Source organism: Turicimonas sp. TL08, assembly GCF_054660695.1.
The window spans coordinates 1-114,275 of the sequence record NZ_BAAGDP010000004.1; the positions used below are offsets into that span (position 1 = coordinate 1).

Consider the following 114,275-nt stretch of genomic DNA (forward strand, 5'->3'; position numbering starts at 1 on the left):
AGTTTGTAATGATTTTGAAGCTGACTTAGTAGAGTTTGATGGCGAAAAATATCATGTTCATTTGTTAATTACTTACCCACCTAAAGTCTCTATATCTCGTTCAGTCAATTCTCTGAAAGGAGTATCGAGCCGTCTTATTCGAAAAAAGAAATATCCCTCCATTCGTAGCCTGTTATGGGGGATGCTCTCTGGGCTCTTTCTTATTTTGCTGCAAGTTGTGGGGGTGCACCTATTTCTATTATCAAACAGTACATTGAACAACAGAATACACCTGACTGAAAAAATTATTATATTCGACCCTTATATCACCGTCCTAAAGGACGGTGTTTTACGGGTCGGTCTGATAAATGATGCGGCGGAAACCAACCACCCGAGGTTTCCAGTAGACTCCGTTCATTGACTCCAAACGAACATGAGAGCCGGAAGAGGGCGCATGCAAAAAGCGGCCTTTATCAGCGACGAGACCGGTATGGAGGCGTCTTCCGATTTTAAATACAACTATATCTCCCAATTTCGCGTCGGCTCTTTTTATTTTTATTCCCGCTTTTGATTGATCTTGAGTTCGTCTTGGGACAGCGATACCGTGAGACTGATAAGCCCAGTAAATAAGGCCAGAACAGTCAAATCCTTGAGATGGAGAAGCTTTGCCGTAAGAATATTTTTTCCCGATTTGCGACATGGCTGTCTCGAGAACATTCGAACCGGGAGTGCCGTCGTACTCTACCGGTGCATAACCGGAAATAGTGGAAGAATTAAAAATAGAACAACCGGCTTGAAACAAAAAGAGCAAGGAGAGAATAACTAACCTTGCGGTGTGTAATACTTTCTGCCGGTAACTTTTTGACAAAACTTCATGCATTCGAAAATTATAATCGGGAAGAACAGCAGAAAAGGCCAAGCACGATGAAAAGTGATTGGCCTTTTTGAAGGAAATTCCGTTAATCTGAGCAGAAATTATTTTTGTTCAGCTGCAGGAGCTTCAGATTTCTTTTCCTGAGCAGCGGGAGCTTCTGTCTTTACTAGGAAAGTAGCTAATTGGCAAAGCTTTTCGTGAAATTCTTTCTTAGCATTCAAGTTAAACGGAAGACCGGTTTCTGTGAATGTCTTCAGTACAGAATCAAAGTTAGTGAAGATGTCGCCGCGGTTGAAAGCTTTTTCATGAACGACTCCAACCATATCACACCAGGCGAATGTAACTTGGAATACTCCGTTAACTCTTTCAATTGTTCTTAAAGAAACGTCACCCGGCTTAAGCGCTCTGTTTTTTTGTTCTTCAGGAACTTCGACTTTGAAATAATCTGCAGAAGGTCTGCCCATTTTTTAGTCTCCTATTTAATAATCAGGATTAGTGAGAACAAAGATAATAGTGCAGAGCTTCCAATCTGGCAAATCACCACTCTGGTTTCCGTTCTATACATTGCTTTCTAAATATTAAGAAGTAATCAAATAATTTCTTTCATGACAAAGGAAGAAAAAGTACTCAGATTTCTTCTTTTTGTGCGATAAAAACTACTTTTACTATCTGAAAAATCTCAAGAAACAACCCTTATCAAGACTTCTTCAAATAGAAAGTTTCATAATTTTTCATAGGGTATTTGCTTAATACTATGGAGATATAAAATACTCTAAAAAAAACAAAATGTTTTCTATCTATTTATTTTATATGAGTATTTTTTATTTTGAATGATATATATATCTTTCAACATTTAAATTTTTAATTCTCATGCTATTAGATAAAACCTGAATAGATAATAAGAATTAAAACTTACATAATTCACTTGTTAGCATTTTTTGCTATCGGTAAGGGGGGCTTATAGATCGCATTCTGCGGCTCTTCCATTACACATATAAATAAGTCCTTCTATTTTTCATCTCTACTTTTAACAGGAATTGATATGGCTTCAACTGCTAATACTCCAAAACCTGAAATGGACGGCTGGAGAAGTGAGAAGGTTACCATCGGTAATTACATCTCTCTTGCAATCGCTATTGTCTTCTTCTCAGGTGTTTGCGCATCTACTCACTGGTGGGGTATCTTCGACTTCACTACATTGAACGGCGGCTTTGGTAAGTTGGTATCCGGTGTTTCTCAGAACGCTGACGGTATTCACACTGCCATGGCTAACTTCCGTGGTAAAGGCGGTTCCGGTGCTATTGACGGCTTTATGTTCGCTTTAACATTGGTCCCAACAGTTATGTTCGCCCTGGCCATGATCACCATTTTCGATCACTTTGGTGCTTTGAAGGCTTGCCGTCAATTACTTACTCCGATCCTCAGACCGTTGATTGGTGTTCCGGGAGCCGCCGGCTTGGCTCTTATTGCTTCTCTTCAATCTACTGACGGCGGCGCTGCTTTGACACGTCAGTTAAAGGACGACAACGTTCTTACAGATAGAGAAATCAATAACTTTGCTGCTTTCCAGATGACTGCTGATGCTTGTATTACAAACTTCTTCTCATCCGGTGCAGTTCTTTTCACATTAGTAGCCGCTGATGGCAAACCTGCAGTACCAGTAAGCTTGGGCGTTTGCTTAGGCGTTCTTCTCGTTGGTAAGGTATGTGGTGCCAACCTCATGCGTTTAATCCAATTACGTTCTAAGAAATAAGAAGGAGAGAGATAATGTCTAGTAGTCCAAACTCTAAACCAATGGTCACCGACGTTTTCGTTAACGGTGCTATTCAAGGCTGGAACATTGCCACACACTCCACAATTCCGAACGTTTTGATGGCTTTCGTTATCATTCGTATCTTGGACGTGTCCGGTCTCCTCGCTTTAATCGGTACAGGCCTCGGACCAATCATGGGTATCTTCGGTCTTCCCGGTGAAGCCGCAACCATTTTGCTCGGCGGATGGATGTCCATGGGCGGTGGCGTTGGCGTAGCTGTAGCTTTGTTCGACAAGGGCGCTATCAACGGTCAGGAACTCGCAATCTGCATCCCAGCTATCTATTTGATGGGTTCTCAGGTTCAGTACATGGGCCGCTGCCTTGGTGTTATCGGCATCAAGGGTGCTGACATGCTCAAGATCATGGCTGTTCCTCCGATCATCGCCATTTGCTCTCTTTGGATCATGAACATTTTCGTTCTCGGTTCATAATTAGGAGTCTTGAATGCCAACCGGATATTTGTTTAGAAACGCAGAAGTTTACGCACCAGAACACTTAGGTCGTAAAGACATCCTGGTAGTAGGACAAAAGATTATCGCTATCGATGATCACATTGACGCTAAAGTACCGGGACTTGAAGAAGTTGATTTAGAAGGTGCGATTGTTACCCCAGGTTTGATTGACCAGCACATCCACGTCACCGGAGGCGGCGGGGAAGGCGGTACAGTCACTCGCGCCCCTGAACTCAATTTTTCTGAATTAGTTGAAGCAGGTATTACATCCTTTGTCGGTGTTTCTGGTACCGACAGCGAAACTCGTCCTATCGAAGCCCTTATGGCAAAAGTAAGAGCTTTAACTAAGGAAGGTGCTTCTGGCTGGATGTGGACCTCAAACTATCGCTATCCTCCGACAACCGTTACCGGTGATGTTCGTAAGGATCTTCTGACAATTCCGGAATGCTTGGGTGTGAAGATTGCAATGGGAGACCATCGTTGCTCATTCCCAACAACTCAAGAAGTGCTTCGTGTTCTTTCTGATTGCCGAGTAGGCGGCATGATTTGCGGTCACGATTCTTACTTGCATGTACATTTAGGTGATCTGCCAATCGCATTCCCTGCATTTATGGAATGCGTAAAGATGGGAATGCCTATCAAGCATATTCGTCCGACACACGTAGGTCGCCATAAGGTTGTTTTCGAACAAGCTATTGAATTTACCAAAGCCGGCGGATACATTGATATCACAACCAGCGGCGGAAATTACATGGGTGATGCCTCTGACGCCTTTGTAATGGCTCTCGAAAACGGCGCTCCAATCGATCGAATCACTTTCTCTTCTGACGGTCATGGCTCCATGCCAAGATTTGATGAAAAGGGTGAAATGGTTGGCTTGGCAGTTTGCAAGGTATCTGACAACTTGCTTATCCTCCAGAAGTTAGCTAAGAAGATTGGTCTTGAAAAGGCCCTCTTGCCTCTCACAAGAACAATTGCTACAGCCCTTTGCTTAGAAAACAAAGGTACTTTGGAAGCAGGTAAAGATGCAGACTTGCTTGTTATGAACGCTGAACACCAACCGGTTCATCTGTTCATGAAAGGCAGACAAGTCATGAAAGACTCTAAGGTTATCGTCAAAGGTACTTTTGAAGTCTAGAACTCTTTGAGTTAATTGCTAAACGGATCCTTCGGGGTCCGTTTTTTTATAATTGCGCTAAACGTTGGGGGCAGAAGTGAATGTAAAAGAGAACTTAAAAGTTTGGCAACTGTTATCGGAAATCAATAAAACCGGTAACTTAACTGATGCCTCAAAATCTTTAGACATTCCTTTGTCGAGAGCCTCAAAACTAATAAATCAGTTAGAAGAGGAACTTGGCTATACCATCCTAGATCGCTCGAAAAAACCAGCTCTCTTAACATGGGAAGTAAAGAAGCTCATGCCCTATGTTCAGCGACTTCTGTGCAATTGGAAATTTATCAGCAGTCCTGAATTTATTAAGGGGACCGCCGTTAGAAAGAATTTGGAATACTCTTTAACCGTCAGTTTTCCGGTTAATTCAGACGGTACCAAGTTCATTAATTCCTTGACTCATATTTGCAGGACAAAGTATCCGAACCTTCAGCTCCAATTTACATCAGATTGCGGGGAGACAGGTTTACTTAATGGAACCGCCGACATTGCTTGGTTTGGGTACCGGCCAAAGCATGAAGAACTGTTCTGGGTTCCGAGCGGATATCAATTTACCTTTCCAATGGCGTCAAAAAAATATAAGAAAAGATTTGGTATCCCCAAAGACATTGAAGAGCTGAAAAAGCACACCATTCTCATGAGACAGATGTCCAACGGCTCTTATTATCCAATTCTAGAAAACGGCCAGCACAGCATTGACTTAAGTTCTTACTCTCAGGTATTTCTTGGGGATGCCTCTGTCTGTAAAAGAATGCTGATCCAAGGAGAGGGCATTGCTATCGACATCGGAGCAAGCTTCGTTGATGAAGAGCTTGAGTCAGAAGAAGTTTTTCCGATTTTGACCGGCTGGCACCGTCCTCCATGGCCAATTTCTATTGCTTGCCGAAAAGAAAATAAAAACGAAAGAATTGTGCAAGATATCATAGAAATGATTCGAGATTGGTATACACGTCCCGGGCGAGACCACTGGATTTACTGGTATAAAAGACTTCAGATCCCTTCTGAAAATCTTCCCGGAATTTATCTTCCGTTCGGTTGGCGGAAGGAATTAAATCAATAATCATCCAATTCCAGTAATTATTTGTTTTTTCAGACTAATACAAGATTAATAAAAACAATTATGTCTAATTCTTTAAAAGGCGTTCTTCTGGCTTCTTTTGCCGGCTGGTGCTGGGGCTCTATGGCCGTTTGCGCTCAATACTTATTCAATTCTTGTGGTTTTGTTTCGTCCGACTTAACCACACTTAGACTTTTCGGTTCCGGTGTTTGCCTTTTATTGCTTTATGCAATTTCCACCAAAAGTAATATTTTTGCTCCTTTTAAAGATTTTAGAAACTTAAGAGATGTAGTTGTATACGGGATTGGGGTCCTCTTGATTCAATGGACTTTCTTTAAAGCGATTTCCGTAAGTAATGCCGGAACTGCTGCCATCATGGTTGGCTTTGGTCCACTATTCATTATTTTTTATTTCGTTCTAACAAAAGGAAGAAAACCGAGCCTCAAAGAAATTATCTGCTTAGCATTAGCATTGGTAGGTGTCTTTCTTCTTGTTTCAAAAGGGAATTTTAAAATTTTCGACTTGTCCTGGGCAGGTGCGCTTTGGGGCTTGGCATCTGCTGCGTTCGGTGCTTTTTGTACAGTTCAACCAAAACAAGTCATTGAAAGAGCAGGAGTTTCTTTTGTTGTCGGCTGGGGAATGCTAATCGGAGGCTTAATTGCTATGTGTTTTACCTCTCCGTTCAATGACAATGCACAGTGGACAATTCCAGCCATTCTTGCTTATGCCCAGATCGTTCTTTTCGGGACAGTAGCGGCTTTCTGGTGTTATCTTAAAAGTACGGAATTTGTTCTCCCATCCATTTCAGCAATCCTTGGCTCCTTTGAGCCGTTCTCAGCAGTTCTCTTATCCGTTATTTTCTTGAATTCGTCTTTTAATACTTATGAACTTATCGGAGGAACGGCTATTGTCGCAAACATGATTATCCTAGCTTGGCCCAAAAAACCAGCCGAGAAAGACAATCTAATTAAACCAAGGAAGATAGGCAAAAAGAACAGCTACTAGGAGAACGGGAAGCATATTCGCCACTTCGAACTTTTTACCAAAAATTAGATTCACTCCAACGCAAAAAATCAAAATAGATCCGGTCATTGATAGATAATCAAGCGCCCTGGAAGTCAATACTGGTTCAATAAAAACTGCAAGAAGGGTAATAGAGCCTTGAAAAATTCCTACGGGAATTGCTGAGAAGGCACAGCCAATGCCGAGAGACGCAGTTAAAATTAAAATAATGACGAAATCTAATACCGATTTAGCCAGTAAGATAGACATATCTTGATTGATTCCGTCTTGAATTGCGCCGACAACTGCCATTGCACCAATACAAACCGTCAAAGAAGAAACGACAAAAGCGGTTATGAAATTATTATCGTTTTGTCTGTTGGCTTTAGCTTTTAGAAACTCTCCGAATTTCTCGATTTTTTCTTCAAGTTTGCAAATCGTTCCAATTAACGTTCCAATAGCATAACTAAGAATGATCACCATGACTCCGGAAGAGGAAAGGTGAGCTCCTTCAACCTTAAGCATTTGTTCAAGGCATCCGGCGATTCCTATGAAAAGAGTACAAAGCCCGCATGCAGAAATCAGTGCATTTTGATTTTCTTTTGACAAATGCTTCCCGAAAAACGTACCAAGTACGCCGCCACAAACAATGGCAAAAATATTAATAATAGTACCGAGTCCAAACATCTTTGTTTTAGGAATTGAGTTTTATTAATTATAGAAAATTACCTTTATAAGTAAGATTCAATCTGATAAGTGATTACGATACACCAATATATAGTGAATATATAAATTTAAAAAAATAACAATAAGTAATTTACCAATATATAAAACAAACAAGTAATAATTTTAGCTTTTAAAATTTGAAATATTATAAAAATAAAGTTTTCTATTTAATATCTATTTGTTCTTAATATTAATGTTATTTATAAGTTTTATTTTCTTCTATAAAATACTTATTTTAGGATAAATATTTTAATAAACAAAGAGGAAAAGGATAGGGGACAGACCAGTAATTTTCATAGACCAATTCTATTAGAATTATATATCTTAATGTTTTTTAAAGAATTATTAATTATATCCACAATTCTACACCTTTCCTTTAGATTAATATCATAACTTGTTGTTTTTGAAATACTTTATTTTCGATAGAACAAAAACAACTCAACCAATAGTAAATACCTAATGAAACTTTAACTTGATTCATTACCATGATATCAATTAGAGTAAATAACAAAACATTTATGGATAGTTAGATTTAATTAAAATCTTTTTAAAAATTATTCAAAATGACTAGAACAACTAAAACGGCTTAAATATAAGCTCACCTAATCCATAACTAATAATCTCCATTACATCATATATAGTCAGTGCTTAATATTTCAACAAAATTTTTAAATAAAATTTAAGAATAATCTGACTATTAAAAATAATCTTTATTAACGATTAAATAATAAATAACAGAGAAGAAACATAAAATAAATATTGTTAAAACAATCCTCATAAATAAAGAGAAAGGACTTATAAGAGAAATAAAAATAATTCAGAACAGCTTATAAATTTATGAGAAGAAAATTAAAAGAAACAACTATGAGGCTACTAAGAAGAAAATTCCCTCAAAATTACTATTAACTCAACATAACTATTATTATGTTGAGTTGAGTTTAGGCCCAAAAATGGTTCAATTTTTATCTTTTTCTGCTCTTTATGAAATCTAAAAAATTTAAAAAATAAACTTTAAATATGTGAAAAAATATCTTTTATCTTTTTTTAAAAATTCTCAAAATATTAAAAATTTTTGCTTTCTATCGGGCTGGTTAGCTCACCAGTTAAATTTTTTATAACCTCCATAAAAACTGATGAACTTTCTTGTCTTTGTCAGTCTTCTGAAATTCTTTCAATATAGCGTTTAATTTTTTCTGTTCTGTCCATATCCTGACAGTTGATTTCTCACCAATAAAAATATGGGATTTGCATGCGTTAATTCAATCCTTATAAAACCCTTCAAAAACTTTCGCTTTATTTTTTGTCTAATTTCTTATAAAAATTAAAACATCTTCTGATAGCCAATTGGTTTATGAAAATATTTATTCTAAATTTCATGGCTTTCTAAGCACTTTTGTCTCTTATTTTTATTATTAAAAGGCTTATTCAAAAATCACTTTATTTTCCAAATAGAGAAGATTTTTTCATGAAGCGAAATTTTATTATCTAATAGTAGTTTTTATACAACTGACTTTGTACTTAATTCAAATTAATAAGGCCCCTTTTGCATTTCTCTCACCAAAAATAGGTAATCACACTGAAATAGATTTATCATAGTTACTAGTTGTAAAGAAAATTACAATTATTCCTGATAAACCCTATTGGAGAAAATTATGGCTAAAAAATCATTTTGGCTAGGTTTGCCAATGCAAATGATGTACGGTCTGGTACTCGGTGTCATCGTGGGTACCATGGTCTCTACAGAATTTGCAACAACTTGGCTTCAACCCCTCGGTCAGCTTTTCATTCGATTGATTCGAATGGTAGTAGTTCCTCTTGTTATTGCCACTTTGATCGCCGGCGCTGCAGGACTTGGGGATGCAAGTAAGATCGGATCAATTGCTGTAAAAACAATTTTAATCTTTGCTATTACAACAGCAGTAGCTGTTACCATTGGTTTGATTGTTGCAAACTTTATGGATCCGGGACTTGGCCTTTCAATTTCCGTTGAAGGACTCAAGGCAAAATCTGCAACCCCACCTCCACTTTCTAAAGTCTTGATGGAAATTGTTCCAATCAATCCAATAGATGCCTTTGGTAAAGGCAATATGCTTCAGGTAATTTTCTTCTCCATCTTTTTTGGTTTCTGTATTTCCGTTATGGGCGAACCAGCTAAGATGTTGACAGACTTTTTCCAAAAAGTCGGTGATGTCATGATCCGAATGACCAACTATGTAATGCTTTATGCTCCTATCGGTGTATTCGGCCTTATCTCTTACACAGTTACTAAACACGGATTGGCAGTTTTGCTGCCTCTCGGAAAATTAATCCTTTGCGCATTTATCGCTACTGTAATTTTTGTCGTTATTACCTACTTGCCTTTGGTCAAGTTGATCGGCATGAGCATTTCAAAATTCTTGAAAGGAGTTTTCGAACCATGGTTAATCGCTTTTACCACCTGCTCTTCCGCTGCTGCTTTGGCTATCAACCTTGAAAGTACAAGACAATTAGGTTCTTCGAAAGCAATTGCCTCTTTCGTAATTCCTCTTGGAAACACCATCAACATGAACGGTACTTCCATTTACATGGGCGTAACCGCAGTATTCGCTGCTCAGGTTTTCGGCATCGATCTTACAATGACTCAACAGTTTGAAATTGTACTCATGGGTGTTCTTGCAGCTGTTGGTACAGCAGGTGTTCCGGGAGCCGGTTTGATCATGACAACTCTAGTTTTCACAGAAGTTGGTATTCCTCTTGAAGCCGTTGCCTTGATCGCTGGTGTTGATAGAGTTCTCGATATGATCAGAACTTCTGTAAACGTCCTCGGTGATAACCTTACTGCCTTAGTAGTTTCCAAACTCGAAGGTACACTCGGTACAGAAAAAATGGATAGCGACTCTCAGTTAGCTAGCTAATTCAAAATAAGTAAATAGGACCTCGCTTTTGCGAGGTCTTTTCTTAAGTTGAGTAAAAAAATTGTTATAAGATTCCGCTTTCTTGGTATCCTAGAAGATGAAGCAATTTTTTAAAAGACAATGGATTTACTTTCTTCATTTAACAATTGGCTCCAGACTTTTCTATATGAAATATCTAGTGACCTTGACCTAACGGACTTCTTTGTCAGTCTGCAAGATGACATGAATTTCTTTTCTTACTATCTTGATGAAATTCTTGACACAATTAAAACTCTCGCCCGCATTTTTACAAGCGGCATCCTCTTCTAACTTAATTTTCAGACACCAAGATCTTTAATTAGCTGATCTACATGAGTTTTTGAATTCACCTTTCTATATTCATGGGTAAGAATTCCGAGCTCATTTATTACAAAGGTAGATCTCTCGATACCAAGATATTTCTTACCATACATGTTCTTCAACTTCAGAACGCCATATTCTTTACAAACGAATTCTGTCGGATCAGAGAGCAAAGTGAAAGGTAATTCTTTATTCAATTTAAATTTTGCATGACTGGCAACAGAGTCTCTTGATACTCCTAAAACCACATACCCAGAGGCAGTAAATTTTTTAAGGTTCTCTTTGAAACTTAGAGCTTCAAAAGTGCAGCCGGAAGTATTATCTTTTGGATAAAAATACAAAATTACTTTTTTTCCTAAAAGATCAGCAAGACTAAGTTCACTTCCTGTATCCGTTGATAAGGTAAATTCAGGAGCTTTTTCACCAACAACTGCTCTATTCATTGCAGCGATTTTTTCAAGATCTACAGGATTCTCGTTTTTATTTAAGTGGCACATTTCTTGTCCTTAAAGCAAAGGCCTGTAAAAACAGGCCTTCTAAAAAGTTAAATTTATTTATTCAATTCGTTTTTAGGAATAATCGGTTCTGAAATCTTCTCAGCTTCAGCCGGTTTGATTGTTTCATTCTTCGTAGAAGCGTTTCCCAAAATAATAACACTATCTTCCGGTTTCTTATCTTCCTTAATAGTCTTATTATCTAATTTAACATTTTGTTTTACTTCTTTTTCGTTATTCCCTTTTAAATTATCAACTGGTTTTTCTAAAGGTTTTTCAAAGGAATCAAAACCTGTTTTTAAATTATCCTTTTTTTCTTTTATCTCTTCTTTTACTGAGTTAAATTCTGATTTTATTTGAGAGTTATTTTCAGTTTTTTCCTTAGGTTTAATTTCTGCCATGATATCTTTTTTTACGTCCGGCTTTACTTCTTTTTCTGTTTTTTTAGTAAATCTTTCGAAACCAAAACCAAAGCCCTTTTTCTGTTTTAGTTCCTCAGAATTCTTTACTTCCGGAGCTGTTTTAGAAGAGTTGTCGAGCTTGGAATCAACACTATTTTTTTCGTTCTTGACAACTTCTTTTTTCAACACAGGTTCCTTATCCCCTACTTCGTTGCTGAGTTTTTTCTTTTTGTCAATAGGAGCTCTGAAAGCATTGATATAAAGAATGAAGCTCAATAAGGCTGCAAGCCCAGAAGCTGCTAAAACAAAATACCATTCAGGGAAATTAAATGTCAGTCTCAGGATATTTAACGGAGTATTAGTTGGATGGAAGAACCATATGGCTCCTGACAATGTACTCCAGAAAACCAGATTAAAACCAAAGACCCATCGAGAAGCAGTTCCCCTTCCGTTAATACAACAGATAGAGAAACCCAACAAGAATAAGATGAAAGTCATTACTGCATTTTCTACCTGTAAGAAACCTGCCCATCCGGTAATAAATTCAGGATGCTTCATAGCTGGTTCAGGAGCTTGGTAAGTATCAGTTATTTGTAATGAGGGTTCATTTTTTACCTCAATTGAAGCCGATTTTTGAAGCATTTCTACTTTTGGTACTTCAACTTTATTTTCTGTATTTACTGTATTATTAGATGCAGGAACTTCAATAGTATCCGGAACCTTTTGAAGCAAAGCTGTAGCTGTTTTATTTAGAATTTGAATTTGTTTTTGTTCGGGATAAAAAATATTTTCTCCTTTCACATAAAGAAAGTATCCAAATAATGAATGAAGAAGCATTCCGATAAAACAGATTAAGGCAAGTAATACTTTCATAGCTAGACCTGTAAGAAATATTTTCATAAGGTTAGCACACTGACTATTTCCGGAACCTACACATAATCCATTTTGAACCGTATTTTTGAGGCTTTCGGCCCAAATTGCTAAAATGCGTTTTGTTTTTCTTTTCAGAGAGAAGAAATGGATATCAAAAAAGATAACGCCATGTACATGGAGATTGCGCTTCTAACTTCAAAAAGAAGTTATGCGAAGCGTCTCAAAGTAGGTTGCGTGATAGTAAAAAATCATTCCATTATTTCTTTCGGCTGGAATGGAATGCCCACCGGTTACGATAATTGCTGTGAGGATGAAGTCGACGGAAAACTTGTCACTAAGCCGGAAGTCCAGCACGCTGAACTAAACGCTATTGCCAAACTGGCTCAGAATGGCTATTCGTCCGAGGGGGCAAAAATTTTTATAACTCATAGCCCTTGCCTCCACTGCTCTCTTCTTATTCAAAAGTGCGGGATAAAAGAAGTGTACTACCACACTACTTACCGGAGCTCAGACGGAATCGAATTCTTAAAAAAATCAGGGATTAAAGTCGAACAACTCTAAAAAAGGCTCCTTTAGAGCCTTTGTGGGAAGGAATTTCTTACTTGGTTAGCTTATCTTTAAGAGTTTTCACCCCTTCATTGACCATATCATTGAATTGACCAAAGGTGATTCCAGAATACTTTTCTTTTGTCTTTTGGACCGCCTGATTAATCATATCGCGGATCTCTCCTTCAGTTATTCCGCTGTATTTTTCTTTGAACTTAGCCAAAGAAGCAGCAATTAAGTCATTAAGCTCCCCTTCCGTCACATCACTTTCTTTATCCAGAGCTCTGGGATCCTGAACAAATTTACCTACTGCCGTTGCGACCAAATTTGAAAGTCCTTCAACTCCTTGTCCGCTTTCTGCAAGATATTTCATAGCGGCATCGTTCAACTCTTCAGGCACTGAAATGTCCCATTTAACAAGTGACATCTTTATCTCCAAAAACCGTGAAAAATTTCACATTAATGAGTGAATAATAAGAAAGATAAAGCGTAGATCTCTTACTTATTCACCAAAAGGAGTTATTCAATTCGATAAATAATTAAGGGTTTTCATCAATAATCTACTAAGTGTTTTCCTTAATACAAAAGCAACACTTCTGGCGAAAGGAGAGGGAAAAATATTTTAATTTGTATTATCAATTGTAATTTTAGATTTCAAAATTCATCCGTTTAGATAGGAATATCATCCGTACTTGAATGATCAACAATACCCTCCTCTTTTCATAAACTCCCTGGCTTTCAATCAATCTAGACGAATTCTCTATCTAATGAGGTATATATTTTTATAACTCTTAATAATTGCCCATTAAGCCGAGTGGATGATTGTCTGTTTGAATATTCACTTTTATAGTTTCTTGGAATAGTTGGATCCCCCAACACTACTATCGTCTGAGGCAAATTCCACCCCCTTTTTTGGAAGCACCTCGGAAAAGGAATTCTAGGCATTATGCAAACTACACGAAGACATTTTCTGAAATCGTCTGCAGCATTTAGTCTTGCTTCTGCTGCCTTCAGCGCAAAAGCTGCCGGCAGATTTGTACCAGGGCAAGTTAAACCTTGGAAGCTGCACGATACACAAGAGTTCTTGAATATTTGCTGCTACTGCTCCGGCGGATGCGGCACAATTTGTTCTGTCCGAGATGGAAAATTAGTAAACATCGAAGGCGACCCCGATAACCCCTGCAACTTAGGCGGCCTTTGCCCGAAGGGTTCTGCCTTAACAGGTCTGAGAGACATTGTTTCTCCGAAACAGAAACTTATTGATCACCCTTATCGTCTGACACAGCCTTTGGTTAGAAGACCGGGTTCTAAGGAATGGGAACCGATCTCTTGGAGCCAGATTATTGACGAAATCGCCCGTGCAATCAAAAAGACACGTGACGAATCCTATACAACTGTTGAAAACGGCGTTACTGTAAACCGCTGCGAAGGTATTGCCAGCTTCGGCGCTGCTCAGCTCAATAACGAAGAAGGTTACTTGGTTCAGAAGTTTGCACGTTCTTTGGGTGTCGTTCAGATCGATAACCAAACTCGTGTTTGCCACTCCTCTACAGTTTCCGGCTTAGCTCCTTCCTTTGGCCGTGGTTCTATGACCAGCCACTGGTGCGACTTCCAAAACTCAGACGTTATTCTTTCCATCGGTGCAAACAACGTAGAAAACCATCCATTGTCTTCCCGCTGGGTTCATAAGGCAGTAGATAAAGGCGCTAAATGGATTGTTGTTGACCCAAGATTCAACAGAACTGCGTCTCAAGCCGATATTTTTGCTCATATCCGTCCGGGTACAGATATTGCCTTCTTCGGCGGTATGATCAACTACATCCTCTCTAACAACCTTTATCAGAAAGAGTATGTCAAGGCCTATACCAACGCCACATACCTTATCAATAAGGACTTCAACTTTGACGTTGACGACGGCTTATTTACTGGTTGGGAAGATAAAGAACACGCATACGACAACAGAACATGGATGTACCAAACAGAAGAAGTCATTCCATGGGATTCTGAACCGGGTGCCAACGGCGCATGGATTAACAACCCAGGCGTTCCAAAATTTAATGCTCCTGCATTGAAAGTACCTAAGAAAGATCCGACCTTACAGGATCCGCACTGCGTACTTAACTTGATGGCTAAGCATTACTCCCGCTACACACTTGAAAAAGTTTATGAAGTTACAGGCATCGATCCGGAATTGCTTGAACTCATTTACAAGACATACACAGCTTCCGGCGCACCGGAAAAGAGCGGCAACATTCTCTACGCCCTTGGTCAAACTCAGCACTCCTATGGTTCTCAGAACTGCCGTATCATGTGCGTTGTCCAGCTTCTTCTTGGTAACGTTGGCGTTGCCGGCGGCGGCATCAACGCATTGCGCGGCGAACCAAACGTTCAGGGTTCAACCGACATCGGCGCCACAATGGACTTCACACCGGGATACTTGGCATGGCCAATCTCTCAGAAGCATCCGACATTAAATGCCTACTTGTCTGCTGAAACATATGCAGCTGGTTACTACATGAACAAACCAAAATTCATGGTTTCTCTGCTGAAAGAATGGTTCGGTGAAAACGCTACAGCTGAAAACGATTACTGCTATGACCTCCTGCCGAAGCGCTCCTTGAAGCACAACGACAGTACAATTCCTTCCTTCCAGTATATGAACGAAGGACAGGTTAAGGGATATTTGGTCTGGGGTATGAACCCGGCTCACTCAGCTTCTAACGCCAAGTTCACAAGACATGCAATGGCTAAGCTTGATTGGCTCGTTGTTGCAGACTGGTTCGAAACAGAAACGGCTTCCTTCTGGAAAGCTCCGGACATGGATCCGTCAAAGATCAATACTACCGTCTACATGTTGCCGGCAGCTTTGATTTATGAAAAAGAAGGTTCCATTAATAACTCCGGCCGCTGGATGCAATGGAGACAGAAAGCCATTGAACCGCAGGGTCAGGCTAAGAGCGACTTCGAAATTCTTTCTCGTTTGTTCCTTAGAATTCGTCAGATCTATGCTAACGAAGGCGGTGCAAACCCAGAACAGATTCTTAAGGTCAACTGGAACTACAGAGACCCAATGGGCCATCTCGACGTTAAGAGCGTTTCTCACGCCCTCAATGGCTACAACACCAAGACTGGCAAACTCCTTGACGGCTATCATCAATTGACAGCCGACGGTTCAACAGCCTGCGGCGACTGGATTTTCGGCGGCTTCTACAACAATGAAGTTGCTAAGTGGGATCCGATGGAACAGCCATGTGCACGCCGTTCCTTAAATGACCCATCCGGCTTAGGCCTCTACTCCGAATGGTCCTTCTCATGGCCGGCAAACAGAAGAGTTCTCTACAACAGAGCTTCTGCTGACCCACAGGGCAAACCATGGAATCCAAACAAGATGCTTGTTTCTTGGAACGGAGAAAAATGGGTTAACAACGACGTCGGCGACTTCGTAACTTCTAAGGTCGAAAACGGTAAAGTTGTTCAAGTCCCGCCAAATGACAACGCCTTCTTTATGACTTGGGAACAGCACTCCAGATTGTTTGCTTACCCGATGAAGGATGGTCCGATGCCAGAGCACTATGAACCGTATGAATCTCCTGTCAAGAACCTTCTTAACGGAAGAAATGACAGCCCAATGGTTCAGTTCACACAGTGGAAGAATGTTCAACGCGGTAACGCTGAAGAGTTCCCGATTGTTGCAACAAGCTACTCCATTACAGAACACTGGCAGAGCGGTACACAAACAAGAAATATTCCTTGGCTTGTTGAGGTACAACCTCAGCCATTCGTTGAAATCTCCGAAGAATTGGCTAAAGAAAAAGGCATTAGAAACGGCGACAGAATCAGAGTCTTTAACAAACGCGGTTCTATCGTAGCCTGGGCAATGGTAACAGTACGTCTCAGACCTATGACTGTTAACAATAAACCAGTTCACACAATCGGACTTGTTCACCACTGGAGCTGGGCATCTGCCTTCTCAACCGGTGACACAATGAATGATTTGACACCAAACGTAGGCGATCCAAACTCTTATATTCCTGAATATAAGGCATTCCTCGTTAATGTTGAAAAAGCCTAAGGAGGTAAAATAAATGACTACTAAATATATTAATCAAGAAGTAGCAATGCTTTATGACTCCTCCAAGTGCACAGCATGTAAAGGATGTCAGATTGCTTGTAAGCAATGGAACGTTTTGTTCTCACCACTCGGTTTGAATGAAAACAAGTTCACAGGAAGCTACCAAGCTCCTATGGACTTGAATGGAAGCAACCGTTTGATCATGACTTTCAAAGAAAAGAGAACTGAAAGCAAGGTCAGACCGGTGGAATGGGCTTTCGGAAGACGCTCCTGCTTCCACTGCACAGAAGCTGGCTGCGCCATGGTCTGCCCGACCGGTGCTCTTAAGATTCAGCCTAACGGTGTAGTTTCCGTTAACAAAGATATCTGCATCGGCTGCCAGTACTGCCAGATGGCTTGCCCGTTCGATGTTCCACGTTACTACGGCGTTGGCGATGACACAGCCAAGATTGACAAGTGCACAATGTGCTGGGATCGTCTTGAAAACGGTATGAAACCAGCTTGTGTTTCCACTTGCCAACCGGGCGCCCTCCACTTTGGTCCTCGTGATGAGATGATCAAGCTTGGTAAGGAACGTGTTGAATTCATGAAGTCCAGAGGCTATGACAAAGCTGAACTTTACGGCGAAAAAGAAATGGGCGGTCTGCACATTCTCCAAGTCTGCAAGTTTGGTCGCGAAGCTGCCGATCTTCCGGCAGATCCGAAGCTCTCTCCAATGGTCTCCATGTCTCAGCTCTCCAAACCGGCTGCCGGACTTGCTGCCATTGCAACAGCTGGCGGCTTAGCAGTCTCCTTGATTGCTGCTATCGGCTACAGACGCAAGAAACTGTCTGTTGAAGAAGCACGCAAGACATGGACAGCACGTCAACGTACAGAAGGCGACAAGCTTGTTGTTGACGAACTCGACAAAATGAAAAAAGATCAAGCTGATCAAGAGTCAAAATAAGAGGTAAATCATGGTTGAAAAATATATCAAGAGACATTCTTTTCTGGCTCGTTTCACCCACGGAACAGCTGCCGTCTGTTGTATTCTGTTAATTTTCAGCGGAATCTTTGTTTTCGTCCCTGCTGCAAACGCTTGGGCCGGTCCAGAGTTCACAATTGCGATGAGATGGCTGCACCGCTTGGCTGCTATTCCATTCATCCTCGTGCCGTTGTATGCCTTCTTCTTCTCCTTGAAAGGAGCAAAGCATTTGTTCTGCCAGAACATTTTTGGAAAGTGGGATGAAGACGACTACATCTTCGCTAAGAAGTTCCTTCCATACTTGTTCGCTCCTGGCAAAGTTCACATGCCACCTCAGAGAGAAGTTAAGAGTATGCAGCGCGTTGCTGACGGCACCTTGTTGTTCGCCGGTATCTTCGCAGCCATCAGCGGCATGATCATGTGGCTCAACACAGGTCTGCTCCCTGGCGGTGAATGGGCTATCCACTTCTCCCAGACAACATTGTTTGTTGCTAAGACAGTTCACATCGTTGCTTTCTTAGTATTCATCGTGTTCGGCTTGGGTCACGTTTACCTTGGTGGCGGCATCTTCCAGCCGTACCGTGGCACAGCCCGCTTGATGTTCGGCGACGGTAAAGTCAGTGAAGCTGATGCAGCTTATCACTGGGGCTACTGGGCCAATGTCAAGATCGCTACTGGCGAAGGCGTCTCTGAAGAACAGAAGAACGATCCTGATCCGGTTCTGATCAAAGAAGCTCAGGCCGGTGTAAAAAAGGCCAGATAATCAAAAGTTAAATCTTTGATTTGCTAAAGATCCCGAAGTTAACCCTTCGGGATTTTTTTCGTCGGTATAGAAGAAATTTCTATTTGACTTACCTCCTTTCTTCTATCTTATAATGGTGGCTTCCGAGTGGTTTGCGCACCTTTTTCAATCGGACTCTTTCTCAAGGCAAAGGCGAAATATTCTTGAGAAGGAATCACATGCTTAACAAAAGTTCTATTCAATTATTCTCGGTCGCATACTTTTTTGCCGCTCCCGGGCTTTCGTTCAGCTTACTAACATCTCGGATGCCTGCTTTATCTCAGAGACTTGGTATTGATCCTGCAATTGTGGGACTTATTTTGTTTTGTCTAGGATGCTCAAGCCTGTGTGCAATGGCCTTAACACCAAAACTTACAGCGAAATACAGCTCCAAACGCTTAATCACTATCGCAGCTTTACTTTGTCCTCTCTTCGTAATTCTCTGCGGTCTTTCTCCTAACATCTACGTTTTCTTTGTTTGTGTAGCCGCACTTGGTCTTTCTCTTGGCTTCGTCGATGTCACAATGAATGTACAAGGAGTTTTACTGGAAAAAGCAGAAAATAAATCCCGATTATCTTTTCTCCATGCGGTTTTTGCGCTTGCAGCCGCTGCTGCTTCCTTTGCAAGCGGCCTACTGACTTCTTTAGGTGCTGACCCATATTTGAATTTTTTAATTTTGGGTGTGCCCTACGCCTGTTTCATTCCTCTCGCCTCAAAAAGACTTTTTGATGATAAAGAAAGCAATGAAGAAAAAACGGAACGAACAAAGTCCGTTAAATCTGTCCCGTTATTCATTATCTTTTGCGGAGTATTCTGTCTTCTTGCCTCAGAAACCGAAGGTGTCGTTGTTGATTGGGGCAGCCTTTACATGGCGTCACTTGACGGCGTGTCCCAGGCCATTGCTGCCCTTACTTTCGGATTCTTTTCTTTAGCCACAGCCGGCTGCAGATTATTCTGTGACAGGCTTAGAGATAATTACGGAGACAAAACGATTGCTGCAGCCGGAGGAATTCTTAGCAGTCTTGGAGGCCTTTTAGTTGTACTTACTCCTTCTTTTCCTCTTCTTACTCTGCTTGGTTTTGCGTTGTTAGGTGCCGGCCTCTCCCCAATCGTGCCCATTCTATTCAGCGCCGGAGGAAAAATACCTGGAGTCTCCCCCGCCACTGCAAGCTCCACAATTGCGCTTTTCAATTACGGAGGAATGCTGTTTGTACCCCCGCTTTTCGGCTACATAGTGCAGCACACCTCTCTGGCAATGCCCTTCATCTGCTCTATCTTCTCTTGTCTTGTCATTGCCGTCGGCTGCGGAGTACTTCTAAACAAAAGGCCTAATTAATCACTTAGTTACCGCCACCCAAGACTTTGGAGAAACTAAATCCTCCAGCTCTTGAATAGTTAATTTAATAGCCGTATTCGGAGTTCCACAAGCCGGATAAACGTAATCAAAGGCTTTCAAAGAATCATCCAAATATATTTCCAAACCGTCATTTTGTTCAGTAAAAGGACACACTCCGCCGACAGGAAAGCCTGTCCTAACAGCCACCTCTTCAGCTCTAAGCATTTTTGCTTTGGTCGAGAAAGTCGTTTTGAACTTTTTGTTATCTACTTTTGCAGTGCCTGCACAAACAAGCAGAACAGTGTTATCCCTAACGTCAAAGCTCAAAGTTTTAGCAATTCTCGCCGGTTCACAACCAAGTGCCTGTGCAGCCAAATCCACAGTAGCAGTCGAGTCTTTCATTACAAGAATTTTGTCTGCAAAGTTTCTAGCTGCTAAAAATTCTTTGGCTATTTTCTCTTCCTTCTTTACAATCCTAAAAACTTTCTTAACTCTTCTGCTGAGCCGCACAGAGATAGCGGATTCATTGTTTGAAGATCTTCTTTTTTAGCTGCGCCGTAAGTCATTGCAACCGAAGATGCTCCGGCATTTTGAGCCATTTGTAGATCTAAACAAGAATCTCCGATTACCAGCATTTTCGAGCACTCGACTCCTGAATCGTCACTGATCGAATAAAGCATAGAGGGATTTGGCTTGGAAAAATTATCGTCAGCAGTTTGAACACTTTCAAACAACCCCTCCAAACCGTATTTAGTTAAAACGCGCTTCATTCCTTTATTGCTTTTTCCGGTAGCAATCCCTAAGCGAAGCCCTGAGGCATGCATATCTCTTAAAAGGGCTTCCATGCCGTCTATGAGCTGCAAATTTGCCTCTCGAGGCAAATAGTGACTTGTATAAAGAGCGAAATACTCCGAAAACCGTTCGGGAGGACAATCCGGACAGCAAATTCTCAGACACTTTTCCGTACTTAAACCGATCGTTGAACGAACCACATCATCGTCAGGCACCGGAAATCCCATTTCTTTGCAGGCATACTGATAGCTGTAGATGATTGAACTGATGGTATCGAGAATAGTGCCGTCCCAGTCAAATACAAAAAAATCAAAATCTTTATAAGAAACCATTTATTTAACTAAAACGTCATACTGTTCTTGAAGGAATTCACTTTCCAATTGAAGTTTTATCGGCTTCTGTATTGAGTCGCCTAATAAAGCCAGAGCTTCGCTTTCTTCGTCTAAAAACATATCGATAACGCTCTGGTTAGCCAGAATAGTGAATTCTTTAGCGTCTTTGAACTGATGATATTCACGCAAAACTGCACGCAAGATCTCATAGCAGACTGTCCTTGCAGTTTTGATTTCGCCTCGTCCTCCACAGGTGGGACAGGTTTCGCACATTAAATGGGCCAAAGACTCTCGAGTTCTTTTACGCGTAATCTGGACCAAACCAAGCTCTGTAAAGTCGCTAATGAAGATCCGGTTTCTATCGTTCTTCACCGCATTTCTAAGCTCTGACAGGACGCCTGCCTGATGTTCGGGATTATTCATGTCGATGAAGTCCACGATAATAATGCCGCCAAGATTTCTCAGTCTCAACTGACGGGCAATCGCATGCGTCGCTTCAAGATTTGTTTTGTATATGGTATCTGCGAAGTCTCTTCTTCCGACAAAGCCTCCGGTATTGACGTCAATCGTCGTCATCGCTTCGGTTTGGTCAAGAATCAAGTAACCTCCGGATTTCAAATTCACGCGCCGGCTCAGAGAATCCTGAATCTCGGCTTCAAGATTGTATTGATCAAACAAAGGTCTTTCGCTTTGATAAAGAGAAAGCAAGCCAAGTGAGTCAGGAACAAATTTCTCTGCAAAAGATCTGAGTTCTTCATAAACGTGAGGATTATCCACAAGAATCTTAGATGTTTTCTCGTTTACAAGGTCTCTCAATACTTTTTGACCGATGGAAACCTCGTAGTAAAGAAGTGCCGGTGCAGGTGTGACGTGAGTTTTCTTTTCAATTTCCTGCCACTGTTTAACCAAGAACTTCATATCATTTACAAAGTCCTCCGGCTGAGCATCCTCACCGCTCGTCCGGACAATAAAACCGCCTTTTTGCGGACCTTCAGTTTTGGTTATCAGTTCAACAGCTTCTTTTAAGCGTTCTCTTTCAGCGCTATCTTCAATTTTTTGACTAACTCCGATATGAGAATCAAAAGGCAGATATACAAGGAGACGGCCCGCTAAACTGATTTCAGTTGTCAGCCTAGCTCCTTTTGTCCCAATCGGATCTTTAGCTACTTGAACTAAAACAACTTGTCCTTCATGAAGAAGTTTTTCTATGGGTGCAGTTCCGTTTTCTTGCTGTGCTTGGCGCATATCTCCGACATGAAGAAAGCCAGCCCGAGGGAGGCCGATTTCTATAAAAGCCGACTGCATTCCCGGCAGAACTTTTCCGACAATGCCTAAATATATGTTTCCAATTAGAGAAGCCTCTGCGAATCTTTCAATCCGCAGTTCTTGAAGAGTACCGTCTTCCAGTACAGCAACTCTTGCCTCATGGATCGAACTATTGATTAATATTTCCTGCATTTTTTATCCTTATTTTTGGAATAATTTTATCCTCATGGAGGACGGATTTACTTCTCTACAAGAAAACACACCTTGATTCCTTAATTTGTGTGGTTCCGTGCATTTTCAATTTATCTTGCGGGATAATGCAGTATCTTTTGAAAATGCAGTGATATGTTTAACAGTAAAAGCAAAGCTAATAACACTTCATCAAAGACAGATAAAAACAAAAAATTAAGCCTTGATGATGTTAAAGAGTTGACTTGGACCCGCGTCCTTGAGTTATCGGCGCTCGAACAGAAAAAATTTACTGCCGAAGACAGCTCTACATGCACCTCAGAAGCAGCCTTGCAAGTGGGAGAAAGTGGTTCTCAAAAAGATTTTCTCCTGACTCGTACTACGAAAGTTCTTGATCTTCTAAAGCAAAAAGCACCTGAACTTCTTCAGCCGGAACCTGCGGATTTACGAGTATGGACTATCGGACTCATTTTTGTCTGTCTTGCATTTCTGCTTGGTGTCATCACCGATGAACTGGCAACTACCGGCAACAAAATCAACTTACTGTCTCCTCCTCTTCTCGGCTTGTTCTTATGGAACATCTTGATATATATATGGCTTATTGTCTCCTTCATCCTCCGATGCGTAAGAAGAGAAAAGCCTTCCGGAGCAGGACCTTTGAGAGAGCTTTTAAGTTCTTTGTTCACCAAGATTCAGACGACTGCAAGTAAGAAAAGTCCTACTCTTACTCAATTCTTTAAAATTTGGATACCGGCTGAAGCTCCCTACCTACGCAGAATCGTTGCCTGTATTTTCCATTTGTCGGCAATGTGTTTTGGGTTGGGTCTTATCTTTTCGATTGGCATTCGAGGCTGGGGAACAGCCTATACTGCCGGATGGGAGAGCACCTGGCTTGCTGAGAAACCGGACGCAGTTCTGGCTTTCCTTAATTTGGTCTATAACATCCTTCCAAGCAACGACAATCTCTTTCAGACGTTAAATACTGAAGTTGTCAAAAATATGCGGTTTGATGTCACTCCCGCCGGAGTTCCCGCAACTTACTGGATGATTCGATTAATTACCGCAACGGCAATTATCGTTATCATCCCTCGCTTGTTCTTATTCCTTTATAACAAGGTGAGAGCAAATTTCATTAAAAACAACTTCCCTATTAATCTTCAAACACCTTATTATCAAAACATTATTCGACAGTGGCATGGACAATCAATGACAATCAGAGTACTACCTTTCGGAAAAGACCTTACAACGGAAGAAAAGAACAATATTGAGGATCTTTCTTTAGCGATTAATCAGTCCGGGAACAAGTTTATTTTCGAGCCGACAGCGCATGAAGATACTCCTCTTCCAACAATCGAAAACGGTAAAGCTGAAGAGCTTTGGATTGTTTTCCCGATGGCTGCCACTCCGGAAAAAGAAGTACATATTCAATTCGCCAAAGATATCCGAGATTTATGCAATAAAAACGAGGCATCCTGTAAAGTCCTTATCAATTCAGACGCCTTTATTGAAAGATTCTCCGGAACGCCTAAAAGAATCGAAGAAAGAAAGAAGAATTGGTCTACATTCTTGGACACCACAGCCGTTCCCTATGCCTTTGCTAATTTGGATTCTTTAAACGTTAAAGAAATCTTGGAAGAATTTGATAAAACATCTAACCATCATTAGATCTAGACATGAAACAAGATCCCCAGAAAATCAATTTATCTTTAGTGAGCCACACCAACGTCGGTAAAACAACTCTGGCCAGAACTCTTCTAGGAAGAGATATCGGAGAGGTGGAGGATCGCTCACACGTCACAACTGAACCTGAAGACTATGTTTTGCTTCGTGCCCCCGATGACAGCGAAATGATTCTTTGGGATACTCCGGGATTTGGAGACAGTGTCCGCCTAGCTAAACGTCTTGCGGGAAGAAGCAACCCTATCGGGTGGTTTACCAGTGAAGTTTGGGATCGCTTAACCGACAGGACTCTCTGGCTGAATCAACAAGCGCTGAAACATATCAAGGACATTTCCAACGTAATCTTGTATTTGGTTAATGCCAGCGAATCCCCGGACTCCGTTCCTTACGTCAAGGCCGAAATGGAAATCCTTACTTGGATTGATAAGCCGGTCATCGTCCTATTGAACCAAATGGGAGAGATTCTTCCGCGGGAAGAAGAAAACAAAGAAGTTCAGTTATGGAAAGACTTTTTAAGCAATTACAAATTCATTGTTGCTGTTCTTCCTCTGGATGCATTTGCAAGATGCTGGGCTCAAGAATATGAACTTTGGGATGAAATGGGCAAAGCACTGGCCCCCGAACAGCAAGCGGCATTTACTTCTTTGAAGGCCACCTGGGTAAGGCAAAAACAGGCTCTTTACTCCAGCTCTATGGATGCCATGGCCGGATATTTGGTCAAACTCAGCAACGATAAAGAAATTCTTGCAGCACAGTCCTTGGTTGAAAGACTTAGAGCGATTGGCAGAACTCTTGGTTTCATCAAAAAAGATCTTCATGGCGAAATTCAGGACGCTCAAGTGGCGCTTTCTACAAGAGCTGCAGATTGGCTTTGCAACTTAACACAGAAGCTGATTTCCATTAACGGCCTTGAAGGAAAAGGCGTTAAGGGAGAAATTCTGAGAAGAATGCGTACTGACTGGGTCACTGAAGAAAAAATCGATACGACAGCCGCAACGTTATTCGGTGCTGTGGCTGGCGGTGCTGTGACCGGACTAGCTGCAGATATCGCTACGGGAGGTTTAACTTTAGGTGCCGGAACCATTGGCGGTGCCATTGCCGGTGCTTTGGGAGGCGTCGGAGCAGCTACTGCTTACAACGTAAAGAAAGGAACGAAGGAAAATCTTATCAGCTGGAGTCCATCCGCAATGGAAGGCTTCGTGGTAGAAACTGTATTGCTTTATTTAGCCGTTGCACATTTCGGACGCGGCCGCGGCAAATGGGAACAAAGCGAATCTCCTGCCTTTTGGAAGACCCTTGTGGAAAAGATCGTGAAAGAAGAAAATTTTGATTTCAAAGACTTCAGAAATCAAAAGATTGATGCGGATCAAAGAAAAGCCGAATTTGTGAAGCTTTTAGATTCCGTGACAAGAAAGGTTTTCAAAGAGCTTTACGGCGTAACGATTTAGCGCCAACTCAAAAACAGCAAAGCAACCGTCACGGTTGCTTTGTTGTTTTTGAAGAAAGAATTTCAAATTAACGGTCGTGATCTGTATAAGATTTTGGTTCCAAGTATCTTATCTTCCAGTTGAAAATCACACAGGACATTCTTAAACCGACGATAAAAATCATACCGATCCAAAGAGACCATTCTAAGGAAAGTCCGAGTTCCAGAAGCATAATGTAGAACCATCCTCCTACGAAGCCAACAGAGGCATAGGGAGAGCGGTCAGAAACAACAGCCGGCATCTTATTCAAGAATACATCACGCATGAGACCGCCGAATACGCCGGTAATACAACCAATAATGACGGAAGAAAGCCAAGGAACGTCGGCTGCTAGAGAAAGAGAAGTCCCGGAAATACAGAAGATGCCTAAACCGATAGCGTCAGCGAAAATGTACCAATCCTGAGCATTTTTTCTTTTTTCAAAAAAGTTGTTAATCCAAGGCGCAACTGCAACAATGAGGAAGGTGGCAAGGACATAAGCCTCGTGGTCGATCCAGTAGAACGGTCGTCTATCAATAATCAAGTCACGCAGCATTCCGCCTCCGAAAGCCGTCGAGAAAGCCACGATGAAGACGCCTACCGGGTCAATTTTTCTTTTCATGCCTTCAAAAACCCCGGATAAGGCGAAGGCAACGATTCCTACAAAGTCGAAAACAGGAATTAAAGCATTTAAAGCCGTGATATCCATTTTCTCAAGCCGTTCATATTATTAAGAAAGTGGAAACTATATAGGAGAACAACTTAAATAGGTAAGCTTTTCTTCCAATTCCTAGGTGAAAACCTTATGCAAAAGATAAAGTTAACTGCAAGAGATTATTTCTATCCGGGATTATTTCGTTTTTTGCTTCGGCCGATGACGAGTTAAACCATCGGAACTGCTAAAGAATAAGTGGCAAACATGGTCAAACCCATGAATACCAATACAACCAAAGAAATTAATCTAACGAGTGTCGGACTTGTCAATTTAAACTCCCACAACAATCAAGAGAACGAGGATTATTTATTTTTATGTTCGATATTGTTCGAACTCCCGAGAATTCTATGCTTATTTAAAAAATTAAAAAAAGGGGAAAACTCTTAGTTTTTGAGACGACAAGTAAACAAAATTTACAGTCAGAATATTCCCTCCTCCCCTCTTCAATTAAATCATTACGTTAGCGAAGCACGCAAAAGAATGCAGAAATATAGCTAGTTACAGGAAGTCACAAAGCACCGTAGAATCTAAGGACTTCTACTATTCTAGGAATCACCTACCATTTTTATAGCTCCTCCTAAAACAGTCACTCACACACGCTAGCTTCTCTGCATACTCAAAAAGTAATGATTCTGTCATCAGAAAAAATTAGAATGAAGTCAAAAGAACTACAAAGGACATTTATGAAAATACTTCTTCCTCTGGACGGCAGTGTTTACAGTAAGAAAGCCATCAATTACCTCTCTCATTTGGAAGACATTAAAAAATTTACTAATACAGTCTTCTTAGTCAATGTTCAGAAAAAAATACCTTCATCTATTGAAAACAAACTCAAAGACGGAGTTGTTGAAGAGTTCCAAGACGCTGAGAGCCGCGCTATCTTGAAACCGGCTAAAAAGAAACTTGAAGAAGCCGGTTACAAGGTTAAGACCAAGGTGTGCTTCGGACGTGCCACTGAGAATATCGTTAAGGTCTCCAAGGAAATAAAGCCTGACTTGATTATTATGGGTTCGCACGGGAGAACACCTGTTAAAGGCCTTTTGTTCGGGTCTAAAACTTCCTCCGTGCTTGCCTCTACCAAAGCTCCAATGCTGGTGTTAAGAAAGGAATCTCAGTATGCTGAAGACAGAATGCGTGTGGGAATTTGCATTGACGGTTCTGAATACAGCAATGCCGCAATTAAATATGCACAGCAGCATATGCAGTTATTCGGCAAAGATCCCATCTTTTATCTCATCAATGTCATTACGCCTCATAGCGGACTGATTATTCCTGAAGTCTCAGCATTCGGTGCTCCAGCCATGACAAAGGAAGAGTTCGAAAGAGAACAAAGGATACCTTTTGATGAAAAAGTTGAGCCAATTTATGAGGAGTTAAGAAGCAAAGATATTGAGGCTAAAGTAGTCCTCCTAAAAGGAGATCCCTCAGAAGAAATCGCCAAATATGCCGTAGAGAACAACTTATCGCTGTTGATATTAGGCACTCATGGGCGAGGAGCATTTACTTCCATGATGATGGGGTCGACTGCGATGAGAATCGGCTCTGCCTGCCACCTGCCCTTGCTCCTTGTTCATCATGTCACTGAAGAAGTTGAAGAAGGCAAAAATAAAGACGAGGCTTCTTCTGAGCGTTGAGGAAAAAGATCCGAATTAGAAAGATCCGAGAAGTCTCTCAGGAGCAGTATAAACGTTAGCCGAGTTTTCTCTGCAAAATGCGGCTAACGTTATATTTGCCTTTCTCGCCAGTTCAATAGCAGTATTGGTCGGAGCTGAAATAGCAAAGACGATTTCGATACCGGAAACAGCGGCTTTTTGAACCATTTCGAAAGAAGCTCGAGAGCTCAAGAATAGGACCTCTTTCTTCCAGTTATTCATCGCTTTTAAGCCCAAGACTTTATCGAGGGCAACGTGACGGCCTATGTCTTCAATTCCACCTAAAAAATTGCCCTCGCTGTCCAAAGCCGCAACAGCATGCATACTTCCAGTGATATTACCGATTTGCTGAACCTCTCTGATCTTTTGGAGGCCGAAGTGATAATGCTTCAAGTCAAAAGTATAGGTGTTAGGAAGACGGGAAACTTCTTTATAGACCTTATCTAAATTTTCCGTACCGCAGATTCCGCAACCAGTGCGGCCTGCCATGCTCCTTCTCTGATCTTTGAGATTCCAGAAACAGCGAGGAGATATTTCCATTTCCACAACGAGTCCATTGTGACAGCCTGGCTTAATCTCTATATCAAAGATATGAGAATAATCCGGAACAATTCCCTCAGAAATAGAAAACCCGACAGCAAACTCTTTAAGATGCTGCGGTGAGCACATCATTACAACATGAGAAAGGCCGTTATAAACCAATGCGACAGGAACTTCTTCCGCAACAAAGTCCGACTTTTTCTTCCAAGACGGAAGTTTGATGACCTCAATCTCAGACTGGGCCGGCGGCAAAGAAAAAAATTCTTCCTGCAATTCTCCCTCCTATTTGGCAGGAAATTTACGCAATAGAACGCGTAAATCCGTAAAAATAATAATTATTTCACGAATTTTTAGACCGCCTCAGAAAAATCCTCTACGGCAAACTTTTTATAACGTATTGGATTACACCCAAAATGCAGCATTCGCTGTCGGCTAAGGAACACACGACTTCTCCAGTCGGAGTATCCATAGAGAGAGTGGCGGCATTACCTTCCGTTCTAAATCTTCTCAAAGAGTAAGAAGAATTGTGTCGAACAAGAACAACATTGCTTTCTTTCGGAGGAACTTTTGAGTTAACTATTAACATGTCCCCGTGCTTGATGCCGGAAGAAAAAGCACTATCGTCCGGTGCGGAACAAATTAAAGAAGAGAGAGGATCATGGATTAATAATCTATTTAAATCCAATGAGGTATTTTCTGAAAAAGACGGCTGAGAATCTGGATTGGAAGTTTTTTTCAGTTCCGCTCTTCTGTATTTGCTCACGAACCCATTTCGAACCTCCGAGCTCACGAAGTTTTGCAATGAGATCTTCGGTAAGAACTACAGTTGTGACCTTGCTGACGGAAGCGTCGGGACCTGGTTTTCGTCCTGCTCCGGCTCTTTTTCCTCCCCATCCGGATTTTGCAGCTCGCTTATGACTAGAATTCGTCATTTTTCCCTTGTTTTGTTTTATTTAAAGATATATTTTTCTTTTTCTATAACTTTGTAATTTACCTAATTATAGGTAATTTATAAGGCATAAAGATACTGAAAAAACGCAAAATTATGAAGCAACTACAATAATTCTTACATCATAATCTTTTTGCGAAAAACATTTTCATGAAATGAAAACAAATTATAAGTTTAAATAATCAAAACTCAGAAATTACTCATTGCTTGAATTCTATTTTTTATCTTTCTGAGAACTCGTTTCGGTCTCGAAATATCTCGTTTTTTACTGATGCAAGGCTTCAATAAGACAGCAAGTTTCGCCCTTCTCTTCCCGGTGATCGTGCCCGCATTTATGAGCTAAAAATTCAAGTTCTGACTTTAATGATTCGAGCTGAGTAATCTTTTTATTAATTTCGAGAATGTGATTTTCAATGATTGAATGAGCTTTACGGGCATCACTAGCCTGGGCGCTCTTGAGATTGATTAATTCTTTTACTTCATCAATCGATAAATCCAACGCACGGCAATGAAGGATAAACTGCAGCGCTTTCTTGTGTTCTTCTCCGTAAACCCTGTAGTTTCCATGTGTTCTTGGGGCAACGGGAAGAAGGCCAGAAGTCTCGTAAAAACGAATGGTCCCAACCTGACAACCTGTTATTTTTGCTAATTCACCTATCTTCATCAGAACTTACCCTAAATTAACTTGACTCTAAAGTAACTATAGGATTTTAAATTATCCCATAAACAAGATATTGGGAAATAACGATGAAGGATGATATAAAACAAACGCCCGAAAACGGAAGTCTTCAGCCACACCCACAAAAAGCTGTTTTGCAGGACTCTCCCGAGAATACTAAAGAGAGCTCTGAAACTAAAATGTGCAACTGCGGGAAATATCCCGGGCAGCCTTGTCGTTGCTTAGAAGATGCCCTAAAAGCAAATTCTGTTCACCCGCATTCTCAAGAACATTGCTGCTGCGGTCATCATCACGAAAACCCGGAAACAAGCAGCTCTTCAAAATCTGAAACTGAATGCTGTTCTCACGATCATGCCACTCATTGCTGCGGGTCTCATTCGCACGAACATCATGAGTGTTGCTCAGGCCATAACCATCATGGACATCATGAATGTCATTCACATGAACATGCGGGATGCGGATGCGGACATCATGATGAAAAACATGAGCATCACGAGAGCCACACTTGCTGTGCAGAACACGATCATTCTCATGACAAGCATTGCTGCTGCGGTCACGACCATTCCCACGTCGAAAACAGCATGGATACGGACTGGAATGTCTCAGAGGTTAAGCCGACTCAATATAAACTGCTTTTTGCAACTCTCGGTTCATTAGCTGGGGTTCATGATGTTAATCTAACCCCGGAAGGGCTGCGAATTATTCATACTCCGGAATCCCTCCCGGCGATTGAGGAAGCCTTCGCAAAAAATAATCTGAAACTCAAGCGTGTTGTTGATAACAAAAAGCAAACTTCCCAGATCAGAATCCCTCAAATGGATTGTCCGACCGAAGAAGGTCTCATCCGCAAGAAACTGAATGGCATCGAAGGTGTTAGCGGCCTCCAATTTAACTTGATGAACCGTATTCTTACCGTGTCTTATTTGCCGGGACAGCTGCCGGTCATCCTAGCCGCGATTAAATCTCTCGAATACGATCCTGAAGTGATTGAAGGTCAGAAAACCAGTCTCTCGGAATTTAAACCGACCAAAATCAATTGGTGGAGATATATTTTCTGCTTGATTCTTGCTCTTGGTTCGGAAGCATGCGAGCTGTTGAATTTAAATGAATACATTTCAATGGCCTTGGCCGTTGCAGCCATCCTTTTTGTCGGTATAGGAACTTATAAAAAAGGCTTTATTGCCATTAAGAACCTCAACTTTAACATGAATGCCCTTATGGCCGTAGCCGTAACCGGAGCCGTATTAATCGGTTCCTGGGCCGAAGCTGCTATGGTCATGGTTCTTTTTGAAATTTCCGAAGCTATTGAGCAGCTTTCTTTAGATAAGGCACGAGGCGCCATCCGCTCCCTTCTTTCCATGACTCCTCAAAAAGCTACGGTACAAAAAGACGGTAAATGGGAAGAAATAGTAGCCGATGATGTCCGTGTCGGCGACACCGTTCGAGTTGAGCCCGGAGAAAGACTAGCTGTCGACGGCAAAGTCATTTCAGGTAATTCTTCGTTGAATCAAAGTGCAATTACCGGAGAAAGTCTTCCGGTAGATAAGAAACCCGGCGATGCTGTTTTTGCGGGCTCTTTGAATGAAAATTCAGAGCTTATTTACGAAGCAACATCAACAGCTCAGAACTCAATGCCTGCGAGAATTATCAGCGCCATTGAATCAGCTCAAAGTTCTCGTGCACCCACCCAAAGATTTGTTGATAGCTTCGCTAAAGTCTATACCCCTCTGGTTTTCTTAATTGCTTTAGCCACAGCCGTTATTCCTCCCCTCGTACTCGATGGAGATTGGTACGGCTGGATTTACAAGGCCCTTACCTTGCTGGTTATTGCATGTCCGTGCGCCTTGGTAATTTCTACTCCTGTAACTATCGTCACCGGCTTGGCTAACGCAGCAAAGCGCGGAATATTAGTTAAAGGCGGAATCTATTTGGAAAAAGGAAGAAAACTTCAGCTTATTGCTTTCGACAAGACCGGCACTATTACTGAAGGCAAGCCTCAGGTTCAAGAAGTTGAGATGCTGACAGACGAGGATCCGAATGCCGTATTAGCTCTAGCTGCGGCTTTAGCAGAAAGGAATTCTCACCCGGTAAGTAAAGCTGTCTCCGACCATGCCGCGGCTCACGGACTTCATGGTTCTAAACTTGCCGAGGTTAGTGACTTTACCGCCCTTCCAGGACAAGGTGTATTGGGAACAATTGAAGGGACCGAATATTATTTGGGCAATTTAAAAGGTTTAGATCGGTATCTGCTCCAAAGCCAAACCATCCGAGATAAATTCTCTGCGTTAGCTGAAAAAGGTTTCTCTCCGTTGGTTCTAGCCAGTTCCAAAAAGGTGCTGGCTTGTTTCGGGGTCGCAGATTCGATTAAATCTCACTCCAAAGAAGCAATCGAAAAACTCAACTCTTTCGGTTTAAAGACCGTCCTTTTAAGCGGAGACAACTCTAAAACCGCTGAAAGAATCGGTAAGGAAGTTGGCATTCAAATGGCTAAGGGGAATCTTCTTCCAGAAGAGAAACAACATCTTGTTGACCGCTACGCTAAGAAAGACGTCACAGGGATGGTCGGTGACGGTATTAATGACGCCCCTGCACTTGCTCGTGCCGATATCGGTTTTGCCATGGGTGCAGCCGGAACAGATACAGCAATTGAAACTGCCGATGTCGCGTTAATGGACGATGACTTGAGAAAGCTTCCCGCTTTCATTGAACTGTCCAAGGAAACTTTCAAAATTCTTTGTCAGAACATCATTATTGCTTTATCCATTAAAGCCATTTTCTTTGCTCTGACCTTCTTAGGAATGGCAACGATGTGGATGGCAGTATTTGCTGACACAGGTACGTGTTTGATTGTTGTCTCCAATGGTTTAAGGCTTTTAACTTGGAAGCCGTCGAAATAATCCGCTTCCAGACAAAAAAAGCACTGCGAATTTTTCCGGCAGTGCTTTTTCTTTTTAGTCTTGTCCAGAAGTCATCCTAATTTTGCTTCAACAGCTTTTTTAATTATCTCTTCAGTAGCAGCAAAGGAACCTTGAACAAAAGGAGGCTTGCCCCCGCCTCGGCCATTCAGTTCTTTATTTAACTCTCTCGATAGAGTCACCAAATTCGGTTCTTTAGAGAAAAGAATGTAATTAAAGAGTTTTTTCTCCGCCTGTTCTGATAGAACAAGAATGGATTCGAAATTCTTTTTCTCGGACAAACGATTGCAGAAGATCTTTATCTCAAAAGGAGTTAATTCCGCTTCTGAAACGAACAATAACTTTCCTTCAGAAGGAAGAGAATCAGAAATCAAATTCATAATCCTTTCCGATTTCTTCGAAAGTTTTTCTGTCAGCTGATTCTTTTCTGAATACAGCTGTTTTAAAGCACTGGAGATTTCTTGAGGTTTAGCTGATAACTGTTCTACACAGGATGCGCTTTCTCTTAAGAGCATATTGATGTAGTTGATCAGGCGTTTACCGGCGGCGAATTCAACCCTTGTCCCTCCTCTATGCTTAAAGGAAGAAAGTATTTTAAAAGAACCAATTTCCGCTGTATTTTTTACGTGAGTACCACAGCAGGCACAGATATCAGCCTCCGGGAATTCAACAATTCGGACCCTTCCCTTGAGTTCTTTCTTACTTCTGAAATCCAACGCTTTGAGTTCCTCTTCACTTGGGAAAAAGATATGAATGTTTTGTCCTTTTCTGAAAGCCGCATTGGTCAATTCTTCCATTTCGGCCAACTGCTCAGGAGTAAGATAACCGTCAAAATCAACGGTTAGAACATCATCTCCCATATGGAAACCGACATTATTAAAACCATATTTTCTATTGACTAAGCCTGAAAAAATATGTTCGCACGAGTGATTCTGCATGTTGTCATATCTGCGTGCCCAGTCAATTTTTCCCTTGACTATTTCTCCGACTTTCAGCTCTTTGTCCGTCTGATGGACGACTTGTCCATTTTGCCTTTTTACGAATAAGACTTTGGCATCGCCTAAAGTTCCTAGATCGGAGGGTTGGCCACCTCCTTCCGGATAGAAAGCCGTATCGCTTAGGACTACATCAAAACCCTTTTTACCAAGAGTACAAGAAAGGACCTCTGCTTCAAATTCTTGGCAGTAAGGGTCCCGATAAAACAACTCGTTTAATTCTTCCATTTTTATAAGACCAATTGTGCCTGTAAGTTATTCTTCTGATGCTTTTGATTCGTTATAAGCCTTGCGAATTTGATCTCTTATCCACGCCGAACCACCAAGTTCTTTTAATTTTTCTTTATCTTCTTCCGTTAAAAGAATAGTAGTTCTTGCTAAAGGCTTAGATGCTACAAGAGGCCGGCCTCTCTTCTTGATAATCCAAAGATCCGAAACATCCTGCTCGATTTCTCCGCGATTTTCACCCGATTCATCCAAAAGGCCTGCCAAGCATTTTAGATCTTCCTCCATAACGGCCAGAATTCTTTGGTAGTTGGCTTCCTCTTTTTTGGTTCTGGAGGAGACTTGTACAGGAATGACAAATTCGGCGGTCATCTTTGCCGAACCGACGCATTTATCTTTAGAAATAAAGTAAACGTAATATGCTCGGCCCTCTCCGATAAAATCAGAAGCACCTCTCCTAAGTTCAGCTCTTATGTTTTCGGATATTTTTAAATCGTCTTGTTCTTCTGCCATTTTTTGCATCCAAAATTCTTAATCGAATTTTACTCATTTTGAAAACTTTTTAGCTTTTCGATTTTCCTGCTTCATTTCCGACTTGACGCTTTGACTTTCTAAGGGATCTCTCAAATTTAATATGTTGCAGACGTTCGATTGCCCAAAATTAATCAAGAAAAAATTTTTTCTTTCTAAAATTACATACCCTTCCAAATTGTGCCAAGGCAGTTGATTTTTAAAGGTGAAAACCAAGTGAAAAAAACAATACTTTCCATTTTTCTTGCAGGACTGTTTTGTACTCAATTACAGGCAGCAGGAGCTGCACCGGCTGCCCCCGTAAATTCAGCAGAAAATAAAACTACTGAACAGCCGAAGCCAATAACCGTAGAGGACGCAACGCCAAGTAATGTTTTGAAGTTCTTTTTAACCAAGGTCGAACTTGGAAAATCAACGCTAAAAGACCTAGATCAGTTATTTTCAGCCGATGGAGCAAAGCTTAAACAATTGTTTGCCGGAGAGTATCTAGTTTTTAGTCCAACGTTTAAATCACCGATTGAACTTACACCCCCTATCGTCACCTTACTCGGCCCTAATAAAACCGCGGACAGCTTTACGCTGGAATGGGATTTCAAAAGCCGTGAAGCCTTTGACAAAGTTAGAACCGAAGTTGAAAACGAAATCAAAAAAAGTTTAGGTTTAGGTGCACGCTCTGAAAGCAAACAGCTTTTTACCAATCAGCAGCGATTCCAGAACAAGGACAAAATCGCCTTTATGACTTGGTCTACCTATGCTGAATTTTTAAAGGTTGAAGTGATTCTTCAAACTCCGGGAGAGAACCCAAAAAATCTTACAAACAATGTTTCTGAAGAGATTGCCGCTCTTATCAAAGCATTTCCGAATGGCAAAGGCTCTTTTACCGATGTTGATAAATTCGGTGCGGAGTATGGATGCTTAAGAGCCGACACTACAGATCCTCAATGGCAGACACTCCGGACCAAATTGAAGAACAGCTGCGGAAGACTACATTTTTACTTTGAAGTCGACGATAAGAACAAATCAAAATTTAAGTCCATTCGGATTACGCCGGAAGACGCATCCGAGACAAACAATGCCACTTATTCAAAGATTTTAAACGGTTTATACGGACAGCCAACTGAGAAAAAACTTCCGATGTTTGATCGGCCCTCTAAAGTATTTCAGGCAGGAAATGCTAGCGTGACTTTATCTGATCTAACTCTTCAAGATAAACCAAACGTGGATATTTCTATTTCCCATGCCGCTCCGTAAATAAGCTTTGTCTGTTAAATTTGCGGGATTGTTTAGATCTATCCTTTAGCTGCCAAATGTCCGTTGAATTATCTGTCGCCCCAATGGAGGGGCTGACTACTAGAGTTTTTAGAAAAGTCCATTCTGAAATCTTTGGACCTGCCGACAGTTACTATATTCCTTTTGTCACGCCCACTTCTGAGCCAAAATTTACAGAAAGACAAATGAGAGAACTCAATCCGGCACTCAATTCCGGACTGAATGTTATTCCTCAGCTCTTGACCAACAAGCCTCAAGATTTTGAATGGGCTGCAAAAGCTTTATACGATCTGGGATATTCAGAAGTTAATTTAAATCTCGGATGTCCTGCGGGAACCGTTGTGGCTAAATGCAAAGGATCGGGACTGTTAAGAAATTTTGATGTTCTCAGACCCTTACTTGACGGCATTTTTTCTCAAGAACATCAAATCAAAATTTCGATAAAAACAAGGCTTGGATGGAGCAATCCGGAAGAGTTTGAAGATTTAGCTAACCTTTACAGCCAATATCCATTAGCCAAACTCATCATTCATCCGCGTTTAAAAACGGATCAATATAAGGGCGACTGCAGGAAAGAAGTCTTTGAAGCGAATTTCAACAAGTTTTCTTTTCCTGTCGGCTATAACGGCGATATTGTTTCCACGAAGGATATTCATGAAACGTTGGGCAGGTTTCCGACGCTTTCTATGGTGATGGTTGGCCGAGGATTGGTTGCCGACCCTGCTCTTTTCAGAAAATTTAACGGTGGCTCTGCAGCCTCTAAAGCCGAACTCCGAGATTTCAGTGAAAAACTTTTTATCGGCTACTCGGAAGCTTTTGGAAGTGCGAAGAATGCCGTTATGCGCATGAAGGAATATTGGTTTTTCCAGCTTAACCTGCTTTCAACTGAGGATAGGCTTGCGAAAAAGCTTTTTAAAGCCAAAGACGTTCAACAGTATGAAGACGCCGTAGATGCTATCTATGAAAACTGTGATGTCTTGCCGGAGGCTAGGTTTGGCTGGCACAAACCGCTTTAATGTTTTTACTCTGTTTCATCAGAGCCTGGCGGCATGTAAACCAAGAAAAGATTGAAGAAGCTAGAAGAAAGAGGCTCAAAAGCCCATAAGGATAGTTTTGAGCCTCCAACAGAAAATTAGAGAGTAAGTGCTTTTTCAACAAAAGCTTTGAAAAGTTCCGGATTCTTCGGCTCAACTAATGTGTCTAATACTTCCCCATTCTTCAGAACTAACAAAGTCGGAATATGGCGAACACGGAATTTTGCATTTAATCCGCTTTCTTTGTCGAAGTCGCAATAAGCAAACTGCAAGCGATCTGCATATTCTGTTGCGAATTGCATAAACATCGGCTGGATTCTTTGGCAATCTACACACCATGGTGCACCAATAGCCAAAAGAACTTTCTTAGGGCACTTTACAACGGTTTCTTCGTAATTTGCTTCAGTAACATTTAATACGTTTTCCATTGGTCATCTCCAAAAGTTACCCGCACATTATATAAGAGCGGTACTGGAAACTGTGCACTTTTTCCATTCCTCAGGTTAAGCATCTTCATCCTCTCACAAAGACCTTTGCTTTAAAATCCAATGTGTACAAAATAATTAAGATGAAACTACCTTAGTTACATCTAAAGAAGATGAGCATAGAACTAAAACCTGTAACTCTAGAAACTCTTCCTTTGCTTAAAGAGCATATCGGCTCTTTACAGGACGGAGACTGTAACTTGGCACTGGTCTCCATTATCGGAAGAAGCGCCGAATACAAGATTCAATACGCCGAAGTTGAAGGCGAAATCGTTTTAAATTGGCAGCCTTATCCTGAATGTCCTGCTGCTTATGTTGTCCCCTGGAACAGTCCAAAGATCGCAAACATACTGCCGCAGTTAGAATGCCAGTGTAAAAACTGCAAAGAGCCTCTTCTTCTTTTCGGCCGCTTTACGGAAATGACAGAGCATGTACAAAGGCTTTTCCGTTACCGCAACTTTATTACCGTTTCCTCGAATTCTTGGTGGGATTACCTTTACGCTAAGGAGCGTTTCCTGACCTTAGAGGGCAGACAGCTCAACGGGAAAAGGAACTTCAACAAACGTTTTAATAAAGCCTATCCGAATGCTGAATTCATTCCCTTAAATCCGTCAACGATTCCTATGGCAAGAGCTTTCTTGGAGAAGTGGTACGAAAGCAGAGGAGATATGGACGAGGGCTTGATTGCAGAAAGAGATGCCATCAATCTAGCTTTTGAGCACTGGGATGATTTCGAACTCATCGGCGGTATTTTGAAAGAAGGAGATAGCGTCTTTGGATTTACATACGGTTCAGGCGTTTATGAAGATATCTTTGCCGTTCACATCGAAAAAGCAGACCGCAACATTGTAGGGGCATATCCAGCATTGGCAGTCGCTTTAGCAAAAATGCTTCCTGAGAAATATAAGGTACTAAACCGTGAGGAAGACTTAGGTGTTCCCGGCCTTCGTAAAGCCAAAGAAGACTGGTTCCCCTGCGGAGTCGTCAGAAAAACGGTTTTAAAACTTCAAAAGGATAATTCAATTCCTGATATCAAGTAATGAAGCTACGGGCCATTCGGCCCGTTAGCTTTTATTTGAAGTAGAGGTGTTTATTTCTACCTTTTCCGGTAATTTCAGAAATCTCAATTTCCCACAAATCTATGAATTTGTGGGCGGCGTCGTAAACTTCTTCAATGCTCTTTTTCTCTGCCATCGGAAATTGAGTTTCAGAAAGCTTCCCTGTCAAAGTCTTCTTTTTATCTTCATCCGTTACCAGCGAGGCCCTTCCTTTCACCACAGCCGATACATAATTAACAGATAATTGCGGAAGATATTCCAAATCATTTTCGTTGTATCCAATGTATGTGAGTATGACGTTGCCATTATTAATAAGAGAAGTTTTTTTGACGCCGTCTTCCGAACTAGAGCTGTGAAAGTAAATTTTCCCGTCTATGTAAGCCGGAGAGATTGGAGTGGCGTAAGGAAGTCCTTCAGGAGAAATCATAGAAAGGACTGCCATTTTGGTGTCTTTAATGATTGCCAACGCTTCTTCTTGGGAGAGTTCTCTGTCTTTTCTTCTCATTTTTCTTTTCAATCCAACGAGTATTGATCCAAATTCTTCACGATATCAACCCAATTCTCTGTGAGAACTGAGTCAACTCTAATATAGCAAACCGCGTTAGACACTCTCGGTTTCTTGCATTGAATTCCTTTAGAGCATAAGGCATCGTAAAGTGATCCGACATAGGTTGGAATCTGCAGAGAGGACACCTGATTTTGATGGATTTGGAATCGGCTTTTCAAATTCACAACATAAGAATTGGCAGAATTCTCGATAAAAGCAGGCAGAAGCTCCATTTCTGACACAACCGGTTCAAAGCCAAGATGCTTAATACTTTCGTGCCAGCCGACTTGGTCGCCCTGCCAACTATCTATGCAGTCAAAACCTTGGGTGAGATAGGCAAAGATTTTTCCAGTAATTTCATCAAAACAATCTTCTTTAGCTAAATCCCAGCAATGGCTCCAGGCTATTTCATCTGAGAAATCAACTTTGTGGTGGATTCTCAAAAGCAAAAAGTTTTTATCTTTTGAGTAAAGTGAGAAGTAATCTTGAACCATGGCTTTCTTAATTTGAAAATTTTTCCAATTTTAATGAACTTCCCTGCGGTTTTTCTCTTCGGTCGAGCATGGTTTAGCAGCTCTCTCATCGGTGAAAACAGTCCGAATAAACTCTTCATTGGAAGCACAGCAAGACAGTCCCCTAATGCGTAAAGACCATTTGAAAGTTTGAAAACGTCCGCCGTTCTAGCTTCGCCATAGTTACTTGTACAATTGATCCGAAAAATTTCCGTAATTGTACAAGTCGATTAGATAGTTACCGGGCTCTAACGCCTTCTTGCGTCCACTTCGAAAACAAGCACCATTCCTTATATCTTTTGGTATTCAGTTGCTTAAGAAGTTTTTGGCGGTCGAATATTGTCTGTAGGTTAAGGAGAACTGGTGGAACAGAAGGGGATCGAACCCTCGACCTCAGCATTGCGAACGCTGCGCTCTCCCAACTGAGCTACTGTCCCACAAGTTTTCTAAATGTAAACGATTTTTTTTAATTTTTCAAATTTTCTTAAAAATTTAATTTAGCTGAGGATTATTTTTTGCTAAATAGTCGTTCAATGCATCCGTTGGATCTAGCTCTTGAGCATCTTCAACTTGTTTTGCCGACATCCTCTCTTGTAATGTTTCAAAGGCCTTTCTCAGTTGCTCGTTCTCAGGATGGTCGATTACGCACTGATTCAACAATGAGTACGAAGTAACAAAATCAGCTTTCCCCCAATTTTTGGTTCCCAATTTTTCAGCAAAACCGCAAAGATTGCCTCTGTCTCCCTTCTTCAGGGCAGCTAAACACAGTGCGCCTCCTAAATTAAAGTTTCTGCGAACGCCGTCCCCGTTCCAAAACTTTTCTCCCTGCTCATTTAATTCTTCAACTGTCGCTTCAGGAATATACCGGTCTAACCACTCTTGCCCCTTAGCCAGATTTCTAACTGCCTTTGGCCCCGTTGCCCTCATTACGACAAGACTAAAAACGTCATTCTTATCACAGGACGGATAAGCAATCTCCAACCACTTAACAGCCTTCCCTAAATTCTTTTGGACTCCGGGTGCTCCATCGCGATAAAGTCTTCCGGTCTGAAGCTGAGCGGCTCTCAAACCTTTTTCGGCAGCCTTCTCAAACCAGACGGATGCTTCAGCAATATTTTTTTCTCGCCAGTAGCAATCTCCCAAAAGATAAATAGAATTAACCTCTCCTTTATCCACTCCGAGCTTTGCCCATTCCATGGCTTTCTTCAAATCTTTAGGCAACCCGAAGCCATTGGCGTAAGAATAACCAATGGAATAAATTTCCTGGGGAGAAGCTTCATTCTTGACTTCTTCAGTAAAACGTTTAGCTTTTTCTAAAGAAGCAGGATTGGAGACGTCTCTTTCAAGAATTGAAGAAAAAAGAACCTTTGAGCGTGTATGGCCGTTTTCGGCAGCTTTCTCTAGCCAATAATCAGCTTGTTCAATATCTTTATTGACTCCTATGCCGGTTCTGAAATAGCTGCTCAGAGCCGATTGGGCCGGAGCAAAGTCTTGATTGGCTGCTTCCATCACCAACTCAAAAGCATGGTTAAGATCTTTTTGAACACCTTGGCCTTGTCGATACATAGTAGACAATCGAAGCTTTGCCTTAGGACTGCCTAAATCTCCTGCCGCATTGTATAACTCAGCGGCTTTTTGCAGATCTACCTGGACGCCGTCACCGTATAAATACACTTCAGCTTGTCTAATTAGGTCATTGATTTTCTTTTGATCTTCTTCGGAGATTTGGACTATTGTGCTCTTTACGCTTTCATCATGAGAATGGTCTGCTTCGGATAACTCGTGTCCCTTCTCTTCTTGAGGCCCGGCTTTCTCTACGGATGAGCCGGCCCCTTCAGTCGAAGATCGAAGCTCAACAGCAGTCTTTTCTTCCGGAGAAACCTGGGAAAATGGAGAATCTTCCTTTGGTGCTGCCACAACGTTTTCTTTAATTTCATGTTCCGGAACAGATGCCGGAGTCGTTTCGGCTTGTTGTGCAGCCGCAGAAAGACTTAGTGCTGTTAGAACAAAAGGTAAAGCAGTACGGGTTAATCGACCGAGAGTCATCCAAATTCCTCCTTTTCCGACATATTAATGAAAGAGAGAGGCTAAACCGCAAAAAAACATACTTCTTTTCCTAAGCATTTTCACCAAAAAAATATATAACTTGAAAGCGGTATATATTTGTATCATTTTTACAACTATCAAATTATTTGTCTCTACAATTTCCCCCGGGTTATTTTTAGATTATCCAAAAGTTTTCCCCCTAAAAAAATTATATTTATTCCCCCGCTAAAACAATGGCTCTCACCCCACGACTATTAGGTGGGGAAATTTTAGGTGGGTATTTATTTTTTTCGGGAGGTTATTTTCTAAAATATTTTCTATATAACTTAAAAGAAAATATTTTAATTAATAGATATATGTAACGAATAAAAAGATTAAGAAATCTCTCAAATTAACCATGTGTATTGGGTTTTCTTAATTGCGAAAACAGGGTATCTGGAATACCATTAAATTGTGATCACAAAAATTTATTACAATCAAACCTGAAGACGATTATATGAAAAATGCTCGTTGGGTAAAACTGGCTGATGATCTTACTGCTGAGATTTCCGACGGTACTTTCCCGTTAAATTCCTACTTGCCAACGGAAATGGAACTCTGCGCTAAATATAATGTCAGCCGATATACGGTAAGAATGGCTCTGGATAATCTTACCAGGTTAGGATACATTAAGCGATGGCCTCGATTAGGCTCAAAGGTCATTTCCCTCGGGAGCAAGCCCTTATCTTCTCTCACACATTTTCCCCCTGTATCGGAAACGCATAAGCGAATTGTGCACCTTACAACTGAATGCATCGTAGATAGAACCCTGGCCTTACAGCTGGAGTGTGAAGAGCAGCTCAAACTATTGAGATTTTCCAATGTTTTAACTGATCCGGAAAATGAAGATCGTCCCATTGTCTGGACCACTGTATATGTAAATGCTGCTTATAGCCGCCTTCCTCAGATAGCCGAACCTCAGCCCCTTCCTCTTTTAAGTGAACTCATTGAAAAAGAATATAGGGAAAGATGTTCTCAAATGACACAAAAAGTGACAGCGGTTGCTTTGCCGGATGAAGCTGCTAAACATTTGCTTGTCACACCGGGTTTGCCCTCTCTTAGGATTTTGAAGCATTACAAATCTAGCGACAACAAACTGTTGCAAATCACTGAGTCTTTCCATCCGGGAAATGGATTCTCGCTGACCCTAAGTATGTCCAACTTTGGTTGAACCCCATTACCGTAAAAATCAGACTTCCACTACAATGTGAGCACTAAAAAGAGAGATTTTTGAAGTGCTCACATCTTCACCAGCTTCCCAACCTGAAAAAATAGAAAAACCTATTAGAAAAAAACGCACTCCTATAAAAGAACGTCTGGAGAAAATAGGTTTAACTCGTGAATGGGATTTTGTTCTTCATTTGCCTCTACGCTATGAAGACAAAACCCAAATCACTTCTATTGCAGATGCACAACCTGAGCAAACAGTGTTGATCGAAGGTGTGGTCACGGATTCTCACGAACAAGTCTTCGCTAAAAGATTTGAAGCTGTCGTTGAAGACGAGACCGGCTCTATTCAAGTTAAATTTTTTAAATATTTTCCTTCCGTCAAAGATACATTCAAACCGGGAAATAAAGTCCTTCTTTTCGGAAAAGTAAAAAGTGCCTGGAAAGGAGACGGCTTAGAAATAATCCATCCGAAATCTAAAATATCCCGTCCCTCTCGAGAGTTGGATAAATCCTTAACGCCTGTGTACCCGGCCGGAGAAGGAATCACACAGCCGTGGCTGAGAAAGAGAATTCAAACAGCACTTTTAAACGTAGATATTGTTGATCTTTTAAATGCAGAAGAACTGAGCGAATTAAATCTTCCGCCTCTGCGTAAAGCCATTGAGTCCATTCACTATCCTTCACCGGATGCAAATTTAGAAGAACTTCAAATGAAAACTTCTCCCGGTTGGGAGAGATTGAAATTTGATGAGCTACTGGCTCAACAAATTATGCTCACCCTTTCCCGCAAAAGAAGAGAAGCTCTTAAAGCACCACAAATTCTCCCGCCGGAAGACAAAGAAGGATCATTGACCGGAAAACTTTACCGTTCATTGCCATTTAAGCTCACCAAAGCCCAAGTAAAGGTTTGGAGAGAAATCGTTAAGTCAATGAAGGGTCCTATTCCTATGAACCGCCTTGTTCAAGGAGATGTAGGAAGCGGTAAAACAATTATCGCAGCCATGAGCGCAGCCCTAACCATCGATAACGGATATCAAGCTGCTCTGATGGCACCGACAGAAATCTTGGCTGAACAGCATTTCAAAAAAATATTAGAGTGGCTGAAACCATTCGACGTTAAAGTGGTTTGGCTGACAGGAAAACTCAAGGCAAAAGAAAAAAGAGAAGCTTTAGAAAGGATTGCGTCTGACGCAGACATTGTTGTTGGTACTCATGCGTTGATACAGGACGCAGTTCAGTATAAAAATCTTGGTTTAGCCATTGTTGATGAACAGCACAGATTTGGAGTTGAACAACGGCTGGCCCTAAGGGCTCTAGGAGCATCGGGATTAATGCCTCATCTTCTCATGCTGTCGGCCACTCCAATCCCTCGAACATTGGCCATGAGCTATCTTTCGGACATCGATATTTCGGTAATTGATGAGCTTCCCCCGGGTCGGACGCCTATTAATACCAAGACATTCAAATTAGAAAGAAAACAAGAAATTATTGAAAGTGTCCGTCAAGAATTAAGAAATGGGAGACAAGCTTATTGGGTTTGTCCCTTAATTGAAGAAAGCGAGAAGCTTGATCTCACGGCAGCAACAATTTCTTTTGAAGAACTAAAACAGTCTCTTCCGGAATTTAAGGTTGAACTACTGCATGGCAAAATGACCTCAGAGGAAAAGAATGAGATTATGGAGCGGTTCAAATCCGGAGAAACTTCTCTGTTAGTTTCAACAACGGTCATTGAAGTTGGTGTCGATGTTCCAAATGCAACCATCATGGTCATTGAACACAGCGAAAGATTCGGGCTTTCTCAATTGCACCAGCTCAGAGGCCGAGTTGGCCGAGGAAGCAAAGCCAGTTACTGCATAGCACTTTTCGGAGATAAACTTTCTCAGGAAGGAAAACAGCGGTTAAAGATCTTCCGTGAAACTACAGATGGCTTTGTCATCGCTAAAAAAGACTTGGAACTTCGCGGACCAGGTGAGTTCCTTGGTTCTAGACAATCCGGCGTCCCTCTTCTAAGATTTGCTAACTTCGACCAAGATTCCGAATTAGTCGATAAAGCAAAAGAACTTGCAAAAAAATGGATTTCGACCAATGATGCAAGAGCTGAAACTCATGCCTCCCGATGGTTTGAAAGTAAAGAAAAATATTTAGAAGCATGAGTAAGGAGAAATAATTGACCTTAAATGAGTTGAAATATGCCATTGCTGTTGCTCAGCTTCGGCACTTCGGCAAAGCGGCCGAGAAATGCCAGATTTCACAGCCTTCTCTTTCGGTTGCTATTAAGAAACTGGAACAAGACCTTGGCGTTCAAATTTTCGAGAGAAAAAACACTGAAATTTCTCTGACGCCTATTGGTCAAAGAATAATTGAACAAGCTAAGGTTGTTTTGGATGAAGCCAAGAAGATCCGTCAGATTCCATTGGAAGAAAGCGATCCTTTAAACGGCCCAATCCGCATGGGCGTTATCTACACCGTCAGCCCATATCTTCTTCCCGAACTCATTAAAAGATCCATTGAAAGAACTCCTCAGATGCCGTTTATCATCAATGAGGGCTACACAACGGATCTGATTCAGAAATTAAAGAGCGGTCTTTTAGATGTTGTTATTTGTGCTCTTCCAATTTATGACGAAACTTTGTCATGCAGTTATCTCTATGAAGAAGAGTTCGTCGCTCTTGTGCCTGCCAAGCATCCCCTAGCATCAAAATCAGAAATTGAATCCAAAGAATTAATTGAGGAAAAGATGCTGATTCTGGCCCAAGGGAACTGCTTCCGTGATCAAGTTCTTAAGGTATGTCCGGACTCTTTAAAGAATGAGCCTAACCCGAATTCACATCTCCATTTTATGGAAGGTTCAACTCTGTCTACCCTTAGATACATGGTCTCGAGCGGAATAGGCGTGTCGGTGTTCCCTGCCAGTGCTAAAAATTATGACGTCGGGGATCAACTAACCAAATATGTCGAATTTAAAAAGCCGGTGCCTACCCGACTCGTGGCTATCTTGTGGAGAAAGAGTTTTCCACGCGTAAGAGCTGTACAGCGCATAGCAGAAACTTGCTCTCATATCAAACTCGAAGGCATCCATCATCTGCCTTTTGAACCTCACTCTCTGTCTCGAGACGGCTACTAAGGCAAAATTTGCAACGTAATAATTAAGACGCTGGGATCAGGATAATCACAGCGTCTTTTGTTTTGAAAATAGTAAAAATCGCTTCTAAAGCTTATTCGGCTTTTTCTACTTTCTTACTGAATTCATCACCAAGTTCAATAGCACGTGCACGGCAAGCTTCCATGGCTCTCAGCATCATATCTGCAAAGCCGCTGCCCTCAATGACCTTTGTCGCTTCTATTGTTGTTCCGCCCTTGCTTTGAACTTTCTTACAGAGGGATGTAAAAGTTTCATCGCTCTTAAGCGCTAACGTTGAAGAACCAAGAACGGTATAAACCGCCATGTCGTGAGCTTCTTGTGCAGTGAAACCGAATTCCAATGCAGCTTTCTCCAATGCGGCCAAGAAAAGGAAAACATAGGCTGGACCTGAACCGCTTACCGCAGTGAGAGAATCAATCATGGATTCGGTTGCGCACCAAATTAATAAACCTGTCGGTTTAAGAATTGCTTCAACGGTTTCTTTATCTTTTTCCTCTTTGGAAACCATAAAAATTCCGCATACGCCCAGTCCTTCCCTGACGGGAGTGTTCGGCATCACTCGGCAGATCCTGTTCTGGCCTAAAAGCTTTTCAATATCTTGGGTCTTAACGCCGGCTGCGATAGAGAGTACGAAAGTGTCTTTCAAGAAAGCTTTATTTTGGATCAATACCTCCGGAAGCTGCTGAGGCTTGACAGCCAAAACTACACAATCCATTTCAGAAAGCCATTCTCCGGTTTCCTGGTGTGTTGAAATGTTGAATTCTTTATGTAGATTTTCAAGTTTTTCAAGATTCTTGTCCGTGACATGAATGCAAGCGGGATTATCCCAAGTGGAAACCATACGAGAAATAATGGCGGAAGCCATATTTCCTCCGCCAATAAAAGCAACTTTTCTGCTTGTCATTTTTTAACCTTGTGTTTTGTATTGTCTTGGACCGAAAATCGCGGTCCCTACTCTAACCATCGTGGATCCGGCTTGAACTGCTTCAGCCATATCTCCTGACATACCCATCGACAGTGTATCGAATTCGTAGCCTTCTTCCTTGAGCTTGTCGAACAGAGTTTTCATGGCTCTCAAGGGAATGAGCTTTTCTTCAGGTGTCTCGCCCGGCTCCGGGATGCACATCAAACCTCTCAATTTCAAGTTCGGCATCTTTAGGATTTCATCGGCCAAAGCTCGTACTTCCTCAGAAGCCACACCGCTCTTGCTCTCTTGGTTTGAAATATTGACCTCAATAAGCACATTTAAAGGACACATCTCGGGGGGACGTTGATCCGACAATCTCTGTGCAATTTTTAGACGGTCAATGGTTTGGACCCAATCAAATCGTTCTGCAACGACCCTCGTCTTATTGGATTGAAGAGGCCCGATAAGGTGCCAGGTTATACTGTTGTTCGGGAACAATTCTCGGCAAAGATCAATTTTAGAACAGCCTTCTTGGACATAGTTCTCCCCAAATGAAGTCATTCCGCACTTTACCCCTTCGATAATGGCTTCTATCCCGAAAGTTTTAGAGACCGGAAGAAGTTCAACAGATCCTTCTTTTCTGTCGGCAGCTTTTTCGGCTTCTTTCAATTTGTTCTTAATTTCTGTAAAACGAGAACAAAGACCGGGTTTCAATTCAGACAAATTAAGGCTCCTTTTTTATCGGAAAGACGTTCAGATCGTACAAAATAAAAATGAAAAAAGGGGTTTTTTAGAAAAAGTTTTAAATCTTGCTACTCAAACTAGTTAACCAAAATACCCTACTCTATTTTCTTGCAACCTATTAAAGAATAAGATGTTTTTCTATAAAGATCACTCTTGTTAGGGATTTTTCATGGGGCTGTGAGGTTATAACCACTAATTAAATGCCACATGATTATTTGCTATTATTATTCAAAACGAATGTAATTATTTAGCATATTATTTATTATAATTGTTTTGAAAGACATCTGAACAAAGGGTTAAGCAAGATGGCAAACACTGAAAAAAAGGATCCGGCAGTACGTAAACAGTTACCTCGTCACTCTTTCGAGACTCGTCAAAAAGCACTTGAAATTTTTAGGAATGGCGGCAGCTACAAAAATTGCGCAAAGACTTTAAATATTCCAGTCTATACTGCTCGTGATTGGCACCGCAGCTACCTTATCGGCACCTTTAGAGCCGAGCGTGGTGCCAGACAACAAGTTTATACAGCAGAGCAAAAAGCCACTGTTCTTCGTCTTAGAAGAGAAGAAGGTAAATCTTATAACCAGATTTCTCAACTAACGAAAGTTAATCGCGCAACAGTTCTTCAATGGATTCATCGTGCGAACAAGGAAGAATTGGAAGGCAAGGCTTCATCCACGATTAACTAACCAGATCTTTTTAACATTTGAAAGACGATCATTCGCTGATCGTCTATTTTTTTTTATGCTGCTCAGTCCGTCCGACAAAAATTTAACTTTACCGAATTCCTTATTGCTGCATAGCTGTTGCGCACCCTGCTCATCAGCTATCTTAGAGTGGCTCAGACAGAAGAAGGTACCGACCACTGTTTTTTTCTATAACCCTAATATTTTTCCGGATGAGGAATATCTCAAAAGAAAAGATGAATTAGTCCGTTTTTGCGAGCAGGGAAATATTCCCTACATAGAAGGCGACTACGATCATCTTCGATGGCGAGAAGCTGTCAAGGGTCTAGAGGACGAACCTGAAAGAGGCCGAAGATGTTTAGCATGCTTCAAACATCGTTTGTCGGCGACGGCTTTATGCGCTCGGGACCATAATATTGCAGCTTTTACAACCACTCTTGCGGGCTCTCGTTGGAAACGGCAAGATCAAATTGATGAAGCTGCGGCCTATGCCGTCGAAAAAGTTCCGGAAGTTCAATATTTCCAAATGAACTGGCGCAAAGGAGGACTTCAAGAAAGGAGAACTATTCTGCTGAAGCAATACGATTTTTATAATCAACAGTACTGCGGCTGCGAATTCTCTATGAGACACTTAACTGCCAAGCAGAGCTCCGAATCAGATCAATCCTGAAGATGCCAGCTCTCAATGAAATAAACTTTTTTGAAAAGCACACATGCTCTAATGAGTCTGGAAAGTAACAGGCTCAGCGAACTGGAACACAACTCAAATTAGATAATTTTTGGAGAACCAGACAAAGACACCTGGCAAATTTCTGATATTTCACAAACAAATCACTATGTGTTCCAGTTCGAACCAAGGTCAGCAGCCATAAGTTATTTTTAATCAGATAGATAAGTAAGCAGGCTGGCTGAATCTGACCTTCTCAGTTACCTTTGTTTTTCTCTGAAAGCGGTTCGCCGCTTATCAGCTATCGGATAACGTCATCCAGAACCTCAATATCAAAGAGGTGTCTCATCGCCCACTGCAATGTTTCTTGGATTATGTTTGTCCCAATAATGCCAAATGTGCGTTCATTCTTCAAGGTAACAATAAAGCTCGTATGCCGTGAAGGATAGTTTCAAATTACTTATTCTGTAGATTTAAGAATGCTTCAATCTTCTTGATGACACGGTCAAAGTACGGGCGAATTCGGTTCGCCTCTTCTTTTCTCAATTATGCAAGAACGTTTCTTCTTCGAAGGTATAAATTCAGCTTTATTTCGACCAAACAAGCTTTCTAGCCTTAATGGAGAGGTAATCGCTTGTTGTCAAACTTTCTGCTTCCTCCTAGAATACACTCTGTTACAGTTTAGGTTTTTCCTAAACGATGAACAAAAAGAGCTTGCCTCATTTTAAAAAACCTAATTCCAAAGCCAAATTATGAAAGACTCAGACATCGGCGTAATCGTAGTTATATATGCGATTGCAACCTGGTTTTTAGTGATGACATTGCAGCTCCCCGAAGGCGCTCAATCTTATCCTCTAATCCTTATCTCAGCCCTTTACGTTTGCAATACCCTGCTTCTTCTCCAACAGATCTGGCATTTTAAACGTCATAAACTTTTCATTAATGACTTCAGAAAAATCTTCCAAGGATTTATTCCTTCTCAGTTTTTTGGAGTTGTCATTGGGTGCGTCATTTACTTAGCACTGGTCAATTATCTCGGATACTATATTTCCAGTGTTCTCTATCTGATCCTTGCTCAGTTCTTTCTTAAGGTCAAACCTATTCCTGCGGTTATTTCCTGCATTTGCGTTATGGGCGTGACCTATTTGGTCTTCTCTATGTTCCTGAAGGTACCTCTTCCTTTGGGCGTTTTGTTTGAATAAGGAGAGATCATGTTAGAAACAATCACTTTAATGGGCGAAGGTTTTATTCATGCCTTAAATCCTCTGACTCTCGTTTTGATGATCGCCGCAACAGCTCTGGGTATTACGATTGGTTGCTTACCCGGCCTGTCGGCTGCTATGGGTGTGGCTCTTCTGCTTCCGGTCACTTTCGGTATGAATCCGGCTACCGGCCTTATCGTATTGGGCGGTATTTATTGCGGCGCAATTTTCGGGGGTTCAATTTCAGCCATTCTTATTCATACTCCGGGCACCCCTGCTTCTGCAGCTACCGCTATCGAAGGATATGAATTAACTAAGAAAGGTCAGGCAGCCAAAGCCTTAGCAGTTGCATGTTTCGCTTCCTTCTGCGGAGGTTTGTTAAGCTGTATCTCCCTATACTTCTTCTCTCCGTTCCTGGCTGAACTTGCTATGCAGTTCAAGAGCCCGGAATACTTCTGGCTTTCTATTTTCGGTTTAACGATTATTGCCGGCGTTTCCTCCAAATCTTTACTTAAAGGTTTCATCTCCGGCATTCTCGGTCTTTTGATCTCCACCGTTGGTATGGACCCGATGGAAGGCGTAGAAAGATTCATGTTCGGTCAAGCGAGCCTTTATAACGGTGTCAACGTAACATGCGCCTTGATTGGCTTATTCTCTATGTCTCAAGTTCTTATCCTTGCCGAAAAGAAGATCAAGGAAAGAGCAAAAGCCGCAAAATTCTCAGGCAGTCTTTTACTCTCCAGACAAGAAATTAAGCGTTTAATGCCAACTATTACACGCTCTTGGATGATTGGAAACATCCTTGGCATCTTGCCGGGCGCCGGAGCAACGATTGCTTGCTTTATGGGTTATAACGAAGCACGCCGTTTTTCTAAGCATAAAGATGAATTCGGAAAAGGTTCCATTGAAGGCGTGGCCGGCTCAGAGGCTGCAAACAACGCTGTTACCGGCGGTTCTTTGATTCCGACTTTGACTCTAGGCATCCCGGGTGAATCCGTAACAGCAGTATTAATGGGCGGCTTGATCATTCACGGTCTCCAACCCGGTCCGGAGCTCTTCTCTACTTATGCTCCGATGACATACACCTTCTTTGCCGGTTTCGTTTTAGTTCAGTTTGCGATGTTGGCAGTCGGATTACTAGGCTGCAGAATCTTTGCGCAAGTTTCTAGATTGTCTGATTCTATTTTGATTCCGTCCATCTTCCTTCTGTGCGTTGTAGGTTCCTTTGCCATTCATAATAATTTCGATGAAGTACTTCTGATGTTCCTTTTCGGCTTCATCGGTTACCTCGTCAGAAAGTTCGATTTGAACGCTGCAGCTATCGTTTTAGGTTTAATTCTTGGCCCGATCGGCGAAAACGGATTGAGAAGATCCTTATACCTAAGCGATGGCGATCCCGCTATTCTCTTCAGTACTCCGCTTTGCTGGCTGCTTATACTTCTCTGCGTCCTCGGTACGCTTTCTCCGTGGCTCATGGCCAAGTGGGAAAAGCACGTAGAGCACAGAGCCAACAAATAAGTAATGGACTCCATGCGGTAAAGCTGAGTAGAATATGGCTTACTCGGAAACAAATATTTAAATTTTTAGACAAATCAAACCAACTTATCCCTAGGAGGATTTAGACAAATGAAAAAAGTACTTTTAGCCGTTGCCGTTGCAATGACAATGCCTGTAGCCATGGCTTGGGCTCCGACAAGCGACGTTAACGTTATCGTTGCTTACAAGGCAGGTTCCGGTACAGATACAGGTGCTCGCCTTCTCTCCACAGAGGCCGGCAAATATGTGGGCAAGACCCTTGTCATTCAGAATCTTCCCGGCGGCGACGGTAAGATTGGCTGGACACGTTTGGTTAATTCCAAACCAGACGGTCACACAATCGGTTTTATCAACCTTCCGACTTTCACAACATTAGCCGCTCAGAAAGGAGCTCCGTTCTCTGTTTCTGACGTTATTCCTATTGCCAACCACTTGACAGAATCCGGTGTTGTCGCTGTTAAGGCTGACTCTCCTTACAAGACAATCGAAGACTTGGTTGCCGCTGCTAAACAGAAACCGCTTAAGGCTTCTACAAACGGCGTTAAGGCTTCCAACCACACTGCAGCTCAGCTTCTCGCACAAAGCGGTAAGTTTGATTACAAAGCAGTTCCTTACGGTGGTACAGCTGACCAGCTCTTAGCTTTGCGTCAGGGTGAAGTTGATTTCACATGCGCTAAAGTTGCTGACGTGGCTAAGTTGGTTAAGGGAGACAAACCTGAATTGAGAGTTTTAGCTGTCTTCTCTCCGACACGTGCTCCTGAACTTCCAGACGTACCGACATTAGGAGAAAAAGGTCTTTATCCGGAATGGTACGGTTCTGCACGCGCTATCGTTGCACCTAAAGGCACATCTCCTGAAATCATCAAGTTCTATGTTGATGCTTTCAAGAAGACAATGCAGGATCCCGCAACTATCGAAGCACACAAGAAAGCCGGTCTTTCTATGGACTTCAAGGATGACAAACAACTTGGTCAATTATTAAAAGATCAGGAAGTGTTTGCTAAAGACGTTATCAGCAAACTCTATAAGTAATTTATTACTAAATCTATTTAATAGGCTCGGCTAGCCGAGCCTTTTCGTTATGTCCGGAGAGAACAGAAAATTAGGACTTATCGGCGCGACCTCAGCCTATTTAGTATGGGGATTCCTTCCGATTTTTTGGAAAATGTTCGGCAAAGCAGGCGGTTGGGAAGTCGTTGCCCATCGCGTCGTTTGGTCTTTGCTTGTGATGCTCCTATTACTGGTGATTTTCAAAAAATTCCACAAGTTCAAAGAAACTTTCCATTATTTTGCTGAACAAAAACAATATGCGATTTGTCTAACACTCGCTGCTGCTTTTGCAGGAGTAAATTGGTGGATAAACATTTATGGCGTTAACAGCAACCAAGTCGTAGAACTTGGCATTGGCATGTTTCTGACTCCCTTAATTTCGGTATTTCTTGGAGTTCTTTTCTACAAAGAGAAACTTCCGCCGCTTAAGTGGGCCAGTATCCTCCTTGCCTTCTTGGGTTTGCTTATCATGGTCTTCCAGCTTGGAAGAATTCCCTGGATTGCAGTCGGAGTTTCTTCAACATGGGCAATTTACGGCGCTTTAAAGAAAAAAATTAAAGTAGATCCTTGGATCAGCAACACAATTGAATCCGGTCTGATGCTTCCATTGGCCTTGGTCTATATCTTTACTTTAAACCATGTCGGCACAAGCCACTTCTTCTCCGGAAATCCGGCTGAAGATCTCACCTGGGTTCTAGTTTCAACCGGCGTTATCACAACAATTCCGATGGTTGCTTTTTCTTATGCAGCCTTAAATCTGCCGTTGAACGTCCTCGGGTTCTGTATGTATATCAACCCGATACTTACTTTGTTAGTGGGAATATTTATTTTCAAAGAGCCTTTTAATACAGAACAGTTGCTCCCGCTTTCTTTTATTTGGAGTTCTATCATCCTATTCCTGTTTTCGGAATCTAGAGCTCTCGCTGCACGGCGGTAAAAAGAAATTACAATGACCTGAAGACAACAAAAATATGGAGAATAAATTGAGCTCTTCTTCGAAGAATTTTTTAACACCGGCAGCCGTTATTATTCTTTTAGGCATTGTCGGCTACACAGGTTTTATTTACTACCAAGGACAAAAAGTTGATGAAACTATTTCGAACATTAATAAAGTCCTTGGCACCGATGAAGTGACAGTCAGCGGAGAAATCACAAAGAAAACTTTTTTTGCAAGAGAACTCCAACTCAAGCTTTATTTAAAGGACATCTCCGAAACCGCTAAACCTCTCGCTGTCTCAGAAGGTGTTGTCAATCTTGGCTTTTCTCCGAAAGCCGTTCTTCATTTGACTAAGATTGACGAATTCGACAAAGACAATCTTGTTCTTAACTCGATGCACCCTACCTTAGCAGTTGACTTTAATTACCGCTTCACTCCAAAAACAGCTACTTTCACAACGCAACCGTTTTCTGCAAACATTGACGATGTCAATATTTCTGTTGACCGTACCGCAGGTAAAACCACTTTTTTAAGCAAGGTAGAGGGTTTTTCCTCAGAAAGCCTTTCCCAATTTCAGACCAAATTTGATATCGGGACAATTAAGCTTAAAAAGTTCAACACAAGAAACAGTGACGGCGGAGAATTGGTTATTGGAAGTCAGACCTTCCAGTCGTATTCAGACAAGAACTCTTTAACCCCGGTTAAGTTTTCTTATGACTTGGAAAAGGTTGACCTAAATCAGAAAGACTTAGGCGGAGATATTAAATTCGCTAATTTCTCTTTCAATACCGAAGTTTCAAAAGAAAAGACCAACTTCATCCAAAACTTCAAGGTTGGTTTAGATGACTTAAACTACAAGTCCATCATTCCTGTAAATATTCCAAAGGCAGACATTAAATTAAAAATGGATTGGAACGCATCTGCCTCTCCCTACTCGGCTCTTTTCTATGACCAGTACGGTGATGACTTCTGCACTGCTAACCCTGTTGCTTGTCAAGAAAATCTTCCTTATTTAGGAAATCTAGGAGCCTCTTCTGAACAGTTGCTAACTGCTATCACCACCGGAAAAATCGGCTTAGAAGTCCTTCCTTCTTATGTTGACGCTAAAAATATCAAAATTGCCTTTAACGGCAACTTTAGATTTACAAAAGACTCTAATAAGATTGGAGAACTTTCTTTCAAAGTTTCTCCGGCAGAAGGAAAATCCGTTGCTCCTTATGTCGGCTTCCTACCCAAAGGTACTTATAAGATGGAAGGAAAAGATGCTGTCTCCAACATCCTTCTCACCCATGATAACGATAATCTATTGCTCTCAATTAACGGCCAAAATATCTACTCTGTACCTATGAATTAAGAGGTGTTAAGCCTTAATAGAGAACAGACGTTCGCTGAGTACGGGATCCAAACATTCCTGTAAGTACGCTCTGAAAAGCTCGGGATCTTCACGGCGAAGTTCCTGAGCTTTTGGTTGTGAAAGGATATACAACAGGAGCAAACGCACTTTAGCCGAGGTTGACTCTCCGCCCATGACTGCACCAAGCTGAATAGAGTCCTTCACACTGCCAGGTGTCCCATAAGAATCCAAAATTCTTCCTGCCGGTGTCCGGCTAGTAATAACTACTTCAATTCCGGAATCTATCGCTTTTTTAACAGACGGCATCATTTCCGGTGGGAGGTTCCCTCTTCCGAAGCCTTCAATGACTAAACCGTCTATATTTTGAGACGTAAAATAATCGACAAGTTCGCCTTTATCTCCTGTCACAGCTTTAACTATGCCAACCTTTGCCGTCAATTTTTCGGGTGTCGGAAAGTTAAATCCCATGTCTAAATCCAAAGCACCTGCTCTGAAATAGACCAGATCGTCATCCACATAACCGACAGGTCCCCAAGAAGGAGATTTGAATGCGGCAATATTATCCGAATGAACTTTTTGTACTCTGGACGCTGCATGAATCTCGTTATTCATACAGACGACCACTCTCGGGATATCTTCCTTCACGTCATGGCAAGCGACCTTAACGCTAGCCAATAAATTTGCCGGACCGTCTGCTCCTACCGCATCTGCTCCCCGCATTGAACCGGTGAGAACTATCGGTTTGAAATATTCATTCTGGAATTCATCGGATAAAGAGATGCTAAGAAAATAAGCAGTCTCCTCTAAAGTGTCGGTCCCGTGAGTAATCACCACACCCGAGACATCCGGGCGTTTAAGAATTTCCTGAACTTGCTTTGAAATTTCAAGCATCATCTCCGGCGTCACAGCTGTGGACTGAACACAGGAGAAATTGATAACTTCAATATTGCACAAGTCATCCAAGCCAGGGACTTTTTTGCAGAGTTCTTCACCCGAAGCAGCCGGAACAAGATAGCCCTCGCCGTCTTTTTTGGTAGCAATGGTGCCCCCCACAGCAAAGATGACTACAGTTTTATCTTCCATGACATCCAAATAACCGTCATCTAGGACTTCTTCAGTGATATCAACTTCCGGCTCGATTTGCTGCGAAATAGTTTCCTTTTCTGTTCCGGTGCCTAACTTTGTCATTTCCGTACCTTCGGCTGTCAGATTAATTTACCTGGATTCATTATGCCCTCCGGATCGATGGCATTTTTTATCTTCTTCATTATTTCCAGTTCGATGGGATCCTTAAACTCATCGTTATGATGTTTTTTGAGCATCCCGATACCATGCTCGGCTGATATTGAGCCGTTATATTCCATCACTGTGGTATATAAATTCCTTCTGATTTCTTCTTCGAATCTGTAAGTCAGTGTCGGATCCTCCGGGCTGACAAAGTTGTAGTGAAGATTTCCATCTCCAAGATGTCCGAAAATAGAATCTTCAATCCAAGGGAACTCTTCCTTTAATCTTTTCAAAGAAACTTCTAGAAATTCCGGGATGCTGGCAATCGGAAGGCTGATATCGCTGTGGATGCTGCCTCCCTCCGTTCTGTCCGCCAGAGGAATAGATTCTCTGACATGCCAGAATTTATGGCTGTCTTTCAAAGAGTTAGCAATAATTGCATCTGTTATTTCTTCTGCTTCAAACGCTTGCTCAAGAATGCTTTCTAAGACAGACTCTTCCTTTTTTTCAAATAAAGACAATTCGAGCAATACTTTCCAAGGAGACGACGAGAGTTCCGGAACTTCAACATCAGGAAGATTTTTCTTGACTCGGCCGATTGGTTTTTCACTAATTAATTCGAAGGCTGTAAGCAAAGAACCGGCAGAATTTTTAACACGATTCAAAAGAGCAACCGCTTTCGCCGGAGATTCAACGCAAACTAAAGAGGTTTCTTTTTCTTTGGGTATCGGGAATAACTTCAGAACAACTTTTGTAATTACACCTAAGGTTCCTTCTGAGCCCATGAATAAATTCTTTAAGTCATAGCCGGTATTGTCTTTCCTCAAAGAACGGAGGCCATTCCAAATACGACCATCAGGTAAAACTACTTCAATTCCAAGCACCAACTCTCTTGTGGTGCCGTATCTCAAAACCGCAACCCCGCCAGCATTACATGCTAAGCAGCCTCCGATAGTAGCATTGCCCTCTGCAGCAAAGGAAAGCGGGAAAAACTTACCGTTGTCTTCCGCACATTTGTGAACATCTGCGAGAGTCATTCCCGCTTCAACAACCATGGAGTCTCCTTTAGTATCAACGGAGACTAAATTTTTCATTCTGGTTAGCGAGATAAGAACTTCTGAATCTGGAGTAGAGGTAGACGCTGATCCTGTCAAATTCGTATTGCCGCCTTGAACAACGACCCCCAAACGATTTTCAGCACAAAGTTTAATAATTTGGCTGATTTGTTCCGTAGAGTTAGGCCTAAGAATAACCAGGGGCTGGGATTTGTAGTGGTCTGTGAAGTCATCGGTGTACGGACCGTATAGCGAGGGATCCGTTAGGACGTGATTTACTCCAACAATCTCTATGAATCTGTCTTTTAAATCGTTTGGAAGAGGCATTTTCGCACCCGTATGAAGATCTTGAAATTTTAGCTTTTCAAGTTTCTTAAATACGAAGGAAAAAGATTTTCTTTCAGTGCACTCTCCTCCTTCTTCAAACTACTCGGAACAAATCAAAGGTATTTTTTATGAATTCAGAGTTTCAGAAAATCTTAGAGGCCGTCCTTTCCTAAGCTCATTTCTCTATTTACTCCATCTCCTCAAATTTGGTTTTAAAAATAAAAATAAACTCAGATTGAGGTGAGCTTTGAAAGCTTCTAATAAACACGAAATTAGAATTCGAACCATGGGCGCGCGGCCAACTTCGACACCGCTTATGTATGTCCGGGCTTTCATGCCTTTTAAGGACCGCCGCCCACTCTTCACTTTTAGATCTCGGAAGGAAATTTTCCTTCCCAAACAATTTCTAAGAAGCTCTTTCTATCGGTCACTCCTTCAGTTAAAAAACACAAGATCTTTGAAGATTCATTCAACTGTAATTTGCTCTTAATTTCAGAGAGTTTCGGATCCGCCAGAAGTGCAATAACTGCGCCTATCGGAGCCGCCCCGCTCTCGCCAGCCAGAATTCTTGGATCATCCTCCAAAGGACTTGAAAGGACTCGGACACCTGTTGCTGCCACCGACTCCTGAATTCTTAGATAAGCCGATGCGCAAGCTCTGAGCTCTTTCCAACCGAGGGTACAAGGTTTTCCGCAAGCCAGTCCAGCCATGATAGTTTTTAAATCACCTTCCACGACTTTCAACTCACCGTCATCGGCTGCGGCTGTTTTATAGATACAATCCGCGGAAAACGGCTCCACAACTACGATTTCTGGAGCCCTATCCCCGTAAGCTGACTTTAGGAAACTAGCTACTGCTCCTGCCATCGAGCCCACACCTGCTTGGAGGAAAACATGAGTTGGAACTTCCTCTCCCAGCTGTTCCTGAGCTTCTTTGGCCATTGTCAAATAGCCCTGCATAATGTAGGTTGGAATTTCTTCGTAACCGTCCCAAGAAGTATCTTGAACGAGCGTCCAACCATTCTTTTCTGCCATGTCAGCTGCCATAGCGACGGTAGCATCATAATTGACGTCGGTTATCCAAGCCTCGGCCCCCAGCTTTTGGATATTCTCCAAACGTTCTGAGGAACTTCCTTTGGGCATAAGAACAACACATTTCGCTCCGAGTTTTTTTGCACTCCAAGCAATTCCCCTGCCATGATTTCCATCCGTTGCTGTGATGAATGTCATTTTGGCAATTGATTGGGCAACCTCGGGTGTTTGAAGATCCTTAAAAGAGTGTTTGTTGGAATCCAATCCTAGTAATTCACAAATTACTTTGAAAAGGCAGAAACTTCCTCCAAGAACCTTAAAAGCATTCAGACCAAATCTAGAGGATTCGTCTTTAATCCAAAAGTTCTCGACACCAAGTTTCTTTGATAAAGCTTTTAGATCGGATAATTTTGTTGGCTCATATCCCGGAACATTCTTATGAAACTCTAAAGAACCGAGAGCCGCAGCCGTTCCGAAATCTTCCGAGCAGTTTCCTTCAGGAGGAAGGACAAGACATTCGATAGTAGAAGACATTTATTTTTGCTTTTCCTCAGGCAGGTTTTTGATTAAATTAGTATAGAACTCACAGGCCTGAACTACTTGGTTCGGATCACATCTTTCATCACGCATGTGGGCCAATTTATATTCACCCGGACCAAAACCGATTGTTTTGACTCCAAGAGAGACCGGCACGACTGCGTTTGTTCCGAAATCCCAAAAATCAAATTTCTTTGGTTCATGCCCAAAAGTTTTTTCATAGGCTTCAATACTTGCCGTAGTGAGAGGATCTTCCATCGAAATTTTCCATGGATTGTGAATGGGCTTATACACCAACTTTTCTCCAGTCCATGAATTCATTACCAAAGTTCCAGGTTCCCACTTGGCATTCTTACCCTTTACCAATTCATCCAATTCCTTCTTTACGTCGTCTACTGTTTCTCCTAATCGAAGTCGACGATCGAGATAAATTTCGCATTGATCGGGAACCGCATTCAAAGAAACTGCAACTGAGCTTATCTGGGATAAGACAATCGTACCTTTCCCCGGGGTTGATTGAAGTGTCTTGTTGAGATTTTCAACTCGTTGAATAATTTCTGCCATTTCATAAACAGCATTCACTCCCTTCTCAGGAGCTGAACCATGGGCAGAGATTCCGAAAGTTTTTATTCTTGCCTGAACTTTTCCGGTGTGTCCTAAGGTGATGACATTATCGGAGGGTTCACAGATTACACAATAATCCGGAACCAATTTGTGATCGGCATAGAAGTTTTCAAGGCAAACACCATCGCAATATTCTTCACAAACAGATCCTGTCACGTAAACAGTCTTGCCTTCTAACCAGCCCTGTTCCTTGGCATTTGCAGCTGCAAAAATAGATGCAGTCAGACCGCCCTTCATATCGACTGAACCGCGGCCATAAATCATTCCGTCAACTTCTTTTGCCTCGAACGGAGGAGCAGTCCATTCTTCCGCATCACTTACTGCAACTGTATCCATGTGAGAATCGAAATGGATAACCACGGGGCCATTGCCTACTCTTCCAACCACGTTACCGACTCGATCAATATGAACTTCATCGAAGCCCAAATCCAACATGACGGTTTGAAGAAATTTAGCTAACTTCTCTTCTTCATTTGAGTAACTTCTTGTCTGGATTGCTTTTTTATAAGTTTCCAGAAGCTGTTCCTGCCGTTTTTGAGTAAGTGTTCCTTTCATGGGATTCTCCTTGTCAATTAAATCCTAGGGAAAATTTTAGAAAGGCAAATAAATTGAAATAGAACTTTTCTCCGATAAAATATAAAAATATTGAGGTAGATAAGATGCAAGTTACTCAGATCCCAATCGATTGTAATTTACAAGAAACTACCCATCACGTAACCGAAGGTATACCCTTAGCAATCTACCGAACTTATCTAGAAAGAAATGTCCTCGGTTACGTCGGATGGCACTGGCATAACGAACTGCAATACTGTCTGGTTACCGGCGGAGAAATTGATTTTAGGGTTGAGGATAATTATCTTCGTCTGAAAACCGGCGAAGGATTTTTCGTGAACTCCAGGGTCCTACACATGGCTAGGCCAACTATTCCCCATACTTCCAACTCTTATATCTGTCTAAACTTTTCACCAAAAATTTTAGTTTCTTCGGTTGGAACCGAGCTCTCTCAGCGCTTGATCTATCCTTTTATCTCTCCCTCAGCCACAAAATACTTCTCAATAAAAACCGACAGATGTTCGTCCAGTCCATTGCTAAAAAACATCGAAGCAATAGAAGAAATTCAAAAGGAAAAGAAGATTGGAAATGAAATCAAATTGATTTCTCTGGTTCTAGAGATATGGCATCAAACCCTTCCCTTCTTAAAAACTTCTTCTAAAAATGACAGGAACGATAGAGCTTTTGCAGTCAGCCAACAGATAATCACATTTCTTGAAGCTAACATCACCGAACCTATTTCTCTGAAAGAAATATCCCTCGCAGTAAACCTTAGTCGGGAAGAGTGCTGTCGGTTATTTAAAGAAGCCCTCGGCATCACAATTTCGTCTTACATCCTGGAAAAAAGAATGGATTTAGCCGCTCAAATGCTTCTTTCTTCAAATAGAACTATTGAGGGAGTTGGAAGAAGCTGTGGTTTTAATTCGACCAGTTACTTTATTAAAAATTTCAAAAATACTTTTGGACAAACTCCTCTTTCTTTCCTTAAACAATATCGCGGACGGTGATTCCTCTCCGTCCTTTCGGACGGAGTTTTTTGGCGAATGAACTAATTATCAAACGTGTCCTTCTTCAAGGTATTTCTCTGCTCCATTTCTCAATTTAGAAAGATGTTCAATAAAAGCTTTTCGATTAACAAGAGAATGAGGTTCACCGCCCTTTCGTTAAAAAGATTCACTTATAGCCGTCGACAGGCACTTTTGAAGTCTTTTAGAGACCAGTACAAAAGTCGTGAGAAGTTCTCCATTTCTTTCATCCTCGTACAAATCACGTCTCGTCTCAATCATCACAGAACGCACTCTTCTATCTTTCTTGTAATGTTCGATTGGCACTAATGCTCCGGAAAAAGGCGAGTTAAAGCCGGTATCGAAACTGCGGGAGAACTCAGAAAAAAACGCTTTCTGAATTTCCAGCGTGGTGTGGAACGGATCTGTTCCAATACATATTTCGGGCCTCTCTCCTGAATTTTCTTCATAAGGAAGAGCTCTTGAGGCAAAGCTATGTAAATCAACCACAAAGGCTTTTCCATAGTTTTCGAGTGCCAGATTCACCTTTCTAGATAATTGAAAATGGTGAGGCCAATACCAGTTATTAAGAAGAGCTCTGCGTTCCGACCTGCTTAGGAATTTTCTCAAACGTCCTAAACTATGAGTAGCAGTGTAAATGACCCCCATACCTCTTTGAGCCATTACTTCATCTTTGTCCTCGGAAAAGCGCTCAACATCTACTACTAATCGGCAAACAGGCGACGACACTATCTGAGCAAAGGGTATTCCATTGCTGTACAAGACCAATGTCCATAGATCACACATGCACAACAACTCCTTGTTAAGCTGTTCATCATTAAGATAAATACTTTGGCGAACTTGAGGAGGAATGTAAGAGGAGTCATGCGGCACGTGAAAAACAACCCAAGGAGGAATGGCAGCTTTCATTTAAATTCTCCGGTAGTCTGTGCTTAGATTCTAGGTCCCAGCAATTACTGGCGAATTAAGTTTTCCGTCAAGATTTGGCCAAATGAAAAAATTTTTTCTCTTCCGTTTCTTTGCAAGAGATTAGGCAGTTTATTCACACAGTTGAGAATTCCAAATTCTGAGATAAATAGCACTCGCTTATATTCTCCGTTTCGTCTATCCTTTTTCATATATAGAAAAAGAGGATGTTATGTCGACAAAACTCAAAATTTTTGCCGTCCTTGGTCTCGCGGCAGCTCTGGGGGCCGGAGGATATTGGTACTACGAAAACTATCAACAATCGGGAGAATTAAAGTTATATGGAAATGTCGATATACGCCAAGTGGAATTAGCCTTTCTTTGGCCGGAAAGAGTTAAAGAAGTACTTGTTGAAGAAGGAGATGTTGTTAAAAAGAATCAAGTTCTGGCAACTCAAGACACTGATACCCTGCTCCTGCAGATTCAACAAGCGAAAGCAGCAGTCAATGCCAGCTACCAAACTTATTTAATTCAAAAAAATGGTTCTCGTCCGGAAGAAATTGCTCAGGCGAAGGCTAATGTCGATGCTGCCCAATCTAAACTAGCCCTTTCTCAAAAAGATTTGGAAAGAGTCAAAGAAATTTTTCGTGCAACCAAGGGTCAGGGCATCAGCCAGCAAAACTTAGACCAAGCAGAAGCACAGCTTAATGTTGATAAAAACCAATTAATTGCAGCTCAGAAAGCTTATGAACTTGTAAAGATTGGACCGCGTAAAGAAGCCATTCAACAAGCTTACGAACAATGGAAGGCTTCCCAAGCTGAATTAAGCTTACTGGAATTAAAACTTCAGCAAAGTGAATTGACGGCCCCGTTAGATGCGGTAATCAGAAACCGATATTTGCAGCCAGGAGATATGGCAGCTTCCTCTAAGCCGGTTTTTTCTCTGGCTATCTACTCCCCTAAGTGGGTGCGAGCCTACGTCAATGAAACGGATTTAGGAAAAATTAAGCCCGGACAAGAGGCTTTTGTCACCATTGACTCCTTCCCCGATAAAAAAATACCGGGCCAAGTAGGTTTTATTTCTTCTGTTGCTGAATTCACTCCTAAGACGGTTCAGACACCGGATTTAAGAACAAATCTCGTCTATGAAGTCAGAGTCAACGTAGATGATAAGGATAATGTCCTCCGCTTAGGCATGCCCGCAACCGTTTCCTTCCAAAGGTAGTCAATTGGAAGAAGTTGTCTTACATGCCCAAAAACTCTGCAAAGATTTTCCTCCGGAAGTAAAAGGAGGAGAACCGGCGCACGCACTCATTGATTTTGACTTAACTGTCAGAAAAGGAGAAATGGTCGCGTTAATCGGACCTGATGGTGCAGGTAAAACCACCTTCTTCCGTTTAGTAGAAAAACTTCTAAATCCAACCTCAGGACAAATTTTGCTTTTCGGCAAAGATCTAAAAGATCAGTCTGATGAAATTAAAGACAAAATTGCCTACATGCCCCAGAAATTTGGTCTTTACGAAGATTTAACCATTATTGAAAATCTGAATTTATTTGCAGACCTGAAAGGAATCCCTAAGAACGAAAGAAAAGCTGTGTATGACGAGCTTCTTCAGATGACGGCTCTTGCTCCTTTTATAAACCGTCCCGCAGGAAAGCTCTCCGGGGGCATGAAACAGAAACTCGGAATTGCTTGTTCTCTTGTAAGTAAGCCGGAGCTTCTAATACTGGATGAACCGACCGCAGGCGTTGACCCTTTGTCAAGAAAAGAGCTTTGGGACGTTTTAAGCAAAGTCGCGAAAGTCAGGAACACGAGTGTATTAATCAGCACAGGCTACATGGACGAAGCTGCACATTGTGATCGAATTTACATTTTGAACGAAGGAAAAGTTCTAAGCACAGGAACTCTCTCGGAGTTGACTTCTCCTTATCAAAACCAGGTTTTCTATCTGCCTTGTGCAGAAAAAGATACAAGGAAGCTTCTTGAAAAAGTCGCTGACTCACCTGACGTTATTGATGCCATCCCGCGCGGAAACGGCGTTAAAGCCGTCTTCAAAAAAGAGCTGACAAAGCAAGATATTAAAGAGAAATTCAACATTCTAGACGTCAGACCTCTCGCGCCCGTGCTGGAAGACGCTTTTATTGCTACTCTTAAAAAGGCCAATGAGCACACCGCAGGCCATGAAAGTTTCGGCACAATTGATTTAAAAGATTTAACTGTCGTTAAACCGGATCCTTCCGAAATACTTATTTCCGTTGAAGATTTGGTCAAAAAATTCGGAAATTTCACTGCAGTGGACCAAACTTCTTTCCAGGTGTCCCGAGGCGAAATATTCGGATTGCTCGGCCCTAATGGAGCAGGAAAAACAACCACTTTCAAAATGCTTTGCGGATTAATTCCTGCCACAAGCGGAAAAATCAGTGTTGCCGGCTATAACCTTCGCACCGCCCGAGCAGAAGCCCGTAAAAATATCGGTTATGTGGCTCAATTCTTTTCGCTTTATCCGACTTTTACGGTAAAAGAAAACCTGACATTTTTCGGAGGAGCCTACGGCCTGGACGGAGCCTTTCTGGATTCTCGTGTAAATGAAATGGCCGAGCAGTTTGAACTTTCTTCTATGATGAACGTAGATTCGAACAAACTCAATGAAGGATTTAAGAAAAGACTCTCAATGGCTGCGGCCTTAATTCATGACCCTGAAATTCTTTTCTTGGATGAACCTACCAGCAGTATCGACCCTTTGGCAAGACGAGCCTTTTGGAAAACCATCAATAAATTAGCAGATATTGGAAAAACCATCATCATTACAACCCACTTTATGGAAGAAGCGGAATATTGCACAAAGATGGCAATTCAAGCTGCAGGAAGAATGCTCGCGCTTGGCTCTCCGGCCGAAATTAAGAAAATAGCGGGCCTAAACAATACCGATTCTATGGATGAAGCTTTCCTTAGAATCGTAGAGAACGATAGAAAAGGAAGTAAATCATGAACTTTACTTCCTTAAAGAACTCGTGGAGACGAACTGCCTCTCTAACAGTTAAAGAAACACGGCAGTTAATGCGGGATAAAAGCTCCATCGCCATGGGACTTCTGCTTCCCCTGCTCCTCATTTTTATTTTCGGCTACGGCATTTCGTTGGATTTAACCGATACAAAAATCGCTGTATTCAATCAATCTCCCGGAAAAGTTACTAACGCTATCGTTGAAGGATTCAGAGGCTCGCCTTACATCACGCCATTTCCCGTGACATCGATGAAAGAAGCTGAAAAGCTCTTTGATGATGGGAAAGTGCGAGGGATTGTGGTCTTTCCTCAGAACTTCCAGGCCGACTTAATGAATCAAAAGGCAAAAATTCAAATTATTGTCTATGGAGTTGACACCACCTCGGCTAACAGCCTTCAAAATTATGTACAGCAATCGGTTTTAATTTCCCTAAATAAACTCGGGATGCAAAATAGTACTCCGATAGTAATGGAACAAAGACTTTGGTATAACGCTGCCAACTCTTCCACTTGGTATTTTGTGCCGGGGATTATTGCTATTGTTCTGACACTGGTCGGAACCTTCTTGACTGCTTTGGTCATTGCCCGTGAATGGGAAAGAGGCACGATGGAAATGCTTTTCTCAACTCCTGTTACCACAACAGAAATCCTTCTTTCAAAGATCATTCCTTATTTTCTATTGGGACTCGGGGGTTTCATAATTACTTTGGAAGCGGCTTTATTGGTGTTCAACGTTCCAATGGAAGGCTCTTTCTTTGTGATTTTAGTGTCTTCCATTCTTTACCTCTTAACCTCTCTGGGTATAGGCCTGTTGATCTCAGGCGGATTAAAAGCTCAGTTTCTGGCCTGTCAAATCGCTTTGCTGGTAAGTTTTTTGCCTTCAGTACTTTTAAGCGGCTTCGTCTTTGACTTAAGAAATGTTCCGGACTTTATCGCTGTGGTTGCTTATGCCCTGCCTCCGACATATTTTATTGAACTGCTCCGAGGAGCATTCCTTTCAGGAGATAACTGGACAGTGATTTGGAAAGACTGGGCTATTCTGTTTCTTTACCTCACTGTTTTCTTTTACTTAACCAATAAAACCCTTAAGAAAACTCTGGAGAAAAAATAATGATTACAAAGTTTCTTCACTGGTTAAGATGGCAGCGTTTCCTCCTTTGGAAAGAAACTTCCGTTCTTCTCAAGGAAAGAAAGTCGAGATTTATTCTTATCGTTCCTTTGTTTGTTCAGGTCTTTCTATTTGCCTACGCTGCAACATTTGATTTGAAGTATGTTCCTTTTGTTCTGATTGACGAATCCAATAGCAAATACTCTCGAGAGATCGTCGCAAAAATAGAAGCGAGCCATATCTTTACTCTTTATGCCAAAGAAAATAATCCTGCAGAACTTAAAGAGTTAATTTCCCCTCGAAAAGCCATGATGGCGATCCATTTTCAAAGTGACTTCGCCTCTCAAATAGCACAGGGCACTCCGGCCAAAATACAAGTAATTTTGGACGGAAGGAACTCTACAACAGCTTCTCTTGCCGCCGCAGAGCTAAGTCAAATCATCAGCTCATATGCCAAAGAGAATCTTCAAATTAAACCCGCCCTGGAATTTGAAAACAGAGCCTGGTACAACCCCAATCTTTTAACACGCTGGAACTTTGTCACAGCACTGTGCGGAACTCTGAGTTTTATTCAAGTCCTAATGCTTTCCGGTCTTTCCGTTGCTCGAGAACGAGAACAAGGAAACTTTGACCAGCTTTTGGTGACTCCCTACTCTCCCGCTCAGATCCTTCTTGCCAAAGCAACTCCGCCAATTATCATCGGTTTACTGCAAGCTATATTGGTATGCATTATCGCCGTCTTATGGTTCAACATCCCGTTCAGAGGAAATTTTTTCCTCATGTTCTTAGGCTTGTTATGCTTCACGGCAAGTTCCGTTGGAATTGGGCTAGCTATCTCCTCCATGTCGAAGAATATGCAGCAAGCCATCGTGTTCTGCTTCGTATTTATTATTCCCATGGTGATCCTGTCCGGCTTAGTCTCGCCGGTCGAAAACATGCCTCCTTTCTTCCAATACATCACCTATCTGAATCCGCTGAGGTATGCTCTGGAAGTCGTGCATTCCGTATACCTTGCTGACGCCGGAATAGCACATATTAAAAATGAAATTATTCCGATGCTGATTATCGCCGGCATCACTATGCCTTTGGCGGCTTGGGCTTTCCGCAGACAGCTTTAGACAAAGGATTTTCGAAAAGAAGATTGCATCTGCTGCAAGCCGCATACTAAATCAAGCATCAAAAGGCTCAGGTCGTTGTTGGATAAACGTTTTAACGAAGTTGGCTGACTATAATTCCTTGACAACAAAAAAGTAAACACGAGGATAAAGATGAAATTAACACTCGCTGCAGGAAAACTCCTTAATCAGAAAACAGACGCTCTTATCGTCGGTATTTATCGAGGAAAATTAACGAAATCTGCCGAAGCTGTGGACAAAGCTTCTAAGAATGCGCTTTCTTCCTTAATTAAAGAAGGTGACGCAACCGGTTGTCTTGGAACCGTTGGCATCTTTCCGAACTTTCCCGGAATTGCGGCTAAAAGACTTGTCGTTGTAGGTCTCGGCAAAGAAGAAGATGGTGTCTTAAATTTCCAGAAGGCTCTCTCTTCTGCTCTCAAAGCTGTTTACTTTGTTAAAACAGCTGTTATCTCCTGCACTGACTGGTTTGATCTTTCTCCTGAATGGATTGCTGAGCAAGTTTCTTGTACTGCTATTGATGTTTTAGAGAAGTCCGTAGACTACAAGTCTAACCCTGACCGTCCGGCATGGAAGCAGCCGAAATCCGTTTCTTTATTCGTAGAAGAGAAGACTCCTGAATTAACAACAGCCTTTGCTGAGGGTGCTGTTATCGGAAAAGGCATCAAGCTGGCCAAAGAACTGGGAGACGCTCCGGCCAATCTTTGCACGCCTAAATATATGGCTGAACAGTGCATGAAACTGGGTTCTTCCTTGAAGTTTGACGTCACCGTTTTCGAAGAAAAAGCTCTTAATAAATTGAAGATGGGCTGCTTCTTAGGTGTGGCCGCCGGATCCAAACAGCCGGCTTACATGATCGTCATGGAATACAACGGCGGACAAAAGAAAGAATCGCCTGTTGCTTTAGTAGGCAAAGGATTGACGTTCGATGCGGGCGGCATCTCTTTGAAACCGGCAAAAGGCATGGACGAAATGAAGTATGACATGTCTGGTGCTGCTTCTATTGTGGCAGCAATGGCTACTGCCGCTTCTCTTAAGCTTCCTATTAATATTGTCGGAGTAATCGGATGTACTGAAAACCTTCCGAGCGGCTCAGCCGTTAAACCGGGAGACATCCTCTGCAGCTATTCAGGCAAGACCGTTGAAGTGCTCAATACCGATGCCGAAGGCCGCTTAGTCCTTTGCGACCTTCTCTCCTACACTATCGACAAATTTAAACCGATTTTAGTTGTGGACGCCGCTACCTTGACCGGCGCCTGCGTTGTTGCCTTGGGTCACGAATATACCGGTCTCTTCTCCAATAACGAAGAGCTGGCGTTAGAGCTTCTCCAAGCCGGAGAAAACTCTTTAGATAAGTGCTGGAGACTTCCTTTAGGCCGTGCTTACACTAAAGCATTAAAGAGCCGCTTCGCAGATTTGGCAAACATCGGTGCTCCAGGTGCAGGTGCTTGTACCGCAGCCGCGTTCCTTCAGGAATTTGTCGGTAAAACTCCATGGGCGCACTTAGATATCGCCGGAACAGCTTGGAGCAGCGGAGAAGAAAAAGGATCCACCGGCCGCCCGGTTCCTCTTTTAATCAGTTTTCTTAAAGACCTCACCCACTAAAAAATGATTAGATTTGAATGTGATTACGCTGAAGGCTGTCATCCAAAAATTTTGGAGGCCCTTCAGAAGACCAATTTCGAACAGACTTGCGGATATGGTTTAGACCCTCATTCCAAGAATGCTGAAGAATTGATAAAGAGAGCCTGCGAAAACGAAGACGCCAGAGTTTATTTAGTCTCCGGAGGTACGCAGGCCAATAAAGTAGTCATCGCTCAGGTTCTGAGGCCTCATCAGGGTGTTGTATCCGTTGAAGGCGGACATATCGCCCATCATGAAGCGGGAGCCATTGAATCTTCCGGACATAAAGTCGTTACGCTTAAGCCTGAAAACGGTAAATTAAAAGCTGAAACCCTTAGAGCTTATCTAGCCGATTATTGGGCTGATGACACTCATGAGCATATTGTTCAGCCGGGAATGGTCTATATCTCCTCTCCTACCGAACTTGGAACTGTTTACACAAAGGCCGAATTATCCGCTCTTCATGATGTCTGCCGTGAATACAACATCCCGCTGTATCTTGACGGTGCTCGCCTCGGCTACGGTTTTGCCAGTAAAGAAAATGACTTGACATTAGCTGATTTAGGCCGTGTCACGGATATTTTCTATATCGGAGGCACTAAGGTCGGCGCTCTCTTCGGAGAGGCTATTGTCTTTAACGGCGATAAAGGACTCGATCGAGACTTCCGCAGCCTCATTAAGCAAAATGGCGCCATGTTGGCAAAAGGCCGAATCTTAGGAATTCAGTTCGAAGAGCTGTTCAAGGATAATCTTTACTTTGACATTTCCCGTAAAGCAGTCGAACAAGCGGAAAGAATCAAAAAAGCTTTCCTTTCTAAAGGATATAAGCTTTGGATCGATTCTCCTACAAATCAGCAATTTCCCATCCTTCCTAAGGATGCCATCAACAAGCTTAAAGAGAAGTTCGCATTTCTCATCTGGCCCGATACAGGCGAGCCGGAACTGATTACCCGTTTCTGCACAAGTTGGGCAACGAAAGATGAAGATGTCGATAAGCTCATCGACGAAATAAATAAACTTTAATCTTCCAGGCGCATTAAGCGCCTTTAATTTTCACTCATTCAAAATGATCGTAGGTCTAACCTTACTTTTAGTATTCCAAATTATCGGAAACGTATTGGAACTCATGTTCCATCTGCCCATCCCGGGAGCGGTGGTCGGAATGTTTCTTTTACTGCTCTGTCTAATTTCTATTGATAGTCTGGCGGAGTATGTGAGACCAATTGCACTGGTATTAATTTCTTATTTAGCCGTCCTCTTTGTTCCGGCCGGTGTGGGCATTGTGCTGCACGTTGAAAGAATCAAAACAGAATGGTTGGCCATCACTGCTTCTTTGGTTATCAGCACGGCATTAGCCATCATCACCAGCAGCTTGGTCATTAAGTATTCGACTATCTGGCTCAACAAAAGAAAGACACAAAAGGAGTTGACACATGACTGATTATCATGAAATATGGACCTTCCTGTCTACCTCCTCCCTTTTTTGGCTGGCCGTGACTCTAGCTGCTTATGCAATAGCTCAAAGATTCTATAAGTTCACGAATTGGAATTCTTTAGCCAACCCGGTCGCCGTCGCAATTTTGATAGTGATTCTGCTTATTACGGCTACAGGCACCTCATATAAAACATATTTTGACGGCGCGCAGTTCATCCACTTTTTACTTGGCCCAACTACCGTTGCCCTTGCAGTTCCGCTTTATGACTTAAGAGTTCAATTAGCCAAAAATTGGCTTCCTATTGTGCTTGGACTATTCAGCGGCTCTATTGTGGCCATTGTTTCAGCGGTTCTTATCGCCGGCGCTCTAGGGGCGAGTCCGGAAACGATGATTAGTTTGGCACCGAAGAGTGTAACTACTCCAATCGCAATGACGGTTGCTGAAAAAATGGGCGGTATGCCTGCTCTTGCCGCATCCTTTGTTGTTTTAACGGGCGTACTGGGAGGTGTAATCGCGGGCCCTATCTTTAAACTTTTGAAAGTGGATTCTGCTCCGGCCCGAGGCTTTTCTTTAGGTCTTGCGTCTCACGGAATCGGAACCTCTCGAGCATTCCAAATCAGTGAAGAAGCCGGCACTTATGCAAGCTTGGCAATCGGATTAACAGGCTTGGTAACGGCGCTTATTGCACCGGTTCTTCTACCTGTACTTCTAATGCCATTTGAGTAAATCCAACAAGATTCGTTTCTTAATCCGTCCCAGACATTGTTCGAATGCCTGGGATTTTTCTTAAGTGCGCCTCCTCCCTTTCCTGAAGTCTCTTTCTCAGCCGTTGAGACACATCTTCTCGTGTCATTCGTACTAAAGTCAGAGCCGGTGAATTAACTATTGGGATCGCTTTCAGATTTTTGGAGATTAAGTCACACGCCGGCGTCGCAACAATAGCAAAAGTATGCTGAGACTCGACGAATGCTACTTGATTGTAAAAATTGCGGATATCCGTTCTCGAAACAATATTGAAATGATATTGGGCCGAGAGCTGTTTCATAAAACTAAACAGTTGGGGAGAAACATCTGAAGGAAGACAAATGCAGTCGAGTTTGCTAAGTTGCTCCAAATGAATACTGTCGAATTCCGCCAAAATATGATTCTTCGGAACAACTACCTTATTTTCTATTTTCGCAATAGGAACGGCGGCAATACCTGCTCTTTCAAAAGGCTCTGCGTAGGCGTAACCCACATCTATTTTGAAATCCTGCAGCTGTGAAACTAAATCGATACTCTCTATTTCAATGAAATCATAGCGTTTTTTAGAGTCCGCAATTTTTAGCTCGTTAAGCATCGGTGCGATAAAAAGCTGTAAAAGCCAAGCAAAAGATCCGAAGGTAACTTTTTTTTCCATGCCGTCCAAATTTGCTTGGACTTGATCAAAGAAAAGCTCCGTTTTAGTCAAAAACTTCTCTACAACAGGAAAAATTGCACGGCCTTCCTTAGTCAGAACAGCCTTTTTATTGGACCGTTCAAACAACCTAACACCAAGAGAATCCTCAAGCTTTTTAATGTGCATGGACAACGGCGGCTGACACATGGAGGCAACACTAGCCGCTTTTGTAAAACTTCCTTCTTTTACAACCAGATAGAAGAGCCAATATGACTGAAGCAATCTTAAGTTCATACGAAAAAAGTATCACAGACATCTAATAATAGTATTTTATAGTTTGCGAGCTAACAATTAGAATTTTTCTGTATGCCTATTTGGCAACCTTGGAGAAACTAATGAGATTAACGAAAACTTTTTTGGCAGTATCTGCTGCCTTTTGCTCAACTATTGTCCTTGCCTACACTCCAGGCACATACACTGCATCAGTAGCCGGCCAGAACGGACCTGTAGCAGTTGAAGTTCAGACTTCGGCCGACAAGATTTTGTCAGTAAAAGTCACCGATCAAAAAGAAACTCAAAATATCGGAACTCATGCCGTAGAACAGCTTCCGGCGAAAATCGTCGAAGCCCAATCTGCTGATGTTCCCGCAGTATCAGGTGCTTCCGTTACATCAAAAGCAATTAAAACAGCCGTCCAGGAATGCTTAGATAAAGCCTCCGGAAAGAAGACCGTAGCTTCTCCTCTTAAAGACGGCACCTATGAAGCCAAAGCTTACGGCAACAACGGTTGGCTGAATGTCAAGGTCGTAATTAAAGACCATAAGATTTCAGAAATCCAAACACCGGGCCAGAGAGAAACAAAATTCTTAGGCGATACCGCTATTCGTGAAATCGGTAAAGATATCATCGATTATCAAACACTTAACGTTGACAACATCGCAGGTGCCACCGTTACTTCAACTGCATTGAAGACAGCAGTTGGGGAAGCCATCGAAAAAGCCGGCGGCAACATTGCTAACTTCCAAAAACCAGTACCGCAAAAGATCAAAAAAATTGACGGAGTACAAAAACAAGAAGTTGACCTGGTTGTCGTAGGTGCAGGCGGTGCAGGCTTATCTGCCGCTGTAACCGCTAAAGATCTCGGAGCAAAGAACGTTTTAATCGTTGAAAAAATGCCTGTCGTCGGCGGTAATACATTAAGATGTGCATCCGCCTTCAATGCCGCTGATCCGGAAAGACAAAAAGCTCTTCCGATGACAGAAACTTTGAAAGATGCTGTCGTCAAAGCCATTAATGAAAAACCGGCGAATGAAGAACACAAAAAGCTCATGGCTGATGTTAAAGCCAAGTATGAAGCTTATCTCAAGAGCGGTTCCAAGACTCTATTTGACTGTCCGGAATGGCATGCCTTACAGACCTACAACGGAGGTGACAAAGTCGGCCACATTCCTCTGATCCGCACTTATGCAAACAATGTCTTAGACACATTGCACTGGATGCAGTCCAAAGGCTCTCCGGTAATGGATAGAGTAAGCCAAGGCGCAGGTGCCTTGTGGCAAAGAACCCACCAGTTGGATGCCCCTGCCGGTCTCGGCTTAGTTGATCCGCTGTATCAAGACGCTGTTAAACAAGGCGTAAACTTTAAACTCGGCACTCGCGTCACTGACCTTGTATTGGATAAGGGCGGCAAGGTAATCGGTATCACAGCAGAAGATAAAGTCGGCAACAAATACCAGATTCTTTCTAAGAACGGCGTCATTCTTGCAACCGGCGGTTACAGCCAAAACAAAGAAATGCGTCAGAAATCTGCACCTCACCTTACTCCCGATATGGTTTCAACTAACCAACCGGGCGCTACCGGCGACGGCATCACCATCGCCACAAGACATGGAGCAGATACCACAGGCATGAACTATGTTCAGGTTTACCCGTTAGCCACACCGGGCACAGGTACTCTTCAGGGCCGTGCAAGAAAGATGTCCGGCTTGGATGATGTTATTGATGTCAATAAGAACGGCGAAAGATTCGTTAAAGAAGATGCCCGCCGTGACGAATTCGTTGCAGCCATCAAGAAACAACCGGGTGCTGTATGCTATGACATCAACGACTCTTCCATCGTAAAACCGTTAAACAGCTTCAATGAAGATGTTGAAACCTTGGTTCAGATCGGCAGAATCTATAAAGCAGACACACTGGCCGACTTAGCAAAACAGCTTGGTATGCCGGCCGACAAGCTCGAAGCTACCGTTGCTGAATTCAATAAGATGGTCGAAGCTAAGAATGATCCGAAGTTCGGAAGAAAACTCTTTGATCGTCAGATTGTAAAAGCTCCTTTCTATGCAACTCCGCGTGCTCCGTCAATCCACCACACAATGGGCGGATTGGAAATTACTCCGAAAGCACAGGTTGTTGATAAAAACGGCAAGGTTATCCCGGGTCTTTATGCAGCCGGTGAAGTTACAGGCGGTATCCATGGCTCTAACAGACTCGGCGGAAACGCTACAGCAGACGTTTTGACCTTCGGACGTATTGCTGCAAAGAGTGCTTTAGGCAAAAACTAATCGTTCTGTTTTACAGTAACAACTGATTTTCTTAAGAAAGAAAATCAAAAACAATTAAGCCTCTCATTTCATTTTGATTTGGGAGGCTTAATAATTGCAACAAAAAAGCCCAAGATTTCTTGAGCCTTAATGTTTTATCGAATGTCTCCTGCAAAAACAGGAGACATTCTGAATTGAAGTTCTTACTTAACTTCCTCTTCCTTTTCGATACCTTTGAGCATCGGCATGGAGGAAGATCCGCCGATAAGGCCGACCTTGCTGTAGATACCAAGCTTGTCACGCGTATCAACAATGTCGAGGTTTCTCATTGTCAGCTGACCGATACGGTCTTCCGCTGTAAACATGGAGTCGCCCTTTTCCATTGTCAGACGTTCTGGCTGGTATGTGAGGTTCGGAGAACGTGTATCAAGGATGCTGTAATCATTACCGCGGCGAAGCTCAATCTTAACCTCACCGGTAATAGCCTTAGCAACCCACTTCATGCTGGATTCTCTGAGCATGATAGCCTGCGGATCAAACCATCTGCCTTGGTAAAGGAGACGGCCTAAACGCATACCGTTAATTCTGTACTGTTCAATAGTATCTTCGTTATGAATACCGGTAACCAGTCTTTCATAAGCAATATGAAGAAGTGCCATTCCCGGGGCTTCGTAAATACCGCGGCTCTTAGCTTCGATAATACGGTTTTCGATCTGGTCGCTCATACCTAAACCGTGACGTCCGCCGATCTTGTTGAGTTCCATCATGAGCTCAACTTTGTCTTTGTATTCTTTGCCGTTAATGGCAACAGGCATACCTTCTTTGAAACTCAGAGTAACGACTTCGGGCTTAATTTCAACTTCCGGTTTCCAGAAAGCGACGCCCATAATCGGTTCAACAATCTTGATGGAGCTGTCCAAATGTTCCAAATCCTTAGCTTCATGTGTGGCGCCAAGCATGTTGGAGTCAGTGGAGTATGCCTTTTCTTTGCTCATCTTGTAGCCGAAGCCGTTGTCGATAAGGAACTGGCTCATTTCAGCACGGCCGCCCAATTCTTGAATGAATTTAACGTCGAGCCATGGTTTGTAAATTCTCAGTTCAGGATTGGCTAAAAGGCCATAGCGGTAGAAACGTTCAATATCGTTTCCTTTGTATGTGGAACCGTCGCCCCAGATATTAACGCCGTCTTCCTTCATGGCGTTTACAAGCATCGTGCCTGTAACAGCACGGCCGAGCGGTGTTGTATTGAAGTAAGTAACGCCGGCGGTATGAATATGGAAAGCATTACATTGAATCGCAGCAATACCTTCTGCAACTAACTGATCACGGCAGTCAATCAAACGGGCGATTGATGCGCCGAATTCCATAGCTCTCTTTGGAATGTCATCGTAATCTTTTTCATCCGGCTGACCCAGATTAGCTGTGTAAGCACAAGGAAGTGCTCCTTTCTTCTTCATCCAGAGCAAAGCAGAACTAGTATCTAAACCGCCGGAGAAGGCAATACCTACCTTTTCTCCTACGGGAAGGGATTTCAAAATGGTTTCCATTTCTTTAAGACTCAAAAAGTGTTGTTAATCTATCCTTCATTTCTTTTTGCAATGGGGAAAATCAGTATGACTCGCGCAAAAAGACCTAACGAGAAATTATGACCGAAATATAGAGGAGTAGCCTAAATTCAGATAAGATTTGTAAGAGATTAACTAAGTAGAAACACTAAACCGCTCCTAGCATAAGTGCAGGATCATTTTTTAGAGAGAAAGCATTCTTCTCTGACTTTGTTATTATCTAACCTATGTCTGAATTAGCTATCCATACAAACGTTGTCAACCGGGAAAGATATGCCTGTCTTGTGCTTAAAAAAGCGCAGAGACTCGGCATGAAAGCCGCTGTGTTTTTTGACAATGAAAACGATATGGATCAATTGGATAATCTCCTCTGGACATTTGAACCGTCGAGTTTTATTCCCCACGCGATAGCCCGTACAGCCGGTGCAACCGGGAACGCATATCTTCTCTCCGATAATCCTGAACATATCGGCAGCGGCGATCTTTTGGTTCTTCTTACGCACAATGTGCCGCCTGCTATTCATGACTTAATGCAGAGATTTCCAAAAGTGATAGATATCGTTCCGAAAGAAGATCCGGGACTAACTGAGGGAAGAAGACGTTTCGTTGCATATAAGAGAAACGGCATTACGCCGGTAGTTCATAACAGACAGTAGGAATTTCTCAGCTGACTTTCTCTCTTTCATATAGTGAACGTGAGAAAATATCGCATCTCTTGATTTAAAGAATTTTATTGAAGTAAATCTGCCATGAGCGACACACAAACCAAAGAACTAGCAAAGAGTTATGAGCCCGCTTCCATTGAAGCGAAGTGGTATCCGTATTGGGAAGAACACGGCTATTTTGCTGCCGGTAAAGATCTCGGCAAGCCTTCTTTCTCCATCCAGCTTCCTCCGCCGAATATCACCGGCATTCTTCATATGGGTCATGCCTTCAACCAGACGGTGATGGATACATTGACCCGTTTCCATAGAATGGATGAATTTAATACGCTTTGGCTTCCGGGTACTGACCACGCCGGTATCGCTACGCAGATTATCGTTGAAAGACAATTAGAAAAAGAAGGCAAATCCATCAAAGACCTTACCCGCGAGCAATTCTTAGAAAGAGTCTGGGAGTGGCAGAAGTTCTCCGGCGGCACTATCTTGAATCAGATGCGCCGTATGGGTGCCTCCTTAGATTGGAACAAGCTTTATTTCACAATGAATGAAAAGCTCTCCAAGACAGTAACTAACTGCTTTGTTGAGCTTTACAGAAAAGGTCTTATTTATAAAGGAACCCGTTTGGTTAACTGGGATCCGAAACTTCAAAGTTCCGTTTCCGATTTGGAAGTTGAATCCGAAGAAGAAAAAGGCAAACTTTGGGAAATTCGTTATCCTGGAGCCGATGGCTCTGAAGGCATTGTTGTTGCCACTACCCGTCCGGAAACTCTTTTCGGCGACCAGGCCGTTGCCGTCAATCCCGAGGATGACCGCTACAAACATCTTGTCGGCAAGATGCTTAAGCTGCCTCTGACTGATCGTGAAATCCCGGTTATTGCTGATCCGTACGTTGATAAAGAATTCGGTTCCGGCGCAGTCAAAATTACTCCGGCGCATGACTTCAATGACTTTGAAGTCGGTAAACGCCACAACCTTCCGGAATTGGTCGTTCTCGACAAGACAGCTCATATGAACAATAACGTTCCGGAAAAATATCGCGGTATGGATCGTTATGAAGCCAGAAAAGCTGCTGTGAAGGATCTTGAAGAACAAGGTTTATTGGTCGGCATTAAAGACCATGTTCACTTGGTACCGAAAGTTGCCAGAACCGGTGAAATCGTCGAACCGATGCTCTCGGAACAATGGTACATGGCTATGTCTAAACCGGCTCCCGAAGGCTGCAAGTTTCCGGGAAAATCTCTTGCTGAATTAGGCTTGGAAGCCGTTGAAAACAACCTCGTCAACATCTTCCCGGAACAGTGGCAAAAAGTCTACAAAGAATGGCTTAATAACATTCAAGACTGGTGTCTTTCTCGTCAGTTGTGGTGGGGTCACCAAATTCCGGCGTGGTATGACGACAAAGGTAATGTCTATGTTGCAGCCACCGAAGCAGAGGCTCAGGCAGAAGCCGGCGAAGGTGTGAAATTGACACGTGATCCGGACGTACTCGATACCTGGTTCTCATCCGGTCTGGTTCCCTTCTCTTCCTTGGGCGGCATTACTCCTCCGGACGCAGACGCTGAAATTGACTTCCAGCTTTATCTGCCCTCCTCCGTCTTGGTCACCGGCTATGACATTCTCTTCTTCTGGGTTGCCAGAATGATCATGCTGACCCGCTTCTTTACAGGCAAAGTTCCGTTCAAAGATGTTTACATCCACGGCTTAGTCAGAGATGCCGAAGGCAAGAAGATGAGCAAGTCTGAAGGCAACACTTTGGATCCGCTCGATATTATCCAGTCCATCGGCTTGGAAGACTTAATCGTTAAGAACACCCGCGGTTTAAGAAGGCCGGAAAAAGCTCCTGAAATTGAGAAGAAACTTCGCAGAAACTATCCGTCAGGTATTGAAGCTCACGGAACAGACGCTCTCAGATTCACTATGGCTGCTTATGCAACCTTAGGAAGAAACGTTAACTTTGATATTAAGAGAGCTTCCGGCTACCGCAACTTCTGCAACAAACTTTGGAACGCCACCCGCTTTGTTCTGATGAACGTTCAGGACAAAGATTGCGGCTTTACGGATGCAGAAAAAATCTACTCCACTCCAGATCTGTGGATCAAAGGACAGCTTCAGAACTGCATCAAAGAAGTTCGTCAAGCTTACAAAGATTATCGTTTGGACAATGCCGCTAACGCTATCTACAGCTTTGTCTGGAACGAATACTGCGACTGGTACTTGGAACTTGCCAAGGTTCAGTTAAATAGCGGGAACCCGGCAATTGAAAGAGCGACAAGAAATACTCTTGTTACCGTACTTGAAACTGTTTTGCGTCTTGCTCATCCGATTATTCCGTTCATCACTGAAGAACTTTGGCAGACAGTTTCCGTTATTGCCAACGCCCGTAAGGCTGACGAAGAAACATCCATCATGATTCAGGAATATCCGAAGTACGATGCTTCTCAGGTTAATGCCGAAGCCGACTTCGCCATGAATGAAGTCAAAGCAATGATCGATGCCATCAGAAACTTACGCGGTGAAATGAAGATTTCTCCGTCTACTAAAGTTCCTTTGGCTATCAGCTGCAAGGACGGCGCTTCCAGAGCAAGAGCAGAATCCTTAGATAACTATCTGAAAGTCTTAGGCAAGCTCAGCGAGGTTATCTACACCGATGATTTAGATAAGGCTCGCCCTGTCGGATCAGCTGCTCCTGTCGCTGTCGTTAATGACTTCAGTCTCATGCTGATTGTTAAAGTAGATATTGAAGCTGAAAAAGCTCGCCTGAATAAGGAAATTGCTCGTCTTGAAGGTGAAATTGCTAAAGCTAAAGGCAAACTTTCCAACGAAAGATTCGTAGCTAAAGCTCCTGCTCAGGTAATTGAACAAGAAAGAAGCCGATTAGCCGGTTTTGAAGCTTCTTTGGTCTCTGTCAAAGAACAATTAGCTAAACTGCCATAATGTAGATTCAATTAATTGACGCGGGGGGCTGAAAATCTTTCAGCCCCTCATTTTATTTTTACACGGCGGAAACAGCTTCATAAAATGCAATTAGCACGCCCGCTAGTATGACGTTATTTTTGCGTATTTCTTCCAAGCTAGCTAGAACTGATATCGATACTTAACCAGAAAAGTTTGGTCTACCGGCCCTTTATCTCCGCCTACAATTGCATAGTTCAAACCTAAGACATGTCAGTGCTCTTAATTTTGTGGCCTGTCCGTGGTTATCCTCCTTATTAAAACTTGCAAAACTTCAATAAGCCGGGACTTACCATTTGCCTACAAGAAACCGGACGATCGGCACAGCAAATTCTTTTAAAAATGATATTTTTCAACGACTTTGGAAATTTCAACCTGAGATCGAATTCCAAGTTTTTTACATAATGAACCTCGGTGGATTTGAACGGTTTTTTCCGAAATACCCAGCTTAAGCCCCGCTGCTCGGTTAGAAGATCCGTCGGCCAATGCTTTGGCCACTTCTTTTTCTCGTTGGGTTAAAGAATCTACCTTTTCCTTTTCACGCAGACTAAGTGTCTGAGCCTCTACTCTTTGGGCATCTTTTTCACAAGCCCTTTCCAAGCTCTCTACCAAACGTTCAACTTCTACCGGCTTTTCAAGAAAATCTACAGCTCCTTTTCTAACTGCCAAAACTGCCATATCGATTGTGCCGTGGCCGGAACAAAACACAATAGGAAGCTCGTTCTTCGTTTCTTTCAACAGTTCCTGAAGTTCGAGCCCGCTCATCTCCGGCATTCTGACATCCAGCAAAATGCAGCCCATCGGATGCGGATCGTCTTTTTCCAGAAACTCTTTGGCGCTGTTATAGGTAACGACATCGCATCCCAGACTATTCAACAAGAATTTCCAGGATTCCAACATCGCTGGATCATCATCAATGATTCTTATTTTTGCTAAAGGACTTATCAATTTTGTTCCTCAAATTTTGGAAGACTTAATATGACGAATAACCTTCCGGTTTCATCTTTTTGAAACTCTAAACGGCCTCCGTTTGCCTCCGCCACCCGTTTTACAATGGCAAGACCAAGGCCAAGACCGTTCTGTTTACTGCTCTTAAAAAGAGTTCCTAAATTTTTAAAAGTTTCTTCATCGATCTCCGGAGCATTGTCAGAAATCTTTAATTCAACCCGCGAATCCTCCGTAAGTTCTATAGTGATTTCCGGCTTTTTAACTTCGGCACAAGCGTCCGCAGCATTTTTCAACAAGTTATAAACGGAAAGTTCTAAATCCGTCGGCTCTGCCTGAACAACAACTTCTTTCTTAGGCAGTTTTAATGAAACTTTTACATGCCGTTGGGCAGTCTGGTTCAAGTATGTCACGGCCTTATGAATTAACTGGTTGAAATTAACCGACCGAACTTGAGGCTTTTCCTGCTTGGCATAACTTCTGACCCTTTGAATAATTGCGTTGGCTCTTACGGTCTGCGTCTCAATCTGTGTGAGTGCGGTCAGAATATTTTTTGCATCAAGCTTTCCTGTCTTTGACTGGACTTTCAGACCCTGAAGGTAATTCATGATGATAGTCAGAGGCTGTTTGAGCTCATGGCCGATCATGCTGGACATTAAACCAATCAGACCAACCTTCTGCATATTGTTTAATTTCAGCGTTGTTTCGTTGAAAGTCTTTTGGATCTCTTTTAATTCTTTCGTTCGTTTTTCAATCAAGTAGTTAGATCGGATCGAGTGACTAATCAGCCCGGCAACAATTAACGCTAAGAGGATTAAAACATCTGCATGCTCTTGAAGTTTCCTAAAAAAGAACTTTTGAGACAAACTGCCGTACTGCTCTGCATTTAAAGTTTGTAGAAGAGCATGGGAAGCGGAAAGGTTTCCACCTGCCGTCCAGATATAACCATTCTCCGCGGGCATTTCCAAGAGAGTCTTTAAAATTAAACGGTTAAGATAGGGATCCGCCTCTGCCGTTGCTGCAAAAATAGTTCCCAAGTACAAATCCGTACTGCTCTTGCAGTTCATGACTGGAAAATCTTTTAAGTTAACAACCCTTAGTTGGCTCTCCACTTCGTAATTAGGATGCTCTTCTAAATAACAGGTCCTCACTACCCCGATATCAGCCTCTTTTGAGAGGACTTTCTCAATCACTGTTTTATGCTTACCGTCACCATACTCAACAGATTTGAAGAATTCTCGAGGCTGATGGCCACTTTTGGCAATCTCTCCTAAAAGACTTAAATACGTAAAAGTATCATTTTGACTTGGAACGAAGAGAGATTTTTCTTGCAGATCAGAAAGCGTGTGGATATTAGAGTCTCTTCTGACAACAATAGTTGCGCCTTCGCCATAAGTTGGAGAAGAAGTACGAGGATTCCATAGAACTGCAATTCTCGCTGCCGTTTGACCTCCGGAAGACGCCGAAACTGAAGTGTAAAAAAGAGAGTTGGAAATAAAATAATCAACCTTGTTTTCGGTAACGGCTTTCTTTAGCTCTTCTGCCGGTAAAGAAACATGCTTGATTTCGTACTTCCCTTTAAGCTCGGAAGAAAGGTAGCTTAGAGTACTGTCTAATGCCGTAACTCCTAAAGTGTCTTCGCTCCATGGCAAAGAAGCTACCGTTATTACCGGAAGCGCATAAACCGCACTGCTTAGGACTAAGACCGTAAATGCAATACAAGGCTTTAAAACTTTCATCAAATAATTACTCAGAAAATTATCCTTTCTTTCTGATTTTAACCAAGGCCTTTCTTTTGAATATTGCCAATACTACTGATTGATCACTCTAAAAAGCTCACCTCTTCCAAATCTCATTATTGTTCTGATTCTTACGCTTCAAAACTTGGCTTTCCTTGTTAATGGAGATAGCTCAACATGATCTAGGATATTTATCCTATAGGGTCGAGGATAGAATTCTTAACAATCCTTAAGCAAATGCTTACTGGTTTGAGAAACAAAACATTCTTTTGGAAATAGGAGAATTCAATGTCCAAGCAATTTTCGCGTCGCGGTATGCTCAAAACTTCTTTCTTTGGAAGCTTAGCCGCCGGCCTTGCTACATTTGCCGGCACAAGCCAAGCTGCTGAACCAAAGAAGGACGAAAAAGAAGTCTATGACGCCATTATTTTAGGCGCCGGTCCTGCCGGTCTCGTTACTGCTATTGCAGCCAAACAAGCCGGAGCCAAAAAAGTCGTTGTGTTCGAAAAGAAAGATCGTCCTGACGGCAACGCTATCTTTGCTTTGGGCTCCGTTTGCGGTTGGGGCGCCCGCCATCAGAAAGAACAAGGTATCCAAGATACAGCTGAAGCCTTCTACGCCATGATGATGGATGTTTCCAAACAAATGGGCGATCCGGCTTTGAACAAAGTCTATACCGATCACATTCCTGCTGATATCGATTGGTTGGAACAGGATATCGGCGTTAAATTCAAAAAAATTCGTCCGATGCCTTATCCACGTCTCGGCCGTACTTGCCGTGTAGATGGTGAAGGCCTCACAGGCGGTGCACAATTGGTTAAGAAACTGTTGGCTGCCGCTCAAAAGAATGGCGTTGAAGTTAAGTTCGAGCACAAAGGTATTGAACTTCTTCACGATGACAAGATGAATGTCACAGGCGTCAAGATTCAAACTCCTGAAGGTCAAAAAGAATTCTTGTCCAAAGGCGGTGTAGCCATCGCTACAGGCGGATTCTCCGCTAACCCCGAAATGGTTGACAAATATATCGGCGGATGGGCAACCCGCATGGTTTTGAGAGGTTCGAAATCCACCACCGGTGAAAATATTTCCCTGACAATGCCTTTGTACACAAAGTTCGTTAATATGGACCAATTCCACTCCGGTCCTATCGTTAAAGAAACTCACGTCAACCCGGCCGACGTTCTTAACAGCGGATATGGCATTCAAGTCACAACAAGCGGTGATCGCTACATGGACGAAAACAACACCTATGTTATTAAGGCCAGAACAACCGCTCAAAAGACTCTTGACAATAAGGCATGGGTTATCGTTGACTCAACCTGCCCGGTCCTTGAAGGCGTGGTCGCAAAATTCGATCGCTTGAACAGCCCGTATGGAAAAGCCGACACAATTGAAGCGCTCGCTAAACAAGTCGGACTTCCGGAAAAGAAGATCGTAAAAGCTGTCGAAGACTATAACAACGCAGTCAAGAACAGTACACTCGATAAACTTACACCTCCTAACACCTACAAGAAGCCGCACCTCATCGAAAAAGGACCTTTCTACGCTATTCCGTTGAACGGCGGTATGACTGCAACTTTCGGAGGTCCGTTGATCAATACCAAGGCTGAAATCCAGAACTTAGACGGAAAATCTATCCCTGGTCTCTATGCAGTTGGCAACTCTGCAGGCGGTATCTTCTTCCATAACTATGCCGGCGGTGCTCAGTTAGGCGCTGCTACGGTGTTCGGAAGAATTGCAGGTAAAGAAATGGCTCAGAGAGCAAGTCAAGCAAAATAATACGTGAGGAATAACATGAAAAAACTTCTTATTGCCGCTCTTGCATTAACAATCGGTTCTTGCATGTCTGTTACTTTTGCTGCTGAAGCAAAAACATTAGAGCAAGCCCATGGAGCCATGTGGCCAAAGAGCCAAAACGGCTATGTCACTAAATACCAGTGCATGCAATGCCACGGTGACTATGACAAATTAGGTCAGCAAACTGCAAACCTTGTCCCAAATCCTCATAAGAGCCATTTAGGTCAAGTTAATTGTGAAGATTGTCATAAAGCCAATCAGTCTAAGCCGGTCCTCATGTGCAATGAATGCCACAATTTCACAATTAAGAAAGCCGCACCGGAAGCTAAAAAATAATAGTTTCTAAAGCACAACGCCCGGAATACTTTTTCCGGGCTTTTCTTTTGGCAGTTAAATCTAAACTCTAATTTCTTCGAATTTAACCCTGCCGTCTCAAGGATGCTTTTGACTCTTAAGAACAGCACCTGATTCCGGCTTATCTAATCTTTTTGAAGAAGCCGTCCAAAACTTCCCCGGCTTTCATCACATTCAAACTGCCCTGATCTGTGATTTTCGGGAAAATAGAATCGAGTTTACTTCCCATCTCGTCTTTGGCTAGTCTCAAAGCCAAATCAGACCCAGCCTCTTTAAAACCGTCTTTTGTTTCATAGAGAGCAACTTTCGCCATTTCTTTCCCGCATCTCTCCGTTACGATGCTTGTCATGACAGCCTTGCCCTTTGCTTCAATGTCTTTGATTTTTTGAGCCGGAATCACAGTCACTTCTTTAGCAGCTTTTGTCTTTCCTAACGAAACAAATGCCCACTGAGTCAATATCTTTTTATCTTGAGAATTTAGATTGTTATAAGCACAGTCACTTAACTGCTGAGCGTACTGACCTGCAAAAGCTGCTTGAGAAAACAAGGCAGCAATTAAAAAAAGCTTCTTCACCATAGAAAATTTTCCATTAAAAGTTTTTTGATTCTATATTTCTTGAGAGGTCTAAACTCAGAATTTCTTTTCCTATAAAGCAAGATCGCTCAAACTGAACTTACACCCTAGTAACCTTATGTAAAAACTGATATCGTAGGAGGGTAAACCTCTTACCAATTTGTAGATTTAAAGAAGGAACTTGTATGGCTCAATTATCAAAAAAAGAATGGTTAACTAAATTAATTGCAGCTGCTAAAGAAGTTGGAAATGCTAACCCTTGGGCACTTGGATTTGTGGCTTATGATGATTTGCGTGCCAAAATTCAAGGCCCGCTCAAAGTCTCAGGACAACAATGGTATGCCACCCATCAGAATGATCCAATGGGTATGAACGATCCGCTCGCTGTGCCTGATGACGCAGATCTCAAGGTCTTTGTTAAAGATGTATTCGACAACCTCGTATCTACCGGCGGAGAACATTTCTGGGTCATACCGACTGAAGCTTTGGCTGATGTTTTGAAATATCTCATGAGCCATCCGCGCTTTAGAGGCAATCTCTTGGACATGGATGATGAAGACCCGTGGGATATGCCGAGCATTAACTTTGAAAATATTTGTGCAACCGCAGAAAACCAATTCTTAAGCAATCAGCCGATTAACGTTGTCTTTGAATATAAAGACGCTGATACCGGACTTGTGGTTCACAGAGTTACCTTAAATGAAAAAGATTTCTGGTACTTTGTTGATGAACAGCAAATGAAGATTGCCGATAGAAAGTGGTAATTTTTACTTGGAACTAGGGAAATGGAGCAGTCTCTGACGAAAAAGATATTGAAGGTTTGTGCAGCCTCCCTGCTGGCAGTGTCTTCCTTTTCTTATTCGTCCCCTGCTCCCTACCAGCTTTCTCCCTTGGAAAATTACCTCATTAAGTCCTTTGCTTGGGAACAATACGAGAGCTTTGTTAATACCGGGGCGTCTACTCTTTTTGAAAATCCGAAGGTCTATTACTTCAGTGCAGGCTCATTGGCTAAAAACGTTTTAAAAAATCCAACCGAATTTATTCAAAAATACAAAGGACAGAAGGTCTTCGTTGAAGGAGTCCTGTCCCGTTACTCTCCCTCTAAATCCACTTTTGTCTTTGATGCTTCTGATAATAAGTTCATCATCAATATCAAAATGGGAGAGGATCACAACACTGAAACCCATCCCTCTTTGCGGAAAAATTTCTACTGTCAGGTAGCCCATGCAAAGAAAAACGAAATAATTCTTGAAAATTGCATTACAGGATTGGATTACCAGAAAGTCAAGATTAGTGAAATAGAACAAGGAATCAAGAATTTTCTTTCGGGTAAAGATAATACAAATCCGAATATGCCGACTTATGCGATGCTCGCCTATATGGCTTTAGTTTCAGCCAAACTTCTTCCTTCTCACTCTTGCTGTCAAGCAGCCGCAATTGATGAAGGGCCGCAGACGACAGCGGATATACGGGCTTGTAATCAGGAAGTCACTACTCTCTGGCAGAACAACTCACAATTTGAGAATTTCAATGAAGCAATGGACTCCGTAGAGCGAGATCTGATGCGCCACGGAGCCGATTTAAATATGGTGAGGAAAGCTGCCTCTTTAATGGATTAAGCCAAACGATTGGCTTCGATCTCTTCGTCAGTCTTATTGAGCATAATTTTCTCAATTTCTCTGCTGTTAAGACCGCTGCCTTTGTCGCCTTCAAAAACTGTCTCACGTACTTTTGCCTTGATTTCTGCTTGGGCAGGAGACGAATTTGCCTTTTCGATGTAAATCTTGATCAAATCCAAAATACCTTCTTCGGCATTGTCATAATGGCGAAGAACACAGTTAATGAAGTCTTTCTTTAAATCACTGTCGATTAATATCGACATTTTTTCAAGTGCCATTTTCTTCCTTCAAAATAATCCAGTCCGATCTACGGATTACAGAATATTTTATTCTTTTGAAAAGATTCTTCTTTTAGAAATAACCACTAAGAAAACCTGAAATCAATACGAGGTGTTTCTAATTCTCTCTAACCGCATGAATTTATAAGGAAGAGTCTCCTTTTCCGTTGCGGGATGATCTTCTTCCCACACAATTTTCCAATCTTCCTCAGACAAAGAATCGAAGTACGCATCGCCGTCAAAGTCTTGATCAATTTGGGTGAGCCAGACAGTGTCAGCTAGTGGAAGCGCTTGTTTATAAATACTTGCACCTCCGATAATCATCACGGTGTCGTTAGAAGAAAAGAGTTTAATCGCTTCCTCGATACTTCCGACAACCTCAGCCCCTTCAGCGGAATAAGAGGGATTACTCGTAATAACCACGTTTCTTCTTCCCGGCAAAGGTCTGCCGATAGATTCCCAAGTTTTCCTTCCCATAATGATAGGAAGTCCCATGGTTGTCTGCTTAAAAAACTTAAGGTCTTCAGGAAGACGCCATGGAAGCATTCCGCGGTTACCTATTACGCCGTTTCGGCTTCTGGCGACAATCATACTAATATGGGGCTTCACGTTTTCCTCCTAAACAGCCACCGGCGCTTTGATTGCGGGATAAGGATCATAGCCGACAATCTCGAAATCTTCGAACTTGTAGTCGAAGATGGAATCCGGCTTTCTCTTGATAACAAGCTGAGGAGCTTCTCGAGGCGAGCGGGAAAGCTGCTCCTTCACTTGCTCGATGTGATTATCGTAAATATGGCAATCTCCTCCGGTCCAAACAAAATCGCCGACTTTCAAATCACATTGCTGGGCAACCATATGAGTTAATAAAGAATAGCTTGCGATATTAAAAGGAACACCCAAGAAAATGTCGCAGCTTCTTTGATAAAGCTGGCAGGACAGGCGCCCTTGAGCAACGTAAAACTGGAAAAACATATGACACGGGGGCAAATGCATTTTAGGCACTTCTCCCACGTTCCAGGCACTAACAACTAGTCTGCGAGAGTCAGGATTAGTCTTGATTTGCTGGATGACATTTGCAATTTGGTCCACTGTTTTACCGTCGGCAGTCGGCCAAGATCTCCATTGGACTCCGTAGACCGGGCCTAACTCACCGTTTTCATCTGCCCACTCATCCCAAATAGTAACTTTGTTCTCGCGCAGATAGGCTATATTGGACTCTCCCTTCAAGAACCATAACAGTTCATGAATGATTGAGCGCAGATGAAGCTTCTTGGTCGTAACCAGAGGAAAGCCTTCTTCGAGATTAAACCTCATTTGATAGCCGAAAACTGATCTTGTCCCGGTTCCCGTGCGATCGGATTTAGGAACTCCGTTCCTTAAAACAAAATCTTCTAGCTGCTCATACTGATTAAAGATCATTTTCGGCTCTCCCGGAGAGCCCCCTAAAGGCTCTCCTATTTAAATTTATTTAGATAAAGCTGCGAGTCTGGACTTCACAATATTTACAAACAAAGTGGAAGCCAGCGGTAAAACCTCATCGTTAAAGTCAAATAACGGATTATGGATGGAAACCTGATGGTTTTCATCTCGGACGCCAACTCTAATAATACTTCCCGGAATTTTTTCCTGATAGACGCTGAAGTCTTCACTGCTCATAAAAGGAGTCATGTCTTTGACCACATTTTCTTCTCCGACAAGCTTAAGTGCCTCTTCGATACCTGCTTTTGTGCAAACCTCTGCATTATTTAAAGAAGAAATCAAACGAATATATTGGAAATTAACTTTCAAACCATGAGCTTGTGCAATGCCTTCTGCCATTCTCTTCATGTTTTCTTCCAGAAGATCTCTTACTGCGGGAGAGAAAGTTCTTACGGTGCCCCCGAGACTAGCGTCTCCGGGAACGACGTTGTAAGTGTCCTTTCTTCCGGCATTCATGGAGCAAATAGACAACACTGCCGGCTCTAATGGATCGACTTTTCGAGAAATGATAGATTGATATGCGTTATAAAGTTCAGCAAGCGCAGGAAGAGGATCTATACCTTTGTGAGGTCTGCCTCCGTGAGTTCCAACTCCCGTAAACTCAACCAAGAAACTATCTGATGAGGCTTGCAAATGTCCTACTTTGAAACCGAAGGAGCCTTTATCCAAGAACGGTTCGTCATGGCCTCCGTAGATTTCTTTAACGTCATACTTTTCTAAAATGCTTGCTTTAACAATTGCAGTAGCTCCTAAGCCAATTTCTTCTGCCGGCTGGAAAATAAATACCACACGTCCCGGGAAATCACGGTGTGCGGAGAGGTAAGCTGCAGTACCAAGCATCCAAGTTTGGTGACCGTCGTGACCACATGCGTGAGCTTTTCCTGCAAAGGTGCTCTTCCAAGGATTGGAAGTGGAATCCGGCATTGGAAGTGCGTCAATATCCGCACGCAAAGCTACGGTAACCCCAGGCTGATTCCCGGTTAGGACAGCAATCACGGAACCTTTGACCGTTGTTGTATCAATCTCAGTGATTCCATGTCTTTGCAGGAAAGCTACAATTTTTTCAACTGTTCTGTCAGTATCAAAGCCTAATTCCGGATGAGCATGCACGTCTCTTCTGTGTTCTTTTAATTCTTCGTACAAGGCCAGAATCTCCGGATAGCACCTTGCTTTCATTACTGGTTCACTCATTATCTTTCTCCCATCAGAATTCTTTTTTAATACAAGTCTTGCAAGTATAGTGGAGAAGGTTCAAATGAGGAATATAAATAAAAGGAACGAAAGCTAGGACTGAGTGAAGAGATAAAAACGTACTCAAACTGAAAAGCTTTTTCACTTTTTCCTCAACCAACCGGAGTATTTTCAAAAGTCTTGGCTATAAATATAATTGTCTCTTCAATTAGGCAATCATTTTTAATGAAAAAAAGCAAAATAATACCGATTAAGCCTGAGTCTAAAACTATTCCGTTAAGCGGAACCATCAGCAGAAAAGACTCTCACTGGGTTGACAGACGAGGCAGACCGTTACGTGACTTACGAATCTCGGTCACGGACAGATGCAACTTTCGTTGTCGATATTGCATGCCTAAAGAAAAATTCGAAAAAGATCATTCCTTTTTGGCTCATACCGAACTTCTGACTTTTGAAGAGCTAGAGAGAGTTGCCAAAATTTTTATTAAAAACGGCGTTGAGAAAATTCGTCTGACCGGCGGAGAGCCTTTGCTAAGAAAAGGCATAGAAAACTTAGTCGCTAAGCTTTCTTCTCTGAAGACTTGGAACGGTAAAAATTTAGATGTTGCCATTACAACCAATGGCTCGGCCTTAGCAAAAAAAGCAAAAGCATTAGCAGAAGCCGGCTTAAAAAGGATTACCGTTTCTCTCGACAGCATGGACCCCGAGGTCTTCATGAAATTGAACGATGTGGGCTTTCCTCTCGAAAAAGTCCTTGAAGGCATTAAGGCTGCTGAAGAGGCTGGGATCCCGAGTATCAAGATTAATGTTGTCGTTAAAAAAGGCGTCAATGACGACAAGCTTCTAGATATCGTTAAGTATTTCAAAGGAACTAAAGTCATTGTCCGTTTCATTGAATTTATGGACGTTGGTGCAACTAACGGCTGGAGAATGGATGATGTTATTCCTTCCAAAGCTATCGTTGATCAAATCAACAAAGTCTACCCTGTTGAACCTTTAGATCCTAACTACACCGGAGAAGTCGCTACCCGCTGGAGATTCAAAGATGACGGCGGAGAAATAGGCTTCATTTCTTCAGTCAGTGAGCCTTTCTGCAAAGAGTGCTCACGCATGAGACTTTCCGTTGACGGAAAAATCTATAACTGTCTTTTTGCCACTACAGGGTTCGATATTCGCCAGATGCTTCGCGGAGGCGCAACCGATGAAGAGATTGAGGAAGCTATCGGACGTATTTGGTCGGCAAGAGAAGACCATTACTCGGAAATTCGAACTTCTGAAACCGTCAAAGAACGTAAGAAGAATAAGATTGAAATGTCTTATATCGGCGGTTAGTTCGAAAACATAAGTCTTCTGAGTTAAAAAGTTTTTCATCAAGTCCGGCTTGGCGCCGGACTTATCATTTACTCGTCCTGCTCCTTATCTTTCTTCAACAAGATAGAAAGCATGGACTTCCCCTGGATCATTGATTTCACAATAGAGTGAGCCTTTTCAGAATAAGGCGGATTAAACGTATCCACAAAATTCAGCTTGCTCTGATAGAACACAGACTTAAGATTGGAAAAGCTTTCAAACCCTGCCTTTCCCATGTAGCGGCCCATTCCGGACTGTCCCACTCCGCCGAACGGGAGATTGTGACTGACCGCGTGCAAAATCGTATCGTTTACCGTTATGCCTCCGCATGGCACCGTGGAGACGATGTTTTTCACTCTCTTCTTATTGTTATCAAACCAATACATCGCTAAAGGATGAGGTCTGGAATTGATAAAGTCGACCGCCTCCCCTATGTCATCATCGGGATAGGCAATGACCGGCAAAATAGGCCCGAAAATCTCTTCGCTCATTACTTCGATATCAGGCGGCGGATTGAGAACTATCTGTGGTCCAAGCTTTCTCGTCTTCAAATCGAACTGATCTCCTAAAAATAGAGATTCCACTTTAGAAGTCTGAGACGCTTCCTGCAGCTGATTGAGTAAAGATTCAAACCGGCTTTGAGAGACAATCGAAGTATAGGAGGGATCTGCTAATCCTGCCGGATAGAGTTTTCTTGCTTCTTTTCTGCAAATATCCACAAAATTTCTAACACGTCTGCGCTCTATCAGAACATAATCGGGAGCTATGCAAGTCTGGCCGGAATTTAAGAGCTTACCGACCATAATCCTCTCTACAGCCGCATCTAAAGGATAATTCGGAGCAATAACCGCCGGGGACTTTCCTCCTAACTCCAAAGTTACCGGAGTCAAATTTTTTGCCGCAGCTTGTGCAACCTTTCTGCCAACTTGAGTTGAGCCGATAAACAGCAAATGATCAAAAGGAAGTTCTGCAAAACGGGAAGAAATATCGCTTTCTCCCAAGACTACATATAGCTCGTTGGGCATGAAGTATTTTTGTACAAGCTCTTCTATTAAGGAAGAAAACACCGGAGTCGTCTCAGACAACTTCAACATGCACAAATTACCGGCAGCAAATGCCTGCGCAACTGAACCAATTGAGAGAAAGAGAGGATAGTTCCACGGTGCAATGATTCCGACCACCCCCTTCGGCTGAAAGATTACTTCCTCACTTCCCGGAAGCAAATATGGATCGGGAACAAAGGAACGAGGCTTCATCCATTTTTCGGCATTCTTCTTCAAATATCGGATCTGAGAAAGAGTCGGGAAAATATCCAACATATCCGTGACGAAAGCAGCCCTGCATCCAAAATCCGTATAAATCGCAGCTTCAATCCTTTCCTTGTTTTCTAAAATCATATTTTCCAATCTGTCTAATCGGACAAATCTGTCTTTCCAAGCCGGATTTGGCTTTAATAAAACAGAATGCTTCATAGACATGAAAACTTCATTCATGGTTGCGGCGGCTTCCTCGAGGTCAATAATGAGAGGAATTTGGACTGATGTGTCTGTTTGAGGCTGCATTTTTCGGGAAAACTCTATTTCTTTCTTGACTAAATTCTAAACTTATTGTCCGCTTTTCGATTTGAGGCTCTTTCGATTGTTAATATTTCTTCGATAATTTTTAAACGTAAATAAAATGTTTCATCCAACCTCAATAACTTTTATTGGCTACCTTATTGTCATGGTAGCAGTAGGCCTTTTTGCGTGGCGCTACACTAAAAATTTCAACGACTACATCTTAGGCGGAAGAAGATTGGGAAGCATTGTCACAGGCCTCTCGGTCGGCGCCTCAGATATGAGCGGATGGCTTTTGATGGGCTTGCCGGGTGCGGTATTTCTTTCCGGCATCTGTGAATCTTGGATTGCCATCGGTTTGGCCATCGGAACATATCTTAACTGGAAAATTGTCGCATCACCTCTTCGCGTTTATACCGAAGTTGCCCATAATGCTCTGACTCTTCCGGATTATTTCACTCATCGCTTTGAAGACAAGAGCAAATTGCTCCGAATTATCTCAGCTTTTGTCATTCTGCTCTTCTTTGCCATCTACTCTGCCTCCGGTATGGTAGCGAGTGCCAGACTTTTCGAAATGGTGTTTGATCTGCCGTACTCAACAGCTCTTATTCTCGGCACGATCGCAACTTTAGCCTATGTCTTCTTAGGCGGTTTCCTCGCTGTAAGCTGGACAGACACTATTCAGGCATCAATGATGTGTTTAGCTCTCATCATTACACCGTTAGCAGTGATGTGGGATCTTGGAGGTTGGACTGCCACCATTAATCAAGTTTCTCAGGTCAGCGCCAATCATTTGAACATGCTTCAAGGCCAAACATTCATTGGTGTAATATCCCTGCTGGCTTGGGGTTTAGGATATTTTGGTCAGCCCCATATTTTGGTTCGCTTTATGGCAGCAAAAGATGCCAAAGTTATGCCTCAAGCATGCCGCATCAGCATGATTTGGCTTATCTTCTGCCTAGGGGGTGCAGTTGCAGCCGGATTCTTCGGAGCTGCTTATTTTGCTGCTCATACCGATGTAGCTGCCCCGGTTATAGCCAATCATGAAAGAGTTTTCATGGTTCTCTCTACTACATTATTCAGCCCATGGATTGGAGGCATTCTTCTCTCGGCTATTCTTGCAGCTGTGATGAGCACCCTCTCCTGCCAACTTTTGGTTTGCTCCTCTGTTTTAACCGAAGATTTTTATAGAGCTTTCATCCGGAATAATGCTTCTCAGAAAGAATTGGTTTGGGTCGGCAGAGCCACCGTTATCGGCGTCAGCCTTGTAGCCATTTTGATTGCATTGGATCCGAACAATCTCGTACTTTCATTGGTTAGCTACGCATGGGGCGGATTTGGAGCTGCTTTTGGTCCCGCAATTATTCTTTCTCTCTTGTGGAAGAAATGCACTAAGAACGGCGTTCTGTGCGGAATCATTGTTGGTGCTCTTACAGTCTTGGTTTGGCACCAAGGTGGTTGGTGGGATCTTTACGAAATCGTTCCGGGATTCGTTTTCTCGGCCCTTACCATTATCGTTGTAAGCCTTTTGGATCCCAACAAACCTTCAAAATCCGTTAGTGATACTTTTGATTATGTACATGAGAAGCTTGAAGAAGCTAAAAAGCTGAATTAATCAAGTTTCCTTACGCCTTTCAACTGCCTCTTGGAAAAACTTCAGAGGCAGTTTTTTTCTGCCATTTTTTAATTAATTCAAAGTTATTTCCTCACTTTGTGTCTCTATACCTCTTGCATGCGGACAAAATGGCTATATTGAACGCACCTATTATGGAGGTTGTTATGGACGACAAGTTAAATACTATAGAGAGAAAAGAATTACCGGATTCAGTTTTTGGCTTACCTGAAAGAAGAGAATATCCAATGCCGGATGCAGCCCATGTTAGAGCCGCTGAGGCGTATTTCAGATACTGCCCGGACGACTTAAAGCCAAAGCTTGCCCGTGCCATTCTTGCTCGTGCTAAAGAATATGGTGTCGATGTTGAAAGTCCAACCGTACTCTCCTACGCTGAAGAATAATCAAAAATTTTTAGCCGTGTTAACTCTCACAGAAATTTAAAACTTGCAGGAGACCGATTTTTATGTATAATTCAGTCTCCTTTCGGAAGGGTGGCAGAGCGGTTGAATGCACTAGTCTTGAAAACTAGCGATGGGTAGCCCCCATCCGTGGGTTCGAATCCCACCCCTTCCGCCATTCTTTTATTCAGATTCATCAAATAAGTTCCAAAAATCCTTACAATCCCTCTGAAACTCATTGATTTTTAATGTTCTGACTAGTTTGTGTTTTCAAAGTTTATAAATTAAGTTCGCTTGCATAAAGTCACCAAATGGCGACAAAATGGTGACATAAATCATCTTTAGGAAAACCCTAGTCACCATTTTTAAGGATTAACAAAATGGCTTTATCCACGGCTTTACAAATCAAAAATACTAAAGAAGATGGATGGTATGCGATCACAGGTGCCAAAGGTCTCTACTTGCGGGTTGTTGGAGAAAAGAAAAATTATTATTTCCGCTACACCTGCGCTGGTAAAAGAAAAGTCATGGTCATTGGCCCTTGCAACACACTTACCCTTTCTCAGGCCAGAGAAAAAGCATTTGGTCTCCAGCAAAAGGTTAGAGACGGAACAGATCCGGCTGCAGAAAGAAAAGAAAAATTTGCATTCACGAACCAACAGATAGAAAAGAAGAAAAAAGAAAATTCCATATTTAAATTTTTAGCTCTGAAATTTGTGCATGAACGAGCTGTAAATCGCTATTGGAAAAACAATGTTAAGGGTGAAAGAGACATGATTAGTCGACTGACCAATCACATCTTTCCTTTTATCGGGAACATGGACATTAACGAGATAAAACCTGAAAATATAAGAGATCTCATGGTTCCCGTCTGGAGCCGCAGTCCTTCTACATCTTCTAAAATCCTTTGCGATGTTCGGGCAGTTTTTCGTTGGACCATTGCACTTGAATATAGAACAGTTCCTTTTAATCCTGCCGATCTTTCAGGCTCACTTGGAGTCTTACTTGAACCATATAATAAAAATAGAAAAATAGAAGAAACTCACGCAAGCATCGACTTTAAAGAAATTCCTGCCTTTGTAAAAGAAATTTCTTCGCTAATTAGTCCTTCCTCTGAGATGTTGCTTTTATCAATTTTTCTTGCTGCTCGCTCTAAGGCAGTAAGAAATATGAAATGGTCAGATATTGATCTCGAAAATAAGACTTGGACAATTCCCTTAGAAGACGACAAGATTAAAACCGGTAAGACTCGTAACCAAATTTTCTTAAACGAAGCTGCAGTAAATCTTCTAAAAAGAGCAACTAGATTTTTCGAGTGTCCTTATGTTTTTTCTAATTCATACGGCAAACCATTCTCGGACATGGCCATGACCCAAGTCATCCGTAAGGCTCATGCAAGAAAAAAAATCATAGACGGCATAGGTTGGATTGATGAGGAAAAGACCGCTAGAACAGGAATAGAAAGTATCGCAACGCAGCATGGTACAGCCCGTTCAACTTTCAGGACTTGGGCCAAGAGCGATGAATTAGGTAATAACCGAAAATACGATCAGGAGGCAGTTGAACTTTGCCTCCTTCATTCCAGAAACGATCCATACAAAGGCGCATACGATAGATCGAAACTAGAAAAAGAAAGAAGAACGATCATGGAAGATTGGGGCCGATACTGCACTTCCCTACTCGAAGAAGAGTAGTACAAAGAACGTTTGAAGAGGCTGGAGTTTACACTTTCCTTAGAGCGGCAAGATATTCTCTTTCCTCTTCTGACATCGGAATTTTATCAATCATACGCTTCTGGCAATAATCACAAATTAGATTAGCACACAAACTTTTCGTTGATTTTTTTAATCCGTTAAAAGGATCACTCAAAGTTTCCACTATCTTCAAAAAATCCTCGGTACTGATTTCTACAGTTGGAGGCTTGATTGATCTTCTTTCTTCTTCTACAAATTCCGCAACAGTATCCCTAAACATTTTGTCTAATCCTGTCCTAATTCTGTTTGAATCGTCATATCTCCCAAACCTCTCCATTAGGAAGAACTATCTTCCTCTTCGGCAAAGGGGGAACTTCTCCGGGCTCACATAGACCCAAATATAAATGCCAAAAGTTCCATCTCTTGTCATCAAACCATCCTTTTTTTGCGTTTTTAAGAACACTTATAAGAAGGGTTTTATCGAAATTTTCCAACATCAACCTCAGGTCACTCAACGTACCTAAATTCATGACTTGAGCCAAAATAAAGAGCGGATCACACTCTAAAAATACTTCCGGCTTCTCCCACCAGATATACTTTTGGGATAGTTCCTTCGCTATCTTTATCTGTTGTTCTGTAAAAACCGGCTCTAGTTCTTTTCTCATGGCTTTTCGCTCGAAAGAAAATTCAACCATTGAATTCCATACTCTTTGCCCATGAATTGGCTGATCTTATCCCAATGCTTCAGGCTCCTTAGCACGTAAACTTTTTTGAAAATCTCCGGTGTATAGCTGTCATTGCAAATAAGCTCGTTACGCATTCCTTGAGCATAACCGAAATTTCCTTCCGCCAATAAATCTAGACAGGCCCGAATATGATTAGCAGTATTGAAAGTTCCTTCATGTTCCGGAACAAAGGAGTTCTTCTCGATTCCATAATCACCAAACAAAGAATTTGAAGATTCTCGGACTGTGGGCATCTTCCATTGAATACCGGATTGGTGCCAGTCACCGCAAGTTTGCAGGCTGCAGCGTAAATTTAAAGCATGTATGCCGCTTATATATTTCATAAAGACCTCAGCGGTTTTGTTCCAGCTTATTCTTCTCTTGGGCATTATCGAGTAGAAGGCCCAGCTTGTCATGCATTGTCAAGAAACTATCGGCAAGTTTATTTTTGTCGATGAGTGGATCCTTTTGAGTTGCAACGAGGTAGTCAAATTGCTCTATACCTTTGTAAGAGAGTACATCACGTATTGTATTTTTGGTTCCGTGAGAAAGCTTATCAAAGTAATTATTGCAAATAAAGCTCAAATCATAAAGGTCTCTAATTTTGTCACGACCGTTGTAGGCATTGGCCTTCATTCTGGCTAAGGCATCAATTGAATAAACTTTAATTCCTCCAACAATCTGCCAGTCTTGTTCAGATATTTGTTGGTTTCGGTAAGAGACTTCAATTTTCAAAGGCTTTTCTAATCCGCCGTAATCAATTAGGCACCGTTTTACTGTTGAAGTGTCCTTGGCAACTCTCATTGTGAAGCCAAATCGGTCACAAAATCTTCTCGTCAGTTCTTTAATATCTTGTTTGTGACCATCCAAATCAATATCTTCAGAAAATCTGTCTAATCCATAGCAGCGTGATAAGGCAGTTCCTCCTTTTAAAATAAATTGATCGGTTTGTTTGTTCAGTAACAACAAATAACTAATCATGATTTTCTCATGGAGCTCTTTCCCGTCTTTCATTTTTTATCTTTTTACAAAGGATATTAGTGATGCTTATTGGAAGTATAGAGCTTGTTTTTTGGATCCTTGTTGTTATTGGAAAAGACAAAATCGTCTAGTTGTGTATTGCTAGAATTACCGCACCTACTCTGAGTGCATAACAGAGCAAGGAATTGAGAAGTTGCTGGTTTTCTTCTCAGTCTGTGTAAAAACCAAGCGAAACGGCCCGGAAGTACCAATTCCGAGCCGCCTTATAAGGATGAGATTTATGCACATCTTCTCATGCCTCTAGTATAAAGTGGATTAAGTGTTTTAATTTTTCTTTTCCGGTTAATTATCAATTGTATTGCTTTTGCTTAAGTGAAAACCTCCGAAACACGCCGATCTTCACCTTTTTTCTAAGTGTTCTCGATAGTTATTCAAAAAGAGCTAAGTCGGTTAAGATAGGCCCTTATAAAAGCTCGAGATAAGAGTTCCTAGGACGAATAACCTAATAAGCTGAGGAAACATTTATATCTTTAAATGGAGAACCAATAACCATTCCTGCAGCTAAAGTTGTAAAGTTCCATCCGAGCAAAAAATTCAAAGAAGCTGTCAATAAATAAGAGGAGATAATCGGCATCGGAAAACAAAAAAAGCCGATACAAAACAATCTGTACCGGCTCTGCCAACGCTACTTCTTAACTATTGTTAAGAGCGTTGCTGCTGCCACTATCGAGACAGAGATATGCATGTCAAAGTTGACAAGTACCTCTGCGTTGAAGGATAATTCCTTCAACACGATAAGGAGCAGTAATAGTCGTATAGTTTCAAGTCTCACGACCAACTCCTTATTAACTGAGGCTCTCTGCGTATTCCCGTACGCTTTGAGCCTCGTGTTTTTCTTCCTGCAAGCAACTTAGAGTTTCGTTACTGCAGGGCCTCTGCCTCATATTTCAGAAGCATTCTCATTATTTTTAAGGCTCGGCAATATTAACCTGATTTTTGCCGAAACTGTCGAATGCGTTATTGTTTACAAAATTATCGCTGAGCTCCTCGTTCAAATTTCTTTCTTCTCTTCATTGCTTGCAGCCGGCGAATCTGCTGTGCTCTTTCTTCGTTCATCTTTCTGAGCATTTTCTGCTGTGCACTTTCGACCGGAGAAAGATTGTCGTAATGAATTTTAAGTTTCTTACCCAACTCTCTGTCGGCCTGATTTTGAGAACGCAGAAGCTGCTGAGCCGCACCGTTTGCCAGTCCGATGACTTTCTTTCTCGTTTTTTTAGCTTGAACAATTCCATCCGGATCTTCAATCTCCGCACCAATCTCGAAAGCGTCAGCTATCCGCTGCATTCTCTCTTTCTGATGGTTCAAAAGATTGCGCTGTTTGCTCATGGCATAAATCCGTGCCCGCTCTTCATTAGTCATTACACGGTTGCGGGCAACGTGATAATCAGCCTGACTGACAGACTTTATCGTTTTTCCCCGGGACCATCGACGTGTAGCATTAGCTTCGATGCCGTTTTTTAACAAGCATGAAGCAAAATGCTCACGAAGGGCAGCCGTCTCTTGATTGTCTAAATGAAACCTTTTCCCGTCTTTACTAATGGTCCGCAGGAGAATATGACAATGAGGCTGATGAGTTTTTTTGTCATTGCTTTTTAAATGAAAAGCGATTAAATAGTCGTAACCGGAAAGCATATCTTTGGCCCACTGCCGGCAGGATTTCTGAAATTTTTCCTCATCAACTCCCTCGGGCATAGACAGAATAATTCTTCTTGCATGGCCGTATTTTGCTTCACCTTCTCCCATATCTGAAGCAAGTTTCCATTGATAAAGAATTTTTCGGTATTCGGCTTTATCGGTAAAAATCTGCCCGCTCTGATCTTCAACTTCAACATCTCCATGCCGGGCAATGTAATCAGCAGTTTTAATCAGATGAGAATAAGAGCGAACATTGGGTCTTCCCAATCTGATAACAACTTCGGGTCTTCCGTTTACTACTCCGGCCGCCTTCGTTTTCGACCCGAGGGCCGAAAAGCGAAAAGCAGCGGTCGACTTAACCGTCTCGAACTCTCTTTTGAAACTGCCTTTTGGAGCTCGTGGCGTCGGAAACAAATCTTCTAAAAAAGGGTTGTCTGACAGTTGCATGACGGTTATATCCCGGCTAGTTTTTTAGCTTTTGTAATTTCCTGCAAAATAAACTTTTGCTGGGTGCTGAGAAAATCCTGCAAACTGCCTGCTCCGGCCTCAACATCTTTGAGTTTTCTTTCAAACATGGCAGTCAGAACCGGATTTTTAACAAGTTCAGGAACGACTTTGAGCAATGCAACTCCGACTTCTGTTGCGTTTATTTTTTTCCCTTTAGAGGCTAGATATCCCTTCTTTTTCAGCTCAGTAATAATTGCGGCTCTCGTTGCAGGCGTACCAATGCCGTCTCCCTCCTTAAGAAGTTTTTTGTGCTCGGGATTTTCAACGATGGTATGAATTTTTTCCATGGCAGCAATAAGCGTACCCTCAGTAAAATATGCCGGTGGTTTGGTCATATCTTGCTTAACAGAAATGCCCGCTACTGCCGCTCTCTCGTCTTTAGTGACTTTAGGAAGAACTTGAAGTTCTTCTTTTTCCTCTTCTTCGTTGAACCCTTTCCAGCCGGCAACTTTTACAGTTTTGCCATGAGCGCAAAATTTTTCACCGGCGATATCTAACTCAATAGTCTTAGCCAAGTACTGATGCTCCGGGAAAAATTGGGACAAATAACGTTTAGCAATCAGAAAATAAATTTTCTTTTCTTTCTCATTTAAGGCCTCCCATGAAACGCTCTGACAAGTTGGAATCAGTCCGTGGTGAGCTGTAATTTTTTTATCGTTCCACGTAGGGGACTTAATCGAAGGATTTGCCTTTTTAGCTAAAGCCGATAGCTCCGGAATGCTTTTGCCGACCGCCGCAATCACCGAGGGTGCATCATCAAACTGGCTCTCCGGCAAAAATTGGCAGTCGCTTCTTGGATAAGACGCACATTTGTGATTTTCATAAAGACTCTGACACGTGTCCAAAGTCTCTTGCGCTGAAAAACCAAACTTGTTGGAAGCCTCAAGCTGAATATCAGCTAAAGAATATGCTTTAGGCTGGACTTGTTTTTTGAGAACCTCTTCAGCTTTTGTAATAACACCGCTTTTTGCCTGCTGCAATTTTTGCTTTAAGGCAATTGCCGCCTCTTTGCTTACCAGCCGGCCCGATTCATCTAATCCTTTTTGATTTTCAGCAGCCTTCCAAGTTGTCTTAAAGCTACCCCCTGCGGCTTTAATGTCCGCATTAAAGTTATAAAAAGGGATGCTCTTAAAATTTTTTATAGCAAGATCTCGGCTCGCTACTAATTGCAAAGTAGGCGTCTGAACTCTTCCGACGGCGATAAGTCTGCGCTCCTCACGGCTTGAATGAGCAAGAGTAAGAGCACGGGTCAGATTCATTCCAAGAAGCCAGTCGGCTCTCTGGCGTCCTAAAGCAGCTAATTTCATCCCGTTGTATTTTGAGTTTGGCTGCAGATTCTCAAGACCCTTTCTGATAGATGCAGAATCTTGAGCCGAAACCCAAAAACGAAGAACCGCTTTTTTATTTCCGTAGAACTCTAAAATTTCATCGACTAGAAGCTGCCCTTCTCTGTCGGGATCGCCGCAATTTACTATTGTTTGTGCCTTAGGGATAAGTGTCTTAATAACTTTTAATTGAGCTTTTACGCCTTTGTCAGGCTTGGGAAGAAGTTTCCATTGGACTGGAAATATCGGCAGATCCTCCATACGCCAGATTTTCTTTCCCGTTTTTTTGCTCACCGGTATATCTTCAGCAGTGTATGCGTCCGGTTCTGCCTGCTCAAGCAAATGACCAAAGCACCAAGTGACATAATTTTGTCCGGAGCATTCAATATAACCATTGTTGCGTTTTACAACTCCCAACTCATTCACAATGGCTTTTGCCACCGATGGTTTTTCCGCAATAAATAATCTCACGTTCCTTCCTCCTGCTATCTTTCGCAGCCACAGGCCAATCTTTCTTTTTTCTCACTCACTTCACGGTCAAACAGATTCATTTGATAGGGATTTGAATTGCGTTTCGGTTTATTCAAACTTTGAGCAAGGCTCTGGACGACAACAGCTTTTTCCTCTGCAGAAAAACTCTTATAAATTTTTACAGCTTTTCTTGTCTCGGAATATTCCTCTGCAACTTTAGAAATTTCAGTGGAACTGCCTTCTTCAAGTTTCAGCGACTTATCCAAGCTAAATAGGTAATCTTTGATTTTTTCGGCATCAGCACAAGCTCTAAGAATCTCTCTCGGATCGTCTCTTAACGCTTTAATCCATGAATCAACATAGGCTGCGTGGTTTGACGGATCATGAGAAAGTCCGAGGGTTGATCCGACCATGAAAGAGGAAATTTCTGCTCTGAGTTCTTCTTTAGCATATTCCTCGTCCCCGAAGGATTTTCCGAAAGTTCTGTTCAGTCTTGAACTATGACCGGTCCAGTGTCCTAATTCATGAAGCGCAGTGTCGTAAAAAGCCTCCGCATTAAAAAACTGCTTTCTTTCAGGCAGAACAATCAGATCTTTGGCAGAGTTGTAAAAAGCCCGAGACTGATTTTTTTCTTCAATTTTTGCTCCCGAGGCTTTAAGAAGCTTTTCGGCTGCTTCAACAGGCGTCCAGTCATGCTGAGGTACTTCCAAAGGTTTTATTTTCAGGTTCTCACATTGTCCAACGTTGAAAACCGTAAACGGACATGGGATCATTCTTTCTTTGACAACGATCTCTTCTCCTTCTTTTTCAGGATTTTCGTCCCGAACTTCAAACCTTCCCCAAAAGATGCAAGGGACACCTCTTTCTCCTTTTCTGACCGAGCCTCCTAAGGAGCGTGCTTGATTGAAAGTCACCCAACGGTTATCTTCAAATCCGTTAGAGCACTGCATAGCAAAAAGAAGCATCAGGTTAGAGGCTCGATAGAGTTTTCCGGTTACTGCATTTTGCGGAAGAATAAATTTTGACTCCCAACCTTTTTGCCAAGGAGCGCATCCCTTTTTCAATTGATCTATAAAAAGTTCTGCGACCTCATTGACATAAGCATTGTATTTATTGTGAGTACTGCTTGTTTTATTTGCCATGGTCTTTAGCTCCTTCGGGGACTTGCGCATAAGTTCTTAAGCAAAAATCTTCAAAGAACTTATCTTTCTCTTGGGCAGTAATTGCAGTCTCTTCAAAACAGCCTAAGTCTTCGGCTTCCTTTGCATCAAAAGAAAATTCTTTGGCGGCTGCCGGTTTGCATAAATTTTTAATAAAAACCTTTACAACGATTTTTAATTGTTCTGTTTTATTTACCATATGTCTCACCATTTCCTCAGGATTCATCCGGCATCCCCCGGCTAACCGGACAGCAATTACTCAGCTTTTATCTCTCTTGACCTTTTTGCTGATGTTTTTGTTTAGAGAATTGAATTTCAAGACCCGGCTGATTCAGTGAAACAGCTATGCCCTTGGCTCCAATGACATTTTCTGTCATTGTTTTGCCGTCTTTTCCGGTAAATTGTTTCTCTCTGAGCTCACCACGAACTTCAAGAGTCATGCCTTCTTTGATTCCCGCAGCTATTCTCTTGGCCGAAACTTCGCTGCCGTAATACTGGACAGTGAAGAACTTCGAATCTTTCTTTTCAAAAGTTCCGTCGGCTTTTTTTTCAAATTCCGGCTTGTAAGCTTTAAATTCAACAACAGAAGTCTTCTGTCCGGCTCGTGGACCGGACTTTGGGACAATCTGACTGACTGTGGCTTCCTTGTAAACCACGATGGCATTGTTAAACGGTGTGTAATCGTTCATACGATTCTCCTTTTGTTTTCCGCTTGAGTTAAGAGGTATTTATGCAGACAGCGGACGTCTTGCAGCTCTTCGATATAAATTTTTAGCTTGATTAAAATTTCTAATCTTCTCGGATGCAGACTCAGCAGACTCCTCTGAGTCTTCTTGATAATTTGACGGCTGTGAACCGGCAGGAACCTCGACAAGCTGCTTTTTGATTTCTTCTATAAGGGTTCCCACAAATTTTGCGCACTTATCCTCCGTCCAATCTGTGGTTTCAATATTTGCAGTAACTCTTGCTTCAACTTTTCGCAGCGGAGCCTCTGATTCGTCTTGACTCTCAGGGGAGGAAGTTTCTTCAATTTCAGCAGTAATCTCAACGGACTCAGGCAGCTCCGAGGTCTCGATATCTTTTTTCGTTTCGGCAGAATCAACCAGATCAAACTCTTTCAGTGCACCTAAAAGAGAGTCTTCGGTTTCCTCGTTTTCCTCTGATTCGGTTTGCATCAGCGACTCTAAGCCGGTATTTTCTTCCACATCGGATCCGACAGCGTTGGCAGCCTCCGAAAAGGCTGCCGCATAATTTGTTTGAGCAGCTTGTGAGGAATTTTTTACAACTTCATTTAAGTTTGCGAACGGATTGCTGAAACTTTTTACACCGATTTCATTGGTTACGAGGTTATCCAGATAGCAGTTAATCTGCTCCTGAGACCATTGTGAATCCGGAATGGAGGCCATGTCCGCCGGTAAAGTAGTGTTACCGGTGACAATAGAGTCAGCAGCGTTTTCTTCTTTCAATTCCTCATCAGCGGCAGCACGGATTCTTTGCTCTAACTGAGCGACGAATAAGTTAACGTCCTGAATCGGAATATCCGGCGTTTGCCAATTGGCTCTTTTTGTAAACTCCGGATCTTTGTAATAGCGGATCTTTTTACAAAGAATCGGTTTGGTATTTTCTAATGTAACAATTTCATTATCGGTTCCGAGTTCTCGAATTTCCTGCGGAAGCATCAGAGCTCTTCTTTGATCAGATTCGCTGGTAGATCCTCCGGATTTCCCTGTAGATTTTGATTTTGACTTTACGGTCTGATAGCCAAGCATTTCTGAATATTCATTCGCATCTGACTGTGTTGCAGGGCTCGGAGCATACATAATCATTAACGCATGATTAGACAGTAAAGTCACGGCTCCGGCTTTTCCGTAAACATCTTCCAACTGAGATTTATTTTGGATAATCGTCAGCAGTCTCATGTTGTAGCCGGCCATGTACGAGACTGCTTGTTTAATCATGTTGACTGTGCCGATGGAAGTCATCTCGTCTAAGAGCACTAAACATTGATATTTCAGCGATTCATCCTGAGAAGGCAGTTTGCGTGTATTTAAATTTAACAGCTGATCAAAAAAGAGATTGATAAGTACTCTGGCATCTTTGAGTTTCGTCGGTTCTATCTTGAAATAGACGCTCATTCTTTTTCTGCGGACTTCCCTTAAGTCAAAATCACTTGCGCTTGTAGCCAAATCCACCTTTGGATTCTGAAAACTTAAAAGTGCGGTGTTAAACGTAGCGACAATACCGGCTAAAGTGTTTTCAGAGTTGCTTAGTACTCGGTTTAAAGAATCGACGCAGTTGTTGGAATAGGGGTGTCCTTTTTCTTGAGCTTCTTTAAGTTTTTCAAGCAGATGCTCTTTAACGGGTTTGCCTTTGCCGGAAGCCTGACGCAGAATTTCACCTAAGGTATTAGGAAGTTCCGGAGTTTCTAATACAAATAAAGCCACGCCTCGGAAGAAGTCTTTGGCATTTTCCGACCAGAACTTATCGTTATTGTTCTCACCGGCGTACAAAGCTTGCCCGATGGCATCAATATCTCCAAGTCTTTCAGCAGGATCATCACTTACGTAATCCAGCGGATTGTAGCGGTGAGTCTTGCCTTCTTCGTCATAGGGTGAAAATAAATAAACCTCCTGCCCGCAAGAATGTCTGAACCCTGACGTGATATCAAAATTTTCTCCCTTGATATCAAGCACCACTAAAGAATCAGAATAGTTTAGGCAGTTGGGAACAACTACACCGACGCCTTTGCCTGAACGGGTAGGAGCAGCCAGAAGGACAAACTGAAAGCCCCCGTAAGTCAAGTAGCGGTCTTTAAATTTGCCGACAAGAATGGTTTTATCTAAGCCTTTTTCCGGATCAATTAATCCTGCTTTTTTAACTTCAGCTATGGTTGCAAATCGGGCTGCACCGTGCAAAGCTCTTTTGTCTTTTGTTAAGACAATGAGAGCAGCAGCACCGGCAAGAATTATCCAAGGAAAGAAAAAGAAGAAATTTACAGCCAGACGGACCCATTTATATGTACTGTCCCGATAGAGCATCCAATACTGAACAATCGTCCACGGCCGGGACAGTGATATCGGCAGTCCGAAAATTTGCATAAAGATAAAACTGGACACCCAATAGAACAAAACCAGTAAAAAGATTCCGGCAAAAATACCGAAGAGGACTTTCTTCCATGCATCACTCATGGCTCACTCCTTTATTTAAAGGATCGGCATAGAAAATTTCAGTGATATGCCTTCCGTCACGATGGTCTCTGTGAACGTGCACAATAACGTCGATGACCTGATGCAGAAGTTTTTGAATGACCTCATAAGGTAACTGTCTTCCAGTATTCGACTGCAGCACTTTAAGAGCCAAGTATTCAAAAACCTGCTCACAACTGCCGGCGTGGCAGCTTGTTATTGAGCCTGCGTGACCGGAAAGACATATGTTTAGAAAATCATATGTTTCTCCGCCTCGAAGTTCAGCTAGCAAAATCCTATCGGGTTTCATTCTCAGACAAGATCTCATGAGACTGGCGGCTGTCACACTGGAGTCTTCAGTTGCCTCGGAAGGATAGAAAAGGTTGACCTGATTGCCGTGTTTGGGGAGTCCGTAAAGCAGCTCAGGAACGTCCTCAATTGTGATAATTCTCTGTGAGGACGGAATATGCTGCATTAAAGCCTTCATAAAAGTGGTTTTGCCGGAACCGGTCTCTCCGGCGATAATGATTGTCTTTGCGCACTTAACACATTCAACCAGAAAGTCAGAACGGCTGGAAATTCTTATGGCTTCATCCGGATGAAAAAGATTTTCATAGAGATCGTGCAGTTTCTGAGCATTCGGATCAACGCTGTCGGATTTTCTGATTTTGTTGAAAAAACCGCTTTTTTTGTAATCTTCTATCTCGATTACCGAGCGGGAAATTTTTCTGACCGTAAGGCTCACTGTTCCGCTTTTACAAGCCGGAGGCATTACGAATTGGGCTCTTTCGCCGTCAGGAAGTTCAACTGATAAAACCGGATGACCGCTGTCGAAAACCTTGTTTTCTCCTCCGAACACGGAGGCAGCATTACCCAAGGAAAGAAGATAGTCGTATGTAACTGCCGGATCTTCAATCTTGGCCCATCCTCCCGACTCTTCAACCCACACAATCCCCGGAGAGTTAACGGCAACTTCTGTAATATCGCTTCTGTCTAAATACTTCTGCAAAGCTTTTTTTAATAAATTTCTAAGAACTGCATCGTGGGCTATTGCTCTTCCCATGCTGTCCTCCTTTTCTTCTTATTTTCAAATGCCTGTCTTTTGGCTCCTGTTTCAAAGGCTTTTCTCAAAGCAGGCGTATAATCAACGGCAAGATAAATGTCCTCGAGCGACTTGGTGTGCTGAAGTTCGGCTTGTTTTTCTTCAGTTGACAGTAGATTAGAGGGTGATGTTGCCGAAGCATCAGGGGCGGGGGAGATGAGCGCACCTGCCACGTTTATCCCTACTTCTCTTTCCGTCATCTTTGCATTCCTCCGGTTCTTTTCTCGACAACGGCTGCCCTTGGAAGAGGTTTTCCTGCCTGTTCCAGCTCAACGAATTTTCTGTATAGAGTTTTTATTTCCGGTTCGGCATCCGTTATCTTGGAGTACTTGAAGTTCATGGCCTTGACGTGTTCTGCCAACACTTTCATTCCTTCCGGAGACAGTTTCAGTTCAGGCTTTTGACGGGCGATTTCTTTAACGTTTGCCTTAGCAATTGTCACCAGATCTCTTGGACTTAATTTGTCAACTTCTTTAAAGCCGTGTTCATATAACCAAACTGAAGTTTTGCTTTTTAACTCATTGAACCAACGAATTAATGAAGGCTCTGTCACTGCATGAAGAGCACAACTTTCTACTAAGTAAGCGCAAACCTCTTCCTTATAACCTTTTGACTTTTTCGTAATCTGGGCCAGTGTCATTTGCGACTGAGCATACAGCCCAATTGGATCACTTTTCGCTACTAAATGCTCAAGCAAGCTTGGTGCTTCTTCAATAATTGGCTGAAGTTTATTTTTGAAAAAGGTGTCATATGCCATATGAATACCAAGCTCGTGAAGCAAAACACTAGGAGCAGAAATAGCGGAAAGATTTTCCGCAACAAGAACTGCAATTTTTTTAGATTTCGAATAAAACCCTTGAATATTGTTAGCTTCAGAACGCAGGTTCCTCTTCGCCCTTTCAATAGCATTCCTTAAAGCAGGTGTATAATCAACGTCAAGATAATTATCCTCGTGCGACTTCGTAGACTGAGGTTCGGTATGTTTTCTCTCAGTAGTCTGTAAACAAGAGGAGAGCGGGACCGAAGCCGCTTGATCAGGAAAGATGAGCGCGCCTGATATTTTTATCCACTGATTGCCCCATAGATTTTGGGGCAATTCTTTTTTGCGAACCGGTCGAACGGTAACTACCTCTAAACGGTTCGATTTCTCATTAAGAGTACAAACTATCCCGTACTGATGCTTGGAAGAATAGAAAACATATTTCAAAGGATTCAGTTGATACAACTGAGAACTATTCTTCAAAACCTCTACCAATCCTTTTAAAGAACCTTCAGTTTTGTTTTCTTCTTTAGGAAAAAAGTCTCTTTTAGGAAACTCTATTACATTCCCAGTTAAATGCCGGGAACCTGCTCCTCTATGAACAAAAGGAATATGAAAGCCTATTCTTACAACAATTGGGCAAGCCGGAAAACCTTCCTTAAGATGAGGAAGCTCTGCGATAATTCCCTCCTCGTTATCGGAAGTTGCAAGTTCATCCGGAACAATGTTTTTTGTTTTCTTATGAATCTTCGAAGCGATAGTGATTCCATCAAGCTCATCAGTTTGCAGGTTTTCTATCACTCTCAAAAAGCCGCAAAGAAGCAAGTTGTCTATAGTACTTTTTCCAAAATAGTCACAAAGTGAAGTCAAAATGACATCTCTTCTTTGATGAGTTTTATTCAATCCTGTAGACATAACCATCCTTTTTATCGTTGTAATCCGCTTTTCGGCTTCTCGACCACGGCTGCCTTTGGAAGCGGTTTGCCTGCCTGTTCCAGCTCAACGAATTTTCTGTAGAGAGTTTTTATTTCCGGTTCGGCATCCGTTATCTTGGAGTACTTGAAGTTCATGGCCTTGACGTGTTCTGCCAACACTTTCATTCCTTCCGGAGACAATTTCACTTCAGGCTTTTGACGGGCGATTTCTTTAACGTTTGCCTTGGCAATTGTCACCAGATCTTGCGTTTTTAGTCTGCTTACATCTAAAACCCCATGTTCAGAAAGCCAAACTTTCACGGTTGAGGTGACTTCCTGAAACCATCGTTGGACTTTCGGAGTTTTATTGATTTCCTTTGCAGCTTCTTCAATAAGATATCCGCAGACTTCCTCTTTGTAATTTTTAAAGAACGGCTGTACATTGGAGTCAGAAAGTCTTTTCTGTACTTTTTCCATCAGAGGGTCTTTTTCTTTTAATCCTTCTCGGAAAAGTTCATTAGCCTGTGTAATCAGTCTTTCGGTTCTCTCTTTAAACTGCGAATCCCGTGACATATGCACGCCGATTTCATGAAGCACAACGGCAACAGAATTTTCCTTGGTCAGGTTGTCTGCAACCAGATAAGAGCATTTTGCCTTGGGATCGTAGAAACCCAGAATTTTTTCGTTTATCGGCTCTTGAACAGACAAGGTTTGAAAGCTGCCTTCTCGTTCTTTCGTGGCGTGAATGAAAAGAGCCTCCTCCTGATTTTGAGCAATGTAAAGTTTGTTTGCCTTGATAAGCTGAACAATTCCGTTTTCACCGAATTCTTTGGTTAGGAGCTCTCTAATGTCCAAACGAGGTGTCCCTGCTTTTTCTGTTATTTCTCTCGAATAAAGCTCTACTCCCTTTTTTGTTTCTTTATTTTTAATAACGGCAAAGAGTTCTCTGAATTTATCGCATACCTTCTTTACATCTTCTCCGTCTAAGTACGGATAGAAGTTATCTTTTCCTAGAGATTTTTCACTGAAAGCGGCATTAGTCAGGAAATCATTTTGTATGTTAAGTTCTTTACAGCGATACTGAATAAAGGCTTCAAAACTTCTGGCAGATTCTTCTATTTTCGACTGCCAATAAGCGTTTTTCTTCTTCATTCTTTGATGCATTGAAGAAGCTCTTATTGCTTCTACCACATCTCCCCACGCATGAAAAACTTGCGGACGCAGCTTGGTTTCATGCTCGAAGTGAATTTCTCTGAGGTCGTCTTTAGTAATTTGGTGTTTCAACGAATAGGTCACGCTTCTGCCGTCTTTAAATGCAGTGTGATGAGTAAGGGTCTCCAACACAAGGCCTGTGCTTACGGCGGGAAACAAAGGGTTTGATGTAAGTTTGCTTTCAATTGATTCCACAACCGCATCGGGCGTTTTTGAGTAGGCTTCAATTTGTCTGCGCAGATTTTCTTTATAAGCCTCTGATAGACCGAACCTTACAGGTTCAGCCTTGTCGCTTAGGAATTTGCTTTCGAAGAGTTTCGCTTCATATAGATCACAAGCCATGTGGTGATCCAGTGCATGAAACCATTCATGCGCCAAACTCGAATATCCCTTAGTTTTTGTCAGATTAATCAGTCGATTTTGCGGGTCATAGTGAGCAGAAGCAGAGCCGAATCCTCGGGAACCAAAACAAAGTCCCAGTTCACCGTTCAGAGCAACGGCCTTAGGAGGTATGTTTAAAATTTCTGCCAGATCTTTGAGAGAATCAAAAGCATTGTTAAGCATCCACTGACGCTCTCTGCCGTGTTTGCCTTGTTTTACCCAATTACCGAATTCGACGCCACGGAAACCGAACGTTGACATAAACATTTCCGGCGTAGCGTCTTTTCCTTGCCGCCAATCAGTCCCAATTCTTTCACGAATAGGTGAATTTCCTCTCCAATCCTTCTCGCTTTTTGAATACTCCGTCCTTAGTTCAAGATATTTGCTTTCAAACTCTTCTTGATGTCTGAGCACATAATCCCAAAAATCCGCGTCGGATTTAAAAGCTATCCTTTCGGTAAGTTGAAGCTCTATGCTGCCCTGTTTTCCATAGATTTCATAAGTATGAGATTGACGGTCCCCGCGCCCAAACAATCGAATAGCTGAAATCTTTTTGGGTTTATCTTCCTTTTGTTCATCTTCTTGCTTTTCAGCCTCTAAATACCTTTGCAGAGAAATACTCAATTGCCGATTTAAATTTTGCTTAAATTCCTCTTCATCTTTGCCGACAACAACAGCTATATAAGGAATTCTTTCTCCGTCTTCGTCCAGAAAACACAGAGGATGTTTCTCTTTGGCGTTATTTTCATTAAAACCGACTGCAATTTGAAAGGGGTAATCGTTAATATCCGAACCATCACTCAATTTCCAATCATTAGCAGTGGGAATGGCTTTTGCGTTTCGGAATACACCCATTCTCAAATAAGGCCAGAACTTACCATCGGCTAGAGATAGAACCTCATAACTTTCTTTTCCTATTCCATAAAATCTATCAAAAGCTCTGACATCTCCTACTTCTGGAGCATCCTCTCCAAAGAGCACCTGACGGTGCAGACCGATTGCGGTTAACGCTGTTTTTAAGTAACCTTGATAACGAGGCGAGCTTTGTGCAGGCTTTCTGCCGCTCATAGTTCCTCTAACAAGCCAGAGGCATGCGGCAGCCTTCGGATTAATTTTTTGAAGTTCTATTATCGAATCTTTGGGCCAAACTGAATCCAATGGCTCCCTTGATAGACGTTTCTCCAGTTCGCTTTGCTCGTCATAGAGAAACTGATTTGATTGTCTATTGACTCTGACTTTGCCTTTGCGCTGGTTGTCCAGATCTTCACCAAAATCATTAAGTTTCCTGCTTCCGTCTCGATTAAATTGAACTCTTTCCGAAGTTTCCGGCATTTTCACTGCCGGTTTAGAAACTCGTGAAACAGGACTTCTGACAGAGGGAGCCTCTTCTGTCTTCTCGGGCAAAAGAGCAAAAAAGTCTAATTCAAGTTGTTCAGCCATTAAGCGAGCCATATCTTCCTCACATTCCAATTTTTATTAACGTTCTTGATCTTTATTTGCCGGCTTTTCTTTGCCGACAGTTTCAGCAGTTTTCTGAGGGGAAGGCTCGTTTAGTTTTAAAGTCACTCCTTTTTCTTGAGCCGCAAGAAACATGTCTGCCAACTTCGCACGAAATGCGGGTTTCAAATCAGGATGTTGTTGGAACTCTTCTTGTTTGATATGAGCTTGATAGACGTTCTCAAAAGTTTTTTTATTGTCCGCAGACAATTTTTCCAGCTTGTTTTCTGTTTCAATTCTCTGCTCTTCAGCCTTAATCAGTTCTCTGTTAATGGCTGTAACTTCAACACAGTCAGACATCTTCCCGCTGATGGCACATTTTTCAAAGAGCGGGTTATCTAAGGTTTCACTGTTGACCCCGGCAACCTCCCATTCTTTCTCAAATTTTTCTATGGCTTTTTCTTCATTTTCGTCCAAATCGAGAGGAAGCTCGTCTGTCGCTCCGGCAAGATATGATGCCCAATGCTGAGATACATAAAGTGTGTCGGCATATTTCAGCCTGTCTTTAAATTCCATTTCTTTTTTCCTTAAGGATTGGTTTGTCTCCGCTAGTCGTGCAAATTGAAATTAGTTTTATTTATTTTTCTTTTTCTTTTGATTGTTGTTTGAACTGGACTCTAACGGCATTACGGCTTGGTGCATTGATGTCGTAGCGGTTCAAAGAAATTTTTATTCCTTGATTCTGCGCACTAAGAAACACTGAAGTGAGTTTTTCTTCAAGTCCTTCTGCAAGCTGCGGATGCTCTTTAAATTCTTTTGTTTTTCTGTACGCTTCCAGCAGCGTCTGCAATGCTCTCTGATTTTCTTCACTGAGCTTATGCCGTTGGTTCAACTTTTCATGTGCGTTCTTCATTAATTCCTCTCTTAAGTTCTAATAGGTAAAAATAGCTAAATCAGATTGGCGGCTTGCGCAATCCTCACCGTGCTTTTAGGATTGGGAAATGGAAAGTTATCCGCCCATTTTTGATTACAAGGACGACTATTAATGACAAAACTAAATCCATGCCATCCCGGGCTAATCATTGAAGACGTCCTTACTGCTTTTAAGATCACGCCGGCTTCCTTAGCGAAGGCATTGAAGGTCTCTCCTTCAACTGTTTTCGGAATCATCTCTGGAAAGATAGGGATTTCAGCGGATTTAGCTTTGCGTGTGCAAAAAACTTTAGGTATCAGTGCTCGCTTGCTTCTTAATATGCAAAGTGCATATGATCTTCGACAAGCGGAAATCAACCTTGAAAAAACGGGTTTGCTGCTTTCTCTTCCGGCCTTGGTTGAGAAAGTCTCTCTTACGCACAATTGAGGCTTCTTTAGCCTAAAAGCTTGAAGGAAATATTTGATGTCCCAAAAAAAACTTAATAAGTTCTCAGTGGACGATGAAATAAACCAATTCTGCGAAGATCTTATTTCTTCAGTCCGGCAGATGAAACAAGGCAAAGTTGAAAGAAAAACTTTTGTGGTTCCTATTGTCGAAACACGAAAGAAAACCGGCTTAACCCAAGAAGATTTTGTAAAATAGTATCTCATTTCTCCTTACCTCTTTATCGGATTAAGCTGATAGACACCCGAAAAATCAACGTCTCTGGCAACAAAAATGCCGATTCGCTCACCTTGATTTTTTGTCAGTGTCGGAGGAATATTGCCGCTTTGACGCATAGCCTCTTCAATGATTTTTTCCATGCCGTCTTGGGAATTTTGGTAGTAGTTAACGCCGCCGGAATTCTCAGTCTGTTTAGTCATCGCAAACTCAAAACCGTCCTGAACTAAAGTAAACAGAAGAGCATTGCCAAAGCGGGCCCACCAATGAAAGTCGATATGACCGGGAAGCCCGGAGCCGCCCAAGGAATCGGTGCCCGGAGAGTCAAGCATGACTCTTACACCCTTTGGTGTTTGAACCTGCGTCCAGAGAACAAAGATTCTGTTAAGACCGTTTTCGACGGCTCCTTTGTATTCACCAATCGCTTTAGAGCCTTTTTCTATCAATAAAACTTTGCCGTTTGCTGA

106 protein-coding genes, 2 tRNA genes and 1 pseudogene (1 of these 109 running past the window's edge) are annotated in these 114,275 nt (G+C 42.2%); 54 read left to right on the top strand and 55 right to left on the bottom strand.

The genetic code is table 11. The annotated features are described in order from the left end of the window. Nucleotides 1-279, top strand: a pseudogene (gene tnpA, locus ACYQ4O_RS02875) (IS200/IS605 family transposase); the annotation flags it as partial. A gap of 49 nt (nucleotides 280-328) precedes the next feature. On the opposite strand, the gene ACYQ4O_RS02880 reads toward tnpA, so the two are convergent. Together ACYQ4O_RS02880 and ACYQ4O_RS02885 are read right to left on the bottom strand one after the other, a co-directional pair. Next, entirely contained in the window at nucleotides 329-790 is a 462-nt protein-coding gene (locus ACYQ4O_RS02880; protein ID WP_460174690.1) for a C40 family peptidase, read from the bottom strand. A 164-nt stretch (nucleotides 791-954) separates the two neighbouring features. Then, complete coding sequence (locus tag ACYQ4O_RS02885) at nucleotides 955-1,317, bottom strand: hypothetical protein (protein WP_308513951.1); 363 nt, start codon at nucleotides 1,315-1,317, stop codon at nucleotides 955-957. A gap of 578 nt (nucleotides 1,318-1,895) precedes the next feature. Here ACYQ4O_RS02885 and ACYQ4O_RS02890 point away from each other — a divergent pair. The 5 genes from ACYQ4O_RS02890 (at nucleotide 1,896) to ACYQ4O_RS02910 (ending at nucleotide 6,351) form a co-directional block, all read left to right on the top strand. Beyond that, nucleotides 1,896-2,606 carry a nucleoside recognition domain-containing protein gene (locus ACYQ4O_RS02890; RefSeq protein ID WP_308513950.1) on the top strand — a complete coding sequence of 237 codons (711 nt, stop codon included), beginning with the start codon at nucleotides 1,896-1,898 and terminating at the stop codon, nucleotides 2,604-2,606. A gap of 14 nt (nucleotides 2,607-2,620) precedes the next feature. Continuing rightward, the gene (locus ACYQ4O_RS02895) at nucleotides 2,621-3,097 is read left to right on the top strand and encodes a YjiG family protein (protein ID WP_308513949.1); all 477 of its coding nucleotides are present in this window, start codon (nucleotides 2,621-2,623) and stop codon (nucleotides 3,095-3,097) included. A gap of 13 nt (nucleotides 3,098-3,110) precedes the next feature. After that, entirely contained in the window at nucleotides 3,111-4,256 is a 1,146-nt protein-coding gene (gene iadA, locus ACYQ4O_RS02900; RefSeq protein WP_277037055.1) for a beta-aspartyl-peptidase, read from the top strand. A gap of 76 nt (nucleotides 4,257-4,332) precedes the next feature. Further along, nucleotides 4,333-5,349: a LysR substrate-binding domain-containing protein gene (locus ACYQ4O_RS02905; RefSeq protein ID WP_460174691.1), complete on the top strand. Its 1,017-nt coding sequence runs from the start codon at nucleotides 4,333-4,335 to the stop codon at nucleotides 5,347-5,349. A gap of 60 nt (nucleotides 5,350-5,409) precedes the next feature. Continuing rightward, nucleotides 5,410-6,351, top strand: a complete 942-nt coding sequence (locus ACYQ4O_RS02910; RefSeq protein WP_460174692.1) for a DMT family transporter — start codon at nucleotides 5,410-5,412, stop codon at nucleotides 6,349-6,351. On the opposite strand, the gene ACYQ4O_RS02915 is transcribed toward ACYQ4O_RS02910, so the two are convergent. After that, nucleotides 6,310-7,035 carry a DUF554 domain-containing protein gene (locus ACYQ4O_RS02915; RefSeq protein ID WP_460174693.1) on the bottom strand — a complete coding sequence of 242 codons (726 nt, stop codon included), beginning with the start codon at nucleotides 7,033-7,035 and terminating at the stop codon, nucleotides 6,310-6,312. The genes ACYQ4O_RS02910 and ACYQ4O_RS02915 overlap by 42 nt on opposite strands. 1,691 nt (nucleotides 7,036-8,726) lie before the next feature. Here ACYQ4O_RS02915 and ACYQ4O_RS02920 point away from each other — a divergent pair. Together ACYQ4O_RS02920 and ACYQ4O_RS02925 are read left to right on the top strand one after the other, a co-directional pair. Further along, on the top strand, nucleotides 8,727-9,968 hold the full coding sequence (locus ACYQ4O_RS02920) for a dicarboxylate/amino acid:cation symporter (RefSeq protein ID WP_460174694.1): 1,242 nt from the start codon (nucleotides 8,727-8,729) through the stop codon (nucleotides 9,966-9,968). A gap of 120 nt (nucleotides 9,969-10,088) precedes the next feature. Continuing rightward, the gene (locus ACYQ4O_RS02925; RefSeq protein ID WP_460174695.1) at nucleotides 10,089-10,277 is read left to right on the top strand and encodes a hypothetical protein; all 189 of its coding nucleotides are present in this window, start codon (nucleotides 10,089-10,091) and stop codon (nucleotides 10,275-10,277) included. Between the two features lie 8 nt (nucleotides 10,278-10,285). Here ACYQ4O_RS02925 and ACYQ4O_RS02930 read toward each other — a convergent pair whose 3' ends face one another. Together ACYQ4O_RS02930 and ACYQ4O_RS02935 are read right to left on the bottom strand one after the other, a co-directional pair. Then, nucleotides 10,286-10,750, bottom strand: a complete 465-nt coding sequence (locus tag ACYQ4O_RS02930) for a peroxiredoxin (protein ID WP_460174785.1) — start codon at nucleotides 10,748-10,750, stop codon at nucleotides 10,286-10,288. Between the two features lie 107 nt (nucleotides 10,751-10,857). Beyond that, nucleotides 10,858-12,075, bottom strand: coding sequence for a hypothetical protein (locus tag ACYQ4O_RS02935; protein ID WP_460174696.1), 1,218 nt, complete (start codon nucleotides 12,073-12,075; stop codon nucleotides 10,858-10,860). 144 nt (nucleotides 12,076-12,219) lie between these two features. Between ACYQ4O_RS02935 and ACYQ4O_RS02940 the strand changes: the two genes are divergently transcribed. Next, complete coding sequence (locus ACYQ4O_RS02940) at nucleotides 12,220-12,636, top strand: deoxycytidylate deaminase (protein WP_277041476.1); 417 nt, start codon at nucleotides 12,220-12,222, stop codon at nucleotides 12,634-12,636. Between the two features lie 37 nt (nucleotides 12,637-12,673). Here ACYQ4O_RS02940 and ACYQ4O_RS02945 read toward each other — a convergent pair whose 3' ends face one another. Beyond that, nucleotides 12,674-13,048, bottom strand: a complete 375-nt coding sequence (locus ACYQ4O_RS02945; RefSeq protein WP_460174697.1) for a ribbon-helix-helix domain-containing protein — start codon at nucleotides 13,046-13,048, stop codon at nucleotides 12,674-12,676. 519 nt (nucleotides 13,049-13,567) lie between these two features. Between ACYQ4O_RS02945 and ACYQ4O_RS02950 the strand changes: the two genes are divergently transcribed. From ACYQ4O_RS02950 to ACYQ4O_RS02965, 4 genes are all read left to right on the top strand, one after another. Next, on the top strand, nucleotides 13,568-16,693 hold the full coding sequence (locus ACYQ4O_RS02950) for a molybdopterin-dependent oxidoreductase (RefSeq protein WP_308513943.1): 3,126 nt from the start codon (nucleotides 13,568-13,570) through the stop codon (nucleotides 16,691-16,693). A 13-nt stretch (nucleotides 16,694-16,706) separates the two neighbouring features. After that, nucleotides 16,707-17,639, top strand: coding sequence for a 4Fe-4S dicluster domain-containing protein (locus ACYQ4O_RS02955; RefSeq protein WP_308513942.1), 933 nt, complete (start codon nucleotides 16,707-16,709; stop codon nucleotides 17,637-17,639). Between the two features lie 10 nt (nucleotides 17,640-17,649). Beyond that, nucleotides 17,650-18,420: a cytochrome b/b6 domain-containing protein gene (locus tag ACYQ4O_RS02960; RefSeq protein WP_460174698.1), complete on the top strand. Its 771-nt coding sequence runs from the start codon at nucleotides 17,650-17,652 to the stop codon at nucleotides 18,418-18,420. A 197-nt stretch (nucleotides 18,421-18,617) separates the two neighbouring features. Beyond that, nucleotides 18,618-19,775: an MFS transporter gene (locus ACYQ4O_RS02965; protein WP_460174699.1), complete on the top strand. Its 1,158-nt coding sequence runs from the start codon at nucleotides 18,618-18,620 to the stop codon at nucleotides 19,773-19,775. On the opposite strand, the gene ACYQ4O_RS02970 is transcribed toward ACYQ4O_RS02965, so the two are convergent. The 3 genes from ACYQ4O_RS02970 to ACYQ4O_RS02980 all read right to left on the bottom strand — a co-directional run bounded on the left by ACYQ4O_RS02970 (nucleotide 19,776) and on the right by ACYQ4O_RS02980 (nucleotide 22,357). Continuing rightward, entirely contained in the window at nucleotides 19,776-20,177 is a 402-nt protein-coding gene (locus ACYQ4O_RS02970; RefSeq protein ID WP_460174700.1) for a YbaK/EbsC family protein, read from the bottom strand. 65 nt (nucleotides 20,178-20,242) lie between these two features. Then, nucleotides 20,243-20,899, bottom strand: coding sequence for an HAD family hydrolase (locus tag ACYQ4O_RS02975; protein WP_460174701.1), 657 nt, complete (start codon nucleotides 20,897-20,899; stop codon nucleotides 20,243-20,245). Next, nucleotides 20,900-22,357, bottom strand: a complete 1,458-nt coding sequence (locus ACYQ4O_RS02980) for an Rne/Rng family ribonuclease (RefSeq protein WP_460174702.1) — start codon at nucleotides 22,355-22,357, stop codon at nucleotides 20,900-20,902. Between the two features lie 153 nt (nucleotides 22,358-22,510). Here ACYQ4O_RS02980 and ACYQ4O_RS02985 point away from each other — a divergent pair, with 153 nt between their 5' ends. Beyond that, nucleotides 22,511-24,019 carry a DUF2868 domain-containing protein gene (locus tag ACYQ4O_RS02985; RefSeq protein ID WP_460174703.1) on the top strand — a complete coding sequence of 503 codons (1,509 nt, stop codon included), beginning with the start codon at nucleotides 22,511-22,513 and terminating at the stop codon, nucleotides 24,017-24,019. 8 nt (nucleotides 24,020-24,027) lie between these two features. Beyond that, on the top strand, nucleotides 24,028-25,482 hold the full coding sequence (locus ACYQ4O_RS02990) for a DUF3482 domain-containing protein (RefSeq protein WP_460174704.1): 1,455 nt from the start codon (nucleotides 24,028-24,030) through the stop codon (nucleotides 25,480-25,482). 67 nt (nucleotides 25,483-25,549) lie between these two features. On the opposite strand, the gene ACYQ4O_RS02995 is transcribed toward ACYQ4O_RS02990, so the two are convergent. Then, nucleotides 25,550-26,209 carry a trimeric intracellular cation channel family protein gene (locus ACYQ4O_RS02995; RefSeq protein ID WP_308513934.1) on the bottom strand — a complete coding sequence of 220 codons (660 nt, stop codon included), beginning with the start codon at nucleotides 26,207-26,209 and terminating at the stop codon, nucleotides 25,550-25,552. Between the two features lie 689 nt (nucleotides 26,210-26,898). On the opposite strand from ACYQ4O_RS02995, the gene ACYQ4O_RS03000 reads away from it, so the two are divergent. After that, complete coding sequence (locus ACYQ4O_RS03000; protein WP_460174705.1) at nucleotides 26,899-27,849, top strand: universal stress protein; 951 nt, start codon at nucleotides 26,899-26,901, stop codon at nucleotides 27,847-27,849. Nucleotides 27,850-27,864: 15 nt separating this feature from the next. Here the strand turns inward: ACYQ4O_RS03000 and fdhD are convergent, their stop codons facing one another. From fdhD to ACYQ4O_RS03020, 4 genes are all read right to left on the bottom strand, one after another. After that, entirely contained in the window at nucleotides 27,865-28,680 is an 816-nt protein-coding gene (gene fdhD / locus ACYQ4O_RS03005; RefSeq protein ID WP_460174706.1) for a formate dehydrogenase accessory sulfurtransferase FdhD, read from the bottom strand. 100 nt (nucleotides 28,681-28,780) lie between these two features. After that, nucleotides 28,781-29,092: a S24 family peptidase gene (locus ACYQ4O_RS03010; RefSeq protein ID WP_460174707.1), complete on the bottom strand. Its 312-nt coding sequence runs from the start codon at nucleotides 29,090-29,092 to the stop codon at nucleotides 28,781-28,783. After that, on the bottom strand, nucleotides 29,079-29,339 hold the full coding sequence (locus ACYQ4O_RS03015) for a hypothetical protein (RefSeq protein WP_460174708.1): 261 nt from the start codon (nucleotides 29,337-29,339) through the stop codon (nucleotides 29,079-29,081). The genes ACYQ4O_RS03010 and ACYQ4O_RS03015 overlap by 14 nt, the downstream gene beginning before the upstream one ends. A 282-nt stretch (nucleotides 29,340-29,621) precedes the next feature. Beyond that, nucleotides 29,622-30,020 carry a MerR family transcriptional regulator gene (locus ACYQ4O_RS03020; RefSeq protein ID WP_308513930.1) on the bottom strand — a complete coding sequence of 133 codons (399 nt, stop codon included), beginning with the start codon at nucleotides 30,018-30,020 and terminating at the stop codon, nucleotides 29,622-29,624. Nucleotides 30,021-30,103: 83 nt separating this feature from the next. On the opposite strand from ACYQ4O_RS03020, the gene ACYQ4O_RS03025 reads away from it, so the two are divergent. Beyond that, nucleotides 30,104-32,932, top strand: a complete 2,829-nt coding sequence (locus ACYQ4O_RS03025; RefSeq protein WP_460174709.1) for a heavy metal translocating P-type ATPase — start codon at nucleotides 30,104-30,106, stop codon at nucleotides 32,930-32,932. A gap of 71 nt (nucleotides 32,933-33,003) precedes the next feature. Here the strand turns inward: ACYQ4O_RS03025 and ACYQ4O_RS03030 are convergent, their stop codons facing one another. Next, nucleotides 33,004-34,173, bottom strand: coding sequence for an alanyl-tRNA editing protein (locus tag ACYQ4O_RS03030; protein WP_460174710.1), 1,170 nt, complete (start codon nucleotides 34,171-34,173; stop codon nucleotides 33,004-33,006). Nucleotides 34,174-34,200: 27 nt separating this feature from the next. Beyond that, nucleotides 34,201-34,683, bottom strand: a complete 483-nt coding sequence (locus ACYQ4O_RS03035) for a hypothetical protein (RefSeq protein WP_460174711.1) — start codon at nucleotides 34,681-34,683, stop codon at nucleotides 34,201-34,203. A gap of 234 nt (nucleotides 34,684-34,917) precedes the next feature. On the opposite strand from ACYQ4O_RS03035, the gene ACYQ4O_RS03040 reads away from it, so the two are divergent. Then, complete coding sequence (locus ACYQ4O_RS03040; protein WP_460174712.1) at nucleotides 34,918-35,952, top strand: hypothetical protein; 1,035 nt, start codon at nucleotides 34,918-34,920, stop codon at nucleotides 35,950-35,952. A 56-nt stretch (nucleotides 35,953-36,008) separates the two neighbouring features. Beyond that, nucleotides 36,009-36,986: a tRNA dihydrouridine synthase gene (locus ACYQ4O_RS03045; protein ID WP_460174713.1), complete on the top strand. Its 978-nt coding sequence runs from the start codon at nucleotides 36,009-36,011 to the stop codon at nucleotides 36,984-36,986. 116 nt (nucleotides 36,987-37,102) lie between these two features. Here the strand turns inward: ACYQ4O_RS03045 and ACYQ4O_RS03050 are convergent, their stop codons facing one another. After that, complete coding sequence (locus ACYQ4O_RS03050) at nucleotides 37,103-37,432, bottom strand: thioredoxin family protein (protein WP_308513454.1); 330 nt, start codon at nucleotides 37,430-37,432, stop codon at nucleotides 37,103-37,105. Nucleotides 37,433-37,602: 170 nt separating this feature from the next. Between ACYQ4O_RS03050 and ACYQ4O_RS03055 the strand changes: the two genes are divergently transcribed. After that, complete coding sequence (locus ACYQ4O_RS03055; protein ID WP_460174714.1) at nucleotides 37,603-38,529, top strand: DUF2156 domain-containing protein; 927 nt, start codon at nucleotides 37,603-37,605, stop codon at nucleotides 38,527-38,529. 31 nt (nucleotides 38,530-38,560) lie between these two features. Here the strand turns inward: ACYQ4O_RS03055 and ACYQ4O_RS03060 are convergent, their stop codons facing one another. The 4 genes from ACYQ4O_RS03060 to ACYQ4O_RS03075 form a co-directional block, all read right to left on the bottom strand. Continuing rightward, nucleotides 38,561-39,052, bottom strand: coding sequence for a pyridoxamine 5'-phosphate oxidase family protein (locus tag ACYQ4O_RS03060; protein WP_460174715.1), 492 nt, complete (start codon nucleotides 39,050-39,052; stop codon nucleotides 38,561-38,563). An 8-nt stretch (nucleotides 39,053-39,060) separates the two neighbouring features. Continuing rightward, the gene (locus tag ACYQ4O_RS03065) at nucleotides 39,061-39,588 is read right to left on the bottom strand and encodes a hypothetical protein (protein ID WP_460174716.1); all 528 of its coding nucleotides are present in this window, start codon (nucleotides 39,586-39,588) and stop codon (nucleotides 39,061-39,063) included. 379 nt (nucleotides 39,589-39,967) lie between these two features. After that, a tRNA-Ala gene (locus ACYQ4O_RS03070) sits at nucleotides 39,968-40,043 on the bottom strand. A gap of 55 nt (nucleotides 40,044-40,098) precedes the next feature. Continuing rightward, entirely contained in the window at nucleotides 40,099-41,652 is a 1,554-nt protein-coding gene (locus tag ACYQ4O_RS03075; protein ID WP_460174717.1) for a tetratricopeptide repeat protein, read from the bottom strand. Between the two features lie 496 nt (nucleotides 41,653-42,148). Here ACYQ4O_RS03075 and ACYQ4O_RS03080 point away from each other — a divergent pair, with 496 nt between their 5' ends. The 3 genes from ACYQ4O_RS03080 to ACYQ4O_RS03090 all read left to right on the top strand — a co-directional run bounded on the left by ACYQ4O_RS03080 (nucleotide 42,149) and on the right by ACYQ4O_RS03090 (nucleotide 45,985). Further along, nucleotides 42,149-42,862 (top strand): GntR family transcriptional regulator, encoded by a 714-nt coding sequence (locus tag ACYQ4O_RS03080; RefSeq protein WP_460174718.1) that lies wholly within the window; start codon nucleotides 42,149-42,151, stop codon nucleotides 42,860-42,862. Between the two features lie 64 nt (nucleotides 42,863-42,926). Continuing rightward, nucleotides 42,927-45,014, top strand: a complete 2,088-nt coding sequence (gene recG, locus ACYQ4O_RS03085; protein ID WP_460174719.1) for an ATP-dependent DNA helicase RecG — start codon at nucleotides 42,927-42,929, stop codon at nucleotides 45,012-45,014. Between the two features lie 14 nt (nucleotides 45,015-45,028). Beyond that, the gene (locus ACYQ4O_RS03090) at nucleotides 45,029-45,985 is read left to right on the top strand and encodes a hydrogen peroxide-inducible genes activator (RefSeq protein WP_460174720.1); all 957 of its coding nucleotides are present in this window, start codon (nucleotides 45,029-45,031) and stop codon (nucleotides 45,983-45,985) included. A 91-nt stretch (nucleotides 45,986-46,076) separates the two neighbouring features. Here the strand turns inward: ACYQ4O_RS03090 and proC are convergent, their stop codons facing one another. Then, nucleotides 46,077-46,907, bottom strand: coding sequence for a pyrroline-5-carboxylate reductase (gene proC / locus ACYQ4O_RS03095; RefSeq protein ID WP_460174721.1), 831 nt, complete (start codon nucleotides 46,905-46,907; stop codon nucleotides 46,077-46,079). Nucleotides 46,908-46,910: 3 nt separating this feature from the next. Continuing rightward, entirely contained in the window at nucleotides 46,911-47,633 is a 723-nt protein-coding gene (locus tag ACYQ4O_RS03100; RefSeq protein ID WP_460174722.1) for a YggS family pyridoxal phosphate-dependent enzyme, read from the bottom strand. A 326-nt stretch (nucleotides 47,634-47,959) separates the two neighbouring features. On the opposite strand from ACYQ4O_RS03100, the gene ACYQ4O_RS03105 reads away from it, so the two are divergent. The 7 genes from ACYQ4O_RS03105 (at nucleotide 47,960) to ACYQ4O_RS03135 (ending at nucleotide 55,086) form a co-directional block, all read left to right on the top strand. After that, on the top strand, nucleotides 47,960-48,343 hold the full coding sequence (locus tag ACYQ4O_RS03105) for a helix-turn-helix domain-containing protein (protein WP_460174723.1): 384 nt from the start codon (nucleotides 47,960-47,962) through the stop codon (nucleotides 48,341-48,343). A 55-nt stretch (nucleotides 48,344-48,398) separates the two neighbouring features. After that, nucleotides 48,399-49,010, top strand: coding sequence for an epoxyqueuosine reductase QueH (locus ACYQ4O_RS03110; RefSeq protein ID WP_460174724.1), 612 nt, complete (start codon nucleotides 48,399-48,401; stop codon nucleotides 49,008-49,010). 749 nt (nucleotides 49,011-49,759) lie between these two features. Further along, the gene (locus tag ACYQ4O_RS03115; RefSeq protein ID WP_308513440.1) at nucleotides 49,760-50,209 is read left to right on the top strand and encodes a tripartite tricarboxylate transporter TctB family protein; all 450 of its coding nucleotides are present in this window, start codon (nucleotides 49,760-49,762) and stop codon (nucleotides 50,207-50,209) included. A gap of 9 nt (nucleotides 50,210-50,218) precedes the next feature. Next, nucleotides 50,219-51,727, top strand: a complete 1,509-nt coding sequence (locus ACYQ4O_RS03120) for a tripartite tricarboxylate transporter permease (RefSeq protein WP_460174725.1) — start codon at nucleotides 50,219-50,221, stop codon at nucleotides 51,725-51,727. A gap of 108 nt (nucleotides 51,728-51,835) precedes the next feature. Further along, nucleotides 51,836-52,777: a tripartite tricarboxylate transporter substrate binding protein gene (locus ACYQ4O_RS03125; RefSeq protein WP_308513438.1), complete on the top strand. Its 942-nt coding sequence runs from the start codon at nucleotides 51,836-51,838 to the stop codon at nucleotides 52,775-52,777. Between the two features lie 49 nt (nucleotides 52,778-52,826). Further along, nucleotides 52,827-53,732 carry an EamA family transporter RarD gene (gene rarD / locus ACYQ4O_RS03130; protein WP_460174726.1) on the top strand — a complete coding sequence of 302 codons (906 nt, stop codon included), beginning with the start codon at nucleotides 52,827-52,829 and terminating at the stop codon, nucleotides 53,730-53,732. A 46-nt stretch (nucleotides 53,733-53,778) separates the two neighbouring features. Continuing rightward, a complete protein-coding gene (locus ACYQ4O_RS03135) occupies nucleotides 53,779-55,086 on the top strand; it encodes a hypothetical protein (RefSeq protein ID WP_460174727.1) in 1,308 nt (435 codons plus the stop codon). A gap of 6 nt (nucleotides 55,087-55,092) precedes the next feature. On the opposite strand, the gene ACYQ4O_RS03140 is transcribed toward ACYQ4O_RS03135, so the two are convergent. The 4 genes from ACYQ4O_RS03140 to ACYQ4O_RS03155 form a co-directional block, all read right to left on the bottom strand. Beyond that, nucleotides 55,093-56,274, bottom strand: a complete 1,182-nt coding sequence (locus tag ACYQ4O_RS03140; protein ID WP_460174728.1) for an asparaginase — start codon at nucleotides 56,272-56,274, stop codon at nucleotides 55,093-55,095. A gap of 17 nt (nucleotides 56,275-56,291) precedes the next feature. After that, nucleotides 56,292-57,695, bottom strand: a complete 1,404-nt coding sequence (locus ACYQ4O_RS03145; protein ID WP_460174729.1) for an FAD-binding oxidoreductase — start codon at nucleotides 57,693-57,695, stop codon at nucleotides 56,292-56,294. A 368-nt stretch (nucleotides 57,696-58,063) separates the two neighbouring features. Then, nucleotides 58,064-59,260, bottom strand: a complete 1,197-nt coding sequence (locus tag ACYQ4O_RS03150; RefSeq protein ID WP_460174730.1) for a diaminopropionate ammonia-lyase — start codon at nucleotides 59,258-59,260, stop codon at nucleotides 58,064-58,066. Further along, nucleotides 59,261-60,442 (bottom strand): YgeY family selenium metabolism-linked hydrolase, encoded by a 1,182-nt coding sequence (locus ACYQ4O_RS03155; protein ID WP_460174731.1) that lies wholly within the window; start codon nucleotides 60,440-60,442, stop codon nucleotides 59,261-59,263. 104 nt (nucleotides 60,443-60,546) lie between these two features. On the opposite strand from ACYQ4O_RS03155, the gene ACYQ4O_RS03160 reads away from it, so the two are divergent. Beyond that, on the top strand, nucleotides 60,547-61,446 hold the full coding sequence (locus ACYQ4O_RS03160) for an AraC family transcriptional regulator (protein ID WP_460174732.1): 900 nt from the start codon (nucleotides 60,547-60,549) through the stop codon (nucleotides 61,444-61,446). Nucleotides 61,447-61,602: 156 nt separating this feature from the next. Here ACYQ4O_RS03160 and ACYQ4O_RS03165 read toward each other — a convergent pair whose 3' ends face one another. Beyond that, nucleotides 61,603-62,373 carry an N-formylglutamate amidohydrolase gene (locus ACYQ4O_RS03165; RefSeq protein ID WP_460174733.1) on the bottom strand — a complete coding sequence of 257 codons (771 nt, stop codon included), beginning with the start codon at nucleotides 62,371-62,373 and terminating at the stop codon, nucleotides 61,603-61,605. Between the two features lie 229 nt (nucleotides 62,374-62,602). Here ACYQ4O_RS03165 and ACYQ4O_RS03170 point away from each other — a divergent pair, with 229 nt between their 5' ends. The 8 genes from ACYQ4O_RS03170 to ACYQ4O_RS03205 all read left to right on the top strand — a co-directional run bounded on the left by ACYQ4O_RS03170 (nucleotide 62,603) and on the right by ACYQ4O_RS03205 (nucleotide 71,399). Beyond that, nucleotides 62,603-63,595 carry an efflux RND transporter periplasmic adaptor subunit gene (locus ACYQ4O_RS03170; protein WP_460174734.1) on the top strand — a complete coding sequence of 331 codons (993 nt, stop codon included), beginning with the start codon at nucleotides 62,603-62,605 and terminating at the stop codon, nucleotides 63,593-63,595. A gap of 4 nt (nucleotides 63,596-63,599) precedes the next feature. After that, nucleotides 63,600-65,360 (top strand): ATP-binding cassette domain-containing protein, encoded by a 1,761-nt coding sequence (locus ACYQ4O_RS03175; protein WP_460174735.1) that lies wholly within the window; start codon nucleotides 63,600-63,602, stop codon nucleotides 65,358-65,360. Further along, entirely contained in the window at nucleotides 65,357-66,484 is a 1,128-nt protein-coding gene (locus tag ACYQ4O_RS03180) for an ABC transporter permease (RefSeq protein ID WP_460174736.1), read from the top strand. Before ACYQ4O_RS03175 ends, ACYQ4O_RS03180 begins: the two co-directional genes overlap by 4 nt. Continuing rightward, the gene (locus ACYQ4O_RS03185; RefSeq protein WP_460174737.1) at nucleotides 66,484-67,599 is read left to right on the top strand and encodes an ABC transporter permease; all 1,116 of its coding nucleotides are present in this window, start codon (nucleotides 66,484-66,486) and stop codon (nucleotides 67,597-67,599) included. The genes ACYQ4O_RS03180 and ACYQ4O_RS03185 overlap by 1 nt, the downstream gene beginning before the upstream one ends. A gap of 150 nt (nucleotides 67,600-67,749) precedes the next feature. Then, nucleotides 67,750-69,219 carry a leucyl aminopeptidase gene (locus tag ACYQ4O_RS03190; protein WP_308513425.1) on the top strand — a complete coding sequence of 490 codons (1,470 nt, stop codon included), beginning with the start codon at nucleotides 67,750-67,752 and terminating at the stop codon, nucleotides 69,217-69,219. 3 nt (nucleotides 69,220-69,222) lie between these two features. Continuing rightward, a complete protein-coding gene (locus ACYQ4O_RS03195) occupies nucleotides 69,223-70,260 on the top strand; it encodes a threonine aldolase family protein (protein ID WP_460174738.1) in 1,038 nt (345 codons plus the stop codon). 43 nt (nucleotides 70,261-70,303) lie between these two features. Further along, a complete protein-coding gene (locus tag ACYQ4O_RS03200; protein WP_308513423.1) occupies nucleotides 70,304-70,678 on the top strand; it encodes a CidA/LrgA family protein in 375 nt (124 codons plus the stop codon). Beyond that, the gene (locus ACYQ4O_RS03205) at nucleotides 70,671-71,399 is read left to right on the top strand and encodes an LrgB family protein (protein WP_277036909.1); all 729 of its coding nucleotides are present in this window, start codon (nucleotides 70,671-70,673) and stop codon (nucleotides 71,397-71,399) included. Before ACYQ4O_RS03200 ends, ACYQ4O_RS03205 begins: the two co-directional genes overlap by 8 nt. A gap of 19 nt (nucleotides 71,400-71,418) precedes the next feature. On the opposite strand, the gene ACYQ4O_RS03210 is transcribed toward ACYQ4O_RS03205, so the two are convergent. Then, a complete protein-coding gene (locus ACYQ4O_RS03210; RefSeq protein ID WP_460174739.1) occupies nucleotides 71,419-72,345 on the bottom strand; it encodes a LysR family transcriptional regulator in 927 nt (308 codons plus the stop codon). A 101-nt stretch (nucleotides 72,346-72,446) separates the two neighbouring features. On the opposite strand from ACYQ4O_RS03210, the gene ACYQ4O_RS03215 reads away from it, so the two are divergent. Next, nucleotides 72,447-74,612, top strand: a complete 2,166-nt coding sequence (locus tag ACYQ4O_RS03215; RefSeq protein ID WP_460174740.1) for a flavocytochrome c — start codon at nucleotides 72,447-72,449, stop codon at nucleotides 74,610-74,612. A gap of 182 nt (nucleotides 74,613-74,794) precedes the next feature. On the opposite strand, the gene argG is transcribed toward ACYQ4O_RS03215, so the two are convergent. After that, entirely contained in the window at nucleotides 74,795-76,138 is a 1,344-nt protein-coding gene (argG, locus tag ACYQ4O_RS03220) for an argininosuccinate synthase (protein ID WP_066592485.1), read from the bottom strand. A gap of 245 nt (nucleotides 76,139-76,383) precedes the next feature. Between argG and ACYQ4O_RS03225 the strand changes: the two genes are divergently transcribed. Together ACYQ4O_RS03225 and ACYQ4O_RS03230 are read left to right on the top strand one after the other, a co-directional pair. Then, nucleotides 76,384-76,812 carry a DNA polymerase III subunit chi gene (locus tag ACYQ4O_RS03225; protein ID WP_066592488.1) on the top strand — a complete coding sequence of 143 codons (429 nt, stop codon included), beginning with the start codon at nucleotides 76,384-76,386 and terminating at the stop codon, nucleotides 76,810-76,812. Nucleotides 76,813-76,905: 93 nt separating this feature from the next. Beyond that, a complete protein-coding gene (locus ACYQ4O_RS03230) occupies nucleotides 76,906-79,752 on the top strand; it encodes a valine--tRNA ligase (protein ID WP_460174741.1) in 2,847 nt (948 codons plus the stop codon). A gap of 354 nt (nucleotides 79,753-80,106) precedes the next feature. On the opposite strand, the gene ACYQ4O_RS03235 is transcribed toward ACYQ4O_RS03230, so the two are convergent. Then, nucleotides 80,107-80,718, bottom strand: a complete 612-nt coding sequence (locus tag ACYQ4O_RS03235; RefSeq protein WP_308513418.1) for a response regulator transcription factor — start codon at nucleotides 80,716-80,718, stop codon at nucleotides 80,107-80,109. Next, entirely contained in the window at nucleotides 80,715-82,454 is a 1,740-nt protein-coding gene (locus tag ACYQ4O_RS03240) for a sensor histidine kinase (RefSeq protein ID WP_460174742.1), read from the bottom strand. Before ACYQ4O_RS03240 ends, ACYQ4O_RS03235 begins: the two co-directional genes overlap by 4 nt. Before the next feature lie 288 nt (nucleotides 82,455-82,742). On the opposite strand from ACYQ4O_RS03240, the gene ACYQ4O_RS03245 reads away from it, so the two are divergent. Continuing rightward, on the top strand, nucleotides 82,743-84,233 hold the full coding sequence (locus ACYQ4O_RS03245) for an FAD-dependent oxidoreductase (protein WP_308513415.1): 1,491 nt from the start codon (nucleotides 82,743-82,745) through the stop codon (nucleotides 84,231-84,233). A gap of 15 nt (nucleotides 84,234-84,248) precedes the next feature. Further along, the gene (locus ACYQ4O_RS03250; RefSeq protein ID WP_084081463.1) at nucleotides 84,249-84,587 is read left to right on the top strand and encodes a cytochrome c3 family protein; all 339 of its coding nucleotides are present in this window, start codon (nucleotides 84,249-84,251) and stop codon (nucleotides 84,585-84,587) included. A 139-nt stretch (nucleotides 84,588-84,726) separates the two neighbouring features. Here the strand turns inward: ACYQ4O_RS03250 and ACYQ4O_RS03255 are convergent, their stop codons facing one another. Continuing rightward, on the bottom strand, nucleotides 84,727-85,182 hold the full coding sequence (locus tag ACYQ4O_RS03255) for a hypothetical protein (protein ID WP_066592499.1): 456 nt from the start codon (nucleotides 85,180-85,182) through the stop codon (nucleotides 84,727-84,729). Between the two features lie 182 nt (nucleotides 85,183-85,364). Here ACYQ4O_RS03255 and ACYQ4O_RS03260 point away from each other — a divergent pair, with 182 nt between their 5' ends. Together ACYQ4O_RS03260 and ACYQ4O_RS03265 are read left to right on the top strand one after the other, a co-directional pair. Beyond that, nucleotides 85,365-85,943 carry a hypothetical protein gene (locus ACYQ4O_RS03260; RefSeq protein WP_308513414.1) on the top strand — a complete coding sequence of 193 codons (579 nt, stop codon included), beginning with the start codon at nucleotides 85,365-85,367 and terminating at the stop codon, nucleotides 85,941-85,943. A gap of 21 nt (nucleotides 85,944-85,964) precedes the next feature. Next, on the top strand, nucleotides 85,965-86,798 hold the full coding sequence (locus ACYQ4O_RS03265) for a hypothetical protein (protein WP_460174743.1): 834 nt from the start codon (nucleotides 85,965-85,967) through the stop codon (nucleotides 86,796-86,798). Here ACYQ4O_RS03265 and ACYQ4O_RS03270 read toward each other — a convergent pair. From ACYQ4O_RS03270 to ACYQ4O_RS03285, 4 genes are all read right to left on the bottom strand, one after another. Then, nucleotides 86,795-87,076, bottom strand: a complete 282-nt coding sequence (locus ACYQ4O_RS03270; RefSeq protein ID WP_066592511.1) for a 4Fe-4S ferredoxin — start codon at nucleotides 87,074-87,076, stop codon at nucleotides 86,795-86,797. The genes ACYQ4O_RS03265 and ACYQ4O_RS03270 overlap by 4 nt on opposite strands. A 102-nt stretch (nucleotides 87,077-87,178) precedes the next feature. Continuing rightward, a complete protein-coding gene (locus ACYQ4O_RS03275; protein ID WP_308513412.1) occupies nucleotides 87,179-87,685 on the bottom strand; it encodes a dihydrofolate reductase in 507 nt (168 codons plus the stop codon). A 9-nt stretch (nucleotides 87,686-87,694) separates the two neighbouring features. Then, on the bottom strand, nucleotides 87,695-88,495 hold the full coding sequence (gene thyA / locus ACYQ4O_RS03280; protein WP_308513411.1) for a thymidylate synthase: 801 nt from the start codon (nucleotides 88,493-88,495) through the stop codon (nucleotides 87,695-87,697). A 45-nt stretch (nucleotides 88,496-88,540) separates the two neighbouring features. Next, nucleotides 88,541-89,746 carry a M20 metallopeptidase family protein gene (locus ACYQ4O_RS03285; RefSeq protein WP_460174744.1) on the bottom strand — a complete coding sequence of 402 codons (1,206 nt, stop codon included), beginning with the start codon at nucleotides 89,744-89,746 and terminating at the stop codon, nucleotides 88,541-88,543. A 225-nt stretch (nucleotides 89,747-89,971) separates the two neighbouring features. On the opposite strand from ACYQ4O_RS03285, the gene moaA reads away from it, so the two are divergent. Further along, nucleotides 89,972-91,078 (top strand): GTP 3',8-cyclase MoaA, encoded by a 1,107-nt coding sequence (gene moaA / locus ACYQ4O_RS03290; RefSeq protein ID WP_460174745.1) that lies wholly within the window; start codon nucleotides 89,972-89,974, stop codon nucleotides 91,076-91,078. Nucleotides 91,079-91,146: 68 nt separating this feature from the next. Here moaA and ACYQ4O_RS03295 read toward each other — a convergent pair whose 3' ends face one another. Next, nucleotides 91,147-92,658 carry an aldehyde dehydrogenase family protein gene (locus ACYQ4O_RS03295; protein WP_460174746.1) on the bottom strand — a complete coding sequence of 504 codons (1,512 nt, stop codon included), beginning with the start codon at nucleotides 92,656-92,658 and terminating at the stop codon, nucleotides 91,147-91,149. A gap of 115 nt (nucleotides 92,659-92,773) precedes the next feature. Between ACYQ4O_RS03295 and putP the strand changes: the two genes are divergently transcribed. The 4 genes from putP (at nucleotide 92,774) to ACYQ4O_RS03315 (ending at nucleotide 96,359) form a co-directional block, all read left to right on the top strand. Further along, nucleotides 92,774-94,267, top strand: coding sequence for a sodium/proline symporter PutP (putP, locus tag ACYQ4O_RS03300; RefSeq protein ID WP_460174747.1), 1,494 nt, complete (start codon nucleotides 92,774-92,776; stop codon nucleotides 94,265-94,267). Between the two features lie 164 nt (nucleotides 94,268-94,431). After that, nucleotides 94,432-94,668, top strand: a complete 237-nt coding sequence (locus tag ACYQ4O_RS03305) for a hypothetical protein (protein WP_089275764.1) — start codon at nucleotides 94,432-94,434, stop codon at nucleotides 94,666-94,668. Nucleotides 94,669-94,752: 84 nt separating this feature from the next. Then, nucleotides 94,753-94,843 (top strand) — tRNA-Ser (locus tag ACYQ4O_RS03310). 202 nt (nucleotides 94,844-95,045) lie between these two features. Then, a complete protein-coding gene (locus ACYQ4O_RS03315) occupies nucleotides 95,046-96,359 on the top strand; it encodes a tyrosine-type recombinase/integrase (protein WP_308513406.1) in 1,314 nt (437 codons plus the stop codon). A gap of 28 nt (nucleotides 96,360-96,387) precedes the next feature. On the opposite strand, the gene ACYQ4O_RS03320 is transcribed toward ACYQ4O_RS03315, so the two are convergent. Genes ACYQ4O_RS03320 through ACYQ4O_RS03335 form a run of 4 tightly spaced genes read right to left on the bottom strand, consistent with a single transcriptional unit; the run spans nucleotide 96,388 to nucleotide 98,098 of the window. Then, complete coding sequence (locus ACYQ4O_RS03320) at nucleotides 96,388-96,639, bottom strand: hypothetical protein (protein WP_308513405.1); 252 nt, start codon at nucleotides 96,637-96,639, stop codon at nucleotides 96,388-96,390. Nucleotides 96,640-96,673: 34 nt separating this feature from the next. Then, entirely contained in the window at nucleotides 96,674-97,024 is a 351-nt protein-coding gene (locus tag ACYQ4O_RS03325) for a hypothetical protein (RefSeq protein ID WP_460174748.1), read from the bottom strand. Next, nucleotides 97,021-97,428 carry a hypothetical protein gene (locus tag ACYQ4O_RS03330; RefSeq protein ID WP_460174749.1) on the bottom strand — a complete coding sequence of 136 codons (408 nt, stop codon included), beginning with the start codon at nucleotides 97,426-97,428 and terminating at the stop codon, nucleotides 97,021-97,023. Before ACYQ4O_RS03330 ends, ACYQ4O_RS03325 begins: the two co-directional genes overlap by 4 nt. Nucleotides 97,429-97,435: 7 nt before the next feature. After that, a complete protein-coding gene (locus ACYQ4O_RS03335; RefSeq protein WP_460174750.1) occupies nucleotides 97,436-98,098 on the bottom strand; it encodes a nucleotidyl transferase AbiEii/AbiGii toxin family protein in 663 nt (220 codons plus the stop codon). Between the two features lie 512 nt (nucleotides 98,099-98,610). Between ACYQ4O_RS03335 and ACYQ4O_RS03340 the strand changes: the two genes are divergently transcribed. Continuing rightward, nucleotides 98,611-98,682 (top strand): HU family DNA-binding protein, encoded by a 72-nt coding sequence (locus ACYQ4O_RS03340; RefSeq protein ID WP_460174786.1) that lies wholly within the window; start codon nucleotides 98,611-98,613, stop codon nucleotides 98,680-98,682. 415 nt (nucleotides 98,683-99,097) lie between these two features. Here the strand turns inward: ACYQ4O_RS03340 and ACYQ4O_RS03345 are convergent, their stop codons facing one another. From ACYQ4O_RS03345 to ACYQ4O_RS03400, 12 genes are all read right to left on the bottom strand, one after another. Continuing rightward, nucleotides 99,098-100,207 (bottom strand): relaxase/mobilization nuclease domain-containing protein, encoded by a 1,110-nt coding sequence (locus tag ACYQ4O_RS03345; protein ID WP_460174751.1) that lies wholly within the window; start codon nucleotides 100,205-100,207, stop codon nucleotides 99,098-99,100. A 5-nt stretch (nucleotides 100,208-100,212) separates the two neighbouring features. After that, complete coding sequence (locus ACYQ4O_RS03350) at nucleotides 100,213-102,063, bottom strand: DNA topoisomerase 3 (RefSeq protein WP_460174752.1); 1,851 nt, start codon at nucleotides 102,061-102,063, stop codon at nucleotides 100,213-100,215. A 14-nt stretch (nucleotides 102,064-102,077) separates the two neighbouring features. Next, nucleotides 102,078-103,205 (bottom strand): ArdC family protein, encoded by a 1,128-nt coding sequence (locus ACYQ4O_RS03355; protein WP_460174753.1) that lies wholly within the window; start codon nucleotides 103,203-103,205, stop codon nucleotides 102,078-102,080. Beyond that, on the bottom strand, nucleotides 103,195-103,422 hold the full coding sequence (locus ACYQ4O_RS03360; protein WP_308513398.1) for a hypothetical protein: 228 nt from the start codon (nucleotides 103,420-103,422) through the stop codon (nucleotides 103,195-103,197). Before ACYQ4O_RS03360 ends, ACYQ4O_RS03355 begins: the two co-directional genes overlap by 11 nt. A gap of 67 nt (nucleotides 103,423-103,489) precedes the next feature. Continuing rightward, nucleotides 103,490-103,912 (bottom strand): hypothetical protein, encoded by a 423-nt coding sequence (locus tag ACYQ4O_RS03365; protein ID WP_308513397.1) that lies wholly within the window; start codon nucleotides 103,910-103,912, stop codon nucleotides 103,490-103,492. Nucleotides 103,913-103,951: 39 nt separating this feature from the next. Beyond that, nucleotides 103,952-106,411: a type IV secretory system conjugative DNA transfer family protein gene (locus ACYQ4O_RS03370; RefSeq protein ID WP_460174754.1), complete on the bottom strand. Its 2,460-nt coding sequence runs from the start codon at nucleotides 106,409-106,411 to the stop codon at nucleotides 103,952-103,954. Then, nucleotides 106,404-107,471, bottom strand: a complete 1,068-nt coding sequence (virB11, locus tag ACYQ4O_RS03375; protein ID WP_460174755.1) for a P-type DNA transfer ATPase VirB11 — start codon at nucleotides 107,469-107,471, stop codon at nucleotides 106,404-106,406. The genes ACYQ4O_RS03370 and virB11 overlap by 8 nt, the downstream gene beginning before the upstream one ends. After that, the gene (locus ACYQ4O_RS03380) at nucleotides 107,456-107,710 is read right to left on the bottom strand and encodes a hypothetical protein (RefSeq protein WP_460174756.1); all 255 of its coding nucleotides are present in this window, start codon (nucleotides 107,708-107,710) and stop codon (nucleotides 107,456-107,458) included. Before ACYQ4O_RS03380 ends, virB11 begins: the two co-directional genes overlap by 16 nt. Then, a complete protein-coding gene (locus ACYQ4O_RS03385) occupies nucleotides 107,707-109,185 on the bottom strand; it encodes a hypothetical protein (RefSeq protein WP_460174757.1) in 1,479 nt (492 codons plus the stop codon). Before ACYQ4O_RS03385 ends, ACYQ4O_RS03380 begins: the two co-directional genes overlap by 4 nt. An 11-nt stretch (nucleotides 109,186-109,196) precedes the next feature. Next, nucleotides 109,197-112,217: an LPD1 domain-containing protein gene (locus ACYQ4O_RS03390; protein ID WP_460174758.1), complete on the bottom strand. Its 3,021-nt coding sequence runs from the start codon at nucleotides 112,215-112,217 to the stop codon at nucleotides 109,197-109,199. Between the two features lie 36 nt (nucleotides 112,218-112,253). Then, nucleotides 112,254-112,790 carry a hypothetical protein gene (locus ACYQ4O_RS03395; protein ID WP_460174759.1) on the bottom strand — a complete coding sequence of 179 codons (537 nt, stop codon included), beginning with the start codon at nucleotides 112,788-112,790 and terminating at the stop codon, nucleotides 112,254-112,256. A gap of 61 nt (nucleotides 112,791-112,851) precedes the next feature. Next, on the bottom strand, nucleotides 112,852-113,127 hold the full coding sequence (locus tag ACYQ4O_RS03400; protein ID WP_460174760.1) for a hypothetical protein: 276 nt from the start codon (nucleotides 113,125-113,127) through the stop codon (nucleotides 112,852-112,854). Nucleotides 113,128-113,259: 132 nt separating this feature from the next. Between ACYQ4O_RS03400 and ACYQ4O_RS03405 the strand changes: the two genes are divergently transcribed. Next, the gene (locus ACYQ4O_RS03405; protein WP_308515203.1) at nucleotides 113,260-113,574 is read left to right on the top strand and encodes a HigA family addiction module antitoxin; all 315 of its coding nucleotides are present in this window, start codon (nucleotides 113,260-113,262) and stop codon (nucleotides 113,572-113,574) included. A 36-nt stretch (nucleotides 113,575-113,610) separates the two neighbouring features. Beyond that, the gene (locus ACYQ4O_RS03410; RefSeq protein ID WP_066593139.1) at nucleotides 113,611-113,790 is read left to right on the top strand and encodes a hypothetical protein; all 180 of its coding nucleotides are present in this window, start codon (nucleotides 113,611-113,613) and stop codon (nucleotides 113,788-113,790) included. A 14-nt stretch (nucleotides 113,791-113,804) separates the two neighbouring features. Here ACYQ4O_RS03410 and virB10 read toward each other — a convergent pair whose 3' ends face one another. Beyond that, nucleotides 113,805-114,275, bottom strand: partial view of a type IV secretion system protein VirB10 gene (gene virB10 / locus ACYQ4O_RS03415; RefSeq protein WP_460174761.1) — the 3' portion only. The gene runs 768 nt beyond the window's last position; only the last 471 of its 1,239 coding nucleotides appear in the window; its start codon lies off the right edge, out of view — the gene reads right to left on this strand; the stop codon is at nucleotides 113,805-113,807.

Excerpts from the sequence above, each read along its gene's own strand:
- ACYQ4O_RS03030 (WP_460174710.1), bottom strand. The coding sequence starts at position 34,173 with ATGGAAGAATTAAACGAGTTGTTTTATCGGGACCCTTACTGCCAAGAA.
- ACYQ4O_RS03180 (WP_460174736.1), top strand. The coding sequence starts at position 65,357 with ATGAACTTTACTTCCTTAAAGAACTCGTGGAGACGAACTGCCTCTCTA.
- ACYQ4O_RS03025 (WP_460174709.1), top strand. The coding sequence starts at position 30,104 with ATGAAGGATGATATAAAACAAACGCCCGAAAACGGAAGTCTTCAGCCA.
- iadA (WP_277037055.1), top strand. The coding sequence starts at position 3,111 with ATGCCAACCGGATATTTGTTTAGAAACGCAGAAGTTTACGCACCAGAA.
- ACYQ4O_RS03205 (WP_277036909.1), top strand. The coding sequence starts at position 70,671 with ATGACTGATTATCATGAAATATGGACCTTCCTGTCTACCTCCTCCCTT.
- ACYQ4O_RS03115 (WP_308513440.1), top strand. The coding sequence starts at position 49,760 with ATGAAAGACTCAGACATCGGCGTAATCGTAGTTATATATGCGATTGCA.
- ACYQ4O_RS02990 (WP_460174704.1), top strand. The coding sequence starts at position 24,028 with ATGAAACAAGATCCCCAGAAAATCAATTTATCTTTAGTGAGCCACACC.
- ACYQ4O_RS03210 (WP_460174739.1), bottom strand. The coding sequence starts at position 72,345 with ATGAACTTAAGATTGCTTCAGTCATATTGGCTCTTCTATCTGGTTGTA.
- ACYQ4O_RS03045 (WP_460174713.1), top strand. The coding sequence starts at position 36,009 with ATGTCCGTTGAATTATCTGTCGCCCCAATGGAGGGGCTGACTACTAGA.
- ACYQ4O_RS03075 (WP_460174717.1), bottom strand. The coding sequence starts at position 41,652 with ATGACTCTCGGTCGATTAACCCGTACTGCTTTACCTTTTGTTCTAACA.
- thyA (WP_308513411.1), bottom strand. The coding sequence starts at position 88,495 with ATGATCTTTAATCAGTATGAGCAGCTAGAAGATTTTGTTTTAAGGAAC.
- ACYQ4O_RS02975 (WP_460174701.1), bottom strand. The coding sequence starts at position 20,899 with ATGGTTTCTTATAAAGATTTTGATTTTTTTGTATTTGACTGGGACGGC.
- ACYQ4O_RS03405 (WP_308515203.1), top strand. The coding sequence starts at position 113,260 with ATGACAAAACTAAATCCATGCCATCCCGGGCTAATCATTGAAGACGTC.
- ACYQ4O_RS03215 (WP_460174740.1), top strand. The coding sequence starts at position 72,447 with ATGAGATTAACGAAAACTTTTTTGGCAGTATCTGCTGCCTTTTGCTCA.
- ACYQ4O_RS03120 (WP_460174725.1), top strand. The coding sequence starts at position 50,219 with ATGTTAGAAACAATCACTTTAATGGGCGAAGGTTTTATTCATGCCTTA.
- ACYQ4O_RS03190 (WP_308513425.1), top strand. The coding sequence starts at position 67,750 with ATGAAATTAACACTCGCTGCAGGAAAACTCCTTAATCAGAAAACAGAC.
- ACYQ4O_RS03035 (WP_460174711.1), bottom strand. The coding sequence starts at position 34,683 with ATGGCAGAAGAACAAGACGATTTAAAAATATCCGAAAACATAAGAGCT.
- proC (WP_460174721.1), bottom strand. The coding sequence starts at position 46,907 with ATGACAAGCAGAAAAGTTGCTTTTATTGGCGGAGGAAATATGGCTTCC.
- ACYQ4O_RS03140 (WP_460174728.1), bottom strand. The coding sequence starts at position 56,274 with ATGACAAAGTTAGGCACCGGAACAGAAAAGGAAACTATTTCGCAGCAA.
- ACYQ4O_RS03260 (WP_308513414.1), top strand. The coding sequence starts at position 85,365 with ATGGCTCAATTATCAAAAAAAGAATGGTTAACTAAATTAATTGCAGCT.
- ACYQ4O_RS03370 (WP_460174754.1), bottom strand. The coding sequence starts at position 106,411 with ATGAGTGATGCATGGAAGAAAGTCCTCTTCGGTATTTTTGCCGGAATC.
- ACYQ4O_RS03325 (WP_460174748.1), bottom strand. The coding sequence starts at position 97,024 with ATGAGAAAAGAACTAGAGCCGGTTTTTACAGAACAACAGATAAAGATA.
- ACYQ4O_RS03125 (WP_308513438.1), top strand. The coding sequence starts at position 51,836 with ATGAAAAAAGTACTTTTAGCCGTTGCCGTTGCAATGACAATGCCTGTA.
- ACYQ4O_RS03380 (WP_460174756.1), bottom strand. The coding sequence starts at position 107,710 with ATGACGGAAAGAGAAGTAGGGATAAACGTGGCAGGTGCGCTCATCTCC.
- ACYQ4O_RS03000 (WP_460174705.1), top strand. The coding sequence starts at position 26,899 with ATGAAAATACTTCTTCCTCTGGACGGCAGTGTTTACAGTAAGAAAGCC.
- ACYQ4O_RS02925 (WP_460174695.1), top strand. The coding sequence starts at position 10,089 with ATGGATTTACTTTCTTCATTTAACAATTGGCTCCAGACTTTTCTATAT.
- ACYQ4O_RS03320 (WP_308513405.1), bottom strand. The coding sequence starts at position 96,639 with ATGTTTAGGGATACTGTTGCGGAATTTGTAGAAGAAGAAAGAAGATCA.
- ACYQ4O_RS03255 (WP_066592499.1), bottom strand. The coding sequence starts at position 85,182 with ATGGTGAAGAAGCTTTTTTTAATTGCTGCCTTGTTTTCTCAAGCAGCT.
- ACYQ4O_RS03345 (WP_460174751.1), bottom strand. The coding sequence starts at position 100,207 with ATGCAACTGTCAGACAACCCTTTTTTAGAAGATTTGTTTCCGACGCCA.
- ACYQ4O_RS02965 (WP_460174699.1), top strand. The coding sequence starts at position 18,618 with ATGCTTAACAAAAGTTCTATTCAATTATTCTCGGTCGCATACTTTTTT.
- ACYQ4O_RS03400 (WP_460174760.1), bottom strand. The coding sequence starts at position 113,127 with ATGAAGAACGCACATGAAAAGTTGAACCAACGGCATAAGCTCAGTGAA.
- ACYQ4O_RS03285 (WP_460174744.1), bottom strand. The coding sequence starts at position 89,746 with ATGAGTGAACCAGTAATGAAAGCAAGGTGCTATCCGGAGATTCTGGCC.
- ACYQ4O_RS02980 (WP_460174702.1), bottom strand. The coding sequence starts at position 22,357 with ATGCAGGAAATATTAATCAATAGTTCGATCCATGAGGCAAGAGTTGCT.
- ACYQ4O_RS03170 (WP_460174734.1), top strand. The coding sequence starts at position 62,603 with ATGTCGACAAAACTCAAAATTTTTGCCGTCCTTGGTCTCGCGGCAGCT.
- ACYQ4O_RS02960 (WP_460174698.1), top strand. The coding sequence starts at position 17,650 with ATGGTTGAAAAATATATCAAGAGACATTCTTTTCTGGCTCGTTTCACC.
- ACYQ4O_RS03265 (WP_460174743.1), top strand. The coding sequence starts at position 85,965 with ATGGAGCAGTCTCTGACGAAAAAGATATTGAAGGTTTGTGCAGCCTCC.
- ACYQ4O_RS02890 (WP_308513950.1), top strand. The coding sequence starts at position 1,896 with ATGGCTTCAACTGCTAATACTCCAAAACCTGAAATGGACGGCTGGAGA.
- ACYQ4O_RS02995 (WP_308513934.1), bottom strand. The coding sequence starts at position 26,209 with ATGGATATCACGGCTTTAAATGCTTTAATTCCTGTTTTCGACTTTGTA.
- ACYQ4O_RS03225 (WP_066592488.1), top strand. The coding sequence starts at position 76,384 with ATGTCTGAATTAGCTATCCATACAAACGTTGTCAACCGGGAAAGATAT.
- ACYQ4O_RS03365 (WP_308513397.1), bottom strand. The coding sequence starts at position 103,912 with ATGAACGATTACACACCGTTTAACAATGCCATCGTGGTTTACAAGGAA.
- ACYQ4O_RS03245 (WP_308513415.1), top strand. The coding sequence starts at position 82,743 with ATGTCCAAGCAATTTTCGCGTCGCGGTATGCTCAAAACTTCTTTCTTT.
- ACYQ4O_RS03065 (WP_460174716.1), bottom strand. The coding sequence starts at position 39,588 with ATGGTTCAAGATTACTTCTCACTTTACTCAAAAGATAAAAACTTTTTG.
- argG (WP_066592485.1), bottom strand. The coding sequence starts at position 76,138 with ATGGAAACCATTTTGAAATCCCTTCCCGTAGGAGAAAAGGTAGGTATT.
- ACYQ4O_RS02950 (WP_308513943.1), top strand. The coding sequence starts at position 13,568 with ATGCAAACTACACGAAGACATTTTCTGAAATCGTCTGCAGCATTTAGT.
- ACYQ4O_RS03330 (WP_460174749.1), bottom strand. The coding sequence starts at position 97,428 with ATGAAATATATAAGCGGCATACATGCTTTAAATTTACGCTGCAGCCTG.
- ACYQ4O_RS03305 (WP_089275764.1), top strand. The coding sequence starts at position 94,432 with ATGGACGACAAGTTAAATACTATAGAGAGAAAAGAATTACCGGATTCA.
- ACYQ4O_RS02895 (WP_308513949.1), top strand. The coding sequence starts at position 2,621 with ATGTCTAGTAGTCCAAACTCTAAACCAATGGTCACCGACGTTTTCGTT.
- ACYQ4O_RS03230 (WP_460174741.1), top strand. The coding sequence starts at position 76,906 with ATGAGCGACACACAAACCAAAGAACTAGCAAAGAGTTATGAGCCCGCT.
- ACYQ4O_RS03165 (WP_460174733.1), bottom strand. The coding sequence starts at position 62,373 with ATGAAAGCTGCCATTCCTCCTTGGGTTGTTTTTCACGTGCCGCATGAC.
- ACYQ4O_RS03200 (WP_308513423.1), top strand. The coding sequence starts at position 70,304 with ATGATCGTAGGTCTAACCTTACTTTTAGTATTCCAAATTATCGGAAAC.
- ACYQ4O_RS02935 (WP_460174696.1), bottom strand. The coding sequence starts at position 12,075 with ATGAAAGTATTACTTGCCTTAATCTGTTTTATCGGAATGCTTCTTCAT.
- virB11 (WP_460174755.1), bottom strand. The coding sequence starts at position 107,471 with ATGGGAAGAGCAATAGCCCACGATGCAGTTCTTAGAAATTTATTAAAA.
- ACYQ4O_RS02955 (WP_308513942.1), top strand. The coding sequence starts at position 16,707 with ATGACTACTAAATATATTAATCAAGAAGTAGCAATGCTTTATGACTCC.
- ACYQ4O_RS03110 (WP_460174724.1), top strand. The coding sequence starts at position 48,399 with ATGCTGCTCAGTCCGTCCGACAAAAATTTAACTTTACCGAATTCCTTA.
- ACYQ4O_RS03250 (WP_084081463.1), top strand. The coding sequence starts at position 84,249 with ATGAAAAAACTTCTTATTGCCGCTCTTGCATTAACAATCGGTTCTTGC.
- ACYQ4O_RS03335 (WP_460174750.1), bottom strand. The coding sequence starts at position 98,098 with ATGAAAGACGGGAAAGAGCTCCATGAGAAAATCATGATTAGTTATTTG.
- ACYQ4O_RS02940 (WP_277041476.1), top strand. The coding sequence starts at position 12,220 with ATGGATATCAAAAAAGATAACGCCATGTACATGGAGATTGCGCTTCTA.
- ACYQ4O_RS02915 (WP_460174693.1), bottom strand. The coding sequence starts at position 7,035 with ATGTTTGGACTCGGTACTATTATTAATATTTTTGCCATTGTTTGTGGC.
- ACYQ4O_RS02885 (WP_308513951.1), bottom strand. The coding sequence starts at position 1,317 with ATGGGCAGACCTTCTGCAGATTATTTCAAAGTCGAAGTTCCTGAAGAA.
- ACYQ4O_RS03360 (WP_308513398.1), bottom strand. The coding sequence starts at position 103,422 with ATGGTAAATAAAACAGAACAATTAAAAATCGTTGTAAAGGTTTTTATT.
- ACYQ4O_RS03105 (WP_460174723.1), top strand. The coding sequence starts at position 47,960 with ATGGCAAACACTGAAAAAAAGGATCCGGCAGTACGTAAACAGTTACCT.
- ACYQ4O_RS03195 (WP_460174738.1), top strand. The coding sequence starts at position 69,223 with ATGATTAGATTTGAATGTGATTACGCTGAAGGCTGTCATCCAAAAATT.
- ACYQ4O_RS02910 (WP_460174692.1), top strand. The coding sequence starts at position 5,410 with ATGTCTAATTCTTTAAAAGGCGTTCTTCTGGCTTCTTTTGCCGGCTGG.
- ACYQ4O_RS03355 (WP_460174753.1), bottom strand. The coding sequence starts at position 103,205 with ATGGCAAATAAAACAAGCAGTACTCACAATAAATACAATGCTTATGTC.
- ACYQ4O_RS03385 (WP_460174757.1), bottom strand. The coding sequence starts at position 109,185 with ATGTCTACAGGATTGAATAAAACTCATCAAAGAAGAGATGTCATTTTG.
- ACYQ4O_RS02985 (WP_460174703.1), top strand. The coding sequence starts at position 22,511 with ATGTTTAACAGTAAAAGCAAAGCTAATAACACTTCATCAAAGACAGAT.
- ACYQ4O_RS03315 (WP_308513406.1), top strand. The coding sequence starts at position 95,046 with ATGGCTTTATCCACGGCTTTACAAATCAAAAATACTAAAGAAGATGGA.
- ACYQ4O_RS03270 (WP_066592511.1), bottom strand. The coding sequence starts at position 87,076 with ATGGCACTTGAAAAAATGTCGATATTAATCGACAGTGATTTAAAGAAA.
- ACYQ4O_RS02945 (WP_460174697.1), bottom strand. The coding sequence starts at position 13,048 with ATGTCACTTGTTAAATGGGACATTTCAGTGCCTGAAGAGTTGAACGAT.
- ACYQ4O_RS03015 (WP_460174708.1), bottom strand. The coding sequence starts at position 29,339 with ATGACGAATTCTAGTCATAAGCGAGCTGCAAAATCCGGATGGGGAGGA.
- ACYQ4O_RS03060 (WP_460174715.1), bottom strand. The coding sequence starts at position 39,052 with ATGAGAAGAAAAGACAGAGAACTCTCCCAAGAAGAAGCGTTGGCAATC.
- ACYQ4O_RS03410 (WP_066593139.1), top strand. The coding sequence starts at position 113,611 with ATGTCCCAAAAAAAACTTAATAAGTTCTCAGTGGACGATGAAATAAAC.
- ACYQ4O_RS02970 (WP_460174700.1), bottom strand. The coding sequence starts at position 20,177 with ATGAAAGACTCGACTGCTACTGTGGATTTGGCTGCACAGGCACTTGGT.
- ACYQ4O_RS03145 (WP_460174729.1), bottom strand. The coding sequence starts at position 57,695 with ATGCCTCTTCCAAACGATTTAAAAGACAGATTCATAGAGATTGTTGGA.
- ACYQ4O_RS03080 (WP_460174718.1), top strand. The coding sequence starts at position 42,149 with ATGAAAAATGCTCGTTGGGTAAAACTGGCTGATGATCTTACTGCTGAG.
- ACYQ4O_RS03155 (WP_460174731.1), bottom strand. The coding sequence starts at position 60,442 with ATGAAAGGAACACTTACTCAAAAACGGCAGGAACAGCTTCTGGAAACT.
- ACYQ4O_RS03390 (WP_460174758.1), bottom strand. The coding sequence starts at position 112,217 with ATGGCTGAACAACTTGAATTAGACTTTTTTGCTCTTTTGCCCGAGAAG.
- ACYQ4O_RS03160 (WP_460174732.1), top strand. The coding sequence starts at position 60,547 with ATGCAAGTTACTCAGATCCCAATCGATTGTAATTTACAAGAAACTACC.
- ACYQ4O_RS03185 (WP_460174737.1), top strand. The coding sequence starts at position 66,484 with ATGATTACAAAGTTTCTTCACTGGTTAAGATGGCAGCGTTTCCTCCTT.
- ACYQ4O_RS03395 (WP_460174759.1), bottom strand. The coding sequence starts at position 112,790 with ATGGAATTTAAAGACAGGCTGAAATATGCCGACACACTTTATGTATCT.
- ACYQ4O_RS03050 (WP_308513454.1), bottom strand. The coding sequence starts at position 37,432 with ATGGAAAACGTATTAAATGTTACTGAAGCAAATTACGAAGAAACCGTT.
- ACYQ4O_RS03150 (WP_460174730.1), bottom strand. The coding sequence starts at position 59,260 with ATGTCTTCTACTATCGAATGTCTTGTCCTTCCTCCTGAAGGAAACTGC.
- ACYQ4O_RS02920 (WP_460174694.1), top strand. The coding sequence starts at position 8,727 with ATGGCTAAAAAATCATTTTGGCTAGGTTTGCCAATGCAAATGATGTAC.
- ACYQ4O_RS03055 (WP_460174714.1), top strand. The coding sequence starts at position 37,603 with ATGAGCATAGAACTAAAACCTGTAACTCTAGAAACTCTTCCTTTGCTT.
- ACYQ4O_RS03295 (WP_460174746.1), bottom strand. The coding sequence starts at position 92,658 with ATGCAGCCTCAAACAGACACATCAGTCCAAATTCCTCTCATTATTGAC.
- ACYQ4O_RS03020 (WP_308513930.1), bottom strand. The coding sequence starts at position 30,020 with ATGAAGATAGGTGAATTAGCAAAAATAACAGGTTGTCAGGTTGGGACC.
- ACYQ4O_RS03240 (WP_460174742.1), bottom strand. The coding sequence starts at position 82,454 with ATGAAAGTTTTAAAGCCTTGTATTGCATTTACGGTCTTAGTCCTAAGC.
- ACYQ4O_RS02930 (WP_460174785.1), bottom strand. The coding sequence starts at position 10,750 with ATGAATAGAGCAGTTGTTGGTGAAAAAGCTCCTGAATTTACCTTATCA.
- rarD (WP_460174726.1), top strand. The coding sequence starts at position 52,827 with ATGTCCGGAGAGAACAGAAAATTAGGACTTATCGGCGCGACCTCAGCC.
- putP (WP_460174747.1), top strand. The coding sequence starts at position 92,774 with ATGTTTCATCCAACCTCAATAACTTTTATTGGCTACCTTATTGTCATG.
- moaA (WP_460174745.1), top strand. The coding sequence starts at position 89,972 with ATGAAAAAAAGCAAAATAATACCGATTAAGCCTGAGTCTAAAACTATT.